This window comes from Alphaproteobacteria bacterium, from assembly GCA_019635875.1.
Classification (GTDB): domain Bacteria; phylum Pseudomonadota; class Alphaproteobacteria; order Reyranellales; family Reyranellaceae; genus JAFAZJ01.
The window spans coordinates 1-85,692 of the sequence record JAHBYP010000014.1; the positions used below are offsets into that span (position 1 = coordinate 1).

An 85,692-nucleotide genomic window follows, 5' to 3' on the forward strand; every position below is an offset into this window, starting at 1 on the left:
AAATCGGTATCGAGCGCGCCCGGCCATAGAGTTCCTCGCGAGCGGCACGGTTGAGTCTTGCGCGCCCGATCCACGGCGCCGCGCCGTGCCCCGATGAAGCGGAACGCGCATGGCCGGCAGAATCTGGATCCCGCCCTACAAGCCGCTTGGCGTGAGCACGCAGGACGTGCCCGGCGGCGGCTACCTCGCCATCGACGCCATCGCCGGCCAGTTCGGCCCATCGCCGATGCTGCAGTTCGGCCTGCAGGCCGCCGAAGGCGCCGCCGGCGTCGCCACCGTGCTGTCCGAGCACCTCGCGGGCGACAACGAAGCCATCGTCAAGGGCGCCGACGCGCGCCTGGGCGAGACCGAGCAGGCGCTGCTGTTCGATCCGACGAGCGGCTACCTCAACCTGCAAGGCCAGGAAGCGCTGACGAAGGCGCCGGCGGTCATCGACGCCTACCGCGAGGCCCAGACGCGCGAGATGGCGACCATGGTCGACGACGACCAGCGCCAGATGCTGCAGGACCTCAGCGAGCGCCGGCTGGCGAGCTTCAGCACCCAGATCGAGCGCCACAGCGCCGCCGAGCGGTTGCGCTGGTACGACCAGGCCGGCGAACGGCGCATCGCGCAGATGCGGGCCGACGCCCGTCTGCACTGGAGCGACGACGCCATGCTGCGCCGCGCCCTGGGCACGACGCGCGCGGAGGTCAACGAACAGGCCGAACGTCACCATTGGGACTCCGCGCTGACCGAGGCGACGCTGCGCCGGCAGACCAGCCGCACGCTGGTGTCGGCGATCGAGGCGGCGGTCGAGCGCGATCCTGAGCGCGCACGCTCCCTGCGCGCACGCTACGACCACCACATCGAGGCATCCGACCGAGCCGCCCTCGACGCCCTGCTTGCCGAAGCGCAAACGCGCGAGCACGCCCGGCGGGCCAGCACGGAACTCCTGAACGCCACGCCCCCGGACGGCGAGCCGTCTGTGGCGCAATGGCGTCTGCGGCAGGCCGAGGCGATCACCGATCCGGCGGTACGGGCCGCCACCATCCGAACCCTGCACAGTGTCGCCGTGGCCGACGAGGCCCGCGCCCAGACTCTGGCCGAGCAGGTGCTGGCGCGCGTGCTGAAGGACGGCCTGACCGACCCCGCGCAGATCCCGATCCGCGAGTGGGTGGCGCTCGATGCCGAACGCCGCCAGGCGATCGAGACGCGCCTCGATCACAACGCCGCCGGCACCGAGCCCGCCCCGAACCCTGCTCTGGTCGACGAACTGGCAACGCAGATGACGCAGGCGCCGCATGCCTTCGCCCGACGCGACCTCGTTCCCGCCACCGCGCACCTGCCGCTGGCGCAATGGCAACGCATCCGCGACTGGCAAGCCGGCCTCCGTCGCAACGATCCCGCAACTGAGGACGAGGTCTACGCTATCAAGCGCGGCTTTCGGATTGCGCGTCAGATGCTGCCGGACGCCAGCCCCGACCGCGACAGCTATGAGCCGTCGCCATCAGCAACGGATGTGCTTCTTCGCGCGGCCCTGGTCGAGGAAATCGACACGACTCGCAAGCTCACCGGCAAGTCCCCCGACGACGCGGCCTTGCGCGAGATGGTGCGACATAGCCTGCCGGATGCGTCGGCGCATAACCTCGCCTTCCCCGTCGACCCGCGGACCGCCGAGCTCGGCGCGCAGGTCATCGATGAGCTCATGCGGTTCGCGACCCGGGCGTACAGGCACACCCCGGCGCTTCATTTGCCGAGCGGCAGGATCGCGCCGCCAGCACCGCCCTCGCTCACAGTGCCAATCGGGCCGCCGTTCATCGGCGATCCCAAGCTGCACACGATGTTTCTGTTGATGCTCAATGCCATCCTGCAATCTCAGACCAACAGGATGGAGCGCCCGCAGTCGCCTCCGGCACCGACTCCACCGCTTCATCCCCGACAGGCTCCGACTGCGACGACACCTTCTCCCGTACAGCCAGGGCGGCCGATAGCCCCGCAAGGACCATCCGCCGAGACGGTTCCGCATAGTCCGGACGGGTGGTGGATCCCTCCTGGCCCGCGTGCGGGCGGATACCCGAGCCGCATCGATCCCAAGGGGGAAGACGTCTACCACGGCCCGAGGGCTGGGGGATATGTCGTACGCAATACGCGCGGAGGGCAGGGATTCTGGATCGAGTTCAATGCACGGGGTGAACTCGTCGGCGTCCTAGACGTCACTCTCAAATATTTCACCCCCCGCGATCAGCTGTCCCCAGAGCAGGTGAAGGAGTGGACGAGGCCCGTGCCATTCCCGGTGGACGTTCCGCTACCTCCTATACCGCCGACTCCGATCCCCGAGCCGCAGGGGCCGTCCATCATTTTCACGCCGATACCGCCGCCTGCCGACCCGACAGTCATTTGGACGCCCATCCCTCCCCCCGCGAAGCCGCAAATCATGGAAAGGCGGGTCGAACGGTGGGACCACAATGAAGCATGGGAAGAGCATCATCACATTCCTCAGGAAACGTACCAGCATGGCAAGGAACGCCGGATCCCATTCTCGCCGGACGCAGTCAGGCTTTTCGATGAACAGACGGTTCGGATTCCGAAAGATGAACACTGGAGCGACCTGCACGGCGCATACAACAAAGCGGCACGAAAGGCTTTGATGGACTATCTCGAGAAGAACAAGAAACCTGGTGAAACTTGGAAAGAATTTGCCGGCCGGATGACGCGTAACGAGGCCCAGAAATGCTATGAGTACATGATCGATGCCATCCTGAATCCTCCCAAAGGATTGAAGGGAGACGAAGCCGAAATTGCCAAGGATGCCAAGGAATTTTTGGAGAATGTGAGCTTGTACGTACCCAAGAAGAAGCCAAACTAGGCGCAATAGGAGGTTGTATCATGACAAGTCGCTACGACGCCTATGAGGTGGCGCAAAATCTGCGCAGCGTTTCGCCGGATGTGAAAGGCACAAGCGCGTTCTCAATGAAGGAGGACGGCATACAGCCTTTTATTGTCTGGACGACTCGTCTGCTGACCTCCGACGAGATGAACTCGCTTTGTCAAAAACTGGCGACGGCGATTCGGCGCGAGGTTCCGGAGAGGTCGGGCGGTTGGGCCGCGCGCATTCTAGCTGGGAACCTGCCTGCCATGATCATGGGCGATTACTACGTCGGATGGGCAGGCCGCGCCGACGAATGGCACCTTCGCGAGGGACAGGAACGGGAGCCGACAGATGAGGCTGCTTGGGTGGCGTTACGCGAACGTCTTCGGGACCTTCTGATTGCGCTTGGGAGGCGTGAGGGGGAGCATTCCATGGATGGCGAGTTCCATCTGGCAGATACCGAAGGTCGCCCCTACACCCAAACATTGTTCATTCGCCAACCCGAGTTTCTGACGCCGGAGTTGATCGCTGCCATTCAGAACGTACTCAGCAATGGTTACGCCGACTGGGTTGTGGGGATTGCGCCTGCTTTCGGGCCACCGCTTGAGATCTTGTGGAAGGGAATTGACGTTCGCGTTGATAGCGTTGAAGAAAGATGGAACAGGCGGGAGGCAGAAAAGCTTCTCGGCGATCGGCTCAAGATTTAGCCGGAGCAGCGCGCTTGGCTTGATCCAGGTCCTTTGCCGGACGTGACCGAAGTGGAGTAGCTAGGCGGCCTTTCGCGCACCGGGACCAGGCCGCACGCGAACTGCTCGCCCGGTGATCGCCTCGCGGCAATGCGAGCAGGTCATCACCGGATCGAAGGTGTGGCCGCAGGCGATGTGTTCGTGCAGCAGCGGGCGGCCCTTGGTGCCGGCCATGTGGGTGTCGCCCCAGTGCACGATGGCCATCATCACGGGGTAGAGGTCGAGGCCCTTGTCGGTGAGGCGGTATTCGTGGCGCCTGGGCCGCTCGCTGTAGGCCTGCTTGCGCAGCACGCCCGCTTTCACCAGCTTGCGCAGCCGGTCGGCCAGCAGGTGGCGCGTGATGCCCAGGCTGCGCTCGAAATCCTCGTAGCGGCGGATGCGCAGGAAGCAGTCGCGCAGGATCATCAAGGTCCAGCGGTCGCCGATCACCGAGATCGTGCGCGCCATCGAGCAGGGCTCGCGATGCAGCTCGCTCCAGCGCATGAGGATTCCTCCGGCCGCCTTCAGTTCGCTTGCGGTTGACAGGTTCCTTTTTGGAACGCACTACTGGCGCCGTCAAGCGCGGAGGATGCGATGGCCGACAGGAAGGTGGCGCTGGTGATCGGCGCGGGCGACGCCACGGGCGGCGCGATCGCGCGGCGCTTCGCGCGCGAGGGCTACGTCGCCGTCATCGTGCGGCGCAACGCCGAGAAGCTCGCGCCCCTGGTCAAGCAGATCGAGGCCGAGGGCGGCGTCGCGCGGGCCTTCGGCGTCGATGCGCGCAAGGAAGAGCAGATGGTCGGGCTGGTCGAGACCATCGAGCGCGAGATCGGCGCCCTGGAAGTCGCGGTGTTCAACATCGGCGCCAACGTGCGCTTTGGCATCCGCGAGACCACGGCGCGCGTCTACTACAAGGTCTGGGAGATGGCCTGTTTCTCGGGCTTCCTGATGGGGCGCGAGGCGGCGAAGGTCATGGTGCCGCGCGGCCGCGGCACGATCCTGTTCACCGGCGCCACCGCCAGCGTGCGCGGCCGCGACGGCTATTCGGCGTTCTCCGGCGCCAAGCACGCGCTGCGCGCGCTGGCGCAGAGCATGGCGCGCGAGCTGGGACCGCAGGGCATTCACGTGGCGCACACGGTGATCGACGGCGCCATCGACACAGACTTCATCCGCAGCAATTTCCCGGAGCGCTACAAGGCCAAGGAGCACGACGGCATCCTCAATCCCGACCACATCGCCGAGCACTACTGGCTCCTGCACCGCCAGCCGCGCGATACCTGGACCCACGAGCTCGATCTGCGGCCGTGGTCGGAGAGCTGGTGAACCGAACGAACCAAGGGAGAGAGACGATGGCCAGGACGGTGGAGTTCCACTTCGACTTCGGCAGCCCCAACGCCTATCTCAGCCACAAGCTGATCCCCGACATCGAGAAGCGCACGGGTGCCACCTTCAAGTACGTGCCGGTGCTGCTGGGCGGCGTGTTCAAGCTCACCAACAACGCCTCGCCGATGGTCCAGTTCAAGGACGTGCAGCACAAGCTCGCCTATCAGCGGCGCGAGATGGAGCGCTTCATCCGCAAGAACGGGCTGACGCAGTTCCGGATGAACCCGCATTTCCCGGTCAACACCGTGCAGATCATGCGCGGCGCGGTGGCCGCCGAGATGGACGGCAGGCTCAACTCCTACGTCGAGGTGGTCTACCGCGCGATGTGGGAGGACGGGCTGAAGATGGACGATCCGGCGGTGATCAAGGCCACGCTCGACGCTGGCGGCATCGACGGCGCGCGCATCCTGGCGCGCATCCAGGACCAGGACGTCAAGGACGCGCTGCTCCGGAACACCGAGACCTCGGTGGCGCGCGGCACCTTCGGCAGCCCGATGTTCTATGTCGGCGACGAGCCGTTCTTCGGCAAGGACCGCCTGCGCGAGGTCGAGGAGGAGATCGCGACGTGAGCGAGCAGCCGAAAGCGGGCGAGGTGCGGACCTTCAATGAAGGCCGCATCTGCCGGATCCTCATCGACAACGCGGCCAAGCGCAACGCGTTCTCGCCCGAGATGATGCTGCAGCTCTCCGATGCGCTCACCCGCTTCGATGCCGACGCGTCGCTGTGGGTCGCGGTGATCAGCGCGGCGGGCGATCACTTCACCGCCGGCCTCGACATGCCGAAATTCTTCGGGCCGGGCGCGACCTACAAGGGTTCGCCCGACGGCAACATCGACCCCTTCGCGCTCAAGCGCCGCACCAGCAAGCCGGTGATCACGGCGGTGCAGGGCATCACCTACACCATCGGCATAGAGATGATGCTGGCGGGTGATGTCGTGGTTGCCGCCGATTCCGCACGCTTCTGCCAGATGGAGTCCAAGCGCGGCATCGCGCCCTTGGGCGGCGCGCATTTCCGCTTCCTCACCCGCACCGGCTGGGGCAACGCGATGTACCACCTGATGCTGTGCGACGAGTTCGATGCCGCCGAGGCGTTGCGCATCGGCCTGGTGCAGGAGGTGGTGCCCGCCGGCCAGCAGGTCGAGCGCGCGCTGCAGATCGCCGCCGCCATTGCCGCCAACGCGCCGCTGGGCATCCAGGTCATGAAGGAATCGGCGCTGCAGTACATCGACGCGGCCGAGGCCGCGGCAATCGCCATGCTGCCGAAGATCCGCGAGCGGGTAATGGGCACGGAGGACGCGAAGGAGGGTATCCGCTCCTTCGTCGAACGCCGCGCCGCGAACTTCCAGGGACGCTGATCAGGCCCTCAGCCACACCCACGGCCGCGCGGCGCGGTCCCTGGCCTGCCAGGCCTCGATCTTGTCCTGATGCGTCATGGTCACGCCGATGTCGTCGAGGCCCTGCAGCAGCGCGTCGCGGCGGTTGGCCTCGACCTTGAACGGCAGCTCGCGGCCGCGCGGCGAGACCACGACCTGGCGCTCGAGATCGACGGTGACGCGCGCATTGCCGGGCGCGGCGCGCATCTCCTCGGCCAGCGTCTCGATCTCCCCGATCGGCAGCTCGACCGGCAGCAGGCCGTTCTGGAAGCAGTTGTTGTAGAAGATGTCGCCGAAGCTGGGGGCGATCACGGCGCGGATGCCCATGCCCCACAGCGCCCAGACGGCCGCCTCGCGCGAGGAGCCGCAGCCGAAATTCTCGCCCGCCAGCAGGATCGGCGCGCCCCTCCAGGCCGGCTGGTTGAGCACGAAGTCGGGCTTCTCGCTGCCGTCCTTGTTGAAGCGGAACAGCTCGAAGCCGAAGCCCTCGATGTCCTCGCGCGTCGTGCCGACCAGCCGCGCCATCGGGATGATCATGTCGGTGTCGACGTTCTGGCGCAGGAACGGCGCGGCGACGCCTTCGAGCCGGGTGAACTTGTCCATCGCGGCCTCCCTCAGATTCGCCGCACGTCGGTGATCGCGCCGGCGATCGCCGCCGCCGCCGCCATCGCCGGCGAGGCAAGATGGGTGCGCGCGTTGGGTCCTTGGCGCGAGGCGAAGTTGCGGTTCGACGTCGAGACCGAACGCTGGCCCGGCGGCACGGTCTCTCCGTTCGAGGCCACGCACATCGAGCAGCCCGGCTCGCGCCAGTGGAAGCCGGCCTCGAGGAAGATCTTGTCCAGGCCCTCGGCCTCGGCCTCCTTCTTCACCCGCTCGGAGCCCGGCACGACCCACGCCGTGACATGCGGCGAGGTCTTGCGGCCCCTGGCGATCGCCGCCGCGGCGCGCAGGTCGGAGATGCGGCTGTTGGTGCACGAGCCGATGAACACCCAGTCGACCTTCGTTCCGGCGATCGGCTTGCCCGGCTCGAGGCCCTGGTATCTCAGCGCGTTCTCCCACGCCGCCTTGCGATTGGCGTCGGGCGCGCGCGCCGGATCGGGGATCGCCTGGTCGATGGCGATGACATGCTCGGGGCTGGTGCCCCAGGTGATCTGCGGCGCCACCTCCTTCATGTCGATGACGTGCTCGGCGTCGAAGGGCGCATCGCCGTCGGACGGCAGCGTGCGCCAATGCGCGATGGCGGCGTCGAGCCCGGCGCCCCGGGGGGCGAAGTCGCGGCCGGCGATGTACTGGTAGGTGGTGTCATCGGGCGCCACCATGCCGATCTTGTTGCCCATCTCGATCGACAGGTTGCACAGCGTGAAGCGCGCCTCCATCGCCAGGCCGCGCACGGCCGAGCCGGCATATTCCACCGCGTAGCCGGTGCCGCCGGCGGTGCCCAGCCGGCCGATGGCGTGCAGGATCATGTCCTTGGCCGTCACGCCGTTGGGCAGCGCGCCCTCGAAGCGCAGGCGCATGGTCCTGGGCGTGCGCTGCGCCAGGGTCTGCGTCGCCAGCGCATGCACCAGTTCACTGGAGCCGATGCCGAAGGCCAGCGCGCCCATGCCGCCATGGGTGCAGGTGTGGCTGTCGCCGCAGACCAGGGTCACGCCGGGCAGGGTGATGCCCAGCTCCGGGCCGATGACATGGACGATGCCGGTGCCGTCCTGGCCGAGATCGAACAGGCGGATGCCGTGCTGGCGGGTGCGCTGGCGCATGGCGCGCAGCATCTTGCCGCCGACGGGAAACGTGTCCTCGGTGCGGCCCGGTTCAGTCGACACGGCATGGTCGGGCGTGGCGAATACCAGCTCCGGTCGCGCGACGCTGTAGCCCTTCTCCTCGACCTCCTCCAGCGCGCGAGCGCCCGAGAGGTCGTGCACCAGGATGCGGTCGAGGTGCAGAAGGGCGAAGCCGCCGCCGAGATCGGCGATGACGTGCGGACGCCAGATCTTCTCGAACAGGGTCAGGCCGGCCACGTCTTTCCTCCACTTTCTGCTGGGCGGGACGATGGTGCCTTGCGGCCCGGGATGCAACGTCGCGTTGGCGATACCCTGACGCAGGGATCATTTATCGGTTGAAGCGGGACGCAGGGGACGCTACGACCCTATACCAATGGTTGTATCCGGCTGTCTGGCTCGTCGGTTCGGGAGTAAGGTTTGGCCGTCCGTCGCGAACTCGGTGCGCCGCTGTACCAGCAGGTCTTCCTCGTGCTGCGCGAGGCGATCCGGGAAGGCAAGTACCCCGTCGACACGGCGCTGCCCAGCGAGGCGGCGCTGTGTCGCCTTTACCGTGTGTCGCGAATCACTTTGCGTCGCGCGCTGGGCCACCTGCAGCAGGCCGGGCTGATCGAGCGCCGCCAGGGCAGCGGCACCTTCGTGCGCCGCACCACCTCGACCCAGGTCGGCTTCGAGATGGGCGGTGTGATCCGCGATTTCACCGAGTTCACCTTCGGCACGAGACCGCGCACCCTGGAGTTCGACTATGTCGCGCCGCCGGTGCGCATCCGCGCCCTGTTCGACACCGATATCGGCGAACGCATGCAGCGGGTCGTGCGCCTGCGTTCGCGCGGCCGCGTGCCGCTGGCGCAGATCGAGACCTGGGTGCCGGCGTCGGTCGGCGAGCGCTACACCGCCGAGGAAACCGACAAGGCACCGCTGACCCAGCTGATGGAGCGCTCCGGCGCCATCATGACCAGCGGGCGCTTCACCATCGGCACGACCCTGGCCGATCCGATGATGGCCGACCGGCTGCATACCGAGGTCGGCGCGCCGCTCCTGAAGTTCTCGCGGGTGATGTACGACCAGAACGGCCGCGTGGTGCAGTATGCCGAGATGCTGTTGCGGCCCGACCACATCCAGATCGTCTTCCCGGTCTATGCCGACGATCTGCCGCGCCGCACCTGGGCTACCGCCGCTCCAGAAGCTCCATCACCGCGGCGTCGATGAAGGCGGTGTCGACGGGATTGCCGCGCGGGTTGCCGGCGCGATGGCCCCACATCGAGGGGATCTCCAGCAGCCGGCCGCGCTTCAGGTGCGGCAGCTCCAGCCGGTTGTCCTGGGTCTGGAAATAGAGGTCGGTGGCCGAGGGCATCAGCAGCGTATCGGCCTCGATGGCGCCCAGCGCCGCGGCCAGGTCGCCACCGAAGCGCTCGTCGTCGGCGATGTCGCCGTTCTGCCAGGTCCACAGCTGGCACAGCAGGTCGTCGGCGTCGCGGCGCAGGAAATTGCCTTCCCACGAACCGACGAGGAAATCCTCGAGGCTGGCGAAGCCGAGCTGCGACCACATGCGCTCGCGATAGAAGGTCTGGCTGAGCGCCCAGCCGGCATAGACCCGGCCCATGGCGCGCAGGCCGCGCTCGGGCCTGGCGGCGAAATGATCGCCGATCCACTGGGGATCGGCGGTGAGCGTCGCCTTGACGCCCTCGAGGAAGACGAAGTTGTGCGGCGACGTGCGGGCCGAGCCGCAATTGACCACGATGCGCTCGACGTCGGCGCCGAAGAGCGCGCCCCAGTGATAGGCCTGCTGCGCGCCCATCGACCAGCCATAGACCATGGCCACGCGCTCGACGCCGAACACCTCGCGCAGCAGGCGGCGCTGCTGGCCGACATTGTCGTGCGTGGTGATGCGCGGGAAGCGGCCCTTGTCGTAGGGCGCGGTGGCGAGGCTGGGCGAGGTCGACAGCCCGTTGCCGAACATGTTGGGAATGACGATGAAGTACCTGGTCGGGTCGAGCGCGCGGCCGGGCCCGATCATCCACTCGATGTCGCCGTGCTGCGCGCCGTAGCTGGTGGGATAGACGACGACGTTGTCGCGCGCCGCCGACAGCGTGCCGAAGGTCTTGTAGACGATCTTCGCGGCCGGGAGCGTCATGCCGCGCTTGAGCTTTACGTCGCCACACTCGAACGTCGCGACCTCGGTCGGGTAGTCGGTCAACGCAGCCCCGCGATGACCCGCCGGTTGGCCTCGACGTAGCCCGGCGCGATCACCTTCAGGTGCGCGCGCAATGCCCGATGCGCATCGGGCAGGCGGTGGAAGGGGATGTTGGGCAGCAGGTGGTGCTCGGCGTGGAACGGCATGTTCCACATGATCAGCCGCACGAAGGGATTGGTCAGCGTCGTGCGCGTGTTGGTGAAGCCGTTGTCGTCGTGCGTGCAGCCATTGTGCTCGACCACGAGATAGGCGCGCAGCAGCGGCGCGCCGAGCAGGGCGGGGATCAGCCAGCAGGTCACGGCGATCCAGCTTCCGCTGGCGACGCTCGCGCCGGCGATGGCGGCGTAGAACAGCACCTGCAGACGCGCCGCGCGCACGATCTCCGGCCAGGCCGCGGGATGGATGAAGTCGAGGCCGGCGACCTTGCCGAATGGGAACCGCGCCAGCTGGTAGACGCGCGTGCCCCAGAACGGGATCGCCGAGAGCCGCCAGAGATAGTCGCCGAGCGTCCTCGGCTCGGGCTGCGCGATCAGCTCGGGGTCGCGCGCCGGGTCCTGGGTGTAGCGGTGATGCGCGAGATGGAAGTGGCGGTAGTAGGTGCCGATGTTGAAGATCGCCGCCGCCGCCAGAAAGGCCGCGAGATCATTGAGCCGGCGGCTCCTGAACGCCGTGTAGTGCACGCTCTCGTGCATCGGCGCGAACAGCGCCATGACGAGGATGCCCTGCAGCAGCCAGGCCGGTGCCAGCCACCACGTGCCCCAGGCGAGGTGGATCAGCCAGCCGCCGCCGACCAGCAGCGCGACATGGATCGCCAAGCGCAGCAGGCCGGCCGCGTCGGAGCGCCGGTACAATGCCTTCAGCGTCTCGGCCGGCAGCACGCGCATCTGCCTGGCGCGTTCGCCGGTCACCCTGTAGCTGACGTCGCTCATGGTACCCTACTTGATCGGCTCCCACAGCCCGTCGCGATAGGCGCGCGCCGAGCGTTCCTCGGCGGCGTCGCGCGTCGGCTGATCGAGCCCGACCTGGTCGCCGATCATGCAGATCAGCGACGGAAAGACCTTGCGATCGATCTGCGCGGCGGGATCCCACAGCTTCGAGCGCAGAAAGGCCTTGGGGCAGTGCATGTAGGCCTGGCGCACCTCGACGACGATCGCCGAACGCGGCGGCTTGCCTTGCACTGCCATCGACGCAAGCAGCTGCGGATCGGTGCTCAGACGCGCCACGCCGTTGACGCGTGTCGTCTCGTTCATGCCGGGGATCATGAACAGCAGGCCGATATTGGGGTTCACCAGCAGATTGCGCAGCGTGTCCAGCCGGTTGTTGCCCGGCCGATCGGCGAAGGCGATCGTCTTCTCGTCGAGCACCCTGAACGAACCCGGCGGGTCGCCGCGCGGCGTGACGTCCTGGCGACCATCGGCGTCGGCGGTCGAGACGGTGCAGAAAGGCGACATCTCGATGAAGCGCCTCATGTGCACGTCGATGCGGCCGATATCCTTCTTCGACGCGACGGGCGAGACCTTGCCATAGCCTTCGACCAGGGCGCGCGCGGCCTCGTCGTCGAGCAGGGCGGGACGCGCGCTGGGCGCAAGGCTGTCGGGCATTTTCGGTCTCCGAAACGGCGCGCCGCCATCCTAGCGCCTTTGCGTGGTCCGACCTATCCGGAATCGCCTAGACTGGCGCTGCAGGACAAAGGGGGGACGCGAGCGATGATCAGGACGGGCAGGCGCACGCTGGTGCGCGCGATGGCCGGTGGCGCGGCGATGCTGGCGGCGCCGGGCGTGCTGCGCGCGCAGGCGGCATGGCCCAGCAAGCCGATCACCGTGATCGTCAATTTCGCGCCCGGCGGGCTGACCGACGGCATCGCCCGCGTCTTCGGCAACGAGGTTGCGCGCAAGACCGGCCAGCAGGTGATCATCGACAACAAGCCGGGCGCCGGCGGCAATATCGGTGCCGCCATCGTCGCGCGCGCGCCGGCCGACGGCCACACCTTCCTGCACACGGTGTCGGGCACGATCGTGCAGAACCGCGTGCTCTACGAGAAGCTGGGCTTCGATCCCGACAAGGATTTCGTGCCGGTCGCCGCGACGCCGTCGGGCGAGCTGCCGATCGCCGTGCACAAGTCGCTGCCGATCAACAGCATCAAGGACCTGATCGAGTACGCCAAGACCAACCGCGTCAGCTTCGGCTCGTGGGCGCCGGGCTCGACCGCGCACATCGTCTGCGCCAAGCTCAACGAGCTGCACGATCTGAAGATGGAGATCGTGCACTACCGCGGCGAGGCGCCGATGTGGATCGACATGGGCTCGGCCAATCTGCAGGTGGCGATGGGCAGCTACCAGGCGATGCAGCCGCTGCTGGCCAAGGGCGACATCAGGATCATCGCCATGCCGGCGCGGCGCCGAAACCCGAAATTCCCCGACCTGCCGACCATGACCGAGCAGGGCTTCACCCACATGGCCTTCAGCCTGTTCGGCTGGCTGGGCCTGTTCGCGCCGGCCGGCACGTCGATGGACATCGTCAGGAAGATGTCGGCGATGTGGGTCGAGGCGGCCAACTCCGAGGGCGGGCGCAGGATGTACGAGACCTTCGGCCTGCACGAGAAGCCGCTGAACAACGAGGAGATGGCCAAGGATCTCGAGATCCTCAAGGGCCGCATGATCCCGCTGGTCAAGGAACTCGGCGTCAAGCTGGGCTGAGGCGAGACAGGCTTCACCCTTCCTTCCCCCGGAGGGGAAGGTGCCCGAAGGGCGGAAGGGGGATGTCGAAGACGGACTCCTCCGTTCGTCTTCGACATCCCCCATCCGGCGCTACGCGCCACCTTCCCCCTCCGGGGGAAGGAAAAGTGAAGGGCTCCTACTGCTTCTCTTCCAGAGCCTGGATGCGCCGGTCGACGGCGGCGCGCGCCGGCGCGTTGGCCGGCATCATGTCGCGCAGCTTGCGCAGGCGGCTGATCGCGCCTTCGCGGTCGCCCGCCTTCTCGGCCGCCTCGGCGAGATAGAACAGCGCCAGCCCGCTATGCGGGTTGGCTTTCTCCAGGCGCCGCAGCACGGCGAGCGTCGCCTCGGGCAACTCCGTCGTCGGCCCGGCGCCGCGCAGCAGCGCCTCGGCCCAGGAGCCGAGGATCTCCGGATCGTCCGGCTTCAGCCGGTCGGCCTGCTTCCACGCCTCGGCCGCGCCGGCGTGGTCGTTGAGCACGCCGCGCGCGCGACCCAGGCGGCGCCAGCCATCGAGATCGTCGGGCGAGTCCTTGAGGCGGTCGGCGAGTCGGTCGACCATGCCCTTGATCGCCGCCTCGCGCTCCTGCGGCGACAGCTTCTCCATGCGCGCGACGTCGTCGGCGCCGGGCTGCGGCATGGCGGGATCGGCGCTGCGCGGCGGCTTGCGGTCGGGGCGGATGGTCCTGGGATCGATGCCGGCCTGCTTCGACACGCGGTCGATCTCAGCCGCGAGCGTCGCCAGCCACGGCGCGTCGGCCGGCGAATCGGCTTCGAGGTCGAGCCAGCGCGAGAGCGCCGCCCTGGCATCGCCGGCCTGCATCTCGGCCAGCCCGAGGTAGTAGCGCGCCCCGGCGAGCTTGGGATCCTTGACCAGCGCGCGCTCGAACAGCGCGCGCGCGGCCGGGGTGACGCTGCCCTGCGCCTCGAAGGTCAGCGCTTCGGCCAGCGCCACCAGCACCTCGATGTTGTCGGGTGCCAGTCGCTCGGCTTCGCGCAGCGCCGCCGCCGCCTCGCTGGCCTGGCCGATGCCCAGCCGCAGGCGACCCAGCGACAGCCAGGCGGAGACATCCCTGGGATCGTTCTCCAGCCGGCGTCGCAGCTGCTCCAATGCGGTGCGCACGCGCGCCTCGGTATCGCTGCTCATCACCGGCGTCGGCTTGGCGCGCGAGGCCAGCGGCTGCGCCGGCAGCTGCGGATTGCCGATCTCGACATAGAGACCCAGCGCCAGCAGCGGCAGGCCGACGCCGATGATCCCGGGCAGCCAGCGGCGCGGCTTGATCTCGGCGATGCGCGCGGCGGCGCCGTCGGCGCCGGCGGCCAGGATGCGGCGCTCGATCTCGATGCGCGCCGCCTTCTCGGCCTCTGCGCCGATCGCGCCCGAGGCGGCCTCGCGCTTCAGCTCGGCGAGCTGGTCCTTGTAGATCGCCAGATCGTGTGCCGCGCGCGCCTCCACGCGGTAGCGCCGGCGCAGGAGCGGCAGCAGCAGCGACGCGAGCGCGAAAGCAGTGAGCAGGGCGAGCGACAGCGGCAGGATCATTGCCGATCCGTCTCGTCCTCGCGCAGCAGCGCGTCGAGGCGCCTGCGCTCGGCGGCCGTGAGCTCCCTCGGCGCGTCGGCGACCAGGGCGGCGCGCGCCCTGGCGCGGCGGTAGAGCAGCCGGCCGACGAACAGGAGCAGCAGCGGCGGGCCGAGCCACAGGAGCCATGTGCGCGGGTCAAAGGGCGGGCGCAGCAGGATGTAGTCGCCATAGCGCGCGCGCAGGAAGGCCACGACCGCATCGTCGCTGTCGCCCCGGGTCAGGCGCTCGCGGATCGCGCGGCGCATGTCGCGGGCGATCTCGGCGTTGGAATCGTCGATCGACTGGTTCTGGCAGACGACGCAGCGGATTTCCGCCGAGATCTCGCGCGCCCGCTTCTCCAGCGCCTTGTCGGCCAGCACCTCGTCGGGCTCGACGGCGAGCGCGGGCGCCGCGAGCAACGCGAGCAGGATCATCAGGATTACCTTCCCCCGGAGGGGGAAGGTGGCAGCGCGCGCAAGCGCGCTGACGGATGGGGGATGTCGAAGACGAACGCGGGAGTTCGTCTTCGACATCCCCCATCCGCCCTTCGGGCACCTTCCCCCTCCGGGGGAAGGCAGGTAGCTGGCGCGGCTCACTTCGCCAGCTCCTTCACGAGCGCGCGGATGCGCTGCGCGTCGTCGGGCGTCAGCGGGCGGCGCAGATGCAGGCGCACGATGCCCGCCCTGTCGATGACGAAGGTCTCGGGCACGCCGCTCAGCCCGAACTCGACGCCGGCCTTGCCGTCGGCGTCGACGCCGATGCGTTCGTATGGATCGCCCAGCCGCGCCAGCCACGGCTTGGCGTCCTCCGGCTTGTTCTTGTAGTTCACGCCCTGCACGCGCACGCCGTCGCGCGCCATGCGCATCAGCAGCGGATGCTCGACCTGGCAGGGCGCGCACCACGAGGCGAAGAAGTTCACGACGCTGACCTGGCCCCGCCAGTCTGCAGCGGCCAGCCGCTTGCCGCCCTCGTGCAACGGCGCCAGGTCGATGGAGGGCGCCGGCTTGCCGACCAGCGGCGAGCCGATCTCCTCGGGGCTGCGGCCGGCCAGCAGCGCGTAGCCGAAGAAGCCGCCCAGCAGCAGCGCCATCAGCAGCGGCAGGACGAAGAGCCAGCGGCTGGACACGGGGCTACTCCGCCGGCTGCGGCGCGGCGCGGCGCGCACGCCACGGCGCGCCGATGCGCAGGCGCCGATCGGTCAGCGAGACGAAGCCGCCCAGCGCGCAGAACGCCGCGCCCAGCCAGATCCACGGCGCCAGCGGATTGTAGTACAGGCGCACCGTCCAGCCGCCCTTGCCGTCGCTCTCGCCCAGGGTGGCGTAGATGTCGGCCAGCAGCGTGGTCTTGATCGCCGCCTCAGTGGTCTGCCGGCGCGTGGTCTTGAACACGCGGCGCTCCGGCTCGAGCACCGCCGCGACCGCGCCTTCGCGCCTGAAGGTGATCCTGCCGCGCTCGGCGACGAAGTTGGGGCCATCGACCTCGCGCGGCCTCTCCATCGAGACCTCGAAGCCGGCGTGGCTCAGCGTGTCGCCGGGCCTGAGCACGGCGATGGTCTCGACCTGCCACACCGAGACGCCGATGATGCCGGCCATGCAGATGCCGAGCGAGGCGTGGGCGATGGTCATGCCGATCGAGGAGCGCGGCAGGCCGGCGAGACGGCGCATCGAATCGCCGAACGGGATTTCGAGCAGCTTGATGCGGCGGGCAAGCTCGTAAAGCGCGCCGAGGATCAGCCAGGCCGACAGCCCGCAGCCGATCGCCGCCAAAGTGACATGGCGCTGGGCGATGAAGCTGATCAGCACGCCGACGGCGATGGCGACGGCGCCGACGGTGGCAAGCTGGCGCAGCGCGCTCAGCAGGTCGCCGCGCTTCCACGCCAGAAGCGGGCCGAAGGCGACGGCGGCGATCAGCGGGAAGGACAGCGGGATGAAGGTCATGGCGTAGAACGGCGGGCCGACCGAGACCTTGTCGCCGCCCAGCGCGTCGAGCAGCAGCGGGTAGAGCGTGCCGAGGAAGACCACGACGGTCAGCACGGCGAGCAGCAGGTTGTTGAAGATCAGCCCGCCCTCGCGGCTGATCGGCGCGAACAGGCCGCCGGCCGGCAGTCGCGGCGCGCGCCAGGCGTAGAGCGTGAGACCGCCGCCGGTGACCACCACGATGAAGCCCAGGATGTAGAGGCCGCGCGCCGGATCCTGGGCGAAGGCGTGCACCGAGGTCAGCACGCCGGAGCGCACCAGGAAGGTGCCGAGCAGCGCCAGCGAGAAGGCGAGGATGGCGAGCAGCACCGTCCAGCTCTTCAGGGCGTCGCGCTTCTCGGTGACGATGGCGGAGTGCAGGAGAGCGGTGGCCAGCAGCCAGGGCATCAGCGAGGCGTTCTCGACCGGATCCCAGAACCAGAAGCCGCCCCAGCCCAGCTCGTAATAGGCCCACCAGCTGCCCAGTGCGATGCCGAGCGTGAGGAAGCACCACGCCGCGAGCGTCCAGGGCCGCACCCAGCGCGCCCAGGCGGCGTCGACCCGGCCCTCGATCAGCGCGGCGATGGCGAAGCTGAACGACACCGACAGCCCGACATAGCCGAGATAGAGCAGTGGCGGGTGGAAGGCGAGGCCGGGGTCCTGCAGGATCGGGTTGAGGTCGTTGCCGTCGAACGGCGCCGGGTCGAGCCGCGCGAAGGGATTCGACGTGAAGACGATGAAGGCGTGGAAGCCCAGGCAGATGAGGCCCTGCACGGCGAGCACGCGTGCGCGCAGGGTGGCCGGCAGGTTGCTGCCGAAGGCGGCGACCGCGGCGCCGAACAGCGCCAGGATCAGCACCCACAGCAGCATCGAGCCCTCGTGGTTTCCCCACACGCCGGTGATCTTGTAGAGCAGCGGCTTGCTCGAATGGCTGTTGGCCACGACGTTGAGCAGCGAGAAGTCGGAGACGACGTAGGCCCAGGTCAGCGCCAGGAACGACACCAGAACCAGCACCGCCTGCGCCAGAGCCGACGTGCGGGCCAATTCCATCAGGCCGGGATCGCCCCGTGCGGCGCCGGCCAGCGGCAAGGTGCCCTGCACCAGCGCCACCACCAGCGCGAGCACCAGCGCGTAATGGCCGACCTCGGGGATCATGATCGAGCCCGTACCTTCCCCCGGAGGGGGAAGGTGGCGCGCGTCAGCGCGACGGATGGGGGATGTCGAAGACGAACGCAGGCGTCCGTCATCGACATCCCCCATCCGCCCTTCGGGCACCTTCCCCCTCCGGGGGAAGGTAGAAGCGGCGTCGTCACTTCCCCGAATCCTTCTTCCAGTGGCCGGCGTCCTTGAGGGCCTTGGCCACCTCGGGCGGCATGTAGGCCTCGTCGTGCTTGGCAAGGATCTCGCGCGCGAGGAAGACGCCGTCGGTGCCCAGCGTGCCTTCCGCGACGACGCCCTGGCCCTCGCGGAAGAGATCGGGCAGCTGGCCGCGATAGCTCACCTTCAGGTTGGCGCGCGTGTCGGTCACGACGAAGATCGTGGTCAGCCCGTCGCCGGCCTTCTCGACGCTGCCCGGCGCCACCAGCCCGCCGACGCGCAGGCGCTGGGTCGGCGGCGGCTTCCTCTCGGCGATCTGCGTCGGCGAGTGGAAGAACACGAGGTTGTCGTCGAGCGCCACCAGCACGAGTGTCGCCGCCAGCGCCAGCGCGCCCAACGAGCCCACCAGCAGCCACAGGCGCTTGCGCTTGGGTTTCATGTGCGGCTCCCCCGGCGATCCAGCCCGCGCTCGCGCAGTTCGCGTCGGACGCGCGCGCGCGCCAGGATCGACAGCAGGGTCATCCCACCCAGCGCGATCAGCGCGGCGGCGTAGGCCGGCCAGACATAGGCGGCATAACCGCCCATCGCGAAGAAGCCGTTCACGGTTATCCCTGCGTGCCCTGATCCAGCGTATCCCTGGGGCGGGCGGAATATAGGGCGACGGCCCGCCAAAGTCGCGCCGGTGACCGCGACATACCCGCTCACTCCGCCGCCAGCGCCGCCATTTCCAGCCGGCGGCGGCCGATCTCGGTCTCGGTGCGCATCATCACCAAGGTGATGAACAGCATCAGGAACGCCACCGCCATCACCAGCAGCGGCACCAGGATGCTGGAATGGATCGCCGGACCGTCCAGCTTCACCACCGAGGCCGGCTGATGCAGCGTGTTCCACCAGTCGACCGAGAACTTGATGATCGGCAGGTTGATCACGCCGATCAGGGCCAGGATCGCCGCCGCCCTGTCGCCGCGCTCCGGCGAATCGAAGGCGCGGCTGAGCGCGATGTGGCCCAGGAACAGGAAGAACAGCACCAGCATCGAGGTCAGCCGCGCATCCCACACCCACCACGTGCCCCACATCGGCCGGCCCCAGAACGAGCCGGTGATCAGGCAGGTGGCGGCATAGGCGGCGCCCACCGGCGCGGCGGCGCGCGCCATGAGGGCGGCCAGCGGATGCTTCCAGACCAAGAGCGCCGCGCCCAGCGCGGCGAGGAAGGCGTAGCCCGCCATCGACCACCACGCCGCCGGCACGTGCACAAACATGATTCGCACGGTCTCCTTCTGCTGGTAGTCGGGCGGCGCCACGAAGAACGCCATGTAGAGCCCGACCAGCAGCAGGATCGCCGTGACGCCGGCGCACCACGGCAGGGCGCGCGCGCTGAAGCGCTGGAAGCGCGCCGGATTTGCCAATGCGTGCATGCCCGCCATGAACGCGATCCTCCGCCGCCTATTCCATTCCGTCTATTCGACCGCCTGCCGCAGCGCCGCCGCCATCGCCCAGGGCGTGCTGGCCAGCGCCACCAGGAAGAACGCCGCCAGCAGCACCAGCGAATTGGTCGTGCCCGCCCCGCCGGCCAGCGCCTCGACCGCGCCGACGCCGAAGATCAGCACCGGCACCGCCAGCGGCAATACCAGCAGCGCCGTCAGCGCACCGCCCCGCCGCGCACCGAGCGTCAGCGCCGCGCCCAGCCCGCCCAGCAGCGACAGGCTCGGCGTGCCGATCAATAGCGATATCGCCAGCACGGCGATTTGCGATGCATCAAGGCCGAACAGCAAGCCCAGCGCCGGTGACATCAGCGTGAGCGGCAGTCCGCCGCTCAGCCAGTGCGCCAGGCATTTGGCCAGCGCCGCCAGCTCCAGCGGCAGCGGCGCCAGCGCCAGATGCTCCAGCGAGCCGTCGGCAAGGTCCTCGGCGAACAGGCGGTCGAGCGACAGCATGGCGGCGAACAGGGCGGCGACCCACAGCACGCCCGGGCCGATGCGCTGCAGCACCTGCGGCTCGGGTCCGACGCCCAGCGGGAACAGGCTGGCGGCCAGCAGGAAGAAGGCCAGCACCAGCAGCACGTCGCCCGGCCGCCGCCACACCATCAGCAGGTCGCGCGCGACCAGATGGCGGAAGCGGGTCATGGCGCACCATTCGCTTCCCCCGGAGGGGGAAGGCGGCGCGCGCAGCGCGACGGAAGGGGGATGTCGAAGACGGACTCCTGCGTTCGGCTTCGACATCCCCCTTCCGCCCTTCGGGCACCTTCCCCCTCCGGGGGAAGGAGGTGGTGCGCCGCTCTCACGACCACTCCTCCGCCAGCGTCTCGGCCGTCGGCGCGAAGTCGCCGAGGTCGATCGGCCGCGCGTTGGGCAGGTGGATGTCGCCGTGGGTGGCGATCACCGCCAGGCCGCCACCCTTCATGTGCTCGCGCAGGGTGAAATGCAGGGCGCCGCGCGAGGCCTCGTCGAGGCCCGAAGCCGGCTCGTCGAGCAGCCAGATCGGCGCGCCACTTTGCATGACCCGCGCCAGGGCCGCGCGGCGGCGCTGGCCGGCGGAGAGGTAGCGGCCAGGCCGGTCGGCGATGGTGGTGAGGTCGAAGCGCGCCAGCACGTGCTCCAGGCTGTCGGGATGGCCCCGGCGCAGGATCTGGGCACCGGCGAGAGACTCGCGGAGCGTCAGGTCGGGCTTGATCGCGTCGGCGTGGCCCAGCCAGGCCAGCGCCTGGCGCCAGGCGTCGGGCTGCTCGGAGACCTCGACACCGGTCCAGGTCAGGCTGCCGCGCAGGCGCGGCGTCAGCAGCGCCAGCAGGCGCAGCAGGCTGGACTTGCCCGAGCCGTTGGCGCCCGTCAGCAGCAGCGCCTCGCCCTGCTCGAGGCCGAAACCGAGGCCGGTGAAGACCAGCCGTCCGCCGCGGCGGCAGGCGAGGTTCTCGGCGTGAAGGGCGGGCATGCGGCGCAGTGGCTCAGGGCTGGTATTGCAGGCTGTTTCTAGCACGCCAGGCCTGTCCCCAAGCGCCCGAAAAGACTTCGGGAATCGAGGCCCCATGGTATAGTTCCAGACCGTTTCCAGCGGCAGGCGCGCGGCCCCGTGACGAAGCGGTCCCGATCCCTCGCCGGGGTCCTCAACGACGTCATACGGGCGGTCATCTCGACCATGAAACTCACGATTGAACGGGCCGCTTTGCTGAAGGCTCTGGCCCATGTGCAGAGTGTTGTCGAGAAGCGCAACACGATCCCGATCCTGTCCAACGTCCTGCTCAATGCCCAGAAGGGCAAGCTGACGCTCTCGGCCACCGACATGGACCTGGCGGTCACCGAATCGGTCGAGGCCAGCGCCGGCAAGACCGGCGCGGTCACGGCGCCTGCGCACACCATGTACGAGATCGTGCGCAAGCTGCCCGACGGCTCGCAGGTCGAGATCGAGACCGGCGCCAACAGCGACCTCACCATCCGTGCCGGCCGCTCGCGCTTCACCCTGCAGTGCCTGCCGGTGAGCGACTTCCCTGTCATGAACGAAGGCGACCTGCCGCACAAGTTCCAGCTCGCCGCCGGCGACCTCAAGAGCGTCGTCGACCGCACGCGGTTTGCGATCTCCACCGAGGAGACGCGCTACTACCTCAACGGCATCTACTTCCACGCCGCCAAGTCGAACCAGACCGACGTGCTGCGCGGCGTGGCCACCGACGGCCACCGCCTGGCGCGTGTCGAGCTGCCGCTGCCCAAGGGCGCCGGCGAGATGCCCGGCGTGATCGTGCCGCGCAAGACAGTGGGCGAGCTGCGCAAGCTGATCGAGGAATCGGACGCGCTGGTCGATATCGAGCTGTCGGAGACCAAGATCCGCTTCGCCTGCGGCCAGATCGTGCTGACCTCGAAGCTGATCGACGGCACCTTCCCCGACTACGAGCGCGTGATCCCGGCCGGCAACGACAAGGAGCTCACGGTTCCCTGCAAGGAATTCGAGTCCGCGGTCGATCGCGTCTCGACGATCTCGACCGAGAAGTCGCGGGCCATCAAGCTGGCCCTGGGCAAGAACGGCCTGACGCTGTCGGCCACCAGCCCGGACGCCGGCAGCGCCACCGAGGAGCTCGAGGTCGTCTACGACGCCCAGCCGATCGAGATCGGATTCAATTCCCGCTACCTGCTGGACATCACCCAGCAGATCGGCGGGGGTGACGCGCGCTTCCTGATGTCCGACGCCGGCTCGCCCACCATCGTGCGCGACGCGGCCGACGACAGCGCGCTCTATGTGCTCATGCCGATGCGGGTATGAACGGCGGCGCGATCCAAGCCCTCGCCCGTTCGTCCGCATCCGCTCCGCCGCCGATGTCGGCGGCCGTTGCTGGTGCCATGGTCATACGGCAATTGCGGCTCACGGAGTTCCGCAACTACCGCCGCCTGCGGCTGGAGCTCGAGCCCGCGCCGGTCCTGCTGGTCGGCGACAACGGCTCGGGCAAGACCAACCTGCTCGAGGCGGTCTCCTTCCTGACTCCCGGCCGCGGCCTGCGCCGCGCCCGGCTGGACGAGGTCGGCCGCCGCGCGCGCAGCGGCGAGGCCGCCGTGGCATCGCCCTGGGCGGTGGCCGCGACGCTCGACCTGCCCGAGGGCCGCGTCGCCATCGGCACGGGCCTGGAGGCGGCGGCCAATGGCGACGGCGAGGGCACGGCGATGCGCCGCACCGTGCGCATCGACGGCCGCAATGCGCCCAGCCAGCTGGCGCTGGGCCGGCACGTGGTGGCGATCTGGCTGACGCCGCATCTCGACGGGCTGTGGACCGGCGGGCCGGGCGATCGCCGGCGCTTCCTCGACCGCATGGTCGCGGCCTTCGATCCCGATCACGCCGGCAGCGTCGCGGCCTACGAGCAGGCGATGCGCCAGCGCGCCCGGCTGCTGGCCGAGGGCAAGCTCGACCCGCACTGGCTTACCGCGCTGGAAGACACCATGGCGCGCCACGGCGTGGCGCTGACCGTGGCCCGCCACGAGCTGGTGGCGCGGCTCGACCAGGCCGCCCGGCTGGGCGTCGGGCCGTTTCCGCGGGCCGCCCTGGCGCTGTCGGGCGAGGTCGAGGGCTGGGTTGGCGGCATGGCCGCGCTCGACGCCGAGGACCGCCTGCGCGAGCGGCTGGCGGGGCAGCGCCGGATCGATGCCGACTCCGGCACGACGACCATTGGGCCGCACCGCTGCGACCTTGTGGTGCGCCATCTTGATCGCGATATACCGGCTGCGCAGGGCTCGACCGGCGAGCAGAAGGCCGTGCTCGTGGCGATCGTGCTGGCGCATGCCAGGCTGGCCGCGATCGCCCGCGGACGGCCGCCGCTTCTGTTGCTGGACGAGATCGCCGCGCACCTGGATTCGACCAAGCGGGCGGCCTTGTTCGACGAGATCGAGGCGCTGGGCTCGCAGGCCTGGATGACCGGCACGGACGCCGAATTGTTCTCAACCCTGCGCGGGCGCGCGCAGTTCTTCCGCGTGGCTTCGGGCGAGCTCTCGCCGGGCTGACGCGACGGATAGGATCATGAGCGAACCGACTGACGACACACCGCGGCCAGATGCCGTGGAGAATGGCGACGAATACGACGCCGATTCGATCAAGGTGCTGCGCGGGCTCGACGCCGTGCGCAAGCGGCCGGGCATGTATATCGGCGACACCGACGACGGCACCGGCCTGCACCACATGGTCTACGAGATCGTCGACAACGCCATCGACGAGGCGCTGGCCGGCTTCTGCGACCTGGTCGAGGTCACCCTGCAGGGCGACGGCACCGTGATGGTGCGCGACAACGGCCGCGGCGTGCCGGTCGGCATCCACAGCGAGGAGCAGGTCTCGGCGGCGCAGGTGATCTTCACCCAGCTGCACGCCGGCGGAAAGTTCGACCAGAACTCCTACAAGGTCTCGGGCGGCCTGCACGGCGTGGGCGCCGCCGTGGTCAACGCCCTGTCGGAGAAGCTCGAGCTGCGCATCTGGCGCGACGGCAAGGAGCACTTCATGCGCTTCCGGCTGGGCGATCCGGAAAGCGACCTGGTGGTGGTCGGCGATGCCCCCGAGGGCAAGCGCGGCACCGAGGTGGTGTTCCAGCCCTCGCCGGCGACCTTCACCAGGATCGAGTTCGACTTTCCCACCCTGGAGCATCGCCTGCGCGAGCTGGCGTTCCTGAACTCCGGCGTGCGCATCCTGCTGACCGACGCGCGTCACGTGGAGCCCAAGGTCGTCGAGCTCTACTACGAGGGCGGCGTCGAGGCCTTCACGCGCTATCTCGACCGCAACAAGCAGGCGCTGGTCAGCCCGATCTCGATCAGGGGCGAGAAGGACGGCATCACGGTCGAGGTGGCGATGGAGTGGAACGACTCCTACCACGAGACCATGCTGTGCTTCACCAACAACATCCCGCAGAAGGATGGCGGCACGCATCTCGCCGGCTTCCGCGCCGCGCTCACGCGCAGCGTCAACAAGTACGCCGAGGAAAGCGGCATTGCCAGGAAGGAGAAGGTCGCGCTGTCGGGCGACGACATGCGCGAGGGCCTGACCTGCGTGCTTTCGGTGAAGGTGCCCGATCCGAAGTTCTCCTCGCAGACCAAGGAGAAGCTGGTCAGCTCCGAGGTGCGCCCGGTGGTCGAGACCGTCATCGGCGAGAAGCTCTCGGAGTGGTTCGAGGAGCACCCGAGCGAGGCCAAGCGAGTCGTGTCAAAGGTGGTCGAGGCCGCCGCGGCGCGCGAGGCGGCGCGCAAGGCACGCGAACTCACCCGGCGCAAGGGCGCGCTCGACATCTCCTCGCTGCCCGGCAAGCTGGCCGATTGCCAGGAGCGCGATCCGGCGCTGAGCGAGGTCTTCCTCGTCGAGGGCGATTCGGCCGGCGGCTCGGCCAAGCAGGGCCGCAACCGCGCCAACCAGGCGATCCTGCCGCTGCGCGGCAAGATCCTCAACGTCGAGCGCGCGCGCTTCGACCGCATGCTGAGCTCGCAGGAGATCGGCACGCTGATCACCGCCCTGGGCACCGGCATCGGCCGCGACGATTTCGACATCGGCAAGCTGCGCTACCACAAGGTCATCATCATGACCGACGCCGATGTCGACGGCAGCCACATCCGCACCCTGCTGCTGACCTTCTTCTATCGCCAGATGCCCGAGCTGATCGAGCGCGGCCATCTCTACATCGCCCAGCCGCCGCTCTACCGAGCCGCGCGCGGCAAGTCGTCGATGTACCTCAAGAACGACCGCGCGCTGGAGGACTACCTGATCGAGGGCGGCACCGACAACGCCGTGCTGACCACCGGCGACGGCGCGCAGATCACCGGCGCCGATCTGCGCCGTACGGTCGACATCGCCCGCTCGGTCGCCAACCTGATCCAGCCGCTGTCGCTCAGCCGGCGCGTCACCAGCCAGCCGGTGATCGAGCAGGCGGCGATCGCCGGCGCGCTCAATCCCGAGATCCTCGCCGACCGCGAGCGCGCCACCGCGACGGCCGCCTACATCGCCCGCCGTCTCGACATCGTCAGCCCGCCGCTGGAGCGCGGCTGGCGCGGCGCGCCGACCGACGACGGCGGCCTGGCCTTCGAGCGCACGCTGCGCGGCGTCACCGAGCGCCACATCATCGATGCCGCGCTGATCCGCTCGGCCGAGGCGCGCCGGCTCGACGCGCTGACCGGCGAGCTGCAGTCGGTCTACGAGCGGCCGGCGAGCTACACGCTGAAGGAGCGCGAGCTGAAGATCTTTGCGCCGACCGAGCTGATCGCCGCGGTCTACGAGGCCGGCCGCAGGGGCGTCGCCGTGCAGCGCTACAAGGGCCTGGGCGAGATGAACCCCGACCAGCTCTGGGAGACGACGCTCGATCCGCTGGCGCGCACGCTGTTGCAGGTCAAGGTCAACCACGCCGACGAGGCCGAGGAGATCTTCTCGACCCTGATGGGCGACGTCGTCGAGCCGCGCCGCGCCTTCATCCAGGACAACGCGCTGAAGGTCGCCAACCTCGACGTGTGAGGCGCGCGGCGATGCGCTTCTGGCCGATACCGCGACCAACTCCCCAAGCTGCGGACCTTCGTCGGGGCGATCCCGCGGTGACAATTGCCGATCTTTCCTTCCCCGGGAGGGGGAAGGTGCCCGAAGGGCGGAAGGGGGATGTCGATGACGAACGCAGGAATTCGTCTTCGACATCCCCATCCGGCGCTGCGCCACCTTCTCCCTCCGGGGGAAGATAGAGTGAGCCGATGACGCATCCTTCCGAAGCCTCCACCTTCGAGCATCTGGCGTTCAACGCCTGGCCGGCGCTGCGGGTCGTCGTGCAAGGCAACTGGCTGCTGCGCTTCGCCGACGGCTACACCAAGCGCGCCAACTCGGTGAACGCGCTCGGCCTCGAGCGCGACACGCCGGTCGCCGAGCTCGAGCGGCGCGTCGAAGCGGCCGAGGCGCACTACCGGCGCCAGGGCATCGCCTCGACCTTCAAGCTCTCGCCGCTGATGGATCCCGGCCTCGACGCGGTGCTGGCGGCGCGCGGCTACAGCCATCTCGACGAGACCCTGATGATGGTCGCCGACCTGACACGGGGGCCGGGCGCGGTGGCGATGCCCGCGGGCGTCGCGGTCGACCTGGTGCGCAACGAGCCATGGTCGCGCACCTACAGCGGCTTCAACAACGTGCCCGCCGCACGCCAGTCGATCCACGACCGCATGCTCGACAGCCTGGTGCCGGTGGGCGGTTTCGCCCTGGCGACCGAAGACGGCGAGCCCGCCGCCGCCGGTCTGGGCGTGCTGGAGGGCGAGCACGTCGGGCTGTTCGACATCGTCGCCGATCCGGCCCGCCGCCGCGCCGGCCACGGGCGGCGCGTGGTCGAGGGCATCATGGCCTGGGGCCGCGCGCAGGGCGCCACGCGCGCCTACCTGATGGTGGTCGCCGCCAACGCGCCGGCGATCGCGCTCTACGAGCGGCTGGGCTATCGCGAGGCCTATCGCAGCCATTACCGCATACCACCGGCACGACAGAGTTGAACCCCGATCACAGGTGAGAATCGCCTGATGCGCGATTCGATGCCATAGTCGCCCTCCGCGATCCGGACATGGCAAGAAGCCGGCATCGCAACAGGAGGAGACGGACCCATGAAACGCAGGACGCTGATCCATGGTCTCGCCGGCGCCACGCTGGCCGCGCCGCTGGTGGCGCGCGCCCAGGCGCCGATGACGCTCAACGGCGCGGTGCAGTTCAACGACGACCACGCCTTCACCAAGGCGCTGGTGAAGTTCGAGGAGCTGGTCAAGAAGTACTACGGCAAGCCGGTCAACTTCGTGCTGCACAAGAACTCGGCCCTGGGGCTGGAGAAGCAGTATTTCGAGTACATGGCGCAGGGCAAGGCCGTGGATTACGCCATCGTCTCGCCGGCGCACATGTCGACCTTCTCCAAGGCGGCGCCGTTCATCGACGCACCTTTCCTGTTCCGCGACCTCGCGCACTGGAACAAGGTGCTCGACGCCGACATCCTCAAGCCGGTGGCCGACGAGATCGCGCAGAAGGCCGACGTCATGCTGATCGGCTATGCCGGCGGCGGCGTGCGCAACATCTTCATCAACAAGCCGATGGGCTCGCTGGCGGAGATCAAGGGCCTGAAGGTGCGCGTGCAGGGCGCGCCGATCTGGAGCAAGACCTTCGCCGCCGCCGGCATGTCGCCGACGGTGATCGCCTACAACGAGGTCTACAACGCCATCCAGAACAACGTCATCTCGGCCGGCGAGAACGAGGCGGCCGGCGTCGAATCGATGAAGTTCTACGAGGTCGCGCCCAATTTGGCGATGACCCAGCACGCCATCACCATCCGGCCGATCTGCTTCTCGGGCAAGACCTTCAAGGCGATGCCCAAGGACCTGCAGGAGGCGGTGCTGAAGGCCGGCAAGGAAGCCGGCAAGCACGGCCGCGACATCGAAAGCTCCGAGGACGAGCAGAAGCTGGTGGCGATGGAGAAGGCCGGCAGGATCAAGCGCATCCCGTTCAAGGACCGCGACGCAATGAAGAAGCTGGTCGATCCCGTGATGGCGGCCTACGCCAAGGAGATCGGCGCCGACGCGATCTTCGCCAAGATCGTGGCGACGAACTGATCGTCTTGATCTACCTTCCCCCGGAGGGGGAAGGTGGCGCGCGCAGCGCGACGGATGGGGGATGTCTCAACGACATCGGTGTCCGTCTTCGACATCCCCCATCCGCCCTGCGGGCACCTTCCCCCTCCGGGGGAAGGCAGAGCTGAGTGTATCCCGTCTCTTTACGGACCATCGATGTCAGCACAAGATGCCGCGCCGCGCGGCCCGTGGCGCCGCTTCACCGCCGCCTACGCCCGATTGCTCACGGTGCTGCTGGCGCTGTCGGTGGCGATCCTGATCGTTCCCGTCACCCTGCAGATGGTGTCGCGCTACACCGCCCTGATCCCGTCCTACATCTGGACGGAGGAGATGGCACGCTTCCTGTTCATCTGGCTGATCCTGATCGGCGCGATGGTCGGCGTGCGCGAAGCCTCGCATTTCGAGGTCGACGTCTGGCCGACGCTGGGCCGCCGCGGCGAGGCCGCGGTTCGCATCGTGGCGCGGCTGGGCGTGCTGGCGCTGGCGCTGATCTTCATCATCGGCGGCTACCAGTTCACGCAGTTCGCCTGGCACCGCACGTCGGAGCTGGCGGAGCTGCCGCTGTGGCTGATCCACGTCGCCTGGCCGCTCGCCGGCGTGACCTGGGTGGTCTTCCTCGGCGAGCAGTTCCTCGACGAGTTCCGCGCAATGACGGGGCGTGCGCCATGACCGGCAATGTGTTCTCGGCCGGCGAGGCGGCGTCGATTCTCTTCGGGGTCTTCTTCGTGCTGCTGGTCCTGCGCGTGCCGGTGGCCTTCGCGCTGGGGCTCGCCTGCCTGCCGCTGTTCTACTTCGAGCCGCGCCTGTCGGTGATGGCGCTCGCGCAGGAGACGTTCAACGCCTACAACTCCTTCATCCTGCTGGCGGTGCCGTTCTTCCTGCTGACCGCCAACCTGATGAGCGTCGGCGGCATCACCAACCGGCTGGTGGCGCTGTCGCGCTCGCTGGTCGGCTGGATGCCGGGCTCGCTGGCGCAGATCAACGTCGTGCTCTCGGTGTTCTTCGCCGGTATCTCGGGCTCCTCGACCGCCGACGCCGCCAGCCAGAGCAAGATCTTCATCGATGCGCAGACCCGGGAGGGCTACGACCTCTCCTTCTCGGTCGCCATCACGGCCGTCTCGGCAGTGCTCGCCGTGGTCATGCCGCCCTCGATCCTGATGATCGTCTGGGGCGGACTGATCTCGACCTCGATCGGCGCGCTCTATCTCGCCGGCGTGGTTCCCGCGCTGCTGATCGCCGGCGCGCAGATGGCGACGGTGCACGTCTACGCCACCAGGCGCGGCTACCCGACCTATCCCTGGGCCGGCTTCCGCCAGCTCGCATGGGCGTTCCTGATATCGGTGCCGGCGCTGTTCACGCCCTTCATCATCGTCGGCGGCATCCTGCTGGGCTGGTTCACCGCCACCGAATCGGCCTGCGTCGCGGTGCTCTACTCGGCGATCCTGTCGATCGCGATCTACCGCGAGATGGGCTCGAAGCAGGTCTACAGCGCGCTGCTCGAGACCGGCAGGCTGGCCTCGGTGGCGCTGTTCTGCATCGGCACCGCCTCGGCCTTCGGCTGGCTGCTGGCCTACTACAGGATCCCGCAGGTGCTGCTCGCCGACGTCTCGAGCTGGGGCATGGGCGCGATCGGCGTCGGCTTCTTCATCGCCTTCGCGTTCCTGATCGTCGGCTGCTTCCTCGACGCCATCCCCGCGATCATCATCGTCGGCACGGTGCTCGAGCCGCTGGCCAAGTCGGCCGAGATGCATCCCGTGCACTTCGCCATCGTCGCGATCGTGTCGCTCGCCTTCGGCCTGGTGACGCCGCCCTACGGCCTCTGCCTGATGGTGTCCTGCGCGGTGGCCGGCGTGCGGCTCAGATTCGCGCTTAAGGACACGTTCATCATGCTGGTGCCCCTTATCCTGGTGCTGGCGGCGGTGATCGTCATTCCCGACATCGCGCTGTTCCTGCCCCGCCTCATCGCGCCCGACCTGATGAAGTAGCAACTACCTTCCCCCGGAGGGGAAGGTGGCAGGGCGAAGCGCTGACGGATGGGGGATCTTTCAACGACTCCTGTGTCCGTCTTCGACATCCCCCATCCGCCTTCGGCACCTTCCCCCTCCGGGGGAAGGTAAGATGGTTGCTACACCGCCATGCGGCGCAGCCCGATCCACTCGAAGATCGCGAGATCGGCGACCACGATTGCCAGGCCGATGATCAGCGCGAAGCCCCAGAAGGTGAGCGCGGGCGCGGCCAGCGCCAGCAACAGCGCGCTGCCGGCGACCCAGCCGATATCGGCCCACAGCACGATGCGGGCGAGCGCCACCGGCATGGTCGGCCGGCTGGCGATGAACCAGCAGATCGCGCCGAAGCCGACCACGCCGATGCCCAGCAGCAGGATCACGGTGCCGAGCTCCAGCCCCAGCAGCGTGGCCGGCGCGGCGACGCTGGCGCGCGCCAGCGAACCGGCGAACAGCGCCAGCGCGGCGCCGCTGACGACTGAGAAAGCGGCGTTGCCATAGAGCGTGCGACGCAGCAGGTGGTCTGAGGACTGCGAAACGACGGACATCTCAACCTCCATGCGCCTGGATCAGGCGTGCCACCAAGCTGGGCGAGAGGCGCCGACATCTCAAATACGTGCCAGGTAATCGCCAGCACGATTTCACGGTGCTACGTCAGGGGCAGTCTGGAGGAGTGCCCCATGAGCCATACCTCGGTTGCCGACCGCGCCGATTCCGGCTTCGGCCCCATGCTGCGCGAGTGGCGTCGCCGCCGCGGCGCCAGCCAGCTCGAGCTGTCGCTGCGCTCGGGCGTGTCGCAGCGCCACGTCTCGTTCCTCGAATCCGGCCGCGCGCGGCCCAGCCGCGAGATGGTCGGCCAGCTGGCCGGCGCGCTCGACGTGCCGCTGCGCCAGCAGAACGCGTTGCTGCTCGCCGCCGGCTTCGCGCCGGTCTACCGCGAGCGCGACCTCGGCGCGCCGGAGCTCGGCGCGGTGCGCCAGGCGCTCACCCATATGCTGAAGCAGCAGGAACCCTACCCGGCGGTGGTGGTCGACCGGCTTTGGAACCTGCTCGACGCCAACGAGCCGGCCAACCGCATGACCGCCTTCCTGCTCGACGGCGTGCCCGGCGCCGCCGGCCAGACCGGGCGGCCCAACCTGCTGCGCTCGATCCTCTCGCGCGATCTGCTGCGCACGCGCATCGACAACTGGGAGGACGTCGCGCGCCACCTCGTGCGCTCGACCTATGCCGAGATCCTGGCCGATGGCGGCGACGAGGAGGCGCTGCGCTTCATCGACGACGTGATGGTGCTGCCAGACGTACCGCGCGCCTGGCGGCACCAGCGCTTCGACGAGACGCCGACCCCGGTGCTCTCGGTCGACTTCCGCAAGGGCGACACCAGGCTTCGGCTCTTCACCACCATCGCCACCTTAGGGACCCCGCAGGACGTCACCCTGCAGGAGGTGCGGGTCGAGTGCTTTTTCCCCGCCGACGAGACCACCGAGCGCTTTTTTCGACACCCATAAGGAAGTTTTCAAGTCATTGCGTTCCTTGGCCTTTTCGCCTCTGAAAGGCGCCTTTCGACACCGCTAGGGGTGGAAATAGGTAAGGCGGTGCTCCAGCGGTACACCGGCACCAGTGCATCAACTGGAGACCGGCCGATGGCCCGCGACCGCAAGATCCCCTCTGACTTCTGGACCTGGGAGGCCGTCGTCGACTGCGCGCCGATGACCCGCCTCCTGTTCATCGGCTTGTGGAACTTCGCCGATGACCACGGTGTGCAGCCGCTTAGGCCGCGCACCATCCGCTTGCAGGTGTTTCCCGGCGATTCGATCGACAACGACGCCGTGCGCGCCATGATCGACGAGCTGGTCGCGCGCGGGCTGGTGCGCATCTTCGAGGCCGACGGCACGGCGTATCTCTCCGTCATCGACTGGGAGCAGATCCAGCGCGTCGGCAGGGGCGCAAGGCGCCGCTACCCCGCGGATCCGGCCAAGCCCGTGCCTGTCGTGCCGGCGGCCATCACCCCCTCTCCCCGCTCGCGGGGAGAGGGTCGGGGTGAGGGGTCGATTGAGGTTGCGCACGATAGCAGTGCGCCATTCGATGCAGCCCCTCACCCCAGCCCCCTCCCCGCAAGCGGCGCGAGCGGGGAGAGAGAGCGGACGGCGTCCGACCCCTGCCGGGTGCCATCGCGCTGGCGCAAGCGGATCAATAGGCGGCTGCGCAGGATCTGGCCGGGCGGGCCGCCGGCAGACACCGAAACGTGGATCACGCGCTGGCACGCCGAAGGCCACGACCTGGAGCGCGACGTGCTGCCGGCGATCAGCGAAGCGTGCAGGCCCACGGCCGATCGCGATCCGCCAGCCGGCTTGTCGGCGGTCACCGCGATGATCGAAGTCGGCGTCGCCTCGCCCTCGCGGCCGCCGTCGTCCGACGCGGCGCTGGCGGCGGCATAGCCGAAAGCCCGCGCTCAGAAGGCGCCGGCCCGCGAGCGCTCGGCCTGCTTCAGGCGGATGGCGTGGAAGCCCTTGACGGTGCGGCGGATGATCTCCGCCACCGGCAGCACCTCGTGGATCAGGCCGGCTGTCTGGCCGGCGAGCGCGATGGAGCATTCCATGTCGCCACCGAAATACAGGGTCTTCACGCTGCCGAGCGTCGAGCGGTCCATCGTGCCGGCCTTGTAGATCGCCTTCGAGGTCTCGGTCTTCAGCGCCCGTACGCAGGGCGTGCCCGAGCGGTTGAGCATCACGGTGCCGGTGTCGACGGCGTCGAGGATCGCCTGCTTGTAGTTGGCGTGCACCGGGCTCTCGGCGGCGCTGACGAAGCGCGTGCCCATCTGGATGCCCTCGGCGCCCAGCGCAAACGCCGCCGCCATGCCGCGCCCGTCGCAGATGCCGCCGGCGGCAATCAGCGGCAGGTCGACCTTCTCGCGCACTGCCTGCAGCAGCACCAGGGTCGAGACATCGTCGGGATTTTTGAAGCCGCCGCCTTCGCCGCCCTCGCAGATCAGCCCGTCGACGCCGGCCTCGGCCGCCTTCAGCGCCGCCGAGAGCGTGGGCACCACGTGATAGACGATCTTGCCGGCCGCCTTCAGCGGTCCCAGCAGCTTGCCGGGCGAGCCGGCGGAGGTGCTGACGAACGTCACGTCGCTCTCGCACACCATGTCGATCATCTTGGGATCGCGCAGGAAGAGCAGGGGCAGGTTGACGCCGAAAGGCCTGTCGGTCAGCCCCTTCATGCGGCGCATCTCCTCGAGGCAGGCCTCGGTCTCGCCGCTCGAGGTCTCGATGACGCCCAGGCCGCCGGCGTTGCTGACCGCGCTGGCCAGCTGGCTGCGCGCGATCCAGCCCATCGGCGCCTGTATGATGGGAAAGGTCGCGCCGGTATGGGCGAGCACGCGGTTCATCGGGAGGGTCCGTTGTTCGACAGGACTTGGAGTCTGCCACACTCATGCTTATCTACGCAGCCATGAGCGATCCTTCCCAATCCGCAGTGTGGCACGGCACGACCATCCTGTGCGTGCGCAAGAATGGCGGCGTGGTGCTGGCCGGCGACGGCCAGGTCAGCCTCGGCCAGACGGTGATCAAGTCCAACGCGCGCAAGGTGCGGCGCATCGGCGGCGGCCAGATCGTCGCCGGTTTCGCTGGCGCAACCGCCGATGCCTTCACGCTGTTCGAGCGGCTGGAAGCCAAGCTGGAGCAGTTCCCCGGCCAGCTCACGCGCGCCTGCGTCGAGCTCGCCAAGGACTGGCGCACCGATCGCTACCTGCGGCGGCTCGAGGCGATGATGGCGGTGGCCGACAAGACGGTGTCGCTGGTGCTGACCGGCACCGGCGACGTGCTGGAGCCCGAGGACGGGCTGATCGGCATCGGCTCGGGCGGCAACTACGCGCTGGCCGCGGCGCGCGCGCTGATCGACGTCGAGGGCCTCGACGCCGAGGCGGTGGCGCGCAAGGCGATGAAGATCGCCGCCGACATCTGCGTCTATACCAACACCAACGTCGTCGTCGAAAAGCTCTAGGCTGCTATCGACGGACACGGCGGAAGCACGCCTCAGGGGTGCTCACGCCGCACATCGCGCCTCCAGGAGGGCGGCAATGGCTGAATTTTCCCCCCGTGAGATCGTTTCCGAGCTGGACCGGCACATCGTCGGCCAGAACGACGCCAAGCGCGCCGTCGCCGTGGCGCTGCGCAATCGCTGGCGCCGCCAGCAGCTGCCCGAGGGGCTGCGCGAGGAGGTGCTGCCCAAGAACATCCTGATGATCGGGCCCACCGGCTGCGGCAAGACCGAGATCGCGCGGCGGCTGGCCAGGCTCGCCGAGGCGCCGTTCCTCAAGGTCGAGGCGACCAAGTTCACCGAGGTCGGCTATGTCGGCCGCGACGTCGAGCAGATCGCGCGCGACCTGATGGAGGTGTCCATCGGCATGACGCGCGAGCGCCTGCGCAAGGACGTGCAGGCCAAGGCCGAGCTGGCGGCCGAGGAGCGCGTCGTCGAGGCGCTGGTCGGCAACAGCGCCAGCAGCGAGACCAAGCTGCGCTTCCGCCACAAGATCCGCGACGGCGAGCTGAACGAGCGCGAGGTCGACGTCGAGGTCGCCGATACCGGCGGGCCGGCGACCTTCGAGATCCCCGGCGTGCCCGGCGGCTCGGTCGGCATGGTCAATATCGGCGACATGCTGGGCAAGGCACTGGGCGGCGGCCGCACCAGGAAGCGCACCATGACGGTGAAGGACGCCATGGAGCTTCTGACGCGCGAGGAGAGCGACAAGCTGCTCGATCAGGAGCGCGTGATCCGCGAGGCCAGGGACGCCGCCGAGCAGAACGGCATCGTCTTCCTCGACGAGATCGACAAGATCTGCGCGCGTTCGGAGTATCGCGGCGGCGGCGACGTCAGCCGCGAGGGCGTGCAGCGCGACCTGCTGCCGCTGATCGAGGGCACCACGGTCAACACCAAGCACGGGCCGCTCAAGACCGACCACATCCTGTTCATCTGCTCCGGCGCCTTCCACCTCGCCAAGCCCTCGGACCTGCTGCCCGAGCTGCAGGGCCGCGTGCCGATCCGCGTCACCCTGCAGGGCCTGACGCAGGAGGATTTCCGTCGCATCCTGGTCGAGCCCGAGGCCAGCCTGCTGAAGCAGTACAAGGCGCTGATGGGCACCGAGAAGGTGTCGCTGGAGTTCACCGACGACTCGATCGACGAGCTCGCCCGGCTGGCGGCCGAGATCAACGGCACCCTGGAGAACATCGGCGCGCGCCGCCTGCACACGGTGCTGGAGAAGCTGCTCGAGGAGATCAGCTTCACCGCGTCGGACCGCGGCGGCGAGAGCGTGACGATCGACGCGGCCTATGTGCGCGAGCGGGTGAGCGCGCTGGCCAAGAATGCCGATCTCAGCAAGTTCATCCTGTGATGGCCCGCCGCGCGCCCGCCGGCCGCAAGCTCGCGCGCGATGCCACCTATGCCCATGTCGTCACCCTGCCGATGCAGCCGCCCGGGTGCGTGGCCGAGATCGACGCCGAGGCTCGGCGCATCGCCGCGGGACGCTGCGGGCGCTGGACCTCGTCCGGCAGGCTGCATGTCGGTTTCGCCGAGGCGGCGCACCGCGACGCCTTCGTGCTGTGGCTGGCGGTGGCGGGGATCGAGACCGGCTAGGGACAGGCGGGCTGGGTCACTCGAAGACTTCGTCGGCCTGCATCAGCACCAGTTCCGGGATCGTCAGGCCCAGGGCCTTCGCGGTCTTCTGGTTGACCAGCAGCTCGAACACCGCAGGCTGCTCGACCGGCAGGTCGCCCGGCCTGGCGCCTCTCAGGACACTGTCGGCCATCACCGCGGCGCGGTGATAGATATCGGTGGTGTTGGCCGACAGCGACACCAGGCCGCCGGCCTGCACGGCGCGGCGGTCGAACCACATGGTCGGCAGGCGATGGCGCCCGGCCAGCGCCAGGATGGCGACGTGATTGGAGTTGAAGACTCCCTGGATGACCACCGCGTCGGCCTTGCCGGCCGCGAACTCCTCGAACGCCGCGTCGAAATCGGCCGGCCCCGCCGCCATGGCCGGATCGAGCGCGATGCCGCCGCTTTTGGCCGCCGTCTCCATGTAGGACAGGAAGGGCTTGGTGAACGGATCCTGCGAGGAGGCCAGTACCGCGACGCGGCGCAGCCCCGGGATCATGTCGCGCAACAGCTGCAGGCGCCGCCCGCCGAGCTCCGCGGCCATGTTCGTGACGCCGGTGACGTTGCCGCCGGGGCGGCTCAGGCTCTTGACGATGCCGGTTTCGACCGGCGCGCCGGCCGGCGCCATGATGATGGGGATGGTCGTGGTCGCCGCCATCGCCGCGCGAACCGCCGGCGTGAAGTGCGCCATGATCAGGCTCACACGGCTGCGCACCAGCTCGGCCGCGTGCTCGGCGGCAAGCGACGGCTGGCCATTGGCATAGCGGACATCGAAGGCGATGGTGTGACCTTCGACATAGCCCAGGCGCTTGAAGCTGGCGCGCAAGGCATCGGGCAGCGGGTGGGGCGCGGCACCGTCGATCAGCACGCCGATGCGGCGCGGCCCGGCCGCCGATTGGGCCAGGACCGGCGTCGAGGCCAGTGCGATCGTGGTCGCGAGAAGGACTCGACGTTGCACAAGCAGACGACGACGTGGCACCCCGGACATGCGGCAACCCCCACCGATCCCCGCCGGGAGCCTACGCGCGCCGTCTGTCCGTCGCCATGGGGAAGAAGCGGGCTAGAAGCAGAAGACCGAGCCGATATCCAGCAGGATCGAGGCACCGCGCTCGGCCCACAGCCACGCGGCCAGCAGGCCGACGCCGAGCACCGGCGCGCCGAGCGCGATGAGCAGCGCCCGGTTCGACGGGTTGGCGGTTGGCTGGCCGGCGTCCATGGCTGGCATATGGGCTCAGGCCGGCCGGGCGGCAAGCACGCGGGGTACCGGCTGCTCGCGGATCGGCCAGTTCAGCGCCGCCGCGGTCAGGCCCAGCGCGATGGAGATCCACCACATCAGGTCGTAGTTGCCGGTGAGGTCGAACAGCCGGCCGCCGCCCCAGCCGCCGATGAAGCTGCCGACCTGGTGGCTCATGAAGACGACGCCGGAGAGCATCGCGGCATAGGCCGGGCCGAAGATGTACATCACCAGCCCGTTGGTCAGCGGGATCGTGCCCAGCCACAGGAAGCCCAGGCAGGCGGCGAACAGCAGCACCGAGGCGCCCGACAGCGGCAGCACCAGGAACAGCACGAAGGACAGCGAGCGCAGCAGGTAGAGCAGCGCCAGCATGTCCTTGCGCTGGTGCTTGCCGCCCAGCCAGCCCCACATGATCGCGCCGGCGATGTTGGCCAGGCCGACCAGGCCGATCGCCCAGCCGCCCAGCTCGGCCGGCGAGATCGCCTTGCCGAACAGCTCCAGCCCGACGCCCTTGTCGGCGATGTAGGGCGGCAGATGCAGGCCGACGAAGGTGACGTGGAAGCCGCAGACGAAATAGCCGATGGTCAGCAGCCAGAAGGCCCGCGTGCCGAAGGCTTCGCCGAGCGCCTCGCGCGCCGATTGCCTGCGCGTGGCGCCGGCGGCGGCCGGCGCCGCCTTGGGCTCGCGCAGCGCCCAGGCGAGCGGGATCATCAGGAGCGAGATCAGGGTCAGCACGAAGAGCGTGAAATGCCAGTCGTCGTAGCGGTCCTGCAGGATCGAGGCGAAGGGCACGATGGCGAACTGGCCGAAGGAGCCGCCGGCGGTGGCGATGCCCAGGGCCAGCGAGCGCTTGCTGGCCGGTGCCATGCGGCCGACCACGGCGAGGATGGTGGGGAAGCTGGCGGCGGCGATGCCGAGGCCCGAGAGGATGTTGCCGGCGATCAGCGCCACGCCGCCGGTGGCGATCGAGATGACGAACAGGCCGGCGACGTTCACCGCCGCGCCGACCGCCACCACCTTGGCGGTACCGAAACGGTCGGCCAGCCCGCCGACGAAGGGCGAGAACACGCCCATCAGCAGGGCAGCCAGCGCATTGGCGAAGGACCACAATTCGCGGCCGACCTGCAGCTCCGCCGCGATCGGCTTCTGGAAGATGCCGAAGCTCTGGCGGGCGCCCAGGCCGATGGTCAGGATCAGGCCGCCGCAGAACACGGCGATCCAGAAGTTACGCTGCTGCACGCTCATCTGCGCAAATGCTCCTCGCCACGGCCCCGCGCGGGCGGGCAATCTGGCGACCGACAGGTGCATATACAACTGTTTCCTGCTCGCCTACCCGTGAGACGGATTTGTGCGAAGCGCCAGCGGCGGCGGAAATGGCGCGCATGACAAAGCTCGCGTAGATTCGGCCACGAGAATCGTCCGTTGCCGGCCATGTTGATGCTCGCGGTACCAGTCAGCTGTCTGCTCCTCGCCCTGCTGGCGTTCGCGACGCCCGCGGCGGCCCAGCGCGTGCCGCGCATCGAGGAGAAGCCCTGCTGGTTCACGCCACCGCGCGGCGAGAAGGCGCGCTGCCTGATGCTGACAGTGCGCGAGAACCGCGAGCTCGAGTCGGGCCGGCTGATCCGCCTGCCGGTAGCGATCCTGAGAGCGCGCAGTTCGGTGCCGGCGACCGACGCGGTGATCCATCTCTCCGGCGGTCCCGGCGACTCGCCGCTCTCGGCCACGGAGCCGGGCGGCGACGCGATGAACGACGGCGACTGGTGGAACATCACCGCCGAGATCAGAAGGCGGCGCGACTACGTCATCGTCGGCCAGCGCGGCGCCAAGCTCTCGGAGCCGGAGCTGCGCTGCGAGGACGTCGACGTGCGGCGCTCGTTCCTGACGCGGGTGGGCCGGCCGCAGGAGGCGATCGAGCGCGAGCGCAAGGCGATGGCGCGCTGCGCGCAGGAGATCATGGCCTCGGGCGTCGACCTCGCGCAGTACAACACCATCAGCCTGGCCGACGATGTCGCCGACCTGGCGCGCTCGCTCGGGCTTCGCCAGGTCAACCTGCATGGCGTCAGCTATGGCACGCGCTGGGCGCTGGAGGTCATGCGACGGCATCCCGGCCTGGTGCGCTCGGCGATCCTCGATGCGGTGTACCCGCCTCACGTCGTCGCCGACGACCACGAGGGCGACGTCGTGCGCGGCGTCTTCGAGCGGCTCTATGCCGATTGCGCCGCCGATGCCCGCTGCAAGCGCCGCCATCCGCATCTGCGGGCGCGGCTGGAGGGGCTGATCGAGCGCATGGAGGCCGAGCCGGTGACGCTGAAGCTCAGCCTCACCGACGGCAAGGTCGAGGTCGCGATGACCGGCGGCAAGGTGCTGCTGACCCTGCTGCACATGATGCGGCTGGGCGGCACCGAGATCGGCCGGCTGCCCTATGTGATCGACCGCACGATCCGCGGCGACTACGTGCCGCTGACCTTCTACGCCACCGACCTCGAGGAGAGCGAGGGCGGCCTGGCCGAGGACAGCCCGCCGGAGATGGCCGGGCTCTACAACGCCGTGGAGTGCCGCGAGAACAGCCTGCTGATCGACTCCAGGATCCGGCGGCGCAACATCGAGGCCAACGGCATCTATGGCCTGGTGCCCAAGCTCAACACCGCGCCTGACACCTGCCCGTTGTGGCGGGTGCTGCCGGCGCCCGTCGCGCAGCGCCAGCCGGTGCGCAGCGCCATTCCCACCCTGCTGCTGAGCGGCTCCTACGACTGGCTGACGCCGCCGAGCTGGGCGGCCGACCAGATGCGCTATCTCGACAATGCCCGACACATCGAGTTCCGCGCGCTGGGCCACGCGACGGCGGTGCACGGCAATTGCGCCTCGCGCCTGGTCGACTACTTCACCCTGCACGCCGATCCCCGACGTCTGCCGTCCTGCATCGAACGCAACGGCCCGCCGGCCTTCATCGACAGCCTGCGGCGCTGACCCGTCAGGGCTGCCAGCGCAGGAAGTTGGCGATCAGGGTGAGGCCGGTGCGCTGGCTCTTCTCGGGGTGGAACTGCGTGCCGGCCAGGTTGTCGCGCCCGACCATCGCCGTGAGCCTGCCGCCGTAGTCGGTGCGCGCCAGCACCGTGCCGGCCTGCTCGGCGCGCAGCTCGTAGGAGTGCACGAAATAGGCGTGGTCGCCGGGCGCGATGCCGGCGAGCAGGGGATGGCCCGCGGCGAGGTCGACGAGCTCGTTCCAGCCCATGTGCGGGATCTTGAGCACGCGATCGGCAGGCGTGAGACGCACCACCTCGCCCTTGATCCAGTCGAGGCCGGGATGCGTGCCGTACTCGACGCCGCGCGTGGCCATCAGCTGCATGCCGACGCAGATGCCGAGGAAGGGCCTGCCGCGCTCGATCACCGCGCGCTGCAGGATCTCGACCATGCCGGGCACGGCGTAGAGCCCGGCGCGGCAATCGGCGAAGGCGCCGACCCCCGGCAGCACGATGCGCTCGGCCCGTTCGACGACCCTGGGGTCGCCGCTGACCACGATGTCGTGGCCGCTGCCGGTCTCGCGGGCGGCGCGCTCGAAAGCCTTGGCGGCGGAGCGCAGATTGCCGGAGCCGTAATCGACGATGGCGACGCTGGGCATGGGGCGGCTAGAGCACGCCCTTGGTCGAAGGGACCGTCTGCGCGGCGCGCGGGTCGATCTCGACCGCCTGGCGCAGCGCACGGGCCAGCCCCTTGAAGCAGCTCTCGACGATGTGGTGGTTGTTCTCGCCGTACTGGTTCCAGACATGCAGCGTGAGCCCGCCCATCTGGGCGAAGGCCTGGAACCACTCCTTGAACAGCTCGGTGTCCATCTCGCCCAGCTTCGGCTTGGAGAACTGCACCTTCCAGATCAGGTAGGGCCGGTTGGAGGCGTCGAGCGCCACGTCGGTGCGCGTCTCGTCCATCGGGATGATGGCCGCGCCGTAGCGGCGGATGCCCTTGCGCTCGCCCAGCGCCTTGCTGAGCGCCTCGCCCAGGGCCAGGCCGACATCCTCGGTCGTGTGGTGGAAATCGATATGCAGGTCGCCCTTGGCGCGCACCTTGATGTCGAACAGGCCGTGCTTGGCGAGCTGGTCGAGCATGTGATCGAGAAAGCCGATCCCGGTCTGCACATCGGACGTGCCCGAGCCATCGAGGTTCATCGACACCTCGATATCGGTTTCCTTGGTCTTGCGCGCCACCGTGGCGACACGGGGCGCGGGCGCGCTGGACATGGGACTCCTCGCGGGCGAAAGCAGGCGTCCCTATAACAGAGCGCTACCGGTGTAGCCACAAAGCCCGTGGCGCCTCGGACCGCGCGCCGATGGGGGACATGGTAGGGTGGCTGGATACATGTCCCGCCCCGGCACGCGATCCGAGGCAACTCTGGCCGAGGCAACTCTGGCCGAGGCAACTCTGGCCGAAGCAGCTCCGGGATCACGCGAACCTGGTCGCGGATCGAATTCGGGGCAGGAAGAACCGAAGGCCCGGAGGGCGTCCCATCCGTCGTTGCCTGCCAGCCACATGCCGGCCGCCTGAGAGGAGAGTCAGAGAAGGCGGTCCGGGTGGAGCACAAGCTTCCCTCGCAGCCGGACGATGGGTAGTCGCCGGGACGAATGGGACGCTGGTCCGGGGATTTCAACGGTCACGGTTCGCTGAACACGAGCCGCGATCAGTGCATCGGTACTATCAGTTCCTTCCTATGCCTTGCGTCAAAATACCCGAGCCGAAAATGGAGGCCCGGCAAGCTCAAAGCACTAAACGCTACGCTTCATGCAGATAGCCTGAGCCATCTCTCATATGCCTGAAAATACAGGCTACATGTATGTAACGAATCCGATCTCCAGAGTCAAATCACAAGCTTAGATGCCTGATTCTGTTCGTTGATCACTCTGCGTGCGCGGTGTGTTGAATGCTGCGGAAAGAGCCTTAATGCATTCGCCGCAGGCGTGCAGCATAAAACCCGTCCATTCCCGACCAATCGGGCCACATCGACGGCAGGGTGCGCAGATCGCCCTCTGGTGTGATCGCTTCGGCGAGACCCGGTACATCGACCGCCGTGATCGGCACCCGCTCTACGATGTGAGCGCTCAGCACCGCCTCGATGCGCACCGGTCCTTCCTGCGGCTGCAGCGAGCAGACCGCGTAGATGACGAGGCCGCCGGGGCGAACCATGGCGATCGCCGAGTCGAGCAGCTTCGCCTGGACCGCGGCGAGACGCCCGACATCGTCGGCGCTCTTCAGCCAGGCGATGTCGGGATGACGGCGCAACGTGCCGGTGGCGCTGCACGGCGCATCGAGCAGCACTGCGTCCGGCGGCGAAGCGGGCCGCCACGCCGCGCCATCGGCGGCCACGAGCTCGGCGACAAGCCCGGTGCGCTTGAGATTCTCGGCGACGCGCGCCAGGCGCTTCGTCGACAGATCGACGGCGATCACCCGCGCGCCCGATGCGGCGAGCTGCATGGTCTTGCCGCCCGGCGCGGCGCACAGATCGACGACGCTGAGGCCCGCCACATCGCCGAGCAGCCGGGCCGGCAGGGCAGCGGCCGCGTCCTGCACCCACCAGGCACCCTCGGCGTAGCCCGGCAGCTCCTCGATGCGACCACCGGCGGCGCGGCGCAAAGTCCCCGTCGGCAGCAGCCGCGCGTCCAGGCGCCCGGCCCATGTAGCACCTTCGGCCCCGGGCGTGATGTCCAGCGGTGCCTCGACGAGATGGGCCGCGGCGATGGCGCGCGCCGTCGCTTCGCCATAGGTGGCGATCCACGAATCCCAGAGCCAGGCCGGACAGTTCAGCCACAGCCGGTCGGCGCCGTCCCACAGGCCTTCGCCTTCGCGCGCGACCCGGCGCAGCACGGCGTTGACCAGCGCCTTGTAGGCGCCGCTCTCCAGCGTGGCGGCCAGGCTGACCGCGGTGTCGACGGCGGCATGCGCCGGCGTGCCGAGGAAGGCGAGCTGGGCCACGCCCAGGCGCAGCACGCCGCGCACGAGATGGGCGCGCGGCACCAGCGGCTTGTCCATCAGGCGGCCCAGCGCGGCGTCGATCTCGCCCAGCCGCCGCAATGTGGTGGCCACCAGCAGGCGCACGAAGGCGCGGTCGCGCGGCTGAAGCCGCAGGAAGTCGCCGTGGCCCGCCAGGGTATCGTCGAACGGCTGGCGGGCGCGCAGCACGCGGTCGAGCACCATGAGCGCCACGCGGCGCGCGGCCAGTGGATCGTCGGCGGGAAGGGTCTGCGGATCGCTCATCGGCGCGGGTCTTAGTACGCAAGCGTGCGGTGGGCTACAGTGATCGTTCTGACCCCCGAGGGCACCGGCATGAAGCGAACAAGAGAATTCCTGCGCGATCTGGCGTTTCTGGCGAGGCCCTACTTCACCTCCGAGGAGCGCTGGCTGGCGCTCGGGCTGCTGGTGGTCGTGATCGGCCTGACGCTGGGCCTCGTCTATATCAACGTCCTGTTCAACGAGTGGAACGGTCGCTTCTACAACACCTTCGAAACCAGGGATCAGACCGCGTTCTTCGTCGAGCTCCGGTACTTCGCCGTCCTCGCCTTCATCTACATCGCCGTCTACATGCTGAAGTATCTCGGCGAGTACGCCCTGCAGCTGCGCTGGCGCCAATGGATGACGCGGCAGTATCTGGCCCGCTGGTTCTCGCATCGCGCCTACTACCGCATCGAGCTCGAGCGCAGCGCCGACAACCCCGACCAGCGCATTTCCGAGGACATCCGGCTGTTCATCGGAAACTCCGTGTCGCTGAGCCTCGGCCTGCTCAGCTCGATCGTCACCTTCGTCTCGTTCGTCTCCATCCTGTGGGTCTTGTCGGGCCCGGCATCGTTCGTGCTGGCCAGCCAGGAGGTGACCATTCCGGCCTACATGGTCTGGGTGGCGATCCTCTATGCGGCCGCCGGCACTTTTCTCGCGCATCTGGTCGGCCGGCGGCTGATCGGACTCAACTTCCTCAAGGAGAAGGTGGAGGCGGATTTCCGCTTCGACCTGGTGCGCACCCGCGAGAACGGCGAGGCGATCGCGCTGTACTCGGGCGAGCGCCACGAGGAGCCGGCCCTGCGCCAGCGCTTCGACTACGTGCTCAATACGTGGTGGCGAATCGTCAGGGTCCAGCTCGGGCTGGTCGCCTATTCGTCGTTCTACTCCCAGGTCGCGATCATCTTCCCCTTCGTCGTCGCCAGCCCGCGCTTCTTTGCCGGCGCCATCACCCTGGGCGTCCTGATGCGCATCAGCAGCGCCTTCGGCCAGGTTCAGGGCTCGCTCTCGTTCTTCATCGACAGTTACGCCAGCCTGGCGCAGTGGCGCGCCGTGATGCACCGCCTGCGCGGCTTCCACGCCGCCGTGGAGGGGGCGGTCGCCAAGGACGGCGGACCCGAAGTGGTCCAGGATCACGCTGCGCAGGGCGTCGCGGTGGAGGGCTTGACGCTCGCGCTGCCCAACGATCGACGGCTGGTCGAGGGCGCGAGCTTCTCCTTCACGCCAGGCTCGCGGACGCTGGTGATGGGGCCGTCGGGATCGGGCAAGAGCACCCTGTTTCGTGCGCTGGCGGGCATCTGGCCGTTCGGGTCGGGCAGGATCCGGGTGCCCGAGGGTGCGCGGGTGCTGTTCCTGCCGCAGAAGACATACCTGCCGATCGCGTCCCTGCGCGATGCGGTCCGCTATCCCGATCCGGCGTCAGAGGCCGACGATTCCGACATCCGCGAGGCGTTGCATGCGGTGCGATTGGGCCATCTCGAGGGTCGGCTCGATGAGGTGGCGCATTGGGGCCAGCGCCTGTCGCCGGGCGAGCAGCAGCGCCTCGCCATTGCGCGGGCGCTGCTCTACAAGCCGGAGTGGCTGTTCCTCGACGAAGCCACCGCATCGGTCGACGAGGAAGTCGAGGCGCTGCTCTACGGCTTGCTGCGCGAACGGCTGCCGCAGACGACGATAGTGTCCATCGGACATCGATCGTCGCTCAGGCAGTGGCACGACGGCGTGCTGGCCCTTCGCCGCGAGGAGGGCGGGACGGGCCAGTTCGTGCCGGCTTAGCCCCAGGGACCGCGCTGGCGCGGCTGCTGGCGCGGCGTGCCCCAGGGCGAGGTCGCCGCCGGCGCCGGGGCGTAGCCGCCGGACACCGGCCCTTGGCGTTGCGCCATCGCCTGCAGGCGCGCGATGCGGTCCTCCATCGCGGGGTGCGTGGAGAACAGGCTGCGCAGGCCGCCGCCCGAGAGCGGGTTGGCGATGTACATGTGCGCCGTCGCCGGATTGCGCTCGGCCTGGTGGTTGGGCACGCCACCGCGCACGTTGTTCTCGATGCGCGCCAGCGCCGAGGCGAGCCACAGCGGGTTGCCGCAGATCTCCGCACCCAGCCGGTCGGCTTCGTACTCGCGGCTGCGGCTGATGCCCATCTGCACCAGGGTGGCGCCCAGCGGCGCCAGGATCATCAGCGCGAGCGCCGCGAGCGGGTGGCCGCGATCCCCCGAGCGACCGCCGAACATGCCCGAGAACATGAACAGCGTGCCCAGCATGCCGATGGCGCCCGACAGGGTCGCGGCGATCGACATGGTCAGCATGTCGCGATGCTTCACGTGCGCGAGCTCATGCGCCATCACGCCGGCGACCTCCTCGCGGCTCAGCTGGTTGAGCAGGCCGGTGGTCGCCGCGACGGCGGCGTTCTCGGGATTGCGCCCGGTGGCGAAGGCGTTGGGCTGGTCGCTGTCGATGATGTAGACGCGCGGCATCGGCAGCTGCGCGCGCTCGGCGAGCTGGGCGACGATGCCGTGGAACTGCGGCGCGTCGCGCGGCGAAACCTCGCGCGCACCGCTCATCGACAGCACCATCTTGTCGCTGAACCAGTAGGCGAAGAAGTTCATGCCGATCGCCATCACCAGGGCGACGATCATGCCCTGCTGCCCGCCCAGCACCTGACCGACGACCAGGAACAGCGCGGTCAGCGCCGCCAGCAGCAGGCCGGTCCGAAACCAGTTCATCCAGTCCTCCAACAGCGCGCCGGACAGCCGGCGCAAGACTCATCAGAGATAAGGGATCGCGCCCTGCGATCAAGGACTTGTCCCCATGCTGGTCAGGGCCATATCCTTTTCTCATGAGTTCGCCCGATGATGCCAAGCCAGCCGCGACGCCGTTCGCGGAGCATCGCGTCGAAACCGCGAAGCCCAAACCCGCCGCAGCCAAACCTGTTGCCGGCGCGGGCGACGGCGCAAAGGTATCCTCCGCGGCCACGCCGCCGGCGGTTCCCGAGATCGGGGGGCCACCAGGACCCGAGCCAACTCGCTACGGCGACTGGCAATTCAACGGCAAGGTTACGGATTTCTAGTCGTCAGTGACGATCAGGCGGCAGGACTCATCGGCAACTTCTTGTTTTCTGAGGCCGAAGAGCCGCCTCTCACATGGGTGTGACCAAAATATCACAGAAACGCCCCATTTGGGTCTAGCACCGGCCACCCGAGGCCCCTATCTCAGGCTCGTATCTCCCCCGAACGTGGTTCCCCCAAGCCACGTTCTAGCCTCGCAAGAGGCTTTAGGCCGTCGTTCCAACTCCCCCCGGAACGACGGCCCTCTTTTTTTGGGGCCCACTTTGTCATCCCGAGCGCAGCGAGGGATCCAGGCTGCAACTGGATCCCTCGCTGCGCTCGGGATGACAAAGAGGTTGTCGGGTGAGGCCGAACTCAGCCCTGCAGCATGCGCTTGAGCAGCTCGACGTCCTCGTTGATCGCGTTGTCGCTGCCGCGCAGCTCCTCGATCTTCCTGACCGCATGCATCACGGTCGTGTGGTCGCGATTGCCGAACTTGCGGCCGATCGAGGGCAGGCTCGCCTGCGTCAGGTGCTTGGCGAGATACATCGCCACCTGGCGCGGCCGCGCCACCGAGCGCGAGCGGCGCGGCGAGTGCATCTCGGCGATCTTGATGTTGTAGTGCTGCGAAACGCGCAGCTGGATCTCCTCGATGGTGACGCGCCGGTCGGCGGCGCGCAGCACGTCGTGCAGCACCTCCTGCGCGGTCTCCAGCGTGGTGTCGCGCCCGACCAGGGTGGCATGGGCGACGACGCGGTTCAGCGCCCCTTCGAGCTCGCGCACATTGGTGGCGATCTTGTGCGCGAGGAATTCCAGCACGCGATCGGGGATGCGCACGCCGGCCTGCTCGATCTTGCTCTGCAGGATGCCCAGGCGCAGCTCGTAGGTCGTGGCGTGGATGTCGGCGACCAGGCCGTGCTGGAGGCGCGAGCGCACGCGGTCCTCCAGCCCCTCGAGCTCAGCCGGCGACTTGTCGGACGACAGCACGATCTGGCGGTTCTGGTCGACCAGCGCGTTGAAGGTATGGAAGAACTCTTCCTGGCTGGTGTCCTTGCCGCAGATGAACTGGACGTCGTCGATCATCAGCACGTCGACGCCGCGGAACTGCTCCTTGAACCCCTGCGTGTTCTTGGTGCGCAGCGCCTGGATGAAGCGGTTCACGAAGGTTTCGGCCGAGAGGTAGAGCACGCGGCGCTGCGGATCGCGGCCGCGCACGGCGTGCCAGATCGCATGCATCAGGTGCGTCTTGCCCAGGCCGACGCCGCCGTAGAGGAACAGCGGGTTGAAGGTCGGCGCGTCGGTTTCCGCCACGCGCCGCGCGGCGGCGTAGGCGAACTCGTTGGGCTTGCCGACGACGAAGCTGTCGAAGGAGAAGCGCGGGTCGGGCTGGCCGACCAGGTCGTCATAGACGCGCTCCGTCGATCGCGACACCGGCGGGCCGGTGCGCGGCATCGGCAGCACGGCGGGATGGCCGTTGGCCGTCGCCGGCAGCGGACCCGGTTCGACCGAGGGGGTGTCGGCCAGCTCGGGTCCCTTGCGCCCGGCCGAAGCGGCGGGCTGCACGATGATCTCGACGACGCGCAATTCCGGATTCTCTCTGGTCCACAAGGCCTGGATGCGATCCAGATAGTGACCGACGACCCAGTCGCGCATGAAGCGCGTCGGTGTCGCCAGCCTCAGCCGGCCGTCGCGGACCTCGCTGAGCCGCAACGGCTCGAGCCATGTCTTGTAAGCCTTCTCGCTGACATCCTGCTGCAGGCGCTCCTGCACCCGTCTCCATTGCGCATCGAAAGTCCCCCTGGAACGGTCGCCCATGCCTATCCCCGTCACTTGGCCGTTTTCCGGCATGTGTTCGTTTCCCTGCTGCGGACTACGGAACTACTAACTCGACCTATCCGTGTATTGCGATGTCCTCCCTCATCTCTGACGCCATGGCAATCCGTCGACCTTCCACCCGGCGACGCTGCCGCGTCGCCCCGAGGGATCGAGCGGCCCTTCGAAGCCATTGGCGACGTTGAAGCTGCTGGCGTAGCCGGCGGCGGTCATGACCGCGGCGGCCGCGGCCGAGCGTGCGCCGCTGCGGCAGATCATCAGCACGGGCGTCTCGCGCCGGCCACCCAGACGTTGGTCGAGCCTGGCGGCGAAATCCGGATCGACCTTCATCGCCGGGAATGCCTGCCACTCGATCTCGACCAGATCCTTGCCGAGCGAGGAGAGATCGGGAAAGCCGACGAAGTTCCACTCCGCCGCGGTGCGGACATCGACGAGGATCGCGTCGGGCAGTTCGCTCAGCATCCGCCACGCGGTCTGCGGCGAGACATCGCCCGCGTAGCCTGTGGCGGGTGCGATGCTGTAACGGCCTTCGAGATCCTGCGCGTCGGGCATTCGCTCCCACCTGCTGAGTCTTCACTGTGCGTGGGAGCGGCGTTGCGGATCGGCGGCGGCTCTCGAAAGCTTGGACACTCGTGCTTGCGATCGACACGATGGAACTGATGTTCCGTGACGATACGTGGCCCGACTGTCCTCCAGTCTTCGGTTTGCGCTTGTTGTCTCGACGGTGTTCCGTCGACCCGATCCGCTAGGCCATACCCCACGCATTGCCTGCGAACGAGATCGACACTAGCGACGGCATCCGAGCGCCGCAATGATTCGCGACGAAGTCGTGACGGATTTTTTTCCATGCCCTCCGCCGTGCTCGCGGTTGACATCCGCGCTGTCGAGGAGTTGCGCGAACCGATTCAACGGAGCCGCTCGACACGTGCTCCAACATCTTGCGAGCGTCCAACACGCGACAGACAAATTGCGCGATCAAGCGCTGTGAACAGGGCGGGTGGATACTGTGTGGATAGCCGCGCGCGCGAAGATTACGCGGCCGGAAAAAGAAAACGCCGCTTCGTCGAAGCGGCGTCTGGTCTCGCTGAAGAGCGGATCGCCTGCTCAGGCGGAGGCGCCGACCGCCTTCACGCGCGCGGCGAGTCGCGACGTCTTGCGCGCGACCGTGTTGCGATGAAACACGCCCTTCGACGCGCCACGTGCCAGCTCGCTTTCCGCCGTGCGCATCGCTGCCTCGGCCGCCGCCTTGTCGCCGCTGGCGATCGCCTCCTCCACCTTGCGCACGAAGGTGCGGATGCGCGCCTTGCGCGACTGGTTGACGGCCGTGCGGCGCTCGGTCTGGCGGGCGCGCTTCTCGGCGGATTTGTGGTTGGCCATGCTCGTTCCATCCGGCGGGCGGCGCCCGCATGAAAGTCTGGGTCGATTGACGAAAGCGCGGCTTATAACGATGGCCCCGGATGGCGTCAAGGGACCGGAAAACGGGGCCAAAAGGCCCGGTTTTGCGGGTCTTTTACCTTCCCCCGGAGGGGGAAGGTGGCAGCGCGCAGCGCTGACGGAAGGGGGATGTCTAGGACGAACGCAGGAGGCCGTCTTCGACATCCCCCTTCCGCCCTTCGGGCACCTTCCCCCTCCGGGGGAAGGAAGTCAGCGGTGCTTCCAGGCGGCCTTGCGCTTCTCGGCGAAGGCGGCCATGCCCTCCGCCCGGTCCTCGAAGGCGAAGGTGGCGTGGAAGGTGCGGCGCTCGAAGCGCACGCCCTCGGCCAGCGTGGTCTCGAAGGCGCGGTTGACCGACTCCTTGGCCACCATGGTCGCGGGCAGCGACATCGAGGCGATCTTCTCCGCCGTCTTGATGGCCTCGGCCATCAGATCGGCAAGCGGCACGACACGACTCACCAGGCCACAGCGCTCCGCCTCGGCGGCGTCCATCATGCGGCCAGTGAGCACCATGTCCATCGCCTTGGACTTGCCGACGAAGCGCGGCAGGCGCTGCGTGCCGCCGGCGCCGGGAATGGTGCCGAGCGTGATCTCGGGCTGGCCGAACTTCGCGTTGTCGGCGGCGATGATGAAGTCGCACATCATCGCCATCTCGCAGCCGCCGCCCAGGGCGTAGCCCGCGACGGCCGCGACGATCGGCTTGCGCACCTGGCTCACGCGCTCCCAGCCGACGGTGATGAAGTCCTTCATGAACACGTCCTGGTAGGACTGGTCCTTCATCTCCTTGATGTCGGCGCCGGCGGCGAAGGCCTTGTCGCTGCCGGTCAGCACCATGCAGCCGATATTGGCGTCGGCTTCAAAGGCATCGAGCGCCTGGCCCAGCTCCTTGACGAGTGCGGCGCACAACGCGTTGAGCGCCTGCGGCCTGTTCAGTCGAACGATGCCGACGCGGCCCTTGGTTTCGGTGGTGATGTTCTCGTAGGCGGCCACGCGTCCCTCCATGGCGAAGTGGTATTGATTCCAAGACGACTCAGCGTTGGCAGCGTGCGCAATAGAAGGTCGAGCGTCCCGACTGCACGATGCGCCGCACGGCACGGCCGCAATCCGGCGTCGGACACAGGGCGCCTTCCTTGTCGTAGACCGAGAAGCGCGTCTGGAAGTAGCCCAGCTCGCCGTCGGGCTGCATATGATCGCGCAGGGTCGAGCCGCCATCGTGGATCGAGCGCGCGAGCACGTCCTTGATCGCCGCCATCAGCCTGATGGCGCGGTCTTCCCTGACGGTGTGGGCCGAGCGCCGGGGCGAGATGCCGGCGTGATAGAGCGCCTCGCAGGCGTAGATGTTGCCGACGCCGACCAGCACGCGCTGATCGAGCAGCGCCGCCTTGATCGGCGTGCGCTTGCCTTTCAGGCGCGCTGCCAGGGCGATGCCGTCGAAGCTCTCGTCCAGCGGCTCGGGGCCCAGCCCGGCGAACAGCTTGTGGCTGGCGACCTCCGAATCGCTCATCAGCAGCACCAGGCCGAAGCGACGCGCATCGTTGAAGCGGATCTGCCAGCCATCGTCGGTCTCGAACACGACATGGTCGTGCGCGTCGAAGGGCCTGGCGTTGGCCTCACGGGCGGGCACCAGGGCCATGCGGCCGGACATGCCCAGATGCACGACGATGGTTTCGCCGCCCTCCAGCCGCCACAGCATGTACTTCGCCCGCCGTTCCAGATGGCGCACGCGACGGCCCTCGACGCGCTGGGCGAACCTCGCCGGCATCGGCACCCGCAGATCCTTGCGCCGCTGGATCAGCCTGCTGATGCGCCGCCCCTCCAGACGCGGGGCCAGGCCGCGCATCACGGTCTCGACTTCGGGTAGCTCGGGCATGGCTGGTGCGCGGACGACAGATCAGGGGAGGGGATGCTATAGGGCTGCCCGCCATAGCACACTCCCTGCCGATGCGCCGCACGCTCCCGCCGATCCTCCGTCTCGTTCTCGGCGCGTTGTGGCTCGTCGCCGGACTGGCGCTCGCCGGCGGCTTCATGACCGAGATCGAGCTCTACAGCCACTTCCAGCCGGCGCTGCTGGCGGCCTGCCTGGCGGCGGCGGCGCTGGGCGCCGTCCTGCGCCAGTGTGTGGCCGGCCTGGGATCGTTGCTCCTGGCGCTGGCCCTGGGCTGGAGCACGGTGCCCTATCTCTGGCCGCCATCGGCCTTGCCGCCGCAATCCGGTCCGCAGCCGATCCGCATCCTGTGGGCCAATCTGCAGAACTGGTCGACCTCGGGCGAGGCGCTCGACACCGTGCTCGAGGATGCCCGGGCCGACCTCGTCGTGCTCACCGAGCTCTCGGCCCGGCATGTTCGGTCGGTCGAGCGCGCCCGCGCGCGCTGGCCCCACCACACCCGCTTTCCGCGCGGCTCGGCCTTCGAGGTCCTGATGCTGAGCCGCTGGGCGCCGCGGGAACTGCGCTTCCACGAGCCGCTCGGCGATGAGTATCCGATCCTCGATGCACTGATCTGCCCCGGCGCCGATCTCGATGGCTGGGCCGGGGCCTGCATGTCGCTGGTCGCGCTCCACGCGGTGCGGCCGGCGCTGCCGGGCGGCTTCGTCGGCGTGGCACCAACGCGGCGCGACAGGATGCTCGGCGTCGCCACCGAAGTGTCGCGGAGGCGCATCGCCGAGAACCATCGTGTCGTGCTGATGGGCGACTTCAACGCCACGCCGTGGTCGGTGGCCTTCCGGCGCGTGCTCGACGACACCGGGTTGCTCGACAGCGCCACGCAGCCTGCCCTGCGGCCGCGCTGGACGCGCCCGACCTGGTTCTCGCGCTGGCCGGGCCTGGGCCTGCCGATCGACCATGTCCTGCTGTCGCCGACCTGGCGCATCCACGAGCGCCGCCTGGGACCGTTCTTCGGTTCCGACCATCGGCCGCTGGTGATCGAGCTCAGCCCAATCGGCCGCAGCGGCTGAGGTTTGGGTGGCATGGCGGCAGGCCCGGCGGCGGTCTATATCCAAGGCATGAGTGGGGAGACCGACCCGTCCGGCACGGCGCCGTTCGGCCTGCGCGACGTGCCCGTCGCGGAAAAGGCCGGCCTGGTGCGCCAGGTCTTCGACAGCGTTGCGCGGCGCTACGACCTGATGAACGACCTGATGTCGTTCGGCGTGCATCGCCTCTGGAAGGACACCCTGGTCGACCGGCTGGCGCCGCGTCCGGGCATGCGCTTCATCGATGTCGCCGGCGGCACGGGCGATATCGCCTTTCGCATCGCCGGCCGGCTGGGCAAGGCCGCCGACATCACGGTCTGCGACATCAACGCCACCATGCTGGGGGTCGGGCGCGATCGCGCCGTCGACCGCAACCTGCTGCACGGCCTGGCCTGGGTGGCCGGCGACGCCGAGGCGCTGCCCTTCCCGGATCGCAGCTTCGACGCCTATACGATCGCCTTCGGCCTGCGCAACGTCACGCGCATGGAGCAGGCGCTGGGCGAGGCGCGGCGCGTGCTGCGGCCGGGCGGGCGCTTTCTCTGCCTCGAGTTCAGCCGGGTCAGCCTGCCGGCCCTGGCGGCGATCTTCGAGCGATACTCGGCGACCATGCTGCCGACCATCGGCGGGCTGGTCGCCGGCGATCGCGAGTCCTACCGCTACCTGCATGAAAGCATCCAGCGCCACCCGCCGCAGCGCGAGCTGGCGGCGATGATGGAGCGCGCCGGGCTGGCGCAGGTGGGCTGGCGCGACCTGTCGGGCGGCATCGTGGCGCTGCACGGCGGCTGGCGCGTATGAGCGGCGCCGGATGATCAGGCCGCTGCGCAATTCGCTGCGCCTGGCGCGCCTGGCCTACACTTTGGCGCGCCACGACGCGCTGTTTCCGCTCGAGGTTGTCGGCGTGGTGCCCAGCGTCGTGGCGATCGCCCGGCTGGTGCGCCGGCGCGGCGATCGGCGCCGGCCGGGCGAGCGGCTGGCGGCGGCGCTGTCGCAGATGGGGCCGAGCTTCATCAAGTTCGGCCAGGCGCTGTCGACGCGCGCCGATCTGCTGAGCGAGCAGGTCGCGCTTGATCTCAGCCAGCTGGTCGATCACCTGCAGCCGTTTCCCGGCGCCGAGGCGCGACGCACCATCGAGCTGGAGCTGGGCAAGCCGATCGGCGAGCTGTTTGCGCGCTTCGACGATGCGGCGATCGCCGCCGCCTCGATCGCCCAGGTGCACTACGCCGAGACCATCGCCGGCGACAAGGTCGCGGTGAAGGTGCTGCGGCCGGGCATCGAGGCCGCCTTCGCGCGCGATCTCGACCTGTTCTACTGGCTGGCCGAGCTGGTCGAGGTGGCGCGCCCGCAATTCCGCCGGCTGAAGCCGGTGGAGACCGTGCGCGCCTTCGCCGAGGTGACGCGCACCGAGATGGATTTGCGCATGGAGGCCGCCGCGGCGCAGGAGCTGGGCGAGAACTTCGTCGACGAGCCGGGCTACCGCACGCCGCGCATCTACTGGGATCTCTCGGCGCGGCGGGTTCTGACCATGGAGCGCATCGACGGCATCCCGATCGGCGAGCGCGAGCGGCTGCTGGCGGCCGGCCACGACGTCAACGAGGTGCTGCGCAAGAGCGCCGAGGCCTTCTTCTACCAGGTGTTCCGCGACGGCTTCTTCCACGGCGACATGCATGGCGGCAACGCCTTCGTCGAGCCCTCGGGCACCATCGTGCCGGTCGATTTCGGCATCATGGGCCGGGTCGACGCCGACACGCGCGGCTATCTCGCCGAGCTGCTCATCGCCTTTCTGCGCCGCGACTACCGGGCCGTGGCCGAGGTGCAGTTCCGCGCCGGCTTCGTGCCGCTCGACCAGTCGGTCGAGCTGTTCGCCCAGGCCTGCCGCTCGATCGGCGAGCCGATCTTCGGCAAGCCCTCGAACCAGATCTCGATCGGCCGTCTGCTGGCGCAGCTGCTGCGCGTCACCGAGCGCTTCGAGATGGCGGCGCAGCCGCAACTGCTGCTGCTGCAGAAGACCATGCTGATGGCCGAGGGCATGGGCACCAAGCTCAATCCCGAGGTCAACATCTGGGAGCTGGCGCGGCCCTTGATCGAGGACTGGATGCGCCGCCATTTCGGCCCGCGCGCGCGGCTGGAGCGCGCTGCGGCGGAGACGCTCGAGGGCGTGCGCCGCGTGCCGCGCCTGCTGCAGACGCTCGACAAGCTGGCCGAGAACGAGCGCCGTCGCGTCGAGCTGCAACGCCTCGCCCCGCCGCGCTGGAGCATGGGGCGGCCGACCTGGAGCGGCGTGCTGGCGGCGCTGGCATTGCTCGCGGCGGCGCTGGCGTGGTGGCGCTGAGCGTTCCGTCCATTCTGGACCAGTCATCGATTCCGGCGGCACGCCGCGCGATGTATCTTGCCACCATCAGTTCGGCGTTGCTCAGCCAGGAGGATTGATCGCTTCGCGAGACGGCCGCGCCCCGCTCTTTCCTTCGGCGCCCCGGTGCATCGCCTCGTTTTTGTCTTCCATGTGTCTCCCCCAAAGGAACTTCGCCCGTCGGCTTCGCTGGCGGGCATTTTTTTCGGATGGCGCTGTACTGACTGCATTATTTGTGCGTATTTCGCCGCCTCCAGAGGTGGCGCCGGGATGGGAGTGATGGACCGCATGCGTGTTCTCGTCGTCGACGACGAACCCGACATCGTACGCGAGCTGGCGGTGCTGCTGCGCCGCCGGGGCTTCGCCGTCCATACCGCCGAATCGGTGAACGGCGCGCGCAAGGCGCTGGCCGACGGCCCCTTGCCGCACGCCATCGTCTCCGACGTGCGCATGCCCGACGGCAGCGGCCTGGAATTGCTCGACGAGGACATGGGCGAGACCCCGCCCGGCATCATCTATGTCAGCGGCCATCTCGAGGGCGCCGAGGCCAAGGCCGTGGTCCAGCGCGGCGCGCTCGCCGTCCTGCCCAAGCCCGTTGACACGAGGCGCCTGGTCGGCCTGCTGCGCGAGCATGGCAGCCGCGCCCGCCGCTGATTGACCGGGCGATCGCCCGGCCGGACGCGCTAGAATGCACGCCGGAGGACGCGCCCATGGAACTGATTGCGCTGGGTCCCGGCTTCGGCGTCGAGGTGCGGGGCGTCAACCTGATCGACGTGGCGTCGAGTGCCGAGGCCTACGAAGCAGTGCGCGCGGCGTTCGAGGAGCACTCGGTGCTGCTGTTCCGCGACCAGCGGATCAGCGACGACGTGCAGGTCGCCTATTCGCGCGCCTTCGGGCCGCTGGAGCTGTCCAAGGTCGGCTCGCTGGGCCACGGCACGTTCTACGGCGTGCTGCGCAATTTCGACGCCGACGGCAACATCGTGCCCGACGACCACAAGGAGGCGCTGCGCGCCCGGGCCAACCAGCTCTGGCATACCGACAGCTCGTTCAAGCGCTCGCCGGCGCTGGCCTCGGTGCTGTCGGCGCGCACCATCCCCGATCGCGGCGGCGAGACGCAGTTCACCTCGACGCGGCTGGCCTGGGAGCGCCTGCCGCCGGCCACCCAGGCGAAGCTGAAGGACCTGGTCGTCTGGCACAGCTACGCCACCTCGCGCGACCAGATCTCGCCCAGGCTGATGTCGCCGGCCGAGCGCGCGGCCTTGCCGGCGGTCGACTGGCGCATGACCTGGCGCAACCCGGTCAATGGCCGCACCGCGCTGTACATCGCCTCGCATGCCGGGGCGATCGGGGGCATGGGCGACAACGAGGCCAAGGCGCTGCTCGGCGGTCTGATCGAGGACGCCACGCGCGAGGAGTACACCTACCTCCACACCTGGCGGCCGGGCGACGTGGTGATGTGGGACAACCGCGCCACCATGCACCGCGGCCGCCCGTGGCCCGGCGACCAGATCCGCCACATGGTGCGCACGACGATCTCGGCGACCGACCGGGACGGCGTGCCGCATGTCCTGCCGATGGCGGCATAGCGCAGCCCGCTCCATGCGCGGCATCCTGGGCGCGCTCCTGCTGATGCTGGCCGCGGTGCAGGCCGCCGGCGCGCAGACGCCGCCATTTCTCGCCGGCATCACACGGCTTGCGGTCGACGCCACGCCGTCATTCGACACCCTGGTGATCTACCCGACCCAGGCCGGCGAAGCGCCGGTCGAGCTCGGGCCATTCGTCGTGATCGCCAGTCCCGAAGCGGCCATTGCCCGGCCGGCGGCGGGCGACCGCTTTCCCATCGTGCTCTTCTCGCACGGCAATGGCCGCGGGTCGGGCACACCGCTGCCGCATCGTCTTCTTCTGCTTGGTCTGGCTCGCGAGGGGTTCATCGTCGTGGCGCCGTTCCATGCCGGCGCGGCCCGGCCATTCGTCGAGCGGCCGCGCCAGATGCGCCGGGCGCTGGAGGCCCTGCGTGCCGATTCCCGCTTCACGGCCCACGCCGACACGACGCGGGTCGGAGTCATGGGTTTCTCGTTCGGCGGCGCGGTGGCGATCCTGCTTGCCGGCGGCGCGCTCGACCTGGCGCATCTGTCGGCTTACTGCCGGGCGCACGCCGAGGACCGTCGCGCCTGCGACGGCATTCCGACCGACGACTCACTGACCAATATTCCCGCGCGCCGGTCCGCCGATGCGATGGACGTCAGGGCCCTCGTGCTCCTCGAACCTTTCGGAGCGCCCTTTCAGCGCAGCGGGCTGGCGGCGCTCGACATGCCGGTCCTGATCTATCGCGCGACAGGCAGCGATCTTCGCAGCGCGGGCAACGCCCTGGCGCTCGCCCGGGCACTGCCACGCATTCCGCGCGTGGTCGCAGTGCCTGGCGGTCACTTCGTCTTCGTCGATCCCTGCCCGCCGGCCTTGATGGCCGAGGCGCGTCAGGTATGTGTCGATGCGCCGGGAGTCGACCGGTCCGCCCTGCATCGGCAGATGCTGCCGGCGATCAACGAATTTCTCAGCGGTGCCTTGCGGTGACCATGCGCCCTTGCGGATCGGCTATTCCCTCCTTTATCAGGGTAGAATTGGTCTGGCGGCGACCTGAGCGGAGGGCCTCGGCGACCCCATGCTGACCGGCAAGCGCATCCTGCTGATCCTGAGCGGCGGCATCGCCGCGTTCAAATGCCACGACCTGATCCGCCGCCTGCGCGAGCGCGGCGCGTCGGTGCGCTGCGTGCTGACCCCGGCGGCGGCGAAGTTCGTCACGGCGATGTCGCTGCAGGCGCTGAGCGAGGACAAGGTCTACAGCGATCTGTTCTCGCTGACCGACGAGAGCGAGATGGGCCACATCAACCTGTCGCGTCAGGCCGACCTGCTGGTCGTCGCGCCGGCCAGCGCCAATATCCTGGCCCGCATGGCCCAGGGCCTGGCCGACGACCTGGCGACCACCGTGCTGCTGGCGACCGACAAGGCGGTGCTGGCGGCGCCGGCGATGAACGTGCGCATGTGGCTGCACCCCGCCACCCAGGCCAATGTCGAGACCCTGCGCGCCCGCGGCGTCGCCTTTGTCGGGCCCAACGAGGGCGCGATGGCCTGCAACGAGTTCGGGCCGGGCCGCATGGCCGAGCCGCTGGAGATCGTCGCCGCCGTCGAGGCCTATTTCATGGGCCGCCTGCCGGCGGCCGAGCCGCCGCCGCTGATCGCCGGCCCCTCGGTGATCCGCATGGCGCCCGAGACCATGGGTGGGGCGATCGCCCATCGTCCATTGACGGGGCGGCGTGCCGTCGTCACCTCGGGGCCGACACGCGAGGCGATCGACCCGGTGCGCTACATCTCCAACCATTCGTCAGGCAAGCAGGGGCACGCCATCGCCGGCGCCCTGGCGGCGCTCGGCGTCGACGTCACCCTGGTCACCGGGCCGGTCAATGTCGCCGATCCCGCGGGCGTGAAGGTCGTGCGCGTCGAATCGGCCGACGACATGCTGGCCGCCTGCCGGGCCGCCCTGCCGGCCGATATCGCCATCTGCGCCGCCGCGGTCGCCGACTGGAAGGTGCGCAACGCCGCCAACGGCAAGCTCAAGAAGGTGCCGGGCGTGGCGCCGCCGGCGCTCGAGCTGGTGCCCAACCCCGACATCCTGGCGACCTTGGCGGCCGCGGGGCCGCAGCGCCCGGCCCTGGTCGTGGGCTTTGCGGCCGAGACCGAGAACGTCGTCGCCAACGCCGTGGCCAAGCGCGAGCGCAAGGGATGCGACTGGATCGTGGCCAACGACGTGTCGCCGGCCACGGGAACTTTCGGCGGCGATCGCAATACCGTGCATCTTGTGACGCTCTCGGGCGTTGAAGCGTGGCCGACCTTGGCGAAGGACGCCGTGGCGGAAGAACTCGCGCGTCGGGTTGTCCGTCACTTCGACAGGGGCGGTGCTGCGGCCGCGTCCTGACGGCTGGAATGGAGTGGGGCATGGCCAACGGGGATCTGGGCGCGACGGCGGAGGTCGATGTGCGCATCGCGGTGACTCGCCTGCCCCATGCGGCCGACCTGCCCTTGCCGGCCTATGCCACCGACCAGGCCGCCGGCATGGACCTGCTGGCGGCCGTCACGGCGGATCTCGTGCTGCCCTCGCTCGGTCGGGCGATCGTGCCCACCGGCCTGGCCATCGCCCTGCCGCCCGGCTGGGAGGCGCAGGTGCGGCCGCGCTCCGGGCTGGCCGCCAAGAGCGGCGTCACCGTCGCCAACGCCCCGGGCACAGTCGACGCCGACTATCGCGGCGAGGTCGGCGTGATCCTGGTCAATCTCGGCGCCGAGCCCTTCACCGTCATCCGTGGCATGCGCATCGCCCAGATGGTGATCGCCCGGCACGCGCGGGCTGCCTGGGACGAGGTCGAGGCGCTGCCGCAAAGCGCGCGCGGCGCCGGCGGCTTCGGCTCGACCGGGCTGAAGGGTTGAGGAGGCGTCGCGGTGCCGAGCCTCAGCCGGAAGACCATGTTCGCCATCGAGGCGGTGCTCGACGTCGCCTTCAACGCCGGCGACCAGCCGGTGCGCAGCGGCGACATCACGCGTCGCCAGAAGATCCCCAAGCGCTATCTCGAGCAGGTGCTGCAGCACTTGGTGCGCGCCGGCATCCTCGCCGGCAAGCGCGGCCCGCGCGGCGGCTACAAGCTCGGCCGCGAGCGCCGGCTGATCACGCTGGGCGAGATCATCCGCGTCGTGCGCACGCTCGAGGCCGAGACCGAGCCGGACGAGGATACCGGCTCGGCACTGGCGCACGAGGTGGTGTGGCCGACCTGGCACCGCCTGCGCGAGGAGCTGATGAGCAAGCTCGACGCCATCACCATCGAGGATCTCTGCCGCGATGCGCGCGAGCGCGGCGTGCAGAGCGAGCCGGGCGACCGGCTGGAGTTCCATATATGAGCGATGTTCCCAGCGTCATCCTGCCGTCCGGGGCGACCATGCCGGCCTTCGGCCTGGGTACCTGGCGCATGGGTAACGAGCGCAGCCGGCGCAAGCAGGAGACCGACGCCATCGCCCACGCCATCGATATCGGCTATCCGATGATCGACACGGCGGAGATGTACGGCGAGGGCGTCGCCGAGGAGGCGATCGCCGACGCCCTGCAGGGCCGCAAGCGCGACGCAGTCTATCTCGTCAGCAAGGTCTATCCGCACAACGCCTCGAAGCTCGGCACCGTCGCGGCCTGCGAGCGCAGCCTGAAGCGGCTGAAGACCGATCGCATCGATCTCTATCTGCTGCACTGGCGCGGCCAGCATCCCTTTGCCGAGACCATCGCGGGCTTCGAGCGCCTGCGCCGCGACGGCAAGATCGGGGACTACGGCGTCAGCAATTTCGACCGCGACGACATGGAGGAATGGGCGGCGCTCGACGGCGGGCGCTGCGGCACCAACCAGGTGATGTACAACCTGGCGCGCCGCGGCATCGAGTTCGACCTCGTGCCGTGGCAGCGCCAGCACAAGATCCCGGTCATGGCCTACTCGCCGCTCGACCAGGGCCCGCTGCTGCGCCACGCCACGCTGAAGGCGATCGCCGAGCGCCACGCCGCCACCCCGGCGCAGATAGCGCTCGCCTGGCTGCTGCGCCAGGAGGGCATGGTGGCGATCCCCAAATCCGCCGACCGCTCGCGCGTCGCCGAGAATCTCGGCGCGTTGAAGGTCAGGCTCACCGACGCCGACATCGCCGAGCTCGACCGCGCCTTCCCGCCTCCCAGACGCAAGACGTCGCTGGCGATGAGTTGAGTCCCTTCCCCCGGAGGGGGAAGGTGCCCGAAGGGCGGAAGGGGGATGTCGAAGCCGAACGCAGGAGCCCGTCTTCGACATCCCCCTTCCGTCGCTGCGCGCCACCTTCCCCCTCCGGGGGAAGGGAAGACTCACGCGTACGGGTCGGCGATTCCCATCGCGGCAAGCAGCCGTGTTTCCAGTCGCTCCATCCGCCGCGCCTGGCGCTCGCCCTGCTCGTGGTCGTAGCCCAGCAGATGCAGCGTGCCGTGCATCACCAGATGCGTCAGGTGATCGGCCGGCCGCTTACCCTGCTCGCGCGCCTCGCGCAGCACCGTCTGCCGCGCCAGCACGATGTCGCCGAGGAATGGCTTGTCGCCCGGGAAGGACAGGACGTTGGTCGGCTTGTCCTTGCCGCGATAGGCGCGGTTGAGGCGGCGCACGGCGGCATCGCTGTCGAGTGCGATGGCAAGAGAGATGTGGTCCGGCAGGCGCCTGCCGCCGCCGTCGATGGCGGCCCGTGCCGCACGGCGGCAGATCGCGCGGGCCGTGCGCAGCGAGCCAAGCCAGCGCCGATCGAGAACCTCGACGTCGATGGTCACGTCGCCGGCTGGCCGGCGGCGCGGCGGCGGTCGCGCGCGTCGTAGGCGCGCACGATGCGGGCAACGAGGTCGTGGCGCACCACGTCGCGGTCGCTGAAATTGACGAAGCGCACGCCCTCGACGCCGTTCAGCGTATCGATCGCGTCGCGCAGGCCCGACGGCACGCCCGGCGGCAGGTCGATCTGGCTGAGATCGCCGGTGATCACCATGCGCGAGCCCTCGCCCAGACGCGTGAGGAACATCTTCATCTGCATGGCCGTGGTGTTCTGCGCCTCGTCGAGGATGACGAAAGCGTGCGCCAGCGTGCGGCCGCGCATGAAGGCCAGCGGCGCGACCTCGATCTCGCCCGACTCCAGGCGCTTGTCGATCTGGTCGGCCGGCAGCATGTCGTGCAGCGCGTCGTAGAGCGGGCGCAGGTAGGGATCGACCTTGTCCCTGAGGTCGCCGGGCAGGAAGCCCAGCCGCTCGCCGGCCTCGACCGCCGGCCGCGACAGGATGATGCGCTCGACCGAGCCGGCGGTCAGCATCGACACCGCCATGGCGACGGCGAGGTAGGTCTTGCCGGTGCCGGCGGGCCCCAGCCCGAAGACCAGGTCGCGGTCGCGGATCGCCTCGACATAATCGCGCTGCATCGGCGAGCGCGGCTGGATCACGCGGCGGCGGGTGCGGATGGTCACGGCGTCGCCGCCCGGCGCGCCGCCGCCGACCTGGGCGAAGCGCACGGCGGCATCAACGTCGCCGGCCTCGACTGTCTGGCCGCGACGCAGGCGTTCGTAGAGCGCGCCGATCGCGGCGCCGGCCTGGGCCACCGACTCGCTGGCGCCGGCGATGGCCAGCTGGTTGCCGCGGCTGTCGATGCGCACGCCCAGCAGCTGCTCGACGCGCACGAGGTTGCGGTCGTGCTGGCCGACCAGGGTCTGCAAGAGCGCGTTGTCGTCGAAGCTCATGCGGCGCACGTCGTTGCCGCGCTGCAGGGTGTCGTCGCTCACGCCGCCACTCCCAGCCCGCTGACCACGTCGCCGGCGAGGCTGTTGGCATGGCCGCTGGCGATACGCACCTCGACCAGGCGTCCGATCAGGCGCTCGGGTGCCTGGGCATGCACCGACTGCAGCCAGGGCGACTTGCCGATCAGCTGGCCCTCGCGCCGGCCGCGCTCCTGGAACAGCACTTCGACCGTCCGGCCCGCCATGCCTTCGTTGAACGCGCTCTGTTGCGCGCGCAGCAGCGCCTGCAGCGCCGCCAGCCGCGCATCCTTCACCGCCTCGGGCACCTGGCCGGACATCGCCGCGCCGGGCGTGCCCGGGCGCATGCTGTACTTGAAGGAGAAGGCGGCGGCGAAGCCGACTTCCTCGATCAGCCGCATGGTGTCGTCGAACTCCGCGTCGCTCTCGCCGGGGAAGCCGACGATGAAGTCGGAGGACAGCGCGATGTCCGGCCGCGCCGCGCGCAGCTTCTCAACGATGCGCAGGTAGAGATCGCGGCGATGCTGGCGGTTCATCGCCTCGAGCACGCGATCCGAGCCGGACTGCACCGGCAGGTGCAGGTAGGGCATCAGCGCCGGCACGTCGCGATGCGCGGCGATGAGATCGTCGTCCATGTCGCGCGGATGCGAGGTGGTGTAGCGCAGGCGGCGCACGCCCTCGATCTCGGCCAGGGCGCGGATCAGGCGCGCGAGGCTCCAGGTCGAGCCGTCCGGCGACTCGCCGTGCCAGGCGTTGACGTTCTGGCCCAAAAGCGTGAGCTCGAGCGCGCCCGCGGCCACCAGGCCGTGCGCCTCGGCGAGGATCGCGGCGGCCGGCCGCGAGTACTCCGCCCCGCGCGTATAGGGCACGACGCAGAAGGTGCAGAACTTGTCGCAACCCTCCTGGATCGACAGGAAGGCCGAGCCGCCGGCGACCGCGGTGGGCGCCGGCAGGAAGTCGAACTTGGGCTCGGCCGGGAAATCGGTGTCGAGCACGCCGGCACCGCGGCTGCCGCTTCGCGCGCCGGCGGCCCGCTCGGCCCGCGCCACCATCTCGGGCAGGCGGTGGTAGGCCTGCGGTCCGACCACGATATCGACCATGGGCGCGCGGCGCAGGATCTCCTCGCCTTCGGCCTGCGCCACGCAGCCGGCGACGGCGACCACCAGATCGGCGCCCGCGGCGCGCCGCTCCTCGCGCTGCAGGCGCAGGCGGCCGAGCTCGGAGAACACCTTCTCCGAGGCCTTCTCGCGGATATGGCAGGTGTTGAGCACCACCATGTCGGCGTCGTGCTGCGACTCGGTCAGCGCGTAACCGAGCGGCCGCAGCAGGTCGGCCATGCGCTGCGAATCGTAGACGTTCATCTGGCACCCGTAGGTGCGGATGAAGAGCTTACGGCGCGGCGCGGCCTTGGTCGGCTGTGTGGTCTCGGTCATGCGTTCGGGTCGGGCCGCGCTCGCACCGTGCGGGTCGCGGTCGGCGCCTCCTTATCACCACACGTCAGGGGCGTCGAGTCGGGCGCGATCTCCGTTCCCCGCAGGGGCCGGGTGATCGCATATGGCGAATCTCATGCATTCCCCCGCGGGCGGGGGAAGGTATGAAATGCAGCCCCATGCGATCGTCCCGCCCCTCCGGGGGAACGGAGCAAAGTGCTACTCCGCCGCCTTGGGCAGTGGCCGGGCCGGCTCGCCGCGGTTGATCGCCTGCAGGCACTGGGAGCAGACGCGGAAGCAATGGTCGGAGAGCTTCTTGCGGTCGCCGAACATCGTGATGTCGACCGGTTCGTGGAACTGGATCACCACGCTGCATTCGCCCAGCTTGCAGACGTTCCACAGATGGCCGGCGAGCTCCATGTCGCCGTACCAGGTGAAGTAGGGCCGCCAGTAGCGGCCCAGCGGAATGCCGTCGAGCCTCGTGTAGGCGACGGTGAAGGGCTGCACGCGCAGCGGCTTGCCTCCCGGCGTGACCTGGGCCACGGCGAACAGCGCGCTGCGGAAGGGCAGCACGCGTGTGCCGTCGCTGCTGGTGCCCTCCGGGAACAGGATCAGGCTGTCGCCCGACTCGAGCCGGCCGATGATGCTGTCTCGGCTCTCGCGCGTGGCGCGCGTGCGACGCTCGACGAAGACCGTGCGCTGCAGCTTGGCCAGCACGCTGAAGAACGGCCAGGTCGCCACTTCGGCCTTGGCGACGAAGGAGCAGGGCATCGTCGAGCCCAGGGTCTCGATGTCGAGATAGGAGACGTGGTTGCCGACATAGAGCGTCGGCGACTCGGTCGAGCGCGTGCCGCGCACCTCGATCTTCAGGCCGAGGATGAGGCAGACGAGGCGGTGGTAGCAGTAGGGCAGGCCACGCGTCACCGGGCCGACGCGCAGCAGAACGGCCAGCGCCTGGACCGGGATCAGGGTCAGGGTGAGGATCGCGTAGGTGATCAGGCGGAACGTGGCGCGTCCGGACGAACCGAGCGAGGGCGCGGCCTCGCGGAAGGCGCGATTCTCCGCCGAGATCGACGATTTCATTCCGCGTCGCGCTGGGCGCGCTCGTAGTGCCGGAAGTACTTCTCGGTCACCAGATCGGTCTTCACGACGATGCAGACATCGACCGTATTGAACTGACTGTCGATCACCGCGCCGTCGCCGACGAAGCCGCCCAGCCGCAGATAGCCCTTGATCAGCGGCGGCACCATGCGCTCGGCCAGCTTCGCGTCGTAGCTGCCCGACGGCAGCAGGTTCATGTCGACGTAACGCTCGGGCAGGGCGCGGGCGCGCAGCTCGGGCGGTGCGAGGTGCTTCTGGTAGAGATAGGACAGCGGCAGGGCGAGGCGCTGCAGGTCGTTGCCTGGCAGGCTGGCGCAGCCGAACAGCATCTCGATGTCGAAGTGCGAGACGTAGGTGGCGATGCCGCGCCACAGCATGTTCATGGTCGCCCCGTTGCGCGCCGAGGCATCGACGCAGGAGCGGCCGACCTCCAGCACCTCGCCCGGCCAGTCGACCAGGCGGGAGATGTCGTATTCGGCGGCCGAGTAGAAGCGGCCATAGGCAGCCGCGGCGCTACGCCGGATCAGGCGGTAGGTACCGACGATCGAGGCAGCGCCGGCGCGGCGGCGGTCGATCACCAGCAGATGGTCGCACAGCGCGTCGAAATCGTCCAAGTCGCGCCGCTGCGCCTCCATCTCGGGCGTCGGCCGCGCCGCCATCTCCTCGTAGAAGACGCGGTAGCGCAGCGCCTGCGAGGCGTCGAGGTCGGCCTCGTCACGCGCCAGACGAACCTCGAGGTCGCCGGCGACGATCGGGGGTAGGCTGCTGTCGAACCGACGGGGCACGGGGCTCCGGTCGATGGCGGCGCTGCTCATGCGGGCATTATCGGGCGGCGCGGGCCAGCGTCCACCGGTTTTTATCGTCCGGGAGCCTTCTTGGCGTGGGCGTCCTCGGCATCGACCGGCACGGCGTAGAGCTCGAGGCGATGGTCGACGAGGCGATAGCCCAGCTTGCGGGCGATGGTCCGCTGCAGCTCCTCGATCTCCTCGCTGTTGAACTCGACCACCTTGCCCGAATGCAGGTCGATCAGGTGATCGTGGTGCGCGTGGGTCGCTTCCTCGTAGCGCGAGCGACCGTCGCGGAAATCGTGGCGCTCGAGGATCGCCGCCTCCTCGAACAGACGCACCGTGCGATACACCGTGGCGATCGAGATGCGCGAATCGATCGCGGTGGCCCGCTTGTGCACAGCCTCGACGTCGGGATGGTCGTCCGCCTCCGACAGCACGCGCGCGATCACCCGGCGCTGCTCCGTCATCTTCAGGCCCTTGTCGATGCAGCGCTGCTCGAGACGCGATTTGGCAGGTGTCGACACGGTGACGCTCCGAAGTGGCTGGTGGCTCCAGTCCTCGGCCCCTCTATACAGTGTTCGCCCCGGGCGTCGCCACCCGAGTTGCGGCGCTGAGAGTCGTTCGCGCCTTTGTCCCTGACGATTGTCAGGCCTTTCCGGAGCGCGCCACCCTCGCCCGCATGCGCTTGGTGCCGAGGCCGACCTTCTTGGCGAGCGCGCTGCGCACCTTGGAATAGCTCGGCGCCACCATCGGGTAGTCGGCCGGCAGGCCCCATTTCGCACGGTACTGGTCAGGGGTCATGCCGTACGCGCTCATCAGATGGCGCTTCAACATCTTGTGCTTGGAGCCATCCTCGAGACAGACAAGGTAGTCCTTGGTAATGGACTTCTTGACCGGAACCGCCGGATCGCGCTTCACCCCGAGGGCGGGGGCGCCGCCCTGCACGCCGTTCAGGGTGCTGAACACCTGCTCGATCAACTTCGGCACGTCGCCGATCGACACCGTATTATTCGACAGATGCGCTGAAACGATCTGCGAAGTCAGTGCAAGAAGATCGGCCGAAGCCGCGGTGTTTTCTGCCATCTTGTCCTTCGCCATGATTTGCCCCAACTGGAGGCCAAGCCCCTATAGTCTGGTATTCGGCCGGGATCAATCCAACTGATGACGAACTCATGGCAAATTGACGATGCAGGTCGATGAAGTGACGGAGATCGACATCACGGGGGACGTGTGCCCCATGACCTTCGTTCGCGTCAAGCTGGCGCTGGAGAGAATGGCGCCCGACGCCACGCTGATGGTGCGACTCAACGATGGCGAGCCGCTGCGCAACGTGCCGCGTTCGGCGCGCGCCGAAGGCTACGTTGTCGAGGAACTGGGACCCGAGAGTCCCGGCGGCCGCGTGCACCACCTGCGCATCACGCGCCAGTGAACTCATTACTTGTACGACAGCGCACGACTCATGACGAGCGCGGCCGCCGCCGGTGCCGCGCCGCGCGCGTAGTAGGACGGCCGCCTGCCGCTCACCGAGAATCCGTGGCGCTCGTACAGGCCGCGCGCCGGCTCGTTGTCCTCGGCGACATCCAGGAAGACGGTGCGCACGGCGCGCGCCGCGCAATCCGCCATTGCCTGTTCCAGCAATCGTGCGGCGCCGCCGCGCCGCCGCCGCTGCGGTGTTACGCCAAGCGTGAGGATCTCCGCCTCGTCGGCCGCGGCGCGCAGCAGGATGAGGCCGCACGCCGCGCCGTCCCCGGGCTCGACGAGCAGATGGCCGAAGCATCCCGGCGTGGCCAGCAGGGCCGAGAACTCGGCGGCTGACCAGGATCGCTCCCATGGCTGCGGAAAGACCAGGCGATACAGCGCCGCGGCCTGGCTGGACTGCGCCGAAGTCATCGGCGCGACGCGCCAGTCGAGCCGATCCACGCTCAGCCTTCGAGGTCGGCGGTCGTGCGCGCGCCGCTGGCGAGCGTGACGTCGGCGCCGCGCAGGTAGAGCGGGCGCGGCGGGCCGCGGTGCGTCCACGCGTCGACGCCGACCGCCAGGGCATGCGCCGCCAGAACGGCCGGGTCGATCTCCGGCGATGAGCTGCCGGGCTCGGCGCGCGCGCCAATGTCGCGCAATTCGCCGACCAGGCGGCGCGCGCCGTCGCCGATGACGATCGCCGGTCGATCCGTCAGGCGCTCGGCCAGCGTCCGCGCCGTTGCCGCGAAAGGCGCTGCGTCGGGCATGGCCATGAAGTAGTCGCCGCGGCCGGACTCGATGGCCACCACGAGCACGCCGTCGGCACGGCCGCGATCGGCCGGCGCGGCGCCGAGCAGCAGGGCGTCCGTCGTGGCGATGCCGGCTACGGGAATGCGCAGCGTCATCGCCAGGCCTCGTGCCATGGCCAGGCCGATGCGCACGCCGGTGAAGCTGCCGGGGCCGATCGTCAGCGCCACCAGATCGAGATCCGACGGGCGCCAATCGGCGCGCCGCAGGGCCTCGTCGATCATCGGCGCCAGCATCGCCGCGTGCCCGCGCGTCATCGCCCGCGCCTCCGACGCCACGATGGCGACCGCTCCGCGCTGCTCGGCGAGCGCCACGGCGCAGCGCGCCAGGCAGGTATCGAGCGCCAGCACGCGCCGGGCCGGGCCGGCGCGCGGCTGGCGCGTCGCCGCCTGGCGCGGCATCCTGGCGTCCATGGACATCGTTGAGATCGCCGCTCCCGCCTTCGACGTCGACATCGCGCTCGCCTACGCGACGCCGGCCAACATAACCGGAAGACCGGTCTACCGGAACGCCCGGTGCTATCTCAACGGCGAAGCCGCGCGGCTATTGGCGCGTGCCGTCGGGCTCGCCGCGCCGCTGGGGCTGCGCCTGCGCATCTTCGACGCGCTCAGGCCGACCGAGGCGCAATGGACGCTCTGGCGCGCCGATCCGAATCCGGAGTTCCTTGCCGATCCGCGCAGAGGCTCGCCGCATTCGCGCGGCGCCGCGGTGGATCTGACCCTGATCGACGGTGCGGGACGCGAGCTCGACATGGGCACCGGTTTCGACGCCTTCACGCCGCTGTCGCATCATGGCCGCACCGACGTATCGATCGCCGCGCAGCGCAACCGCTTCCTGCTGATGGGATTGATGACCGCGGCGGGCTGGGACTTCTACCGGAACGAATGGTGGCATTACCAACTGTTTGACGCCCGGCGCTTCCCGCTGGTTGCCGACGCGGATCTGCCGGCGCCGATGATGCACTAGAGTGACGCGCGCGCGGAGCTTGATACATCCTGTCATCCCGCGCGGTGCGCGGGACGATTCATGCGGCTTCTCTGCTTCTCAGCTCGGCGACAGCCGCGCGCTGTCGAAATCCGAGAGCTGGTTCTCTCGGATGATGTTGCGGACATAGCTGATGTACTGCGCGCCGAGCTGCGAATAGCGCAGCAGCTGGCCGATCAGGACAAAGCCGTCGGGCTGCGTGCCCTGCGAGCGCTGCTTGGCGCGCTCGGCGCGGAACGAGGCGTAGGCGAAATGGGTGTTGAGGTTGAGGAAGTAGGCCTCGACCGAGTCGGCGACGTTGGCGAAGGGCTGCGGCATGGCCGGCCCGGCCTTCCATGGCACGTCGACGGCGTGGCGGCCGCTGGCCTGGATCTGGCCGAACAGCGCGTTGCCGACGCGCGCGGCGTAGGATGTGCCCCAGCCGCTCTCGACGCCGGCCTGGGCGATGGCCATCGACGGCGGCACGATGTCGACGCGCAACAGCATCTCGGAGATGTTGCTGGGATCCGCACCGTAGCGTTCGGCGACGTCGGCCAGCCACAGGCGCTCGGCGACGCTGGGCTCGCCGCCGCGCGCGGCGAGGTCGCGCAGGCGAACGAGCTCGTTGCGATCGGCGAGGATGCGTTCGTTGGCCTCCAGCACGATCGGCAGCAGCGCCTTGATGAACAGCCACTTGCGCTGGTTGCCGTCCCTCAGCGAGCCGAGATCGGCAGGCACGCGATCGATCTGCAGCGCCGGGATCGGCTGGCCGCGCCGCGCGAGGTCGAGCGAGTAGTCGTGAGCGCGGAAGACCTGGGCGAGCTGCTGGGTGTTGGACACGCGCATGGCGACGACGCGGTTGCGGCGCTGGCCTGCATAGGCATGCGACAGCCATCCGTGCATCGGCCGCGCCTCGACCACGGGCGCGCGGGCGGTGGTGACGATGCGCGACAGCGCGGCGTCTACCGCCAGCGCGGCGCTGCGCGCCATCTCGTCGTAGTCCTCGACCACCGTGGCCAGCGCCTCGAGAACCCCGTTCGGCGGCGCGAGCTCGATGGCGGACACCGGCGGCGCCGGCTCGGGCTCGGGCAGAAGGCTCGCGAGCTGCGCGTGCGTCGCCGCGGAATCCGCCAGCTTGGCGTCCTGCGCGGCCTCGCCGATGGCCTTGGCAGGCGCCAGCGCGAAGGCGGCTACGGCACAGGCGCCCAACGCGCCGATCAATGAATATTGGCGCCCGACATCGGACACGCGATGAAGCATGAGCATGGCTGACCGCCTGGCATTGCCTTGACTGCGACGAACGAACGAACCCTTCGGCTTCTGGCAGTGCCAGAAGCCGCCCAACGCTCCGTTGTCCGTTACGCTTGGACTAACCGACCGGACGGACCTCGATCACCTCGGGCACGTAGTGCCTGAGGAGATTCTCGATCCCCATTTTCAGGGTCGCGGTCGAACTCGGGCAGCCCGAACATGAACCCTGCATGTGGAGGTAGACGACGCCGTCATCGAACCGGTCGAACACGATATCGCCGCCGTCCTGCGCCACGGCCGGACGGATGCGCGTGTCCAACAGTTCCTTGATCTGCGCCACCACCTCGTCGTCATCCGCCGCGCCGCCCTCTCCTGACGGCGCGCCGGCCTGCTCCGCGAGCACAGGCTCGCCGGAGGTGTAGTGCTCCATGATGCCGCCCAGGATGGCCGGCTTCATGACTTGCCAGTCGACATCGTCGCCGCGCGTGACGGTGACGAAATCGGAGCCGAGAAACACGCGTCGAACGCCGTCGACCTCGAACAGGCGCCGCGCCAGCGGTGAACGCTCGGCGGCTTCGCGGTCGGCGAAGTCGGCGGTGCCGTTCGGCAGGACCACCCGACCCGGAAGGAACTTCAGGGTCGATGGATTGGGGGTCTGCTCGGTCTGGATGAACATCGCCGGTCTTGTGTCTTTCGGGCTCCGCGGCCGGCCCCTCTCGGCCGTCGCGACATGGGCGAGTTAGTCAGCGGTCAGGTTGGCTTCAAGATCAAATATGTGAGCAAATAGTCATGTTATACGGAAAATCGCGCATTTGGCGTGGTTTATCAACAGCCATTTGGCCATCGTTTTTTATTGTTCTTTTTTTGTGTTCACAAGAGTCAAGAATAAAAACTGTGGATAATTCCATGGACTTACCGCATTGCACACAAGCTTTCTGCACAAAGACTCAGGAAATCGCGTCGATCTGCGCATCGCTCAGGGCGCCGGGCACGATGGTCAACGCGCAGCGCAGGTTGCCGGCGTGCTTGGCGGCGAGCGAGGAGATCAGCGGGCCGGGTCCCTCCGAGCCGGTGCCGGCAGCCAGCACCAGGACAGAGATGGTGGCGTCTTCGTCGAGCAGCTTCAGCAGCTGCTCGCGCCGCCCTCCCTCACGCAGGTGCAGGATCGGCGGCCGGCCGAGCAGGCCGGCGACCTCGTCGCCCACCGCGGCCAGCCGGGATTCGGCCTGCTGGCGTGTTTCCTCTCGCAGCAGATCGCCGATGGCCGCCCAGCTCTGCGGCTCGGGCGGGTCCATGACGTTGAGCAGGGCGACGCGGCCACCGACCCGCTTGGCGCGGCGGCAGGCGTAGCGGATCGCCACGTGCAGCTCCGGCGTGTCGTCGACGACCACGAGGAAGACCCGTTCGCCCGCGGTCTCGGCGGCGCTGATGTCCGACATTGCCTTCCTCCCCGCCTGGGCACCGACCGCCGGCTAGAGCCGGCGGGCCAAGGCACCCGTCACCCATCCTACGAGCAATGCCATGGCGATGGCGAAGCCACCGTACATCGGCGCCTCGTCACGCGCCCATTCCGAGATGTCGGCGCTGAAGCCGGCCTTGCTGACGATCAGCGGCTTGGACACCGCGGCGACAGGCTGCCCGTCGCGCAGCACATAGGCGGTGATCTCGTAGTCGCCGACCGGCAGGCGCGAGGGAAACTGCAGCTCGGCGCGGAACAGCCGGCCGGCCAGCACCGTGATCGGCGTGACGCCTTCCGGGTAGAGGCCGTCGCGCTGCTTGGCCTCGACCAGGCCGCGCTCGAAGGCCCGCAATTCCGCGGCCGAGCGCCGCTGGGCGCCCTGGGCGCGAATCGCGGCCAGCCGCTCAGCGAGCGTGATCGACACGCCGGGCACGCCGTCGGCGGGCATGATCTGCGCCAGCGGTCGGGTGGCGGCGATGGCGTAGTAAACCGGCACGTCATCGAAGGTCTGGCGCGCGCCGGTGACCCACAGGCCCATCACGCGCTCCTTGCGCAGCACCGTCTGGCGCGAGGGCGCACCGCTCACCGTGACGATGACGTCGCCCGGCGCGTCAAGGGCGCCATAGACCAGGATGTCGGTGCCGGCGAAGGCCGAGGTGATGGACACGCGCGGCCGCGACAGGTCGAACAGCAGGCTCTGGGCGGCGGCCGGCAGCGCGGCGGCCAGCAGCGTGACGGCGGCAAGCATTGCGGCGAGGAGGGTGACGACAAGCCGGGTCATGGTCCGCGCACCGCCTCGCCCAGGGTATAGATGGCGCCCGGCGGGGCGAAGAGCTCGAACAGCAGTTCCAGCGCCATGCCGAGGATCAGGAGCGCCAGCAGCCCGCGCAGCTGGAAGCTCGGCAGCTTCGCCGCCACCCGCCCGCCGATCGGCGCGCCGACCGCGCCGCCGATGATCAGCAGCAGGGCGAGCACGACATCGACGGTCTGATTCTGGGTCGCCTGCAGGAAGGTGACGTTGATGGCGACGAAGACGATCTGGAACAGGGAGGTGCCGATCACCATCAGGGTCGGCATGCCCAGGATGTAGATCATCGCCGGCACCAGGATGAAGCCGCCGCCGATGCCGAGGATCGCCGACAGCACGCCGATGACGAAGCCCAGCCCGAGCGGCAGCAGCGCGCTGATGTAGAGGCGGGACTTGTAGAAGCGCATCTTCAGCGGCAGGCGGTGCACCAGGTAGTGCTGGTGCAGCTTGCGCCTTGGCGCCTCGGGATTGCGCCGGCGTCGCCAGGTGCGCACGCTTTCGACCAGCATCAGCACGCCGATGCTGCTCAGCAGCAGCACGTAGCCGATGGCGATCGTCAGGTCGATCTGGCCGATGCGCTTGAGGATACCGAAGATCCAGATGCCGGCGGTCGAGCCGAACAGGCCGCCCAGCAGCATGATCAGGCCCATGCGCACGTCGACGTTGCCGCGCTGGAACTGGGTCAGCAGGCCCGATACGGAGGTGGCGATCACCTGGTTGGCCTGGGTCGCCACGGCCACCGCCGGCGGCACGCCGACGAAGATCAGCAACGGGGTCAGCAGGAAGCCGCCGCCGACGCCGAACATGCCGGCCAGCACGCCCGCGACCGCGCCCAGCGCCAGCAGCAGCGGCCAGGTCAGCGAGAGCTCGGCGATGGGGAGGTAGACTTCCACGACTGCGCTTCCAGGGCGCGCCGGTCCATCTCCGGCGACACCGATTCCCTTGTGCGCGTTTCGCTGCTGGGATGCAACGAGAGCCTTTTGTCGTCGGTCGATTCTCGACCGCGATCTCGCCTCAATCGCGTGGCTGGCTGGTCGAAGGGGAGGTCTCCATGACCATGTCGTCGCTCTCGCGCCGCCTGCTGCTCGCTGGCGGCGCCGTGCTGCCGTTGGCCCGCACCGCGTCTGCCCAGGAAAGCTTCCCGCCGACCGAGCGTGGCGCGCGCGCCGTGGCGGCGCAGTTCCTCGCCGCATCGGGCGTCGATCCGCGCGCGGCGATGCAGCGGTTGCGGCCGACCCGGGCCGACTATCGCGCCGTCTACAAGGAGCCGGTGGCCGGCGACCTCGAGGCCGCGAACGACCGCCTGTGGGAGAAGGGCGAGACTTTGCGCGTCAGCGCCCAGCGCACGGAGATCCTGATGCTCGTCGTCCTGACCGACGACCTGATCGACGGCAAGCCGGCGCTGTCGGAGTTTCCCGGCGGCTACAAGCGCGTGCTGCCCTCCCTCAAGCGCGGCATTCCGATCGCGCGCTTCAAGTACGTCGAGCCGGGCAAGACCATGGGCCTCGCCGTCGATGGCCTGGTCCACGTCAACGGCCGCTGGGTGTTGATGCCCAAGCCGTGGACGGTGGTGAAGCAGTAGGGCTGCTCAGCGCGGCCGGGCCAGCCAGGTGATGCTGAGGTCGCTTTTCGGCCGGGCACGGCAGGCGAGTGTCTGTCCCGCCTTGATCTGCTCGGGCCGCAGCGCGGCGTCGCCGCGAGGCAGCAGCGTGACCTTGCCCGAGTCGAGCTTGCTGATGCAGGTCGCGCAATTGCCGCTGGCGCAGGCATAGGGATAGTCGATGCCGGCGGCGATCGCCGCCTCGAGCACGGTGCGGTTGCCGGTGCAGTCGATGGTCTGCCCGGTGTTGCCGATGGTGACGCGATAGGACTTCACGGGGCCACCTTTCACGCCGCCGGCGCGTGGCGGCGCGAGGCCGTCGTGCGCACCGAGCCGAATTGCGGATGGTACCAGGCGACAGACGGGAAGCGCGCCAGCGCGTAGCCGTATAGCGCCAGCCCGATCGCCGGCTCCCTGCCCAGCACCATGGTGCTGTGGATGTCGTGATCCGCCATCGCCATGCCGTGGCCCGGTTCGACCGTCACCTCGCCGACCTTCACAACGGTGGCGCGGCCCGGCGTGGCACCGTCGTCCGTGCGGCGGAAGAATTCGTGACGCTCGCGACCGGCAATCGCCGCGTTGACGCACCATATGCCGTGGTCATGCGGCGCCGCCTCCTTGCCCGGCAGGCTGATCGTCAGGTAGAGGCCCAGCCCATCGTCGTCCTCGACCAGCAGCGGATGCGTGCGACCTTGCGCGTGCGGCATGGCGAAGTCGGCAAGCGGGAACAGCTCGGCCCGCTTGGCCAGTGCCACAAGCTTGAGCTTGATGGCGTGCAGCGCCGATGGATGGATGCCCTCCTTGTCGGCGATGGCGTGGACGTCGGCCAGCAGCCTGGCGCAGGCGCGATCGCGCTTCTCGGCGATGATCATGGGTGCTCCCGATCGGTCAGCGCGAGCGTAGGGGGCTATCAATGCCGGCGTCCAGCGCCGAAAGGCCCGGCCGCCTTGCCACCAGGCTGACCCAATCCCGGCGCCTGTACGAATCCTGAATCTTGCGGGACATGATCCTCCAGCGCTGGCAGTACGAGCAGCCGCCTTCGTACTGCTTCCACCCGCGCTTGGGCAGTCGCAGCGCGTTGCGCCGGATCGAGCTGCTGTCGCGCTCGTCGGCAATGCGCACGAACGTCGTCATGGCGACGGCGGCGATCGCCTCAATGAATCTCCGGCTCCGGCACCTTCGGGCCGGCGTCGGCGCGCAGGAAGTCGAAGTCGCAGCCCTTGTCGGCCTGCTGGACGTGCTTGGCGAAGATCCAGCCATAACCGCGGCCATAGACCACCGGCTTCTCCTTCCAGCCGGCGCGGCGCAGCGCCAGCTCCTCGTCGCTGACCTTCATGTTGAGCGTACGGGCGGCGACGTCGAGCTCGATGATGTCGCCGGTGCGCACCAGCGCCAGCGGGCCGCCGACCTGGCTTTCGGGCGAGACGTGCAGCACGCAGGCGCCGTAGCTGGTGCCGCTCATGCGCCCGTCGCTGATGCGCACCATGTCGCGCACGCCCTCCTTCAGGAGCTTCTGCGGGATCGGCAGCATGCCCCATTCCGGCATGCCCGGGCCGCCCAGCGGACCGGACTGCTTGAGCACCAGCACGGTGTCGGCGGTGACGTCGAGGTCGGGATCGTCGATGCGTGCGGCCATGTCGTTGTAGTCCTCGAACACGAGCGCCGGTCCGGAATGCTTGTGCAGGCGCGGCTCGGCCGCCGACGGCTTGATCACCGCGCCATCCGGGGCGAGGTTGCCCTTGACCACGGCCAGCGCACCGTCGGCCTTCAGCGCCTTGTCGATGTCGAGGATCACGTCAGGGATCAGCGTCTCGGCGCCGGCGATGTCCTCGCCCAGCGTCTTGCCTGACACGGTGCGGGCGTCGAGGTTCAGCATCGGCCTGAGCTTCTCGAGGAAGGCGCGCAGGCCGCCGGCGTAGAAGAAGTCCTCCATCAGGTACTGGCCCGAGGGGCGGATGTTGGCGATCAGCGGCGTGCTGCGCGCGATCTCGTCGAAGCGGTCCAGGGTGAGCGGAATGCCGGCGCGGCCGGCGAGCGCCACGAGATGGATGATGCCGTTGGTCGAGCCGCCCATCGCCATCAGGGCGCGGATGGCGTTGTCGAACGATTTGGCGCTCAGGATTTCGGAGGGCTTCAGATCCTCCCACACCATGTCGACGATGCGCCGCCCCACTAGGCTCGCCATGCGGGCGTGATTGGAATCGGCGGCGGGAATCGACGAGGCGCCGGGCAGGGTGAAGCCGAGCGTCTCGGCCATCGACATCATGGTGGCGGCGGTGCCCATCACCATGCAGGTGCCGAAGCTGCGGGCTATGCCGTCTTCCATCTCGTCCCAGTCGGCGTCCTTGATGCCGCCGGATTTCAGCTCCATCCAGTACTTCCAGACGTCGCTGCCCGATCCCAGCGGCTTGCCGCGCCAGTTGCCGCGCAGCATCGGGCCGGCCGGCACGACGATGGCCGGCAGGTCCATGCTGATGGCGCCCATCAGCAGGCCGGGAATGTTCTTGTCGCAGCCGCCCAGCAGCACCGCGCCGTCGATCGGGTTGGACCGCAAGAGCTCCTCGGTCTCCATCGACAGCAGGTTGCGGTACATCATCGTCGTCGGCTTCATCAGCACCTCGCCCAGCGAGATCGCCGGCATCTCGATGGGATAGCCGCCGGCCTGCCAGACGCCGCGCTTCACCTCCTCGGCCCGCTGGCGCAGGTGGAAGTGGCAGGAATTGGCCTCCGACCAGGTGTTGATGATGCCGATCACCGGCTTGCCGGCCCAATCCTCGCGCGCGTAGCCCATCTGCTTGGTGCGCGAGCGGTGGCCGAAGGAACGCAGGTCGTCGGCGCCATACCAGCGATGGCTGCGCAGCTGCTCGGGCGTCTTGCGGCGGGTGGTCATCGGCGTTTCCATGGGCTTCGTTGAACGTGGCTGCCCCATGGTAGGACACTGACATGCGCATCGTCTGCCGCGAACTGACGCCGAAGCTATGGCTCGACCTCGAGCGGCTGTTCGGCCCGCGCGGCGCGGTCGGCGGCTGCTGGTGCATGTTCTGGCGCCAGAAGAAGGGCGAGAAATGGGATGCGGTGAAGGGCGAGGAGAACCGCCAGCGTTTCGAGGGCCTGGTCTGCGGCGGTCACGCGCATGGCGCGCTGGCCTATGTCGAAGGCGAGCCGGTGGGCTGGGTGTCGTTCGACAGGCGGCCCGACTTCGACAAGCTCGATCGCGCGCCGAGCTTCAGCTGTGCCGACGCGGCCGAGGTCTGGTCGATCCCGTGCTTCTTCATCAAGGCCGGATTCCGCGGCAAGGGCGTGGCCTCGGCTCTGCTGGGCTTCGCCGTCGAACGCCTGAAGAAGCGCGGCGCCACGATCATCGAGGGCTACCCGGTGAAGCCGGCGAAGGACGGCGCCCCGTCACCTGCCGCCTTCGCCTGGACCGGCACGCGCCGGCTGTTCGCGGCGCACGGATTCAGGATCGTCGGCAACCGCGGCGGCGGCAAGCAGCGCGTGCGGCTTGCGCTTCGCTGAAGCGGACGCGCAAAGCCAGAGGCATTGTCATCCCGAGCGCAGCGAGGGATCCAGGCCAACTCTGGATCCCCCTGCGCTCGGGATGACAGGCCTGTTCGATCTGCTCGGTTCACTTCTGCAGGATGTCGACGATCTCGCGCAGCTGGGTGCGCGCGCGCATGACGTAGAAGCCCTGCGAGGCGAGGTGGCTGGGCAGCATCGTCGAGTCAGGCCGGCCGTTGATCACGACCGGCGGCTGCAGATAGGCCGCGGTGCGGAAGGAATCGAGCATCTGTGCCCAGGCAGTAGTCAGCTGTCGGTCGGCAATCACCTGCTTGAAATCCTCGCCGATCTCGCGCAGCAGGATGAAGGTGCCGTAGAGCCGGCCCTTCACCGAATAGAATATGTTGTCGCACTGCATGTCGAACAGGTCACCGCCGCGCTGCATGATGTGCTGGTCGAGGCGCGCCGACTCCGAGCCCAGATCGTTGGCGAACCGCTCGAGGATGAACTGCAGGTTGTCGGCGCGCCGGTCGTAGATCGCCTGACCGGCGCCCAGCCGCTTGTTGTAGGCGATCAGCGCGCGATAGCCGGCGCGGTATTGCTGCGCCGAGGTCGCCGATGGCCAGATCGAGATGCTGGGATCCCACACCCAACGGTCGCCGCGGAACTGGAACATGCCGGCGGCGTCCTGCAGGTCGCGGTCGATCTGGCTGGATCCGCGGGTGCGGCCGAGCTGATCCTTCAACTCGACGGTAAAGCGCGCCACAGACGCCATGATGCCCATCTGGAAGTTGGGCATGTTGTCGAGCGGCCAGGCCGGCAGGAAGAACGGGTCGCTCGCCACCCAGCGATGCTGATCGACCTCGCGCGTCACCAGGGCGGCGGCGGCCGCCACGGCGTGGCTCTCCCCGGGCCCGACGCTCTGCGGCCGGAACTCGACATTGTCGTCGATGGTGTGCACCACCAGCATGCCGATCGTGTAGTAGAGCAGTGGCACGATCGGGATCAGCAGCCACCAGCTCCAGCGCCGCCGCGGCATCGCGCCGGCGATGCCGGCGCCGCCCAGTCGCGGCCGCCAGGCCAGCAGGCGGCGCCAGTATGGTCTCGGGGCGACGGCCGCCGCGGGGCGGGGTTCCGGATCGAACGACATGGGCGCGGGCTGTCTCGCAATCCCTCTGGGGAGAGCCGGGAGGCGACGCCACTGTAGCACGCCGGCCATGATCATATGGAGACGCTTTGCCGTTGCGCCAGTGCCGCGTTGCTCGTCATCATTCGCGCGACCTGGTCCAACCGACGAAGAGGATTGCGCGATGGCGCTCGACCCGACCATCCGTCTGCTGCTCGACGCGGCGATCGCCGCCGGCCGGCCGCAGCTGCACACGCTCTCGCCGGTCGACGCGCGCCAGATGATGCGCGACACGCGCGCGCCCATTCAGGGACCGATCCTCGACAGCGTGGCCGAGCAGGACCGCACGATCCCCGGCCCGGCCGGTCAGATCCCCGTGCGCATCTACCGGCCGAAATCGGCGGCGGCCGACGCGAAGCTGCCGGTGCTGGTGTTCTTCCACGGCGGCGGCTGGGTGATCGGCGACATCGAGACCCACCACACGGTCTGCCAGCGCTTCGCGCAGGACGGCAACCTGCTGGTCGTCTCGGTCGACTATCGCCTGGCGCCGGAGCATCGCTATCCCGCCGCGGTCGACGATTGCTGGGCGGCGACGCGATGGGTGGCGGCCAATGCCGCCTCGATCGGCGGCGACGCGGCCAGGCTCGCGGTCGGCGGCGACAGCGCCGGCGGCAATCTCGCGGCCATCGTCGCGATCATGGCGCGCGACGCCGGCGCGCCGAAGATCGGCCACCAGTGCCTGATCTATCCCGCGGTCGATGCGCTGGCCAATACCGGCTCGATGGCGCGCAACGCCGAGGGCTACCTGCTGACCACGGCGGCGATGAAGTACTTCTACGACCACTACGTGCCGGGCGCCGCCGACCGCGCCGACTGGCGCTGCTCGCCGCTGCGTGCGGCGAACCTCGCGGGCGTGGCGCCGGCGATGGTCATCACCGCCGGCTTCGATCCGCTGCGCGACGAAGGCGCCGCCTATGCGCGCCGTCTCGCCGCCGACGGCGTGACGGTGGAGTACGTCGAGTACGGCAGCCTGATCCACGGCTTCTTTGGCATGCCCGGCGTGCTGCCGCAGGCGCGCCGCGGCATCACCACGGCGGCGCAGGCCGTGCGCGAAGCGCTGGGCGGCTGACATGGCGCTCGATCCCGAGGTCAGGCGCCTGCTCGACATCGCCGCGGCGCTCAATCCGCCGGCCTGGGAAAGCGTCGGCGCGGCCGCGGCGCGCGAGATGTTCCTCAAGTCGCGCGGCGCCTCGGGCGGCAGGCGGCCCGACGGTGTGGTTTCGAGCGACCGCACCATCCCCGGGCCGGCCGGGCCGATTCCGGTGCGCGTCTATCGCCCGGCGGCCGCGCCGGCCGACAAGGCGTTGCCGGCGCTGATCTACGTGCATGGCGGCGGCTGGGTGATCGGCGATCTCGAGAGCCACGACGTGACGGCGTCGCGGCTTTGCGTCTTCGCCGGCGTCGCGGTGATGTCGGTCGACTACCGGCTGGCGCCGGAGCATCCGTTCCCCGCCGGCTTCGACGACGTGGTCGCCGCGCTGCGCTGGCTGGCGGCGAACGGCGCGGCGGTCGGCATCGACGGCGCGCGCCTGGCGATCGGCGGCGACAGCGCCGGGGCCAACATCGCCGCCGCGGTGGCGATCCTGGCGCGCGACGAGGGCATCGCCGCGCTGCGCTTCCAACTGCTGTCCTATCCGGTGACCGACGCGGTGACGACCACCGAGTCCTACCAGCTCTTCGCCACCGGCTACGGGCTGACCTGCGCCAACATGCAGTGGTTCATCGAATGCTACCTGCCCAACGAGGCGGACCGCGCGGACTGGCGCGCCGCGCCGCTGCACGCGCCGACCCTGCAGGGCGTCTGCCCGGCCTTCGTCATGACCTGCGGCTACGATCCGCTGCGCGACGAGGGCCGCGCCTATGTCCGCCGCCTGAACGACGCCGGGGTGCGCGTCGACCACCTCGAACTCGGCGGCATGAATCACGGCTTCCTCGGCAGCTACGCGCTCCTGCACACCGCGCGGCGCGCCATCGCCACTGCGGCGCTCGCGCTGCGCGAGGCGCTGATCGAGCGCGCCGCCTGAGCGGCTCGCGCCCCGCCCTGCCCGTGCCGATGGCGGTGCCGGCGCTGGTCATCGCGCTGGCGCAGATGGGCGATTCGCTCATTTACGCCGTGCTGCCGCTTTACGCCGACGCCTTCGGCGTCTCGCTGTTCGTCGTCGGCATCCTGCTGTCGCTCAACCGCTGGGTCCGCCTGCTGGCGAATTCCATCGTCGCGCATTTCACCCAGCGCATTGGCGTGCGGCCGATGATGATCGCCGCCGCCACCACGGCGACGATCTCGACCCTGGCCTATGCCCTTGCCACGGATGAGGCGGTGCTGATGGCCGCGCGCATGCTGTGGGGCATCTCGTTCGCCGCGCTCAATCTCGCGGTGCTGGCCTACGCCGTTTCCGATCGCGCCCATGCCGGCAGGCGGGTCGCGGTCAATCGCACCACGCTCGGCGCCTTCCAGGTGATCTCGTTGGCCGGCGGCGCCGCGCTGGTCGCATTCATCGGGCCGCGCGACGTGTTCCTGGTGATCGCCGGCTTCGGCCTTGCGGCGATGCTGTTGTCGCTGCGGCTGCCGGCGCTCGATATCGATGACGGCAGGGCGGCGGGGTTCACCCTGCCCAGACCGGGACGGCTCGATCTCTGGGGCTTCGCGCTTGGCCTGATCATCGACGGCATCTTCATCGTCACCCTGGCCCTGCTGATGAAGGATACGGCGCTGCCGGTGGCGCCGGTCGTCGCCACGGGGCTCCTTCTGGCGACGCGCTGGGGCATGGAGGTCCTGGCGGCGCCGATCGGCGGCGTGCTGGCCGATCGCTGCGGCACCCGCCCGCTGGCGATCGGCGGCGGCCTGGCCCTGATCGGCGGGCTGGTGCTGATCGCGCTGGGCCACGAGCTGGCCGGCAGCGCGCTGGTCGTCACGACGCGCGGGCTGTTCAACACGCTGGTGCCGGTCATGGTGGCGGAGCGCGCCCGGACCGGCTTGCTGGCCTCGCAGGCGACCTACTCGACCTGGCGCGATCTCGGCGCCGCGGTCGGTCCGGTGGTCGCCGGCGCGGTGTTCGCGGCGGTGCCGCAGGGGCCGCTCTACGGCGCCTGCGCCGCTCTGATGGCGCTCGGCCTGTGGTGGTGCGTCGGACGCACGGCTTAGCGGATCGTCGCCGCGTCGAGTCGGGCGAGCTTGTCGGGATTGCGCATGACGTAGATGCCGCTGACCTGCCCGGCCTCGTCGTAGGCGAAAGACACGGTCGCCTCGACCTGCTCGCCGTCGCGCACGATGAAGCCGCGTCCGCCGTTGATGTCGGCGGGCTCGAGCCGAAGCCGCGACCAGAACCGGCGCAGGACCAGATCGAATACGCCCATGACGTTGGCCTTGCCGCGCACCACGCGAGCCGCCGCGGCGACCTTGCCGCCGCCGTCGGCGCTGAAGGCGATGTCGTCGGACAGCATGCCGAGCAGTCTCGACGCATCGCCGCCTCGAAGGCGGCGAGCAGCTCCTCCTGGCGCGCGGGCGGCGTGGCATGCCGGACCTTCGCCTCGTCGAGATGGCCCCTGGCGCGCGACACCAGCTGGCGGCAGGCCGCCTGGTTCATGTCGAGCGCACGGGCGACGTCGGGATAGTCCATGTCGAAGATCTCGTGCAGCAGATAGGCGGCGCGCTCCTTGGGCGTCAGCCGCTCGAGCATCAGCAGGAAGGCCGTGGTCAGCGACGCGCCCAGGGCCTCGTCGGCGGGATCGGTGGTCAGCATGTGCATCGGCTCCGGCAGCCAGGTGCCGACATAGTCGACCCGCGTGCGGTGCGCCGCGCGCAACAGGTCGATGCAGCGCCGGGTGCAGGCCGTCATCAGCCAGGCCGCCGGATTGGCGATGGCGTCCTGATCGGCGCCGCGCCATTTCAGGAACGTGTCCTGCACCGCGTCCTCGGCGTCGGCGCGCGAGCCGAGGATGCGGTAGGCGAGCCCCAGCAGCCTGGGGCGCGCCTCCTCGAAGACGGCGATGTCCTCGCGGTCCGCCATGTCAGTGCCTCGATACCTGCATGCGGTTCCAGAAATTGATCAGGCCCACGTCGGCGGTCAGCACGCCGATCTGGTCCTCGGAGAAGTGCCGGCGCAGCTCGGCCCTGAGCGCCCCCAGGTCGGCACGCGGGTCGAGGCTGGTGAGCGCCTCGGTCCACGCCAGCGCCGCGCGCTCGCGCGGGCTGAAATCGTGCACGTGGCGCCACACCACGACGCGGTCGAGCCGGTCGTCGCTCTCGCCGTCCTCGCGCGCCTCCTTCAGGTGCATCTTCACGCAGAAGGCGCAGCCGTTGATCTGCGAGGCGCGCAGGTGCACGAGATGGCGGATCTTGGCCTCGAACGCGTGCGTGCCCACGACCTGGTGCACGCCCTGCATGGCCTTGAACACGTCGCCGATGTGGTTCTCGTAGGCGACAGCCCTGGTATCGCTCATCATGTCCTCCATCGACCGGCGCGAATGCCGGTCGTTCGGAGGGATGACGATCCGGCGGCCCGCGGTGTGACGCGGGCCGCCGGATTTTTCTACGGCCTGAGGAAGCCCACCGTGCGGTAGACCTCCCCCAGGATCGGCTCGGCGATGGCGCGGGCGCGCTCGCCGCCGTTGCGCAGCACCGAATCGACGTGGCCGGGATCCTTCATCAGCCGCTGCATTTCGCCGCCGATCGGCCCCAGCTTGCTGACCGCCAGCTCGGTCAGCGCGTTCTTGAAGGCACTGAACTGCTGGCCGGCGAAGCTGGCGACGATGTCGGCCTTCTCGGCGTCGGCCAGGGCGGCGTAGATGCCCAGCAGATTGTCGGCCTCGGGCCGCTTCTCGGCGTCGGCCTCGCTCTCGGGCATCGGCAGCGGGTCGGTCTTCGCCTTGCGGATCTTCTGGGCGATGGTGTCGGCGTCGTCGGTGAGGTTGATGCGGGAGTAGTCCGACGGGTCGGACTTGCTCATTTTCTTGGTGCCGTCGCGCAGGCTCATCACGCGCGTCGCCGGGCCCTGGATCAACGGCTCGGTCACCGGGAAGAAGTCCGCCACGCCATAGTCGTTGTTGAACTTGATGGCGATGTCGCGGGTGAGCTCGAGATGCTGCTTCTGGTCCTCGCCCACCGGCACGTGCGTGGCCTTGTAGGTGAGGATGTCGGCGGCCATCAGCGAGGGATAGGCGAACAGGCCCAGCGAGACGTTCTCGCGGTCCTTGCCGGCCTTCTCCTTGAACTGCGTCATGCGGCTCATCCAGCCCATGCGGGCAACGCAGTTGAACACCCAGGCGAGCTGGGCGTGCGCCGGCACCAGCGACTGGTTGAAGATGATGTGGGTCTTCGCATCGATGCCGGCGGCGAGGAACGCCGAGGCGATCTCGCGCGTCTGGTTGGTCAGCTCCTTCGGGTCCTGCCAGACCGTGATGGCGTGCTGGTCGACGACGCAGAAGATGCAGTCGTAGCTCGACTGGAAGCGCACGAAATTGCGGATCGCGCCGAGGTAGTTGCCGAGGTGCAGGTTGCCGGTGGGCTGCACGCCCGAGAAGATGCGGCCGGCCAGGCCACGGGCGTTGTAGGGCTTGAGATGCGGATTGGCGGTATTCGCCGCAACGGCGTCGGGCATGGATGTGGACTCCCGTATATCAGTGGGTGGGCCGCCGGGCGGCCCGCACCGCGCCGTGGAAGGCGTCGGCGGGCGGGGATATGACCCATGCGCCGGGACGAATCAAGCTCCCGGCCGGGAATCCGCTATAAGAGATGGGCCGAGGAGCTGTTCAATGGCCGAAGAAGAGCACCACCCCATCGAGTTCGACTTTCCCGACATCTCCCGCTGGCGCCGGTCGGCCAGCGGCACCGAGTACGTGCACGTGCTGGAGAGCGGCGCGCCGGGCCCGGTGGTGATGGTCAATGCGCTGACCCACGGCAACGAGGTGTCCGGCGCCATCGTCGTCGATCAGCTGCTCTCCGCCGGCCTCAGGCCCCGGCGCGGCAGCCTGATCCTGAGCTTCGCCAACGTTGCGGCCTATGAGAGCTTCAATGCCGAGGCGCCGTTCAAGTCACGCATGCTCGACGAGGACTTCAATCGCGTCTGGGGCCGCATCGACGCGCCGCCCAACGGCGAGGATGAAACCCGGGAGTTGATCCGGGCGCGCGCGCTGCTGCCCTTCGTGCAGCGCGCCGACCTGCTGCTCGACCTGCATTCCATGCACGACGATTGCGTGCCGCTGATGCTCTGCGGGCCGCTCGACAAGGGCGTCGAGCTCGCCCGGCAGGTCGGCGCGCCGATCGACGTGGTGCGCGATCGCGGTCACGCCGCGGGACGGCGCATGCGCGACTATGGCGGCTTCGGCGATCCTGGAAGCCCGAAGAACGCCCTGCTGATCGAGACCGGCCAGCACTGGCGCGCCTCGTCGGTGACGGTGGCGAAGGACGTGACCGCCCGCTTTCTGGCCGTGAGCGGCATCGTCGAAGCCGGCGACCTGCCCGCCGGATGGCGCCAGCCCGACCCGCCGGCGCAGCGCGTGGTGCAGGTGACGCAGGCCGTGGCGACCAGGCGCGGCGAATTCAGGTTCGTGCGCCGCATGTTCGGCCAGGAGGTGATCGCCAAGGCCGGCACCCTGCTGGGCCACGACGAGGGTGAGCCGGTGCACACGCCCTACGACGATTGCGTGCTGGTGATGCCGGCCAACCACAAGGTGCGACCGGGCGTGACCATCGTGCGGCTGGGCCGCATCGTGGGGTAGGAGGCGGCCGATGCCCCGCCTGTTCGTCGCGCTGCCGATTCCCGACGAGGTCGCCGATGCGCTGAGCGCGCTGCAGGGCGGCGTGCCCGACGCCAACTGGGTGCCGTCGGAGAACTTCCACATCACGCTGGCCTTCATCGGCGAGGTCGATGGCGGCATGGCCCGGGACATCGACGCAGCGCTGGCGACGATCGACGGGCCGGTGCTCGATGTCGAGCTGGCCGGCGTCGATCACTTCGTCGATGGCAGCCAGCCCAAGGCGCTCTACGCCGCCGTGGTGCAGCAGGAGCGACTGACGCGGTTGCGCGAGCGGGTGGTCAACGCGCTGCGCGGCGAGGGCGTGAAGCTCGACCGCCGCAGGTTCCGTCCGCACGTCACGCTCGCCCGTTTCAACCGCCGCGCCGAGATCGGCCACCACTTGGCGCAGTTCGTCGCCTCGCACAGCCTGTTCCGCGCCGGTCCGTTCGAGGTCGAGCATTTCCGACTCTATTCCAGCCTCATGCGATCGGAAGGCTCGCTCTACGAAGTCGAGGCGGAGTATCCGCTGGGCTATTGATCTTCGCTGTCATCCCGAGCGCAGCGAGGGATCCAGTTGCACCCTGGATCCCTTGCGCTCGGGATGACAGCGCGCA

Annotated in this window: 91 protein-coding genes and 1 pseudogene; 41 read left to right on the top strand and 51 right to left on the bottom strand. The window is 69.0% G+C overall.

Translation table 11 applies throughout. From position 1 onward, the window contains the following. Positions 1 to 109: 109 nt before the first annotated feature. Positions 110 to 2,845, top strand: a complete 2,736-nt coding sequence (locus KF889_29665) for a hypothetical protein (protein ID MBX3503630.1) — start codon at positions 110 to 112, stop codon at positions 2,843 to 2,845. A gap of 20 nt (positions 2,846 to 2,865) precedes the next feature. After that, the gene (locus KF889_29670) at positions 2,866 to 3,555 is read left to right on the top strand and encodes a hypothetical protein (GenBank protein MBX3503631.1); all 690 of its coding nucleotides are present in this window, start codon (positions 2,866 to 2,868) and stop codon (positions 3,553 to 3,555) included. A 60-nt stretch (positions 3,556 to 3,615) separates the two neighbouring features. On the opposite strand, the gene KF889_29675 is transcribed toward KF889_29670, so the two are convergent. Continuing rightward, on the bottom strand, positions 3,616 to 4,077 hold the full coding sequence (locus KF889_29675; GenBank protein MBX3503632.1) for a helix-turn-helix transcriptional regulator: 462 nt from the start codon (positions 4,075 to 4,077) through the stop codon (positions 3,616 to 3,618). A gap of 90 nt (positions 4,078 to 4,167) precedes the next feature. Between KF889_29675 and KF889_29680 the strand changes: the two genes are divergently transcribed. The 3 genes from KF889_29680 to KF889_29690 are packed head-to-tail and all read left to right on the top strand — an operon-like array spanning position 4,168 to position 6,310. Next, the gene (locus KF889_29680) at positions 4,168 to 4,896 is read left to right on the top strand and encodes an SDR family oxidoreductase (protein ID MBX3503633.1); all 729 of its coding nucleotides are present in this window, start codon (positions 4,168 to 4,170) and stop codon (positions 4,894 to 4,896) included. Between the two features lie 26 nt (positions 4,897 to 4,922). Beyond that, positions 4,923 to 5,525, top strand: coding sequence for a 2-hydroxychromene-2-carboxylate isomerase (locus KF889_29685; protein ID MBX3503634.1), 603 nt, complete (start codon positions 4,923 to 4,925; stop codon positions 5,523 to 5,525). Continuing rightward, positions 5,522 to 6,310: a crotonase/enoyl-CoA hydratase family protein gene (locus KF889_29690; protein ID MBX3503635.1), complete on the top strand. Its 789-nt coding sequence runs from the start codon at positions 5,522 to 5,524 to the stop codon at positions 6,308 to 6,310. The genes KF889_29685 and KF889_29690 overlap by 4 nt, the downstream gene beginning before the upstream one ends. Here KF889_29690 and leuD read toward each other — a convergent pair whose 3' ends face one another. Together leuD and leuC are read right to left on the bottom strand one after the other, a co-directional pair. Then, entirely contained in the window at positions 6,311 to 6,931 is a 621-nt protein-coding gene (leuD, locus tag KF889_29695; GenBank protein MBX3503636.1) for a 3-isopropylmalate dehydratase small subunit, read from the bottom strand. Positions 6,932 to 6,942: 11 nt separating this feature from the next. After that, positions 6,943 to 8,343, bottom strand: a complete 1,401-nt coding sequence (gene leuC / locus KF889_29700; GenBank protein MBX3503637.1) for a 3-isopropylmalate dehydratase large subunit — start codon at positions 8,341 to 8,343, stop codon at positions 6,943 to 6,945. A gap of 180 nt (positions 8,344 to 8,523) precedes the next feature. On the opposite strand from leuC, the gene KF889_29705 reads away from it, so the two are divergent. Next, positions 8,524 to 9,312: a GntR family transcriptional regulator gene (locus KF889_29705; GenBank protein ID MBX3503638.1), complete on the top strand. Its 789-nt coding sequence runs from the start codon at positions 8,524 to 8,526 to the stop codon at positions 9,310 to 9,312. Here KF889_29705 and KF889_29710 read toward each other — a convergent pair. Genes KF889_29710 through KF889_29720 form a run of 3 tightly spaced genes read right to left on the bottom strand, consistent with a single transcriptional unit; the run spans position 9,272 to position 11,898 of the window. After that, complete coding sequence (locus KF889_29710) at positions 9,272 to 10,300, bottom strand: alpha/beta fold hydrolase (GenBank protein ID MBX3503639.1); 1,029 nt, start codon at positions 10,298 to 10,300, stop codon at positions 9,272 to 9,274. The genes KF889_29705 and KF889_29710 overlap by 41 nt on opposite strands. After that, on the bottom strand, positions 10,297 to 11,226 hold the full coding sequence (locus KF889_29715) for a fatty acid desaturase (protein ID MBX3503640.1): 930 nt from the start codon (positions 11,224 to 11,226) through the stop codon (positions 10,297 to 10,299). Before KF889_29715 ends, KF889_29710 begins: the two co-directional genes overlap by 4 nt. 6 nt (positions 11,227 to 11,232) lie before the next feature. After that, positions 11,233 to 11,898: a pyridoxamine 5'-phosphate oxidase family protein gene (locus KF889_29720; GenBank protein MBX3503641.1), complete on the bottom strand. Its 666-nt coding sequence runs from the start codon at positions 11,896 to 11,898 to the stop codon at positions 11,233 to 11,235. A 105-nt stretch (positions 11,899 to 12,003) separates the two neighbouring features. Between KF889_29720 and KF889_29725 the strand changes: the two genes are divergently transcribed. Further along, positions 12,004 to 12,993, top strand: coding sequence for a tripartite tricarboxylate transporter substrate binding protein (locus KF889_29725; GenBank protein MBX3503642.1), 990 nt, complete (start codon positions 12,004 to 12,006; stop codon positions 12,991 to 12,993). 157 nt (positions 12,994 to 13,150) lie between these two features. Here KF889_29725 and ccmI read toward each other — a convergent pair whose 3' ends face one another. From ccmI to ccmA, 9 genes are all read right to left on the bottom strand, one after another. Next, positions 13,151 to 14,551 (bottom strand): c-type cytochrome biogenesis protein CcmI, encoded by a 1,401-nt coding sequence (gene ccmI / locus KF889_29730; protein MBX3503643.1) that lies wholly within the window; start codon positions 14,549 to 14,551, stop codon positions 13,151 to 13,153. After that, complete coding sequence (locus KF889_29735) at positions 14,548 to 15,006, bottom strand: cytochrome c-type biogenesis protein CcmH (GenBank protein ID MBX3503644.1); 459 nt, start codon at positions 15,004 to 15,006, stop codon at positions 14,548 to 14,550. The genes ccmI and KF889_29735 overlap by 4 nt, the downstream gene beginning before the upstream one ends. A gap of 158 nt (positions 15,007 to 15,164) precedes the next feature. Further along, complete coding sequence (locus tag KF889_29740) at positions 15,165 to 15,698, bottom strand: DsbE family thiol:disulfide interchange protein (protein ID MBX3503645.1); 534 nt, start codon at positions 15,696 to 15,698, stop codon at positions 15,165 to 15,167. A 4-nt stretch (positions 15,699 to 15,702) separates the two neighbouring features. Then, the gene (locus tag KF889_29745) at positions 15,703 to 17,682 is read right to left on the bottom strand and encodes a heme lyase CcmF/NrfE family subunit (GenBank protein MBX3503646.1); all 1,980 of its coding nucleotides are present in this window, start codon (positions 17,680 to 17,682) and stop codon (positions 15,703 to 15,705) included. Between the two features lie 154 nt (positions 17,683 to 17,836). After that, positions 17,837 to 18,283 carry a cytochrome c maturation protein CcmE gene (ccmE, locus tag KF889_29750; protein MBX3503647.1) on the bottom strand — a complete coding sequence of 149 codons (447 nt, stop codon included), beginning with the start codon at positions 18,281 to 18,283 and terminating at the stop codon, positions 17,837 to 17,839. Next, a complete protein-coding gene (gene ccmD / locus KF889_29755) occupies positions 18,280 to 18,429 on the bottom strand; it encodes a heme exporter protein CcmD (protein MBX3503648.1) in 150 nt (49 codons plus the stop codon). The genes ccmE and ccmD overlap by 4 nt, the downstream gene beginning before the upstream one ends. A 116-nt stretch (positions 18,430 to 18,545) precedes the next feature. Next, on the bottom strand, positions 18,546 to 19,259 hold the full coding sequence (locus KF889_29760) for a heme ABC transporter permease (GenBank protein MBX3503649.1): 714 nt from the start codon (positions 19,257 to 19,259) through the stop codon (positions 18,546 to 18,548). A gap of 42 nt (positions 19,260 to 19,301) precedes the next feature. Further along, the gene (gene ccmB / locus KF889_29765) at positions 19,302 to 19,967 is read right to left on the bottom strand and encodes a heme exporter protein CcmB (protein ID MBX3503650.1); all 666 of its coding nucleotides are present in this window, start codon (positions 19,965 to 19,967) and stop codon (positions 19,302 to 19,304) included. 154 nt (positions 19,968 to 20,121) lie between these two features. Next, positions 20,122 to 20,772: a heme ABC exporter ATP-binding protein CcmA gene (gene ccmA, locus KF889_29770; GenBank protein ID MBX3503651.1), complete on the bottom strand. Its 651-nt coding sequence runs from the start codon at positions 20,770 to 20,772 to the stop codon at positions 20,122 to 20,124. A 204-nt stretch (positions 20,773 to 20,976) separates the two neighbouring features. Here ccmA and KF889_29775 point away from each other — a divergent pair, with 204 nt between their 5' ends. The 7 genes from KF889_29775 to KF889_29805 all read left to right on the top strand — a co-directional run bounded on the left by KF889_29775 (position 20,977) and on the right by KF889_29805 (position 29,899). Further along, positions 20,977 to 22,092: a DNA polymerase III subunit beta gene (locus KF889_29775; GenBank protein ID MBX3503652.1), complete on the top strand. Its 1,116-nt coding sequence runs from the start codon at positions 20,977 to 20,979 to the stop codon at positions 22,090 to 22,092. 53 nt (positions 22,093 to 22,145) lie between these two features. Continuing rightward, positions 22,146 to 23,318, top strand: coding sequence for a DNA replication/repair protein RecF (gene recF, locus KF889_29780; GenBank protein MBX3503653.1), 1,173 nt, complete (start codon positions 22,146 to 22,148; stop codon positions 23,316 to 23,318). A gap of 16 nt (positions 23,319 to 23,334) precedes the next feature. After that, positions 23,335 to 25,794, top strand: coding sequence for a DNA topoisomerase (ATP-hydrolyzing) subunit B (gene gyrB, locus KF889_29785; protein MBX3503654.1), 2,460 nt, complete (start codon positions 23,335 to 23,337; stop codon positions 25,792 to 25,794). 227 nt (positions 25,795 to 26,021) lie between these two features. Continuing rightward, positions 26,022 to 26,798 carry a GNAT family N-acetyltransferase gene (locus tag KF889_29790; protein ID MBX3503655.1) on the top strand — a complete coding sequence of 259 codons (777 nt, stop codon included), beginning with the start codon at positions 26,022 to 26,024 and terminating at the stop codon, positions 26,796 to 26,798. A gap of 108 nt (positions 26,799 to 26,906) precedes the next feature. Then, positions 26,907 to 27,896, top strand: a complete 990-nt coding sequence (locus KF889_29795) for a TRAP transporter substrate-binding protein (protein MBX3503656.1) — start codon at positions 26,907 to 26,909, stop codon at positions 27,894 to 27,896. A 174-nt stretch (positions 27,897 to 28,070) separates the two neighbouring features. After that, the gene (locus tag KF889_29800; protein ID MBX3503657.1) at positions 28,071 to 28,583 is read left to right on the top strand and encodes a TRAP transporter small permease; all 513 of its coding nucleotides are present in this window, start codon (positions 28,071 to 28,073) and stop codon (positions 28,581 to 28,583) included. After that, the gene (locus KF889_29805; GenBank protein ID MBX3503658.1) at positions 28,580 to 29,899 is read left to right on the top strand and encodes a TRAP transporter large permease; all 1,320 of its coding nucleotides are present in this window, start codon (positions 28,580 to 28,582) and stop codon (positions 29,897 to 29,899) included. Before KF889_29800 ends, KF889_29805 begins: the two co-directional genes overlap by 4 nt. Positions 29,900 to 30,039: 140 nt before the next feature. Here the strand turns inward: KF889_29805 and KF889_29810 are convergent, their stop codons facing one another. Continuing rightward, positions 30,040 to 30,465: a hypothetical protein gene (locus KF889_29810; GenBank protein MBX3503659.1), complete on the bottom strand. Its 426-nt coding sequence runs from the start codon at positions 30,463 to 30,465 to the stop codon at positions 30,040 to 30,042. A 132-nt stretch (positions 30,466 to 30,597) separates the two neighbouring features. Between KF889_29810 and KF889_29815 the strand changes: the two genes are divergently transcribed. Together KF889_29815 and KF889_29820 are read left to right on the top strand one after the other, a co-directional pair. Next, the gene (locus KF889_29815) at positions 30,598 to 31,422 is read left to right on the top strand and encodes a helix-turn-helix domain-containing protein (GenBank protein MBX3503660.1); all 825 of its coding nucleotides are present in this window, start codon (positions 30,598 to 30,600) and stop codon (positions 31,420 to 31,422) included. A 135-nt stretch (positions 31,423 to 31,557) separates the two neighbouring features. Continuing rightward, the gene (locus KF889_29820; protein ID MBX3503661.1) at positions 31,558 to 32,352 is read left to right on the top strand and encodes a hypothetical protein; all 795 of its coding nucleotides are present in this window, start codon (positions 31,558 to 31,560) and stop codon (positions 32,350 to 32,352) included. Positions 32,353 to 32,366: 14 nt separating this feature from the next. Here KF889_29820 and KF889_29825 read toward each other — a convergent pair whose 3' ends face one another. Then, on the bottom strand, positions 32,367 to 33,302 hold the full coding sequence (locus KF889_29825) for a nitronate monooxygenase (GenBank protein ID MBX3503662.1): 936 nt from the start codon (positions 33,300 to 33,302) through the stop codon (positions 32,367 to 32,369). 62 nt (positions 33,303 to 33,364) lie between these two features. On the opposite strand from KF889_29825, the gene hslV reads away from it, so the two are divergent. The 3 genes from hslV (at position 33,365) to KF889_29840 (ending at position 35,545) form a co-directional block, all read left to right on the top strand. After that, entirely contained in the window at positions 33,365 to 33,916 is a 552-nt protein-coding gene (gene hslV / locus KF889_29830; protein MBX3503663.1) for an ATP-dependent protease subunit HslV, read from the top strand. Between the two features lie 76 nt (positions 33,917 to 33,992). Then, on the top strand, positions 33,993 to 35,303 hold the full coding sequence (gene hslU / locus KF889_29835; protein ID MBX3503664.1) for an ATP-dependent protease ATPase subunit HslU: 1,311 nt from the start codon (positions 33,993 to 33,995) through the stop codon (positions 35,301 to 35,303). Beyond that, positions 35,303 to 35,545 (top strand): hypothetical protein, encoded by a 243-nt coding sequence (locus tag KF889_29840; protein ID MBX3503665.1) that lies wholly within the window; start codon positions 35,303 to 35,305, stop codon positions 35,543 to 35,545. Before hslU ends, KF889_29840 begins: the two co-directional genes overlap by 1 nt. 16 nt (positions 35,546 to 35,561) lie before the next feature. Here the strand turns inward: KF889_29840 and KF889_29845 are convergent, their stop codons facing one another. The 3 genes from KF889_29845 to KF889_29855 form a co-directional block, all read right to left on the bottom strand. Beyond that, positions 35,562 to 36,524, bottom strand: coding sequence for an ABC transporter substrate-binding protein (locus tag KF889_29845; GenBank protein MBX3503666.1), 963 nt, complete (start codon positions 36,522 to 36,524; stop codon positions 35,562 to 35,564). Between the two features lie 102 nt (positions 36,525 to 36,626). Beyond that, positions 36,627 to 36,791 carry a hypothetical protein gene (locus KF889_29850; GenBank protein MBX3503667.1) on the bottom strand — a complete coding sequence of 55 codons (165 nt, stop codon included), beginning with the start codon at positions 36,789 to 36,791 and terminating at the stop codon, positions 36,627 to 36,629. 6 nt (positions 36,792 to 36,797) lie between these two features. Further along, positions 36,798 to 38,045, bottom strand: coding sequence for an MFS transporter (locus KF889_29855; protein ID MBX3503668.1), 1,248 nt, complete (start codon positions 38,043 to 38,045; stop codon positions 36,798 to 36,800). A gap of 177 nt (positions 38,046 to 38,222) precedes the next feature. Here KF889_29855 and KF889_29860 point away from each other — a divergent pair, with 177 nt between their 5' ends. Next, entirely contained in the window at positions 38,223 to 39,767 is a 1,545-nt protein-coding gene (locus KF889_29860) for an alpha/beta fold hydrolase (protein MBX3503669.1), read from the top strand. A gap of 4 nt (positions 39,768 to 39,771) precedes the next feature. On the opposite strand, the gene hisH is transcribed toward KF889_29860, so the two are convergent. The 3 genes from hisH to KF889_29875 all read right to left on the bottom strand — a co-directional run bounded on the left by hisH (position 39,772) and on the right by KF889_29875 (position 43,040). After that, positions 39,772 to 40,419 (bottom strand): imidazole glycerol phosphate synthase subunit HisH, encoded by a 648-nt coding sequence (gene hisH, locus KF889_29865; protein MBX3503670.1) that lies wholly within the window; start codon positions 40,417 to 40,419, stop codon positions 39,772 to 39,774. Positions 40,420 to 40,426: 7 nt separating this feature from the next. Continuing rightward, positions 40,427 to 41,032 (bottom strand): imidazoleglycerol-phosphate dehydratase HisB, encoded by a 606-nt coding sequence (hisB, locus tag KF889_29870; GenBank protein ID MBX3503671.1) that lies wholly within the window; start codon positions 41,030 to 41,032, stop codon positions 40,427 to 40,429. A 694-nt stretch (positions 41,033 to 41,726) separates the two neighbouring features. Further along, complete coding sequence (locus KF889_29875) at positions 41,727 to 43,040, bottom strand: MFS transporter (GenBank protein ID MBX3503672.1); 1,314 nt, start codon at positions 43,038 to 43,040, stop codon at positions 41,727 to 41,729. Between the two features lie 69 nt (positions 43,041 to 43,109). Between KF889_29875 and KF889_29880 the strand changes: the two genes are divergently transcribed. Beyond that, on the top strand, positions 43,110 to 44,828 hold the full coding sequence (locus KF889_29880) for an ABC transporter ATP-binding protein/permease (protein ID MBX3503673.1): 1,719 nt from the start codon (positions 43,110 to 43,112) through the stop codon (positions 44,826 to 44,828). On the opposite strand, the gene htpX is transcribed toward KF889_29880, so the two are convergent. Further along, on the bottom strand, positions 44,825 to 45,769 hold the full coding sequence (gene htpX, locus KF889_29885) for a zinc metalloprotease HtpX (protein MBX3503674.1): 945 nt from the start codon (positions 45,767 to 45,769) through the stop codon (positions 44,825 to 44,827). The two genes, KF889_29880 and htpX, sit on opposite strands and share 4 nt — an antisense overlap. A gap of 113 nt (positions 45,770 to 45,882) precedes the next feature. Here htpX and KF889_29890 point away from each other — a divergent pair, with 113 nt between their 5' ends. Continuing rightward, the gene (locus tag KF889_29890; protein MBX3503675.1) at positions 45,883 to 46,113 is read left to right on the top strand and encodes a DUF1674 domain-containing protein; all 231 of its coding nucleotides are present in this window, start codon (positions 45,883 to 45,885) and stop codon (positions 46,111 to 46,113) included. 352 nt (positions 46,114 to 46,465) lie between these two features. Here the strand turns inward: KF889_29890 and dnaA are convergent, their stop codons facing one another. The 5 genes from dnaA to mutM form a co-directional block, all read right to left on the bottom strand. Further along, a complete protein-coding gene (dnaA, locus tag KF889_29895; GenBank protein ID MBX3503676.1) occupies positions 46,466 to 47,905 on the bottom strand; it encodes a chromosomal replication initiator protein DnaA in 1,440 nt (479 codons plus the stop codon). A 102-nt stretch (positions 47,906 to 48,007) separates the two neighbouring features. Then, entirely contained in the window at positions 48,008 to 48,475 is a 468-nt protein-coding gene (locus tag KF889_29900; protein MBX3503677.1) for a rhodanese-like domain-containing protein, read from the bottom strand. 552 nt (positions 48,476 to 49,027) lie between these two features. Then, positions 49,028 to 49,300 (bottom strand): 30S ribosomal protein S20, encoded by a 273-nt coding sequence (gene rpsT, locus KF889_29905; protein ID MBX3503678.1) that lies wholly within the window; start codon positions 49,298 to 49,300, stop codon positions 49,028 to 49,030. Between the two features lie 267 nt (positions 49,301 to 49,567). Then, positions 49,568 to 50,359: an enoyl-CoA hydratase gene (locus KF889_29910; GenBank protein ID MBX3503679.1), complete on the bottom strand. Its 792-nt coding sequence runs from the start codon at positions 50,357 to 50,359 to the stop codon at positions 49,568 to 49,570. A 28-nt stretch (positions 50,360 to 50,387) separates the two neighbouring features. Beyond that, positions 50,388 to 51,227: a bifunctional DNA-formamidopyrimidine glycosylase/DNA-(apurinic or apyrimidinic site) lyase gene (gene mutM, locus KF889_29915; protein ID MBX3503680.1), complete on the bottom strand. Its 840-nt coding sequence runs from the start codon at positions 51,225 to 51,227 to the stop codon at positions 50,388 to 50,390. 71 nt (positions 51,228 to 51,298) lie between these two features. Here mutM and KF889_29920 point away from each other — a divergent pair, with 71 nt between their 5' ends. From KF889_29920 to KF889_29965, 10 genes are all read left to right on the top strand, one after another. Beyond that, positions 51,299 to 52,309, top strand: coding sequence for an endonuclease/exonuclease/phosphatase family protein (locus tag KF889_29920; protein ID MBX3503681.1), 1,011 nt, complete (start codon positions 51,299 to 51,301; stop codon positions 52,307 to 52,309). 48 nt (positions 52,310 to 52,357) lie between these two features. After that, the gene (gene ubiE / locus KF889_29925) at positions 52,358 to 53,119 is read left to right on the top strand and encodes a bifunctional demethylmenaquinone methyltransferase/2-methoxy-6-polyprenyl-1,4-benzoquinol methylase UbiE (GenBank protein ID MBX3503682.1); all 762 of its coding nucleotides are present in this window, start codon (positions 52,358 to 52,360) and stop codon (positions 53,117 to 53,119) included. A gap of 10 nt (positions 53,120 to 53,129) precedes the next feature. Continuing rightward, positions 53,130 to 54,653, top strand: coding sequence for a 2-polyprenylphenol 6-hydroxylase (gene ubiB / locus KF889_29930; protein MBX3503683.1), 1,524 nt, complete (start codon positions 53,130 to 53,132; stop codon positions 54,651 to 54,653). 297 nt (positions 54,654 to 54,950) lie between these two features. After that, entirely contained in the window at positions 54,951 to 55,325 is a 375-nt protein-coding gene (locus KF889_29935; GenBank protein MBX3503684.1) for a response regulator, read from the top strand. Between the two features lie 56 nt (positions 55,326 to 55,381). Beyond that, positions 55,382 to 56,257, top strand: a complete 876-nt coding sequence (locus KF889_29940) for a TauD/TfdA family dioxygenase (GenBank protein ID MBX3503685.1) — start codon at positions 55,382 to 55,384, stop codon at positions 56,255 to 56,257. A 13-nt stretch (positions 56,258 to 56,270) separates the two neighbouring features. Beyond that, positions 56,271 to 57,242, top strand: a complete 972-nt coding sequence (locus tag KF889_29945; GenBank protein ID MBX3503686.1) for a dienelactone hydrolase — start codon at positions 56,271 to 56,273, stop codon at positions 57,240 to 57,242. 88 nt (positions 57,243 to 57,330) lie between these two features. Next, positions 57,331 to 58,641 (top strand): bifunctional phosphopantothenoylcysteine decarboxylase/phosphopantothenate synthase, encoded by a 1,311-nt coding sequence (locus KF889_29950; GenBank protein MBX3503687.1) that lies wholly within the window; start codon positions 57,331 to 57,333, stop codon positions 58,639 to 58,641. 20 nt (positions 58,642 to 58,661) lie between these two features. Then, the gene (gene dut / locus KF889_29955; protein ID MBX3503688.1) at positions 58,662 to 59,147 is read left to right on the top strand and encodes a dUTP diphosphatase; all 486 of its coding nucleotides are present in this window, start codon (positions 58,662 to 58,664) and stop codon (positions 59,145 to 59,147) included. 12 nt (positions 59,148 to 59,159) lie between these two features. Continuing rightward, a complete protein-coding gene (locus KF889_29960; protein ID MBX3503689.1) occupies positions 59,160 to 59,612 on the top strand; it encodes an Rrf2 family transcriptional regulator in 453 nt (150 codons plus the stop codon). Continuing rightward, complete coding sequence (locus KF889_29965) at positions 59,609 to 60,451, top strand: aldo/keto reductase (protein MBX3503690.1); 843 nt, start codon at positions 59,609 to 59,611, stop codon at positions 60,449 to 60,451. The genes KF889_29960 and KF889_29965 overlap by 4 nt, the downstream gene beginning before the upstream one ends. A 131-nt stretch (positions 60,452 to 60,582) precedes the next feature. On the opposite strand, the gene ybeY is transcribed toward KF889_29965, so the two are convergent. The 7 genes from ybeY to KF889_30000 all read right to left on the bottom strand — a co-directional run bounded on the left by ybeY (position 60,583) and on the right by KF889_30000 (position 66,396). Then, positions 60,583 to 61,026, bottom strand: a complete 444-nt coding sequence (gene ybeY / locus KF889_29970) for an rRNA maturation RNase YbeY (GenBank protein MBX3503691.1) — start codon at positions 61,024 to 61,026, stop codon at positions 60,583 to 60,585. Between the two features lie 2 nt (positions 61,027 to 61,028). Continuing rightward, positions 61,029 to 61,979: a PhoH family protein gene (locus KF889_29975; GenBank protein ID MBX3503692.1), complete on the bottom strand. Its 951-nt coding sequence runs from the start codon at positions 61,977 to 61,979 to the stop codon at positions 61,029 to 61,031. Between the two features lie 38 nt (positions 61,980 to 62,017). Then, positions 62,018 to 63,427, bottom strand: coding sequence for a tRNA (N6-isopentenyl adenosine(37)-C2)-methylthiotransferase MiaB (miaB, locus tag KF889_29980; protein ID MBX3503693.1), 1,410 nt, complete (start codon positions 63,425 to 63,427; stop codon positions 62,018 to 62,020). A gap of 216 nt (positions 63,428 to 63,643) precedes the next feature. After that, on the bottom strand, positions 63,644 to 64,507 hold the full coding sequence (locus tag KF889_29985) for a 1-acyl-sn-glycerol-3-phosphate acyltransferase (protein MBX3503694.1): 864 nt from the start codon (positions 64,505 to 64,507) through the stop codon (positions 63,644 to 63,646). Beyond that, on the bottom strand, positions 64,504 to 65,340 hold the full coding sequence (locus KF889_29990) for a GNAT family N-acetyltransferase (protein ID MBX3503695.1): 837 nt from the start codon (positions 65,338 to 65,340) through the stop codon (positions 64,504 to 64,506). The genes KF889_29985 and KF889_29990 overlap by 4 nt, the downstream gene beginning before the upstream one ends. A 41-nt stretch (positions 65,341 to 65,381) precedes the next feature. Continuing rightward, positions 65,382 to 65,780 (bottom strand): transcriptional repressor, encoded by a 399-nt coding sequence (locus KF889_29995; GenBank protein MBX3503696.1) that lies wholly within the window; start codon positions 65,778 to 65,780, stop codon positions 65,382 to 65,384. A gap of 178 nt (positions 65,781 to 65,958) precedes the next feature. Next, entirely contained in the window at positions 65,959 to 66,396 is a 438-nt protein-coding gene (locus KF889_30000; protein MBX3503697.1) for a MucR family transcriptional regulator, read from the bottom strand. 103 nt (positions 66,397 to 66,499) lie between these two features. Here KF889_30000 and KF889_30005 point away from each other — a divergent pair, with 103 nt between their 5' ends. Continuing rightward, positions 66,500 to 66,742 (top strand): sulfurtransferase TusA family protein, encoded by a 243-nt coding sequence (locus KF889_30005; GenBank protein MBX3503698.1) that lies wholly within the window; start codon positions 66,500 to 66,502, stop codon positions 66,740 to 66,742. Positions 66,743 to 66,747: 5 nt separating this feature from the next. Here the strand turns inward: KF889_30005 and KF889_30010 are convergent, their stop codons facing one another. Together KF889_30010 and tsaB are read right to left on the bottom strand one after the other, a co-directional pair. Further along, positions 66,748 to 67,203, bottom strand: a complete 456-nt coding sequence (locus tag KF889_30010) for a GNAT family N-acetyltransferase (protein ID MBX3503699.1) — start codon at positions 67,201 to 67,203, stop codon at positions 66,748 to 66,750. A gap of 32 nt (positions 67,204 to 67,235) precedes the next feature. Then, positions 67,236 to 67,997 carry a tRNA (adenosine(37)-N6)-threonylcarbamoyltransferase complex dimerization subunit type 1 TsaB gene (gene tsaB, locus KF889_30015; protein ID MBX3503700.1) on the bottom strand — a complete coding sequence of 254 codons (762 nt, stop codon included), beginning with the start codon at positions 67,995 to 67,997 and terminating at the stop codon, positions 67,236 to 67,238. On the opposite strand from tsaB, the gene ddpX reads away from it, so the two are divergent. Then, entirely contained in the window at positions 67,990 to 68,544 is a 555-nt protein-coding gene (gene ddpX / locus KF889_30020) for a D-alanyl-D-alanine dipeptidase (GenBank protein MBX3503701.1), read from the top strand. The two genes, tsaB and ddpX, sit on opposite strands and share 8 nt — an antisense overlap. Before the next feature lie 78 nt (positions 68,545 to 68,622). Here the strand turns inward: ddpX and KF889_30025 are convergent, their stop codons facing one another. The 5 genes from KF889_30025 to KF889_30045 all read right to left on the bottom strand — a co-directional run bounded on the left by KF889_30025 (position 68,623) and on the right by KF889_30045 (position 72,952). Next, complete coding sequence (locus KF889_30025) at positions 68,623 to 69,807, bottom strand: glucosaminidase domain-containing protein (protein ID MBX3503702.1); 1,185 nt, start codon at positions 69,805 to 69,807, stop codon at positions 68,623 to 68,625. 103 nt (positions 69,808 to 69,910) lie between these two features. Further along, a complete protein-coding gene (locus KF889_30030; protein ID MBX3503703.1) occupies positions 69,911 to 70,468 on the bottom strand; it encodes a NifU family protein in 558 nt (185 codons plus the stop codon). A gap of 271 nt (positions 70,469 to 70,739) precedes the next feature. Continuing rightward, positions 70,740 to 71,231, bottom strand: coding sequence for a universal stress protein (locus KF889_30035; protein ID MBX3503704.1), 492 nt, complete (start codon positions 71,229 to 71,231; stop codon positions 70,740 to 70,742). Positions 71,232 to 71,264: 33 nt separating this feature from the next. Next, a complete protein-coding gene (locus tag KF889_30040; GenBank protein ID MBX3503705.1) occupies positions 71,265 to 72,032 on the bottom strand; it encodes a TIGR02186 family protein in 768 nt (255 codons plus the stop codon). Then, positions 72,029 to 72,952: a sulfite exporter TauE/SafE family protein gene (locus tag KF889_30045; GenBank protein ID MBX3503706.1), complete on the bottom strand. Its 924-nt coding sequence runs from the start codon at positions 72,950 to 72,952 to the stop codon at positions 72,029 to 72,031. Before KF889_30045 ends, KF889_30040 begins: the two co-directional genes overlap by 4 nt. A 158-nt stretch (positions 72,953 to 73,110) precedes the next feature. On the opposite strand from KF889_30045, the gene KF889_30050 reads away from it, so the two are divergent. Beyond that, on the top strand, positions 73,111 to 73,641 hold the full coding sequence (locus KF889_30050; protein ID MBX3503707.1) for a hypothetical protein: 531 nt from the start codon (positions 73,111 to 73,113) through the stop codon (positions 73,639 to 73,641). A gap of 6 nt (positions 73,642 to 73,647) precedes the next feature. Here the strand turns inward: KF889_30050 and KF889_30055 are convergent, their stop codons facing one another. From KF889_30055 to KF889_30070, 4 genes are read right to left on the bottom strand one after another with little or no spacing between them, the layout of a single operon-like run. Beyond that, complete coding sequence (locus tag KF889_30055; protein ID MBX3503708.1) at positions 73,648 to 73,935, bottom strand: 2Fe-2S iron-sulfur cluster binding domain-containing protein; 288 nt, start codon at positions 73,933 to 73,935, stop codon at positions 73,648 to 73,650. Between the two features lie 11 nt (positions 73,936 to 73,946). Then, entirely contained in the window at positions 73,947 to 74,531 is a 585-nt protein-coding gene (locus KF889_30060) for a cysteine dioxygenase (GenBank protein ID MBX3503709.1), read from the bottom strand. A gap of 16 nt (positions 74,532 to 74,547) precedes the next feature. Further along, entirely contained in the window at positions 74,548 to 74,793 is a 246-nt protein-coding gene (locus KF889_30065) for a hypothetical protein (protein MBX3503710.1), read from the bottom strand. A 19-nt stretch (positions 74,794 to 74,812) separates the two neighbouring features. After that, entirely contained in the window at positions 74,813 to 76,549 is a 1,737-nt protein-coding gene (locus tag KF889_30070; protein ID MBX3503711.1) for a dihydroxy-acid dehydratase, read from the bottom strand. Between the two features lie 53 nt (positions 76,550 to 76,602). On the opposite strand from KF889_30070, the gene KF889_30075 reads away from it, so the two are divergent. Further along, the gene (locus tag KF889_30075) at positions 76,603 to 77,175 is read left to right on the top strand and encodes a GNAT family N-acetyltransferase (GenBank protein ID MBX3503712.1); all 573 of its coding nucleotides are present in this window, start codon (positions 76,603 to 76,605) and stop codon (positions 77,173 to 77,175) included. A gap of 109 nt (positions 77,176 to 77,284) precedes the next feature. On the opposite strand, the gene KF889_30080 is transcribed toward KF889_30075, so the two are convergent. Continuing rightward, a complete protein-coding gene (locus KF889_30080) occupies positions 77,285 to 78,196 on the bottom strand; it encodes a DUF2333 family protein (GenBank protein ID MBX3503713.1) in 912 nt (303 codons plus the stop codon). Positions 78,197 to 78,467: 271 nt separating this feature from the next. On the opposite strand from KF889_30080, the gene KF889_30085 reads away from it, so the two are divergent. The 3 genes from KF889_30085 to KF889_30095 are packed head-to-tail and all read left to right on the top strand — an operon-like array spanning position 78,468 to position 81,485. After that, positions 78,468 to 79,412: an alpha/beta hydrolase gene (locus KF889_30085; protein MBX3503714.1), complete on the top strand. Its 945-nt coding sequence runs from the start codon at positions 78,468 to 78,470 to the stop codon at positions 79,410 to 79,412. Position 79,413: 1 nt separating this feature from the next. Further along, positions 79,414 to 80,367 (top strand): alpha/beta hydrolase, encoded by a 954-nt coding sequence (locus KF889_30090; protein MBX3503715.1) that lies wholly within the window; start codon positions 79,414 to 79,416, stop codon positions 80,365 to 80,367. 29 nt (positions 80,368 to 80,396) lie between these two features. Beyond that, positions 80,397 to 81,485 (top strand): MFS transporter, encoded by a 1,089-nt coding sequence (locus KF889_30095; GenBank protein ID MBX3503716.1) that lies wholly within the window; start codon positions 80,397 to 80,399, stop codon positions 81,483 to 81,485. Here KF889_30095 and sigJ read toward each other — a convergent pair. From sigJ to trpS, 3 genes and pseudogenes are all read right to left on the bottom strand, one after another. Continuing rightward, a pseudogene (sigJ, locus tag KF889_30100) lies at positions 81,482 to 82,350 on the bottom strand (RNA polymerase sigma factor SigJ). The gene KF889_30095 and the pseudogene sigJ sit on opposite strands and share 4 nt — an antisense overlap. A 1-nt stretch (position 82,351) precedes the next feature. Continuing rightward, positions 82,352 to 82,786, bottom strand: a complete 435-nt coding sequence (locus KF889_30105) for a carboxymuconolactone decarboxylase family protein (GenBank protein ID MBX3503717.1) — start codon at positions 82,784 to 82,786, stop codon at positions 82,352 to 82,354. Positions 82,787 to 82,872: 86 nt separating this feature from the next. Further along, the gene (gene trpS / locus KF889_30110; protein ID MBX3503718.1) at positions 82,873 to 83,940 is read right to left on the bottom strand and encodes a tryptophan--tRNA ligase; all 1,068 of its coding nucleotides are present in this window, start codon (positions 83,938 to 83,940) and stop codon (positions 82,873 to 82,875) included. Between the two features lie 154 nt (positions 83,941 to 84,094). Here trpS and KF889_30115 point away from each other — a divergent pair, with 154 nt between their 5' ends. Continuing rightward, the gene (locus KF889_30115; GenBank protein ID MBX3503719.1) at positions 84,095 to 85,060 is read left to right on the top strand and encodes a succinylglutamate desuccinylase/aspartoacylase family protein; all 966 of its coding nucleotides are present in this window, start codon (positions 84,095 to 84,097) and stop codon (positions 85,058 to 85,060) included. A 10-nt stretch (positions 85,061 to 85,070) separates the two neighbouring features. Then, entirely contained in the window at positions 85,071 to 85,616 is a 546-nt protein-coding gene (gene thpR, locus KF889_30120) for an RNA 2',3'-cyclic phosphodiesterase (protein ID MBX3503720.1), read from the top strand. The last annotated feature ends 76 nt before the right edge of the window (positions 85,617 to 85,692 follow it).

What these genes read in the sequence shown, in the direction of transcription:
- KF889_29665 (MBX3503630.1), top strand. Translation starts at nt 110, where the DNA reads ATGGCCGGCAGAATCTGGATCCCGCCCTACAAGCCGCTTGGCGTGAGC.
- KF889_29670 (MBX3503631.1), top strand. Translation starts at nt 2,866, where the DNA reads ATGACAAGTCGCTACGACGCCTATGAGGTGGCGCAAAATCTGCGCAGC.
- KF889_29675 (MBX3503632.1), bottom strand. Translation starts at nt 4,077, where the DNA reads ATGCGCTGGAGCGAGCTGCATCGCGAGCCCTGCTCGATGGCGCGCACG.
- KF889_29680 (MBX3503633.1), top strand. Translation starts at nt 4,168, where the DNA reads ATGGCCGACAGGAAGGTGGCGCTGGTGATCGGCGCGGGCGACGCCACG.
- KF889_29685 (MBX3503634.1), top strand. Translation starts at nt 4,923, where the DNA reads ATGGCCAGGACGGTGGAGTTCCACTTCGACTTCGGCAGCCCCAACGCC.
- leuD (MBX3503636.1), bottom strand. Translation starts at nt 6,931, where the DNA reads ATGGACAAGTTCACCCGGCTCGAAGGCGTCGCCGCGCCGTTCCTGCGC.
- KF889_29715 (MBX3503640.1), bottom strand. Translation starts at nt 11,226, where the DNA reads ATGAGCGACGTCAGCTACAGGGTGACCGGCGAACGCGCCAGGCAGATG.
- KF889_29720 (MBX3503641.1), bottom strand. Translation starts at nt 11,898, where the DNA reads ATGCCCGACAGCCTTGCGCCCAGCGCGCGTCCCGCCCTGCTCGACGAC.
- KF889_29725 (MBX3503642.1), top strand. Translation starts at nt 12,004, where the DNA reads ATGATCAGGACGGGCAGGCGCACGCTGGTGCGCGCGATGGCCGGTGGC.
- ccmI (MBX3503643.1), bottom strand. Translation starts at nt 14,551, where the DNA reads ATGATCCTGCCGCTGTCGCTCGCCCTGCTCACTGCTTTCGCGCTCGCG.
- KF889_29735 (MBX3503644.1), bottom strand. Translation starts at nt 15,006, where the DNA reads ATGATCCTGCTCGCGTTGCTCGCGGCGCCCGCGCTCGCCGTCGAGCCC.
- KF889_29745 (MBX3503646.1), bottom strand. Translation starts at nt 17,682, where the DNA reads ATGATCCCCGAGGTCGGCCATTACGCGCTGGTGCTCGCGCTGGTGGTG.
- ccmE (MBX3503647.1), bottom strand. Translation starts at nt 18,283, where the DNA reads ATGAAACCCAAGCGCAAGCGCCTGTGGCTGCTGGTGGGCTCGTTGGGC.
- ccmD (MBX3503648.1), bottom strand. Translation starts at nt 18,429, where the DNA reads ATGGGCGGTTATGCCGCCTATGTCTGGCCGGCCTACGCCGCCGCGCTG.
- KF889_29760 (MBX3503649.1), bottom strand. Translation starts at nt 19,259, where the DNA reads ATGCACGCATTGGCAAATCCGGCGCGCTTCCAGCGCTTCAGCGCGCGC.
- ccmB (MBX3503650.1), bottom strand. Translation starts at nt 19,967, where the DNA reads ATGACCCGCTTCCGCCATCTGGTCGCGCGCGACCTGCTGATGGTGTGG.
- ccmA (MBX3503651.1), bottom strand. Translation starts at nt 20,772, where the DNA reads ATGCCCGCCCTTCACGCCGAGAACCTCGCCTGCCGCCGCGGCGGACGG.
- KF889_29775 (MBX3503652.1), top strand. Translation starts at nt 20,977, where the DNA reads ATGAAACTCACGATTGAACGGGCCGCTTTGCTGAAGGCTCTGGCCCAT.
- recF (MBX3503653.1), top strand. Translation starts at nt 22,146, where the DNA reads ATGTCGGCGGCCGTTGCTGGTGCCATGGTCATACGGCAATTGCGGCTC.
- gyrB (MBX3503654.1), top strand. Translation starts at nt 23,335, where the DNA reads ATGAGCGAACCGACTGACGACACACCGCGGCCAGATGCCGTGGAGAAT.
- KF889_29790 (MBX3503655.1), top strand. Translation starts at nt 26,022, where the DNA reads ATGACGCATCCTTCCGAAGCCTCCACCTTCGAGCATCTGGCGTTCAAC.
- KF889_29795 (MBX3503656.1), top strand. Translation starts at nt 26,907, where the DNA reads ATGAAACGCAGGACGCTGATCCATGGTCTCGCCGGCGCCACGCTGGCC.
- KF889_29800 (MBX3503657.1), top strand. Translation starts at nt 28,071, where the DNA reads ATGTCAGCACAAGATGCCGCGCCGCGCGGCCCGTGGCGCCGCTTCACC.
- KF889_29805 (MBX3503658.1), top strand. Translation starts at nt 28,580, where the DNA reads ATGACCGGCAATGTGTTCTCGGCCGGCGAGGCGGCGTCGATTCTCTTC.
- KF889_29810 (MBX3503659.1), bottom strand. Translation starts at nt 30,465, where the DNA reads ATGTCCGTCGTTTCGCAGTCCTCAGACCACCTGCTGCGTCGCACGCTC.
- KF889_29815 (MBX3503660.1), top strand. Translation starts at nt 30,598, where the DNA reads ATGAGCCATACCTCGGTTGCCGACCGCGCCGATTCCGGCTTCGGCCCC.
- KF889_29820 (MBX3503661.1), top strand. Translation starts at nt 31,558, where the DNA reads ATGGCCCGCGACCGCAAGATCCCCTCTGACTTCTGGACCTGGGAGGCC.
- KF889_29825 (MBX3503662.1), bottom strand. Translation starts at nt 33,302, where the DNA reads ATGAACCGCGTGCTCGCCCATACCGGCGCGACCTTTCCCATCATACAG.
- hslV (MBX3503663.1), top strand. Translation starts at nt 33,365, where the DNA reads ATGAGCGATCCTTCCCAATCCGCAGTGTGGCACGGCACGACCATCCTG.
- hslU (MBX3503664.1), top strand. Translation starts at nt 33,993, where the DNA reads ATGGCTGAATTTTCCCCCCGTGAGATCGTTTCCGAGCTGGACCGGCAC.
- KF889_29840 (MBX3503665.1), top strand. Translation starts at nt 35,303, where the DNA reads ATGGCCCGCCGCGCGCCCGCCGGCCGCAAGCTCGCGCGCGATGCCACC.
- KF889_29850 (MBX3503667.1), bottom strand. Translation starts at nt 36,791, where the DNA reads ATGCCAGCCATGGACGCCGGCCAGCCAACCGCCAACCCGTCGAACCGG.
- KF889_29855 (MBX3503668.1), bottom strand. Translation starts at nt 38,045, where the DNA reads ATGAGCGTGCAGCAGCGTAACTTCTGGATCGCCGTGTTCTGCGGCGGC.
- hisH (MBX3503670.1), bottom strand. Translation starts at nt 40,419, where the DNA reads ATGCCCAGCGTCGCCATCGTCGATTACGGCTCCGGCAATCTGCGCTCC.
- hisB (MBX3503671.1), bottom strand. Translation starts at nt 41,032, where the DNA reads ATGTCCAGCGCGCCCGCGCCCCGTGTCGCCACGGTGGCGCGCAAGACC.
- KF889_29875 (MBX3503672.1), bottom strand. Translation starts at nt 43,040, where the DNA reads ATGAGCGATCCGCAGACCCTTCCCGCCGACGATCCACTGGCCGCGCGC.
- KF889_29880 (MBX3503673.1), top strand. Translation starts at nt 43,110, where the DNA reads ATGAAGCGAACAAGAGAATTCCTGCGCGATCTGGCGTTTCTGGCGAGG.
- htpX (MBX3503674.1), bottom strand. Translation starts at nt 45,769, where the DNA reads ATGAACTGGTTTCGGACCGGCCTGCTGCTGGCGGCGCTGACCGCGCTG.
- KF889_29890 (MBX3503675.1), top strand. Translation starts at nt 45,883, where the DNA reads ATGAGTTCGCCCGATGATGCCAAGCCAGCCGCGACGCCGTTCGCGGAG.
- dnaA (MBX3503676.1), bottom strand. Translation starts at nt 47,905, where the DNA reads ATGGGCGACCGTTCCAGGGGGACTTTCGATGCGCAATGGAGACGGGTG.
- KF889_29900 (MBX3503677.1), bottom strand. Translation starts at nt 48,475, where the DNA reads ATGCCCGACGCGCAGGATCTCGAAGGCCGTTACAGCATCGCACCCGCC.
- rpsT (MBX3503678.1), bottom strand. Translation starts at nt 49,300, where the DNA reads ATGGCCAACCACAAATCCGCCGAGAAGCGCGCCCGCCAGACCGAGCGC.
- KF889_29910 (MBX3503679.1), bottom strand. Translation starts at nt 50,359, where the DNA reads ATGGAGGGACGCGTGGCCGCCTACGAGAACATCACCACCGAAACCAAG.
- mutM (MBX3503680.1), bottom strand. Translation starts at nt 51,227, where the DNA reads ATGCCCGAGCTACCCGAAGTCGAGACCGTGATGCGCGGCCTGGCCCCG.
- KF889_29920 (MBX3503681.1), top strand. Translation starts at nt 51,299, where the DNA reads ATGCGCCGCACGCTCCCGCCGATCCTCCGTCTCGTTCTCGGCGCGTTG.
- ubiE (MBX3503682.1), top strand. Translation starts at nt 52,358, where the DNA reads ATGAGTGGGGAGACCGACCCGTCCGGCACGGCGCCGTTCGGCCTGCGC.
- ubiB (MBX3503683.1), top strand. Translation starts at nt 53,130, where the DNA reads ATGATCAGGCCGCTGCGCAATTCGCTGCGCCTGGCGCGCCTGGCCTAC.
- KF889_29935 (MBX3503684.1), top strand. Translation starts at nt 54,951, where the DNA reads ATGGACCGCATGCGTGTTCTCGTCGTCGACGACGAACCCGACATCGTA.
- KF889_29940 (MBX3503685.1), top strand. Translation starts at nt 55,382, where the DNA reads ATGGAACTGATTGCGCTGGGTCCCGGCTTCGGCGTCGAGGTGCGGGGC.
- KF889_29945 (MBX3503686.1), top strand. Translation starts at nt 56,271, where the DNA reads ATGCGCGGCATCCTGGGCGCGCTCCTGCTGATGCTGGCCGCGGTGCAG.
- KF889_29950 (MBX3503687.1), top strand. Translation starts at nt 57,331, where the DNA reads ATGCTGACCGGCAAGCGCATCCTGCTGATCCTGAGCGGCGGCATCGCC.
- dut (MBX3503688.1), top strand. Translation starts at nt 58,662, where the DNA reads ATGGCCAACGGGGATCTGGGCGCGACGGCGGAGGTCGATGTGCGCATC.
- KF889_29965 (MBX3503690.1), top strand. Translation starts at nt 59,609, where the DNA reads ATGAGCGATGTTCCCAGCGTCATCCTGCCGTCCGGGGCGACCATGCCG.
- KF889_29975 (MBX3503692.1), bottom strand. Translation starts at nt 61,979, where the DNA reads ATGAGCTTCGACGACAACGCGCTCTTGCAGACCCTGGTCGGCCAGCAC.
- miaB (MBX3503693.1), bottom strand. Translation starts at nt 63,427, where the DNA reads ATGACCGAGACCACACAGCCGACCAAGGCCGCGCCGCGCCGTAAGCTC.
- KF889_29985 (MBX3503694.1), bottom strand. Translation starts at nt 64,507, where the DNA reads ATGAAATCGTCGATCTCGGCGGAGAATCGCGCCTTCCGCGAGGCCGCG.
- KF889_29990 (MBX3503695.1), bottom strand. Translation starts at nt 65,340, where the DNA reads ATGAGCAGCGCCGCCATCGACCGGAGCCCCGTGCCCCGTCGGTTCGAC.
- KF889_29995 (MBX3503696.1), bottom strand. Translation starts at nt 65,780, where the DNA reads ATGACGGAGCAGCGCCGGGTGATCGCGCGCGTGCTGTCGGAGGCGGAC.
- KF889_30000 (MBX3503697.1), bottom strand. Translation starts at nt 66,396, where the DNA reads ATGGCAGAAAACACCGCGGCTTCGGCCGATCTTCTTGCACTGACTTCG.
- KF889_30005 (MBX3503698.1), top strand. Translation starts at nt 66,500, where the DNA reads ATGCAGGTCGATGAAGTGACGGAGATCGACATCACGGGGGACGTGTGC.
- KF889_30010 (MBX3503699.1), bottom strand. Translation starts at nt 67,203, where the DNA reads ATGACTTCGGCGCAGTCCAGCCAGGCCGCGGCGCTGTATCGCCTGGTC.
- ddpX (MBX3503701.1), top strand. Translation starts at nt 67,990, where the DNA reads ATGGACATCGTTGAGATCGCCGCTCCCGCCTTCGACGTCGACATCGCG.
- tsaB (MBX3503700.1), bottom strand. Translation starts at nt 67,997, where the DNA reads ATGTCCATGGACGCCAGGATGCCGCGCCAGGCGGCGACGCGCCAGCCG.
- KF889_30025 (MBX3503702.1), bottom strand. Translation starts at nt 69,807, where the DNA reads ATGCTCATGCTTCATCGCGTGTCCGATGTCGGGCGCCAATATTCATTG.
- KF889_30030 (MBX3503703.1), bottom strand. Translation starts at nt 70,468, where the DNA reads ATGTTCATCCAGACCGAGCAGACCCCCAATCCATCGACCCTGAAGTTC.
- KF889_30035 (MBX3503704.1), bottom strand. Translation starts at nt 71,231, where the DNA reads ATGTCGGACATCAGCGCCGCCGAGACCGCGGGCGAACGGGTCTTCCTC.
- KF889_30040 (MBX3503705.1), bottom strand. Translation starts at nt 72,032, where the DNA reads ATGACCCGGCTTGTCGTCACCCTCCTCGCCGCAATGCTTGCCGCCGTC.
- KF889_30050 (MBX3503707.1), top strand. Translation starts at nt 73,111, where the DNA reads ATGACCATGTCGTCGCTCTCGCGCCGCCTGCTGCTCGCTGGCGGCGCC.
- KF889_30060 (MBX3503709.1), bottom strand. Translation starts at nt 74,531, where the DNA reads ATGATCATCGCCGAGAAGCGCGATCGCGCCTGCGCCAGGCTGCTGGCC.
- KF889_30065 (MBX3503710.1), bottom strand. Translation starts at nt 74,793, where the DNA reads ATGACGACGTTCGTGCGCATTGCCGACGAGCGCGACAGCAGCTCGATC.
- KF889_30070 (MBX3503711.1), bottom strand. Translation starts at nt 76,549, where the DNA reads ATGACCACCCGCCGCAAGACGCCCGAGCAGCTGCGCAGCCATCGCTGG.
- KF889_30075 (MBX3503712.1), top strand. Translation starts at nt 76,603, where the DNA reads ATGCGCATCGTCTGCCGCGAACTGACGCCGAAGCTATGGCTCGACCTC.
- KF889_30080 (MBX3503713.1), bottom strand. Translation starts at nt 78,196, where the DNA reads ATGCCGCGGCGGCGCTGGAGCTGGTGGCTGCTGATCCCGATCGTGCCA.
- KF889_30085 (MBX3503714.1), top strand. Translation starts at nt 78,468, where the DNA reads ATGGCGCTCGACCCGACCATCCGTCTGCTGCTCGACGCGGCGATCGCC.
- KF889_30090 (MBX3503715.1), top strand. Translation starts at nt 79,414, where the DNA reads ATGGCGCTCGATCCCGAGGTCAGGCGCCTGCTCGACATCGCCGCGGCG.
- KF889_30095 (MBX3503716.1), top strand. Translation starts at nt 80,397, where the DNA reads ATGGCGGTGCCGGCGCTGGTCATCGCGCTGGCGCAGATGGGCGATTCG.
- KF889_30105 (MBX3503717.1), bottom strand. Translation starts at nt 82,786, where the DNA reads ATGATGAGCGATACCAGGGCTGTCGCCTACGAGAACCACATCGGCGAC.
- trpS (MBX3503718.1), bottom strand. Translation starts at nt 83,940, where the DNA reads ATGCCCGACGCCGTTGCGGCGAATACCGCCAATCCGCATCTCAAGCCC.
- KF889_30115 (MBX3503719.1), top strand. Translation starts at nt 84,095, where the DNA reads ATGGCCGAAGAAGAGCACCACCCCATCGAGTTCGACTTTCCCGACATC.
- thpR (MBX3503720.1), top strand. Translation starts at nt 85,071, where the DNA reads ATGCCCCGCCTGTTCGTCGCGCTGCCGATTCCCGACGAGGTCGCCGAT.